Origin of the sequence: Hydrogenophaga sp. (assembly GCF_036675665.1) — a bacterium.
Taxonomy (GTDB): domain Bacteria; phylum Pseudomonadota; class Gammaproteobacteria; order Burkholderiales; family Burkholderiaceae_C; genus Hydrogenophaga.
The window spans coordinates 167955-256763 of the sequence record NZ_JAKFEO010000030.1; the positions used below are offsets into that span (position 1 = coordinate 167955).

Consider the following 88809-nt stretch of genomic DNA (forward strand, 5'->3'; position numbering starts at 1 on the left):
TGGCCAAGGTCGGCACCAGCGCGCTGGAGTCGCGCCAGCTCGGTTACGTGCTGCACTCCGACGTGGTCGTGCCGCACAAGGACGAGCTGCTGTATGTCGCCATCAACGAGGCCAGGAGCCTGTTCAACGGCGGCTACCGCGCGCCGCACAAGCGCCTGTTCCCGGTGGCTGGCCGCGACGGCAAGGCCACCATCCTGGGCAGCCTGGTCAACATGCGCGACGGCGGCTTCATCAGCCAGCACGACTTCCACATCGCGTCGCTGATCGCGAACGTGGTGACCGGTGGCGACGTGGAGCCCGGCACGCTGGTGAACGAGGACTACCTGATGACGCTGGAGCGCCAGGCCTTCTGCTCGCTGATCGTGCATCCCAAGACACAAGAACGCATCCTCGGCATGCTCAACACGGGCAAGCCCGTTCGCAACTAAGGACACGACATGAGCAAACAGATCCAAGACGCCTACATCGTCGCCGCCACCCGCACCCCCATCGGCCGTTCGCACAAGGGCTCGTTCAAGCACCTGCGGCCGGACGACATGCTGGCCCTCGCGTTGCGCTCGGCCCTGTCGCAAGTGCCCACGCTTGACCCCAAGGCCATCGAAGACATCATCTGCGGCTGCGCCATTCCCGAAGCGCAGCAGGGCCTGAACGTGGCGCGCATCGGCGCCATCCTGGCCGGCCTGCCCAACAGCGTGGGCGGCATCACCGTCAACCGCTTCTGCGCTTCGGGCCTGTCGGCCGTGCAGATGGCGGCCGACCGCATCCGCGTGGGCGAGGCCGACGTGATGATCGCTGCCGGCACCGAGAGCATGAGCATGGTGCCCATGATGGGCAACTCGCCCAGCCTCTCGCCCACCATCTTCCGCAACACCGACGACGTGGAGAGCTACGGCATCGCCTACGGCATGGGCCTCACGGCCGAGAAGGTGGCGCAGCAGTGGAAGGTCTCGCGCGATGCGCAGGATGCCTTCGCGCTGCAGTCGCACCAGCGTGCCGTGCTGGCCATGAAGAACGGCGAGTTCAGCGACGAGATCACCCCGGTGGAAGTGACCGAACGCAGCGTGAACCTGGAAACCGCCGAGGTCAGCACCACCACCCGCACCGTGAGCCTGGACGAAGGCGCACGCCCCGACACCTCGATCGAAGGCCTGGCGAAGCTGCGCACCGTGTTCGCCGCGCGCGGCTCGGTCACCGCCGGCAACAGCTCGCAGACCAGCGACGGCGCCGGTGCGCTCATCCTGGCCAGCGAATCGGCCGTGAAGCGTTTCGGCCTCACGCCGCTGGCGCGCTTCGTGAGCTACGCCTCGCGCGGCGTGCCGCCGCACCTCATGGGCATCGGCCCGATCGAGGCGATCCCCGCGGCACTGAAATACGCCGGCCTCACGCAGGACGCGATCGACTGGATCGAGCTCAACGAGGCCTTTGCCGCGCAGTCGCTCGCGGTCATCAACACCCTGGGCCTGGACCCGAGCAAGGTCAACCCCATGGGCGGCGCGATCGCGCTGGGCCACCCGCTGGGCGCCACCGGCGCCATCCGCGCGGCCACTGTGGTGCACGCGCTCAAGCGCCACAACAAGAAGTACGGCATGGTCACCATGTGCGTCGGCATGGGCCAGGGCGCCGCGGGCATCTTCGAGCGGGTGTGAGCGCCGTGTCGCGAGCAGGACGGCACGTCCACGCGCCATCTTGCAAACTCATCGCATGACCATGCATTCTTTCGATCACGCCGTCGCGCTGCAGCCCACCGGCGCCCACCAGTACAGCGGCGCCACCTCGCCCGCCTACGGCAACATGGTGGGGCCGTTCGGCGGCATCACCGCGGCCACGGTGACGCAGTCGGTGATGCAGCACCCCGAGCGGCTCGGCGAGCCGATTGCGCTCACGGTGAACTACGCGGCCGCGCTGGCCGATGGTGCCTTCACCGTGACGGCGCGCCCTGTGCGCACCAACCGCTCGACACAGCACTGGGTGATGGAGATCACCCAGCCCGATGCCAACGGCGCGCCGGCCACCGTGCTCACCGCCACGGCCGTCACCGCCGTGCGGCGCGAGACCTGGAGCGTGGACGACGAGCCCATGCCCGCCGTGCCCGCGCCCGCCGCCGTGCCACGCATGACGTTGCCGCGCTCGGTGGCGTGGGTGCAGCGCTATGCCATGCACCCCATCACCGGTGCGCTGCCCACAGTCTGGGAAGGCCAGGGCGACAGCAGCCTGATCCAGATGTGGGTGCGCGACGAGCCCCAGCGCCTGCTCGACTTCACAAGCCTCTCCGCATTGGCCGACGTGTTCTACCCCCGCATCTGGCTGCGCCGTGCCAAGCCGGTGCCCACGGGCACGGTGTCGATGACGGTGTACTTCCACGCCGGCTCGGCCGAGCACACCGCCACCGGTTCGGGCTGGCTGCTCGCGCAGGCGCGCGGCCAGGCGTTCCGCAACGGCTTCTTCGACCAGACCGCGCAGCTCTGGAACGAGGCCGGCGTGTTGCTGGCCACCACGCACCAGATCGTCTACTACAAGGAATGACGCCTGTTCAGGGGCGACCCAGGAACAGGTAGAGCCCGGTGTAGCCCTTGGGCGCGCTCACGATGCTGAGATACAGCGGACCAATGCCGGTGTCCGCCCCCACGAACAGGCTGCCGGCGCCGCGCAACTGCCGCAGCGTGACGTCGCTGCGTTCGGTCCAGGCGTTGCCGGCTTCGAGCGATCCACCCACGAACAAGGCACGCGCCACACCCACCGAGTAGGGCAGGCGCTGGTAGTAGGTCAGGCGACCGAACAGCAGGTAGTTGCCCGCCACCTGTGCCGTGCGGTAGCCCGAGAGGTTCTGGAAACCGCCGAGCGAATACTCGTCGATGGCGGCCAGCGGGATGTGGTTGGTGTAAGCGAGTCGACCGCCGACGTTCAAGCTGTGCACGCCCCAGCTCTTCACCGCAGTGAACGAACTCTCCAGCCGGGTGAAGTCGCTGGTCTCGCCGCCGTCCACCTGGCGCCGCCCCCACGAGAGCTGGGCCTGTCCGCGGTAGCCGCGTGAGGGGAAGTTGGCGAAGTCGAGCTGGTCGGCCATGATGGCGGCACGCAGGCCACGCTCGGTCCAGCGCACCGTGCCCACACCGGCGGGTATCGCTGCCGACAGCAGTTCGGGCTGGGCCCGCCGCGCACTGGCCACCACACCCAGCCGTGCTTCGCCCACGGTGCCACGCAGGCCGATGGGCCAGCCCAGGTCGGCTCCGACCGTCACGCCCTGTCGTTGCACCAGCGCGAGCGCATCACCCTCGTCGCTGAACAGCTCGACCTTGTTGATGCTGGTGTCCACGTAGGCCGCCGCGAAGCGTTCGCTGTTCACGCCCAGCGGCTGGTAGATCTCGGAGTACAGGCCCACCGTTTCGCCGAGCTGCACCCGGTTGCGCCACTCGGCCCCGCTTTCGTTGAGCCAGTGCCGGTTGTGGCTGATGCGCAGGTTGAACGCACCCTCTCCCTGGAAGTCGGTGCGCAGGTCCAGGCCCACCCGCAGGTAGTTCGGGCCCCACGCGTTTTCGCGCAGCTTGATCGTCAGGTCCTCGGTGCCGTTGTCCTCGCGCCGGCTCAGCGTGTAGTCGATGCGTTCGTAGTCGCCGCTGACCGAGAGCTTCTGCAGATCGGCTTCGAGTCTGGGCACATCCAGCCGCTGGCCAGGCTCGGTGTCCAGCGTCCTGGCCAGGCGCGCCGCGCGCTCTTCGCTCACGCCTTCAAAACGGATGGCACCGATCCGCCCCACCCGATCGGCGTTGGCCAGCGCCTGTGCGCTGCGCGACTTCACCCAGCCCGCGTAGCGGCGTTCGTCCACCGCGAAGCGCGCGAGCGCTTCGCTCACGGTTCGTGCGTACTCGTTGCCGATCTTCACCAGTTCGACCGCCTTGTCGAAGTCGCTGGACGTGAGCTTGCCCAGTGGAGGCGCGAGCAGCAGGTCTTTCGGCGTGAGCGTGGCGATGCTGGCCTGCACGTTCTGTTCGGTCAGGATGTTGACCATCTGCGTCGTCACACCCAGCACCGTGCCCAGCGTTTCGCGCCCGGCCAATGGGGTGCCGATGTTCACCGCGATGATCACCTCGGCGCCCATGGCGCGCGCCACGTCCACCGGCAGGTTGTTCACCAGCCCGCCGTCGCCCAGGATGCGGTCGTCGATCGACAGGGGTGAGAACACGCCGGGCACCGACATGCTGGCGCGCAGCGCCGCGGCCAGGTCGCCCCGGTCCATCACCACCGCCAGGCCGGTCTCCATGTCGGTGGCCACGGCGCGAAACGGTGTGGGCAACTGGTCGAACGATTCCAGGTGCCGGGTCGAGAGTGTGTAGCGGCGCAGCAGCATTTCCAGTGAGCGGCTGGACACGGCGCCCGTGGGCAGCTGGAACTCGCCGTCGCGAAAGCCCAGTTGCAGCACCGGCGAGAGCTCGAAGTCCTCTTCCTTGCGGCGTTGCGAGAGCAACTGGCGCGGCTCGCGGCTGTTGAAGAGGCCGCCCCAATCCACCTCGACGATCTCGCGCTCCAGATCGTCCGCCTTCATGCCACTGGCGTAGAGCCCGCCGATGATCGCGCCCATCGAGGTGCCCACGATCATGTCCACCGGCACCCGCGCGGCTTCCAGCGCCTTGAGCACGCCCACGTGCGCAAACCCGCGCGCACCGCCGCCCGAGAGCACCAGGGCCACGCGAGGGCGTTCACCGTCGTTGCTGCCCTGGGCGGCCGAGGGCAGTGGCACGAACAGGGACGCCACCGTGGCGAGGATCAGAAGAATGGAACGGGAGCGCATGAAACACCTGTGTGCAGAAGCGGCGTCCAGGCGCCGGGATGTGCGGCCAAGTGTAGGCGGGGCATCGGCCACAAAGAGGTACCGATACACGCTGTCACGCACCGGTCAGACATCGGGAGCGCGACCCAGAAAAGCACGCCCGTTCGTGGTAATTTGCGACTTCCCTTTCGCACCACGAGACATCCACCATGAGCGACATCCTCGTCCACACCGAAGCCGGCGTCTGCACCCTCACGTTCAACCGCCCGGACAAGAAGAACTCCATCACCGCCGCCATGTACGGCGCCCTCGCCGACGCGCTGCAGGCCGCGCAGGACGACGCGCAGGTGCGCTGCGTGGTGCTCCAGGGCAACGAGACCATCTTCTCGTCCGGCAACGACATCGGCGACTTCCTCAACAACCCGCCGGCCACCACCGATTCACCGGTGTTCCGCTTCCTGCGCGGCATTGCGCAGTTTCCCAAGCCGTTGATCGCCGCCGTGTGCGGCCCGGCCGTGGGTGTGGGCACCACGATGCTGTTCCACTGCGACCTGGTGTACGCGGGCGACAACGCCGCCTTCTCCATGCCCTTCGTGAACCTGGGCCTGTGCCCTGAGGCGGCCAGCAGCCTGCTGGTGCCGCAGATGCTGGGCTATCACCGCGCCGCCGAGGCGTTGCTGCTGGGCGAACCCTTCATGGCCGAGGCCGCCCTCGAAGTGGGCCTGGTCAACCGCGTGCTGCCGCCGCTGGAAGTGGCCGGCTATGCGCAGACCGTGGCGGGCAAGATGGCCGCCAAGCCCATCACCGCCTTGATCGAGACCAAGCGCCTGATGAAGAAGGGCCAGCTCAAGCAGGTGTTGGAGGTGATGGCCGAAGAAGGCGCGAGCTTCGGTCGCATGCTGGGCGAGCCCGCGGCCAAGGAAGCGTTCGGCGCGTTCATGGAACGCAGGAAGCCGGACTTTTCGAAGGTGTGATCGGCCCAGAGGACGTCGCACGTATAGCGATGGCGCGCCGTGGTCAGTCCAGCGCTTCCATGCGAGCGAACCGCACCACCGTCACGCCCGGGCGCGCCTGCCGCGTCGACGGCATCACGAGCACGCAGTCGTCGTGTGGCGTCGTCACCGGCTCGCCGTCGTTGTTCGCGATCACCGTGCCGGCCTGGGGTATCAGCTCCAGACCCTGGAAACCCTGGGTGAAGAAGAAGCGCTCGCTTCGGGCCACCACGGCACCGGTCACATGCAAGGCCCACTGCGGACGGGTGTCGGGCATCTTCCAGCCCGGCATCGACCGCAGCGCAGATGAGTCCGAGACCGTGCCGGCCTGAATCAGAAATCGGACGCACTGGTCGCGGGCCACGTCAAGGCTGGCCCGGTCGCCGTGGTACCCGCACTCGATGAGCAGCGAGCGTGTGTCGGGTTGATCGCTGTCCGGCAGGCCAAAGCGGCCGTAGTCGCGCATGCGCACGCCGTCCGTGTGGCCCGCGTCCACGACCACGTGCGCGGGGGCGCGCATCTGGCGCGCCAGTTCCAGGTTGCGGGCATGCGTCCCCACCAGCGACAGCGGCTGGCCGGGCTCGTGCATGGAGTGCAGGTCCAGCAGCCAGTCCGCGCGCTTCACGAAGGGCTCCAGCGCGGCCGCGCGCTGGCGTTCGCGTGTGTGGGCCTGTGCCAGCCGCTCCGGCACCCATTGCCGGTTCATGTCTTCGTCGACGAAACGGGAGGCGTCGCTGTCGCCCGCATCAAAGCAGTCAAAGGCTTCCAGGTTGCAGAACGCCAGGGTGAGCGAACCCGCATCGGGCCGGATGCCTGCGTCGAGCAGGTCCTTCAAGGCCCACGCACCACACAGTTCGTTGCCGTGCACCAAGGCCGTGAGCATGACGTGGCGCCCCGGCGCTTCGGCGTCGAAGTGCCACACGCCCTCGACACCGGTGTTGCCGGCGCGCCAGGGGCCGAGATCGGGAGGGGTCAGCGAAAACACGATGCCGTTCACTCCTTGATGTTCGCGAACGTCACGATCTTCTGGTACTTCACCGTCTCGTCCGCCAGGAACTTGCCCATCTCGACGTTGGGCGGCGCGACGGTGGAGCCGCTGTCCTCCAGTTTCTTGCGGAACTCGGGTGCCTGCAGGGATTCGGCCAGCGCCTTGCGCAGGCGGGCCGTGATGGCCTCGGGCAGGTTGGGCGGCGCCATGAGGGCGAACCAGACCCCGATGTCCATGTTGCTGAGCGCCGGGTGATCGGCCAGGGGTGCGATATCCGGTGCCACGGCGGAGCGCTTCTTCTCGGTGATGCCCAGTGCCACCATCTTGCCGCCGCGGATGTGCGACAGCCCGCTGGACAGCACGTACACGCCGAAATCCACCGTGCCACCGTACAGGTCTGTCGTCAGCGGTCCGACGCCCCGGTAGGGAATGTGCGACATGAAGAGACCTGCCTGCTGTTTGGCCATTTCGGCCGAGAGATGCAGCGCCGTTCCCACACCCGAACTGCCGTAGATGTACTTGCCGGGTTTGGCCTTGACCGTGCTGATGAACTGGTCGACCGTCCTGATGCCGCTGTGGATGGAGGCCACCAGCACCATGGGCTGGGAGGCGACCAGTCCAATCGGCGTGAAGTCCTTGTAGCTGTACTTCACCGCAGGCGAGATGAGCCTGTTGATCGCGATCTCGTTGTTGGCGCCCAGAAGAACCGTGTACCCGTCAGGCGTCGCGCGAGAAACCTTCTGCGCGCCAATGGCCCCGCCGGCGCCACCCACGTTCTCCACCACGACCGGGACACCGAGCTTCTTCGACAACTGATCGGCCACGGCCCGACCGGTGAGGTCGGTGCTGCCGCCTGGTGGGTAGGCCACCACGACGGTGATCGGACGGTCCGGATACGTGTCGGTCTGGCCATGTGCCATCGGCGCCAGGCCCGCGGCCAGGACCACCGACAGGGCCGTCGAAAGGAGTGGGGGGATGAATCGCATGTCTGTCTCCTGTTGTGAATAGCAGCGATTCTTGGATCCATGTCTTCTCGTGAGTGTGCCGAAACGGCACAAACCGGTGCTTTTGTTCATGAGGTCAGCCCGGGGCGGAAATTTCCCAAAGCGTCTCTGCCAGGGGTGAGAGGCGCCGCTTGGTGCGGACCATGCGCACCTCAAAAGCGATTTCCAGCGCCTTGCTTGCAAGAGGGGCGAGCTTTCCTTCCTTGTGCGCGCCCACCGCCAGTGACCAAGGAAGCCATGCGACGCCCAGGCCCTTGAGCACATATTCCAGCAGCGCATCGGCCGAGTCGCATTGCAGGATGGGCTCCAGGCGGGGCGCCTGTGCATGGTTCGAGAGGTGGTCGGACACCAGTTGCCCCAGCGCCAGGGTGTTGGCGTAGGCCAGGTAAGGCACTGGCTTGCTGGACGAGAAGCGGTGCAGCGTCTTGCCGCCCGCGCTGGCGCGTGAGACCGGCACCAACCGGTCGTGCGCCATGGTGTGCTGGAGATACTGAGAGGGTTGCAGGCGCATGGCGATCGCCGGGTGGTAATACGTCAGCATGAAGTCGGCATCGCCTCGTTCGAAGCGCTGCAGTGTCTCGGCCATCGAGCCGGTGCGCACCACCACCCGCGCACCGGCGGTGTGCGCCCTGATGCGCCACAACCAGTCTGCGGCCAGGGTTCGGGCCAGGGTGCGTCCGGTGGCCAGCGTGAGCACGCTTTGACTCGGCAGCGCCTGGTCCAGGATTTCGGTGCGTGCGGCCGCGAGTGCCTCGACGGCCTGGCGCGCATGCTGCAACAAGGTCTCACCGGCAGGCGTGAGTGTCACCGGGCCGCCCTCCCGCAGCACCAGATCGACGCCAGCCCATTCTTCAAGGCTCTTGATCCGCCGCCCGAAGGCCGGATGGGTCACATGCCGCTGTGTCGCGGCACGCACGAAGCTCCTTGTCTCGGCCAGGGCGATCAGATCTTCGAGCCACTTGATCTGCATGGTCGGTTGTCCTTCATCAAAACGGATGGCACATGATGCGTCGAAATGATGATGTGTGTTTTGAGTAGATGCCTGTGCCTTTGTTCGCCGCAGCGGTGGCCGAACAGGTGAGGGCGGTGGTGTAAGGTGTCGCGCCATGAGCATCTCCGACCCCATCGAACAGGCCAAAGCCCACTTTTTTGAAGGCAACGCCTTGTTCGAGGCGGGCCGGCTGGAAGACGCCGCGGTGCAGTACCAAGCCGCGCTGGCCCTGGTGCCGGGGCGCCCCTCGGTGCTGGCCAACCTGGGCGTGACGCAGTGCCGCCTGGGCCAGTGGCCCGAGGCCGTGGCCACGCTCACGCAGGCCACCAGGGCCGACGCCACGCACCGCGACGCCTGGGTGGCGCTCGGGCTCTCCCACGAAGCGCTGTCGCAATGGAGCGCAGCTGCGCTTGCCCTGCAAGAAGGTATTCGCCTGGGCGCGAGCACCGGGCAACTGTGGCTGTCGCTGGCCATGTGCCGCTTGCGCCTGCAGCAGCCGGTGGAGGCAGTGCAGGCGCTCGACCAGGCCGTCGCCATCGAGCCCACCCTGGCCGAAGCCTGGAGCCAGCGCGGCAGCCTGATGCGCGACACCGGGCGTCATGCCGAGGCCGCGCGTTGCTATGAGCAGGCGCTGGCCGAAGGGGGTGATGAATCGCTCAACCGTTTCTATTTGTCCTCGGTGCAGGGTGGCCCTGTGCCGGCCCATCCGCCCGCCCTGTATGTGGAAGCCTTGTTCGACGAATACGCCGACGATTTCCAGACGCACCTGGTCGAGCAACTGCACTACCAGGCGCACGAAACCCTGTTGGCGCCACTGCGCGCCAGTGGTCAGCGGTTCGAGCGTGTGCTCGACCTGGGTTGCGGCACTGGCCTGTGCGGCCGCCTCATCCAGGCGCAGGCCGGTGCGGTCGATGGCGTGGACCTGTCGTCCGCCATGGTGGCCCAGGCCCGGGCCAGCGGCGCCTACCGGCGCGTCGTGCACGGCGATCTGCTGGCGTTCCTGCGCGAGAGCACCGAGCCGGTCGATCTCGTGATGGCCGCCGATGTGTTCATCTACGTGGGTGCGCTCGACGCGGTGTTCGAGGCCGTGCGTGAGCGCCTGCAGCCCGGCGGGTGTTTTGCGTTTTCGGTCGAACTCTCCACCGATGGCAGTGAACTCAAGTTGCTGCCCAGCCTGCGCTACGCCCACTCACCTGCCTACATCGATCGTCTGGCCGAACTGGGTGGTTTTCGCGTTCGCCAGAGCTGGCAGGCCCCGCTGCGCGAAGACCAGCAAAAGCCGGTGATGGGTCTGTATGTGCTGCTGGAGCCGGTGGCCAGCGCCTGATGCCGCTCAGACCACCTTCGCCGGGCTGTACCTGAACGTTGCCCGGATCACGCCGTGGTCGCCGGTGCCCAGGGCCTTGTGGTCCTCGAAGTTCAGGTGGTCGTTGTTGATCACCAGGCCGTCAAACAGCCACTGGCGCTTCTTGCTGTTGTCGTAGAACTCCTGGCTCACGAGGATGTGGTCGAGCGATTCGCGGATGTCCTGGTGCACGTGGGTGTAGTACACGTCGCGCGTGTCGCGGTACTCCTGCAGGGTCTGCGCGGTGTAGAGCGATGTGTCACCGCCGCCCTTGCTTTCACCCACCAGGTAGCGCGGCTGCTCGGTGAGGATGTTGGCGGTGTTGCTGTGCTGGCCGTCGTTGATGTCGCCCAGCACGATCACCGGCGTGTCGTTGCCCTTCATGTGTTCGGACAACAGGAAACGCAGCGCCGTGGCCTCGGCCGTGCGCCGGATGGTGGAGATCGCCGCGCCCAGGCCGGTGGCGTGTTTGCCGTAGAGCGCCTTGTTGGCCCCGTACCATTTCTCGTGGTGCACCTTGGTGGGCCCTTTCGACTTGAAGTGGCACACGTACACGTGCACCTCGGGGCCGGGGCTGCGTGGCTGGATGGTGAAGTGCAGCACCGGCCTTGAGAAGCCCTGGATGTTCACGCTGATGGCGGGTGTCTGGGGGTCGTCGCCGGTGGAGCGCAGCACGAAGCCCTCCGGAAACTTCGTGATCCATTCGGGCTGACCCGTGAGCAAGCCTTTGCGCACCAGGGCGCCACAGTCGATGCGTTTGCCGTTGGCGTTGGGCGGTGCCAGCAGGTCGTAGCTGTCTGCCACGCCGGCCGACGCCAGCGCGCGCAGTACCGACACGGGGTTCCACATTTCCTGGAGACCGAACACGTCGGCGTCCAGCGACTGGAGCTGGTGCGCGGTCCAGCCGATCTTGCGGTCGTACTCGGCCTGGGTCCAGCCCGTCTTGTCGGTGTACATCGGAAGGCCGGGCTCGTTCAGGTTGTAGAGGTTGAACGACGCGATGCTGAGCTGGCGCAGATTCATGGTGTCTCTCCTGCAATGGCCAAGGCCTCCACTGTGCGCCCGCCACATGACAAAACCACCCTCAAATGAGGGAAGGCGCCCGGCGGTTCAGGCGTTGTGCCGCGCCACCCAGGGCGGGCGCAGGTCAAGCGCTCGGGTCACGGTGCGGCTAGGATGTTCAGCTTGCTTCAACACCCCCGTCCTGGAGACCACCATGTCCTACATGTTGCTGATCATCGAACCCACCACGCAGCGCGCCACCCGCACCGAAGCCGAAGGCCGCGAGGTCTACGGCCGCATGCAGCGCTTTGGCGAAGTCCTGCAGGCGCAAGGCAAGCTCAAGGCGGTGGAATCGTTGGTCTCGCAGGCGAGCGCGGTGCGCGTGTCCACCGCCGGAGGGCAGGCGAAAGTGATGGACGGCCCGTTTGCCGAGGCCAAGGAGATGGTGGGCGGTTTTTTCCTGCTCGACTGCGCCAGCCTGGATGAAGCGGTGGCCATCGCCCGCGAATGCCCGGCGGCCGAATGGGCCACGGTGGAAGTGCGGGCTGTGGGCCCTTGTTACGAGTGACCTTGTCGAAAACGCCGCGGCTGGTTCGTCGTAGCGGTTGGAGTCCATGACACCCACCCAACCCACCAGGAGAAGCCCATGCGATTCATGATCATCGTCAAGTCTTGCGACGAGTTCGAAGCCGAAACCAGCCCTGCCCCCGACGAAGCGCTCATGGCCGAGATGGTGCGCTACCACGAGGATCTGGCCCAGGCCGGCGTGCTGCTCGACGGCTCGGGCCTGCATCCCAGCCGCAAGGGCTGGCGCGTGCACTACAGCGCCGACGGCAGCAAGCGCGTCGTCGACGGCCCGTTTGCCGAGGCCAAGGAACTCATCGCCGGCTACACCCTCATCCAGGTTCGATCACGCGAGGAAGCCCTGGAATGGAGCCGCCGTTTCCCCAACCCGGCCGGCCGGGGCAAGGAGGCCGTGATCGAGCTGCGCCAGCTCTACGAGATGGACGACTTCCCGCCCAGCCAGCCGCTGGAGGATTTCAAGAAACTCGACGCCATGCAAGGCAACAAACGCTGAGGAGACCCACCATGAAGACGCAACATTTCGAGATCCTCATCCAGGCCCCGCGCGAGCGCGTCTGGACCACCATGCTTCAGTCACCCACCTATGAGCAATGGACCAGCGCGTTCTGCGAAGGCTCGCGGTTCGAAGGTTCATGGAAAAAGGGCGACGCGATCCGTTTCCTGGACCCGGCCGGCAATGGCATGGTGTCCGAGATCGCCGAACACCGCCCCGCCGAATTCGTGTCCATCCGCCACCTGGGATTCATCGAAAACGGCAAGGAAGACACCACCAGCGACGCGGTGCGCGCCTGGGCGCCCTGTTTCGAGAACTACACCTTCACCGACGAGGGTGGCGGCACCCGCGTCAAGGTCGACACCGATGTGTTCGGCGATTACGAGGACATGATGGCCAGGGTCTGGCCGCAAGCCCTGGAAAGCCTCAAGAAGTTGTGCGAAGGCACGAACTGAACCAACGACGGGAGAACCACCATGCTGCGCCAGATCTTCGTCAACCTGCCCATCAAGGACATGGCCCGCTCGCAGGCCTTCTTCCGGGCCCTGGGCCTGGACTTCAACCCCCAGTTCACCAACGAGCAGGGTGCCTGCCTCGTCATCGCCGAGAACATCTACGCCATGCTGCTGGTCGAGCCCTTCTTCCAGGGCTTCACCAAGCTGCCGATCTGCGACGCGAAGAAGGCCACCGAGGTGCTGATCGCGCTCTCGTGCGACAGCCGCGAGGAAGTGGACGACATCGTCGCCAAGGCGGTGAGGGCCGGTGCCACCACGCCCAACGCCCCGCAGGACCACGGCTTCATGTACCAGCACGGTTTCACCGACCTGGACGGTCACCAGTGGGAGGTGTGCTGGATGGACATGAGCGCTGCGCCGGAACAGATGTAGATTCCGACGCATGCATTCCGGTGTTCACCAGGCCATCGCCACCGTCTGGCGCCTTGAGTCCGCACGCATCACGGCGCACGTGGCGCGCGTGGTGCGCGACGTGGGCGTGGCCGAAGAGCTGGCGCAGGACGCGCTGCTGGCCGCGCTCGAACACTGGCCCACGCAGGGCGTGCCCGACAACCCGGCCGCCTGGCTCATGACCACCGCCAAGCGCCGCGCGCTCGACCATCTGCGCCACCGCCAGATGGCCGAGGCCCGGCACGAGGACATCGCCGCCGACATGCACGCGCTGGGCGAGACGCACGTGCCCGATTTCGTGGACGCGCTGGACGAAGCCCGGCAGGACGAGATCGGCGACGACTTGCTGCGCCTGGTGTTCACCGCCTGCCACCCCGTGCTCTCGACCGACGCGCGCGTGGCGCTCACGCTCAAGCTGCTGGGCGGCCTCACCACGCACGAGATCGCGCGCGCCTTCCTCGTGCCCGAGGCCACCGTCGCGCAGCGCATCGTGCGCGCCAAGAAGACGCTGAGCGAGGCCGGCGTGCCCTACGAAGTGCCGCGCGGCGAGGCGCTGGGTGAACGCCTGGCCTCGGTGCTGGAGGTGGTGTACCTCGTGTTCAACGAAGGCTACACCGCCACCAGCGGCAGCGACTGGATGCGCCCGGCCCTGTGCGACGAGGCGCTGCGCCTGGGCCGCATGCTGGCCGGCATTGCGCCGCAGCAGGCCGAGGTGCAAGGGCTGCTCGCGCTGATGGAAATACAGGCTTCGCGCGCCAGCGCGCGCACCGACGCGCAAGGCCGTCCGGTGCTGCTGGCCGAGCAGGACCGCAGCCGCTGGGATGCCTTGCTCATCCACCGCGGTCTGGCCGCCTTGGTGCGTGCCGAAGCGCTGGCGCCAGCGGCGGGGCCGTACCAGTTGCAGGCCGCCATTGCCGCCTGCCATGCCCGCGCGGTCCACGCGCGGGACACCGACTGGGCGCGCATCGCCTCGCTCTACGGTGAGCTGGCGAGGTTGGCGCCTTCCCCCGTGGTGGAGCTCAACCGTGCGGTGGCCGTGTCCATGCACGCCGGCCCTGCGGCGGGGCTCGCCCTGGTGGACGCCCTGCTGGACGACAAGGCCTTGCGCAACTACCACTGGCTGCCCGCCGTGCGTGGGGACCTGCTGGCCCAACTGGAGCGGCGGGCCGAGGCCTGCGCCGAGTTCGAACGCGCGGCCGCCCTGGCCGGCAACGAGCGGGAGCGAACTTTCCTGCTGGAACGGGCGGACAGCTTGCGCTGATCTGAGGTCCTTTGGCTCGGGTGTAAGCCCTCATGGCGTGTCGCGCACGCGCCAGCCACACTGGACACAAAACCCCGTGTCCATGGACCCCAAATCCACCACCCGCACCGACACCGACACGCTCGTCATCGGTGCCGGGCCCGCCGGGCTGGCCACGGCGGCCTGCCTGGCACAGCGCGGCACCCGGGCACTGGTGATCGATCAGGCCCACGAGGTGGCGTCCAGCTGGCGCCACCACTACGAGCGCCTGCACCTGCACACCGTCAAAACCCATTCGGCGCTGCCGGGCTTGCCGTTTCCCGACAGCGCGCCGCGCTATGTGTCGCGCCAGGGCGTGGTGGACTACCTCACCCGATACGCCGATCACCATGGCATTGACCCCGAGCTGGGGGAGACCGCGGTCAGCATCGAACCCGGACCCCGGAACACGGGCTGGCTCACACGCACGGCGAGTGGGCGGCTGATCGCCGCGCGCCAGGTGGTGGTGGCCACCGGCGCCAACCGCCGCCCGCGCGCGCCCACGCTGCCGCACCAGGAGCTTTTTGGTGGGCGCGTGCTGCACAGCCGCGAGTACCGCAACGCCAAGCCGTTTGCCGGTCAGCGCGTGCTGGTGGTGGGCATGGGCAACACCGGGGCCGAGATCGCGCTGGACCTGGTGGAACACGGCGTGCGCGCCGCACTCTCCGTGCGCTCGCCGCTCAACATCGTCTACCGCGACGTGCTGGGTCGGCCCACCCAGCTCTCCAGCATCCTGCTCAGCCGGCTGCCGCCTGCGTTGGGCGATGCGGCGGCCACGCTGCTGCGCAACCTCAGCGTGGGCGACCTCGGCCGCTACGGTCTGCACACCGCCGCGGTGTCACCGCTGCGCCAGTTGCGCGAAGACGGAAAGACGCCGGTGATCGACGTGGGCACGGTCGCGCGCATCAAGAACGGCGACATCCAGGTCTACCCCGGTGTCCAGACGCTTCTGCACGGCGGCGTGCGCTTCACCGACGGCACCGAGCACCCGTTCGATTCGGTGCTGCTGGCCACCGGTTACGACGCAGCCCTGGGCGAACTGTTTCCCGCCACGCCCCTGCCGCTGGACGCACGCGGCATGCCCCCCGAAGTGGTGGGGCAGGGCGCGCTCGCCCGCGTGTACTTCGTGGGGTTCGACGTGCGCCAGCCCGGCGGGCTGTTACGCTCGATCGCCGCGCAGGCGCAGACGGTGGCGGAGCACATCTGTCCTGCCGGTGGCGTGAGCAGCCACACGCCCGCGCCGGTTCATCCCATCTGAAAGCGACCCCGCATGCCCAGTTCCGACACCCTCGAACGTTTCATTGCCCTGGTGGAGAGCAACGCGCACGACCAGGCGATCGCCGACTTTTACGCGCCGCACGCCTCCATGCAGGAAAACCAGGCCCCGCCACGCGTGGGCCGCGACCAGTTGCTGGCGGGCGAGCGCAAGGTGATGGCGCGCGCGACCACCATCGAATCGCGCTGCGTGCGACCGGTCCTGGTGAACGGTGACCACGTGGTGATTCGCTGGGTGTTCCGCTTCGTCTGGCAGGACGACTCGGTCACCGAGATGGAAGAGCTGGCCTGGCAGCGCTGGGAAGGCGAGCACATCGTGCAGGAGCAGTTCTTCTACGACCCGGCGCAGCGCACGCCCCAGCCACCCCCCGGGGCCGCCACATGAGCTCGGAGAATCCTCCCCTGGAGTTCCTCGTCATCTCGCGCGGGCAGTGGGACGCCGACAAATCGCCCGAAGAGATCCAGGCCACGATCGACCGCTTCTACGAATGGCACGGCGAGTTGGTTGCCAAAGGCGTGATGCGCTCGGGGCAGCGCCTGGCGCGTGAAGGCAAGCTGGTCTCGCGCGAGCGCATCATCGACGGCCCGTTCGCCGAGGCCAAGGAAGTGGTCGGCGGTTTCTGGTTCATCCGCGCGAACAGCCTGGAAGAGGCCGCGCGCATCTCGGCCGACAACCCCTGCCTGGCCTGCGGCCTCGAATACGAAGTGCGGCCTTTCGAGCATGTGCGCGCCAGCGCGTTTGCGCTGACGAGCGAGACGCCTGGGCGCGCCGCGTAACGCGATGGCCTGAAACCACCGCGCGGCCCAGCTTCGATGCCGACGGCAAGGTCGGTCAGCGCAACGACGAGGCCGAGCGCGCGGCCCTTTCGTAGAGGCCACCCAGCCCGCCCAGAAAGCGCACCATCTCGGGCAACTGCGCGTTCAAGGCCTCGTCCACGTTGCTCATGAGGCACTGCTCGCGCACTTCGCGATAAGCCTCGATCGCGGCCTCGCCCGCGTCGGTGGTTCGGTACAGCACCTCCTTGCCCACCTTCTCGCCCACCGCCAGGCCACTGGCCACCAGTTTCTTGAGCGAGTAGGTCACCACGTGCACGTCGTCGAAATTCAGCACGAAGCAGATGTCCGCGACCTTCTTGTTTCGTGCGCGATGTTTCAGCTGGTGCAGCACCACCACGTCGATGAAGGTCATGTCGCCCACGCCGGTGGCCGAGGCGCCCTTGACCAGCCAGCGCGTAAAGGCGTTCCAGCACACCACCATGGCGAACTCGAACTCACTGAGCTCTGCGCCCTTGGGCGAAACGAGATGAGGTGAGAGGACCAGCGGCTTCTTTGGCTTGTTCATACGCGTAAACCCTTATATCGGTGTGATTTCGATCGTATAACATTAGGAAATTCCCAACGTTATCCTGTTATCAAACATGTATTACACATATATTTTCGCACACGTTTTACCGTTATTGGTGCACTTCCGCACCTCGGGAGTGCGTGATTGAGCGCCATGTCCCACTCCAGGGTGCGCCTCTCGGCCGACATCGGAGGCACCTTCACCGACCTCGTGATCGAGCTGGCCGACGGCACGCTTGCCACGACCAAGGTGCTCACCACCCCCTCTGCCCCTGAACGGGCCGTGCTCGACGGTGCCAGTGGTTTGCTCGCGCGCCACGGGCTGGGTTTGAAGGACGTGGATGTGTTCGTGCACGGCACCACGCTGGCGACCAATGCCGTGCTCGAACGGCGCGGCGCAGTGACCGCCCTGATCACCACCGAGGGCTTCAGGGACGTGCTGGAGATCGGGACCGAAGGCCGCTTCGACCAATACGATCTTCAGATGGAGCGACGCGCTCCCCTGGTGCCTCGCAGCCTGCGCCTGCCGGTCCAGGAGCGCATGGACGTGCACGGGCGCGCCGCGCTGCCGCTCGATGAAGCGGGCTTGCTGGCGCACATCGACACGCTCAAGGCCGCCGGTGTCACCAGCTTGGCCATCTGCTTTCTGCACGCCTACGTGAACCCCGAGCATGAGCAGGCCGCCAGGCGCACCTTGCTGGCCGCCCTGCCAACGCTGCATGTCTCGATCTCCAGCGAGGTCTGTCCCGAAATCCGGGAGTACGAACGCGTGTCGACCACCGTGGCGAACGCCTATGTGCAGCCCCAGATGTCGGAGTACCTCACCCGCATGCTCGAACACCTGGATGCGGCCGGGTTTCAGGGCGCTCTCTACCTGGTCACCTCCAACGGCGGCCTGACCTCGCTGAGCACGGCGAGCCGGTTCCCGGTGAGGCTGATCGAATCGGGTCCGGCGGGCGGCGCGATCTTTGCCGCCGATGTGGCGCGCCGCGCAGGCGAAGCCACCGTCGCCGCGTTCGACATGGGCGGCACCACCGCCAAGATCTGCCTCATGGACGACTTCACGCCCGACACCGACCGGGTGTACGAAGTCGACCGCTCGGCCCGCTTCCAGAAAGGCAGCGGGCTGCCACTGCGCATTCCGGTCATCGACCTGTTCGAGATCGGCGCAGGCGGGGGCTCCATTGCCCAGGTCAATGCGCTCAAGAACATCCAGGTGGGGCCTCAAAGTGCCGGCTCGGAACCCGGCCCTGCTTGTTACGGGCGGGGTGGGATCGAAGCCACCGTCACCGACGCCGACGCCGTGCTGGGCTTGATCGATCCCGACGGCTTCGCGGGCGGCACCGTTCCGCTGGACCTGTCGGCCGCGCGCCGGGCCCTCTCCCGCATCGGCGCTCCGCTTGATCTGTCGAGCGACATGGCCGCCTTCGGCGTGCACGAAATGGTGTGCGAAAGCATGGCCAACGCCGCGCGCGTGCACGCCATCGAGAAAGGCAAAACGATTGGCAACCACACCCTCATTGCGTTCGGCGGTGCGGCGCCACTGCATGTGGCCCGGGTGGCCGAAAAGACCGGCGTCCAGCGCATCCTGGTGCCACCCCATGCCGGTGTGGGCTCGGCCATCGGATTCCTGCGTGCGCCCATTTCCTACGAGGTGGTGCGCAGCCGCCACTCGCTGCTGGGTGTCCTGGACGTGGAACAGGCTGAGGGGATGCTGGGCCAGATGGCCGCCGAGGCGGTGCAACTGGTGCGGCAAGGCGCACCCGACCAACCCTTGATCACGCAGCGCATCGCCTACATGAGGTACGTGGGCCAGGGCCACGAAATCGCCATCCCGGCGCCGGTGCACCGATTGACCGACACAGACGTGGCGTTGCTGGGTCGCTCCTTCGAGTCCGCGTACATCAAACTCTTCGGCCGCGCGATTCCGGGTGCGTCAGTGGAAATACTCACCTGGGCCGTTCTGGTGACGACCCATCCCGAAGCCAGCGCACCGTCAGCGGACGTCGCTGTCAGCCACGCGCCTCCCATTCCCGCCGGGCACCGCGACTACTTCGACGGCAGCACGGCACAGCGCATCGCCATTCCGGTGTTCGAGCGCGCGCAACTGCACATGGGGCAGCTCATCCAGGGACCGGCTTTGATCACGGAACCCCAGACCACCACCTTCGTGTCTGCCTCGTTCGGCGCGCAGGTGGACCGCCACGGCAATCTCGTCCTTGACCGCCAACTGAAAACTCAGGTGAACGCATGAACAGCAACCGAACCGCCATCGAACATCAACTGATGTGGCAACGCCTCATTGCCACCGTGGAGGAGCAGGCCCAGGTTCTGCTGCGCACCGCCTTCAGCGCCATCGTCCGTGAGTGCAGCGACCTCTCTGCCGGCGTGTTCGACACCCGGGGTCGCATGCTGGCGCAAGCCATCACCGGCGCACCGGGACACGTCAACACCATGGCCGAATCCGTCAAGCACTTTCTCGGCAGGTACCCGTTGCGCGACATGCGCGAAGGCGATGTCTTCATCACCAACGACCCCTGGAAGGGCACCGGGCACCTGAACGACTTCGTCGTGGTGACGCCCTGCTTCCTTGCCGGCAAGCCGGTCGCGCTGTTCTGCGCCACCAGTCACGTGATGGACATCGGCGGCCTGGGCTTCGGCCCCGACGGCACCGACGTGCACATGGAGGGTCTGTTCATTCCCATGCTCAAGCTGTTCTCGCAGGGCCAGTCCAATGAAACCCTGATGGCGATGCTCGCCGCGAACACGCGCCAGCCCATGGAAACCGAGGGCGACACCTACGCGCTCGCCTCGTGCAACGACGTGGCGTGCAAACGGCTCGTTGAAATGATGACGGAGTTCGCGCTCGACACGCTCGATTCGCTGGCGGACTTCATCATGGAGCGTTCGCGCGCCGCCGTGCTCGACGCCGTGCGCCAACTGCCCCAGGGCACCTGGACCAACCGCATGACCGTCGACGGCTACGACGAACCCATCGATCTCGTGGCCAGCCTCACGGTGTCAGGCGATGGCATCCACGTGGACTACACCGGCACCTCGCCCATGTCGACGCGCGGCATCAACGTGCCCATCAACTACGCCGCCGCGTACACCATGTTCGGCCTGGCCTGTGCGGTGGCTGGCGACATCCCGAACAACTCGGGCTCGCTGTCGGTGTTTTCCGTTTCCGCGCCCGAGGGCTGCGTGCTCAATGCGCCCGCGCCAGCGCCGGTGTCCACGCGCCACGTCATCGGCCAGATGCTGCCCGACGTGGTCTTCGGCTGTCTGCGCCAGATCGTGCCGGAGCGCGTGCCGGCCGAAGGGGCGTCGTGCGTGTGGCTGCTCACGCTGCGTGGGCCCACCGCCGATGCCGCCCAGGGGCGCTACGGCTTCACCATGGGCTTCACCAGCAATGGGGGCACCGGCGCACGCGAGCGCAAGGACGGCCTCTCCGCCACGGCGTTTCCCACCAACCTGAACGGCACGCCGGTGGAGATCGCCGAGACGCAGACGCCGCTGATCTTCTGGCGCAAGGAGCTGCGGGAGGGCTCCGGCGGCGACGGCGAACAGCGCGGCGGACTCGGCCAGGTGATCGAGGTGGAATCCACCTGCGGCAAGCCATTCGAGATCCTCGCCTCCTTCGACCGCATCGCCCATCCGCCGCGCGGCCGCGATGGTGGGGGCAACGGCGCGGCCGGTTTCATTGGTCTTTCAACCGGCCAGACGCTGCGCGGCAAGGGCGTGCAGGAGATTGCGCCGGGTCAACGCCTTGTCATTCAGACGCCCGGTGGTGGCGGCAGCGGGGACCCCCGCAAGCGCCCGTCATCACAGGTCGAAGCGGATCTTGCCGACGGGCTGCTTCGTGCATCTTCGCCCGTCACCGTGTCACTCCCCTGCTGATTCTTCCCCTCAACCAAAGGCCCATCATGCTCACACGACGTCAGTTTTCCGCGCTCACGCTGTCCACCGCCACGTTGCTGGGTGCCAGCCGCCCCGCCCATGCGGCGACCTCCATCGATCTGTCCACCGTGCTTCCCGATGGCAGCTTCCACACCGAGAACGCCAAGCGCTACGCGGCCGAGGTGCTCGCCGCCACGTCGGGTGAGGTGAAGATCACCGTGCACTCCGGCGGCGCGCTGGGCTTCAAGGGTCCGGATCATCTGCGCGCCGTTCGCGACGGGCTGGTGGGCATGGCCGACATCCACGCCTCGCAGCAAGCGGGCGACGAGCCGATCTTTGCGGCGGAAACGTCGCCGTTTCTCGTCAGCAACCTCGACGAACTGCGCGCGCTGCACCGCCACCTGCGGCCCCTGTTCGACGCCGCCGCGGCCAAGAACAACCAGAAGATCCTCTACATGGTGCCCTGGCCGTCGCAGTACCTGTTCTCCAAGGTCAAGGCCGACAACCTCGAAGGCCTGCGCAACAGCAAGGTCCGCGTGTCCGACCGCAACGTGCAGGACCTCTGCAGCGCGGTGGGCATCACGCCGGTCCTCATCCCCTGGGTGGAAACCATTCCCGCGCTCGCGTCCGGCACCATCTCCGGTGTCATGACATCGGCGGTGTCCGGCGTGGACGGTCGCCTGTGGGAGTTCGTGAAGTACGCCTACCCGACCAACCACACCTGGATCTCCCAGATGGTCAACATCAACCTGGATGTGTGGAAGAAGCTCACGCCCGCGCAGCAGACGGCCATGACGCAGATTGCCAACCGCCTCGAACCGCTGTTCTGGGCGCAGACCAGCAAGGTCGACAGCGACAGCCTGGCCAAGCTCAAGAGCATGGGCATGGAAGTGATGCCGGTCTCGGCCGCCATGAACGCCGAGATGCGCCGACGCACCTCGGGCCTGCTGCAGGCGTTCGAGAAATCGGTGCCCGCGTCGAAGCAGCCTCTGACGGCCTACCTCGCCGAGCTCAAGCGATGATCGGGACCGCACCGCTCGCTTGCAGACGACCCGCCCCGGTCGCGGTGTCGAAGCTGCTGCAAGGCATCGAGAGCCTGTCGCAATGGGACGGCTGGATCGGCGTGGCCTGCCTGACCACGCTGATTGCGCTGATGGTGGCCGAGCTGGCGGTGCGGGCACTCTCCAACGTGTTCCCTTCGCTGCCCGGCGGTCTTCCGCACACCTGGGAATACTGCTCCTACCTGATGGCGGCCAGCTTCACCTTCGGCGCCGCCATGACGCTGCGCACGGGCGGTCACATCCGGGTTCAGCTCTTGCTGTGCCGCCTGGGCCCTGGCGCAAGGCGCGCTCTGGAGACCCTCACCTCCCTCATCGGCCTGCTGTCGGTGTCGTTCCTGAGCTACTCCATGGCCCGCTTCACCTGGACCTCGTTCGTCTCGGGCCAGGTCTCGGCCGAAAGCGGCACGCTGCTCTGGATGCCACAGCTCGCGGTGACCTTCGGCATTCTTCTGCTCGCGCTGCAGTTGCTGGCCCGCGTGATCCAGGCACTGGCCGGCCTGCCGCTGGAAGACGGCCGCATGAAACCCACCGCACCACTGGAATAGGAACCCCATGCTTGCAGTCGTACTCACACTCGGCGCCTTGCTGATCGCGTTTCTGGGCAGTGGTGTCTGGATCGGGATCGGTCTGGGCGCCACCGGCACCGCCATGCTGGCGCTGTTTCGCGACATCCCGCTCGACAAGCTGCTCGCGCAGTACACCTGGAACATCCTGACCACCCAGGAACTGCTGTCGCTGCCCATGTTCATCGTCATGGGCGAGATCCTGTTCCGCACGCGCCTGTCGCAATCGCTGTTCAATGGCCTTGCGCCCTGGGCCTCGTTGCTGCCGGGTCGCCTGCTGCATGTGAACGTGTTCGGCTCCACGATCTTCGCGGCGATCTCGGGCTCGTCTGCCGCCACCACGCAGGTGGTGGGCCGGATTTCGCTGACGGAACTGGAGCGGCGCGGCTACGGCAAATCGATTGCGGTCGGCAGCCTCGCGGGTGCGGGCACGCTGGGCTTCCTGATCCCGCCGTCCAACATCATGATCATCTACGGCGTGCTGGGCGACGTGTCGGTGCTCAAGATGTTCATGGCCGGCGTGGTGCCCGGCATCCTGCTGGCGGCGTGTTTCATGGCCTGGATCATGGTCCAGGCCACGCTGAACCCCGCGCTGGTGCCCCGTGACGAAACATCCCGCCGTGCCACCTGGGGCGAACGGTTCCACGCATTGCGGGATCTGGCGCCGGTGCTGCTGCTCATCGTGGCCATCCTCGGCTCCATGTACACCGGCATCGCCACGCCGTCCGAAAGCGCGGCGGTGGGTGTGCTCGGCGCCGCCTTGATCGCGCGCTTCCAAGGGGGCCTCACGCGGCAATCGCTGCGCGACATCGCGATGGGTGCGGTGCAGACCTGCGCCATGATCGCGTTGATCCTGCTGGGCGCCTCGATCCTGGCCAGCGCCGCGGCCTTCCTGGGCATTCCGCGCGCCATCAGCACGTGGGTGACGGCTTTCGAGCTGGCGCCCCTGGCGCTCATCGCAGTGCTGATCGTGCTCTATCTGATGATCGGATGTTTCCTCGACGGCTTCTCGATGATGGTGCTCACGCTGCCCATCGTGCTGCCCATCGTCAAGGCCGCCGGCTTCGATCCGATCTGGTTCGGCATCTTCCTCGTGATCGTGATCGAGATGGCCCAGATCACCCCACCCGTGGGGTTCAACCTGTTCATGCTGCAGGGGCTCACGGGCTTGGAGCTCGGCCGCATCGCCCGCTATGCGCTGCCCTGTCTCACCATCATGATCCTGTTCGTGTTCCTGCTGCTCGCGGTGCCCGATCTGGTGCTGTGGCTGCCCAACCGTCTGACGTCGGGAGCGGGCTAGCTGCGCGCCCCTGCTGCAGCACCTCGCGCAGGCCTGCGAAGCGCTTGCGGTACTGCGCTGGCGTGAGGTTGACCTCGCGCTTGAACAGGCGCGCGAAGTAGCCCGCATCTTCATAGCCCACCTGCTCGGCCACGGCCTCGATGGAGTCGACGCTGGCTTCCAGCAATTGCTTGGCCTCTTCGAGCCGGATGTGGTGCACGTATTGCAGCGGTGACAGGCCCGTGGCCTGCTGGAAGCGGCGCACAAAGGAGCGCTCGGCGAGGCCGGAAAGACGCGTCATCGCCGCGACCGGGCTGGGCTCGCGGTAGTGCTCGGCCGCCCAGAGCTGGCTGCGTGTAATGACCGCGTCGTCCGATTGCCGACTGGCCGATAACCGGGCAAAGGGTTGCTGGCCGCGCTCGTGCCAGTCGATCAGGTACAGGCGCGCCATCTGCATGGCCGCTTCCATGCCCGCCAGCCGCGCGATCAGGTAGAGCGCCAGGTCTTGCCACGATGTGCCGCCACCGGCCATCACGAGCCGCTGGCCTTCACCCGCGGTGACCAGCGCGCGCTGGCGGTGCAGGCGAATGCCGGGGTGCCGCTGCGCCAGCGCATCGCAGTAGGCCCAGTGGGTGGTGGCGTCTTCGCCTTCGAGCAGGCCGGCCTCGGCCAGGAGCAGCGCGCCCGAACAGGCTGCGGCCACCACGGCGCCCCGGGCATGCGCCTCGCGCAGCCAGGCCACTTCAATCTGGAAGCGGCCGCGCAGGTCGGCGTCCGGCAGCAGAAACACCTCCGGAATGCAGATCACCTGCGGCGGCGCCGAATCGGCGAGCGAAGCGTCTGGCACCACGTGCACGCCGTTGGCGATGGTGAGCGGTCGGCCGTCGGCCGAGACGATTTGCACCCGCAGCAGCGGGGCGCCGGGGCGGCCCTCGATCACCCAGGGCCAATCGCGTCCCACGCCCACGAACATGTCGCTCAACCCGAACAGCACCGAGGCCGTGACGTCGGGCATTGCCAGGATGGCAACGGTGGTGAGCGGGGGAGCGCCGTCGGGGTTTGACATGGCGGTTTTGTCGGGTGGGTGTCGGTTTTGGCTGCAGGTGAAAACGGCCGGTCTTCCTACAGTCGCTGATCGATTCTAGAACCCACCTTCCTGTTTCACACCTCTGGAGAATGCCATGTCGTGGCCCGAAATCTTCACCCTGGCGGTCCTGCCCATCTTTCTGTTGCTCGACTTCGCCACCCCCGCTGGCACCAGCCGCACGCGCTGGTGGCGCTCGCGGGCGTTGCTCGTCTCCGTCGCCAACTTCGGGTTCACGCTGTGGATCGGCCTGCTCTGGGGCAGCTACTTCGGTGGCCTTCATGTGTTCGACGGTGCCGCGCTCGGCACGGCGGGTGGCGCGGCGGTGGGCGTGCTGGTTTACGAGTTTTTCCACTACGCGTATCACCGCAGCGCTCACCACTTCAACGCGTTGTGGCGCCTGGGGCATCAGATGCACCACAGCGCAGAGACGCTTGACGCCTGGGGCGCCTTCTACCTGCACCCACTGGACGCAGCGCTCTTCACCACGCTGTCCAGCATCGTGCTGTTTCCGCTGCTCGGCCTGAGCCCCGAGGCGGGTGCGTGGGCGGTGGCGGTGCTCGCCTTTCTCTCGGTGTTCCAACACGCCCGGGTGCGCACGCCGCGCTGGCTGGGCTACCTGATCCAGCGGCCCGAGAGCCATGCCATTCACCACCAGCGCGGCGTGCACGCGCACAACTACGCCGACCTGCCGCTGTGGGACATCGTGTTCGGCACCTTCCGCAACGGGCCTGCGAACGCGCCCTGGCCCGAACAGGGCTTTTACGACGGCGCTTCCGCGCGCCTCACCGAAATGCTGGCCTTTCGCGACGTGTCCGCCGCTCGCGGGCGAGTGCGCCAACCGATCGAACACCCCACCCCTGGAGGCTTGACGACATGACCACCGAATGCATCTCACTGCCGAAGTCGGCCCTGCACGCGATCAACAAACCCTTGGGCTGGCGCATCGAATGCATCGAGGGAACGGCATGGGTGACGCACGATCACCACCCGCACGACATCTTGCTGACCGCGGGCCAGCGCCACGCCTGTATCCAGCCGGGCCGTGTGCTGGTGCAGGCACTCGACAGCACCGTGATCCGCCTGCATGCGCCGGTGCGGAGCGCACGCACCGGAGCGCCTCAGCGCTGGCCGATCTTCACGTCGCCGAACAGCTGGTTCATGCCGCGCGGCTGGCTGCGCCAGTACTGAGGCGGCGCCTCCACCTGTGCGCCGAGCTTCGCGGCGGCGTGCCAGGGCCAGCGCGGGTCGAACAGCATGGCGCGCGCCATCGCCACCAGATCGGCGCGGCCGCTCGCGATGATGGCTTCGGCCTGCTCGGGCTCGGTCACCAGGCCCACAGCGATCGTGGGCAGGCCCACCTCGCGCTTGACCTGCTCGGCCAGCGGCACCTGGTAGTTGGGGCCGAGTGGAATCTGCTGCAGCGGCGAGATGCCGGCGCTGGAGACGTGCATGAAGTGGCATCCGCGCGCCTTGAGTGCATGGCCAAACGCCACGCTTTGCGCCGCGTCCCAGCCGCCGTCCACCCAGTCGGTGCCCGAGAGGCGCATGCCCAGCGCCATGCTGGTCGGCAGCGCGGCGCGCACCGCGTCGAACACCGCCAGCGGGAAGCGCATGCGGTTCTCCAGCGAGCCGCCGTATTCGTCGGTGCGCTGGTTGGAGATCGGCGAGAGGAACTGGTGCAGCAGGTAGCCGTGGGCCGCGTGCAGTTCGATGGCGTCGATGCCGATGCGCCGGGCGCGCAGCGCCGCATCCACAAACGCCTGCTGGATGCGCTCCAGGCCCGACACATCGAGCGCGTGCGGCGGTGCCTCGTGCGTGAGGTGGGGAATGGCCGAGGGCGCCAGCGTTTCCCAGCCACCGTCGTCGGGCGCGATGAGCTGGCCGCCTTCCCACGGCGTCCGGCTCGATGCCTTGCGCCCGGCGTGCGAGAGCTGGATCGCGATCGGCATGGCCGAGTGCTGGCGCACCTTGCGCAGCACCTCGCCCAGTGCGTGTTCGTTTGCCTCGTTCCACAGACCCAGGTCGGTCGGAGAGATGCGGCCTTCGGGCGTGACCGCCGTGGCCTCCAGGATCAACAGGCCCGCGCCCGAGAGCGCGAGGTGGCCCAGGTGGATCAGGTGCCAGTCGGTGGCGTTGCCGTGCTCGGCCGAGTACTGGCACATGGGCGCGATCACGATGCGGTTCTTCAGGTGCAGCGGACCGAGGTCGAAAGGAGAAAACAGCTGGCTCACGGTGGTTCCTTGAAACGAAGGGTCTTCGGGATGGGGCGTGTTCAGGCGCTGCCCACGGTGTCGAACGTCAGGTGCTCGCGCACCCAGTCGGCCGCGTTGGCATAGACCTCGCCTTGCGCGCCCACGGCCACATAGTCGGGGTGGCGCACCTCGAGCTTGCCTTCGAGCGTGGCCAGCAAGGCCACGGTGCCGGGTGGCACCTGCACCAGGCGGCTGCGCTCCACCTTGCGGTAGCGCCCCGGCCCGGCGGCCTCGTAGGTGCGTGCAAACAAATCCTTCTTGATCGGGTAGGCCGTGCCGTCATCCAGCATCACCACCCAGTCCACGCCGGGGTCGGCCGTGAGCTCGCCCCAGGCCACGGAGAAGGTCTCGGTGCCCCGGGGTTCGCGGATCGCCACCGTGAAGCGGCGCGCGGCGGTGCGCGGAGCGCCCCAGGCGGGGGGGATGTCGTTGGCGTGACCGATGGGGACGCGTTGTTCGGGCATGGTTCAGCGGGGTGAAGGGGCATCGACGATCTGGAACGACAGGCCTGCGCGCTCCTGCAGGCGGCGCACCAGCGTGAGACCCATGGCCGCACCGGGCGTCCACACGCCGCCGGGCGTCATGTCCGGGTCGATCTCGCGCGCCAGGCACAGCGCGGTTTCACTGATGAGTTTGCAGGTGGAGCCATAGCCCGGGTCGCGATCGCCTTTCACGCTGGCGCACAGTGTGCGGCCATCGGCGGTCTGGCCGATGAAGAGCACCTCGTAGCGACCCTTCTCGCGTTGTTCTTTCGTCGGGCCTTGGCCGGGCTTGGGCAGCACGAAGCGGCGGATGAGCGCGCGCGTGGGGCCAAAGGCCAGCAGCGCGTTCTGCACCCGCGTGTTGCGCGCGAGGGTCCTGGCGCGTTTTTCGCCACCCTCGCCGCCACCCGTGAGCATGCGTTCGCTGTAGACGAAGCCGGTGCCCCAGGGGTGGCCGCGCAGCGCGTGGGTGCGGTGCACGTTCTTGGTGTTGATCGGCGCCATCACGAAGGGCCCGGTCCACGACTGCGCGAGCTCGTCCCAGTCGGCGGTGTGGTCGTCGGGTTGTGTCGGGCCGCGAAAGCCGGGTGTGAGCGCAAACGGGTCGGCCAGCGTGCGCGCCAGCGTCGGGTCGCGCCCGGCGGTCTCCAGCGTGGCCAGCAGGCTGGCCGCGGTGCCGCCGGAGAAACCGCCCTTCATCACCTTCACCCGGCCGTGCACCCGCACCAGCGGAGCACCCAGGCGCTGCATCGCCTCGTGCTGGAGGAAGACCACGCCGAGGTCGAACGGGATGGAATCGAACCCGCACGAGAACACGATGCGCGCGCCGCTGGCCGCCGCCGGGCCTTGCAGGCGGGGAATCATCTGCGCCATCCAGCCGGGCTCGCCGCACAGGTCCACGTAGTCGGTGCCGGCCTGCGCACACGCGTCCACCAGCACCTGGCCGTGCTTCTGGTACGGCCCCACGGTGGTGATCACCACTCGGGCCTGCGCCACCAGTTGGGCGAGCGCCTTCACATCGGTCGCATCGGCCACCAGCAGGGGCAGGGCGGGGCTGATACCGAGCGCATCGCGCACCTGGGTCAACCTGGCCAGGCTGCGCCCGGCCATGGCCCAGGCCACGCCGCGTCCCACACCGCAGGTGTCGTGCAGGTACTCGGCCACCAGCCGGCCGGTGAACCCGGTGGCGCCAAAAACGATGATGTCGAAGGCTTTGTCCATGCGGCATGGTCGCAGAAACGGCGTTCGGGATTTGGGGGCTGATGAAAAGCCTGTCGACGGCGAGACAGTTGTTCACATTTTCACAAAGCAAGTGCTTGCTGAAATTCGGTGGCGCTGCTAAGGTCGGTGCCCATGAACCTGGACAGCCCCGACACCCCGCGCGCGATCGCCGCTGCCGAGACCCCGCGCCGCGCGCGCGGCCGCCCGCGCAAGACCGCTGACGAGCGCGACGACGGCAACCGCCGCCAGGAGCTGATCAACGGCGCCGCCCGCCTGTTTCGCCAGCAGGGCTTTGCCGCCACCAGCACGCGCGACATCGCCGCGGCGGTGGGCATGCGCTCGGGCTCGCCCTTCTACCACTTTGAAAGCAAGGAAGCGCTGCTCGGCGCCGTGATGCTCGAGGGCATGCAGGGCGCGTTGCTGCGGCAGCACGCGGCGCTGGCGCTGCTGCCGCCCGACGCGTCGGCGCGCGAGCGGCTGCGCGTGCTGGTGCGCAACCACTTCGACGCGCTGCTTGGCCCCGACAGCGATTTCATCCCCGTGATGCTCTACGAATGGCGCTCGCTCGAGGCCACGCAGCGCAGCGAGGTCAATCGGCTGAAAGACCGGTACGAAGCCGACTGGGTGCCGGTGCTCGCGGCGCTGCACGCGCAAGGCCAGCTCGGCAGCGACCCCGTGCTCGCGCGGCTCATGATTTTTGGCGCGCTCAACTGGTCGGCCCAGTGGTACGCACCGCCCTCGGGCCGCAGCGCCAAGAGCCGCGCGCGCGCCTCGCTCGACGACCTCACCACCTCGGCCTTGCAACTCTTTCTGAAGGAACCGGCATGACCACCCCATCCACCACCGGACACCGCCACTACCGCTCCGCCTTCGCCCCCGGCCTGCTGCACGGCCGGGTGATCCTGGTCACCGGCGGCGGCTCGGGCATTGGCCGCTGCACCGCGCACGAACTCGCCAGCCTGGGCGCCCATGTGGTGCTGATCGGGCGCAACCTGGAGAAGCTGCAGGACACGGCCGGCGAAATCGTGGCCGACGGTGGGCGTGCCAGCTTCCATGCCTGCGACATCCGGCAAGAGGACGTGGTGCGCACCGTGGTCACCGCCATCGTGGGCGCACACGGCCGCATCGACGGGCTGGTGAACAACGCGGGCGGCCAGTACATCACGCCGCTGGAGAACATCAGCGCCAAGGGCTGGCAGGCGGTGATCGACACCAACCTCACCGGCGGCTTCCTCATGGCGCGTGAGTGTTATGTGCAGAGCATGCAGGCGCAGGGCGGCTCCATCGTCAACATCGTTGCCGACATGTGGGGATCGATGCCGGGCATGGGCCACAGCGGTGCGGCGCGTGCGGGCATGGTGAATTTCACCGAGACCGCCGCGCTGGAGTGGGCGCGCAGCGGCGTGCGCGTGAACGCCGTGGCGCCGGGCTACATCGCCTCCAGCGGCATGGACCACTACCCACCCGAGGCCGGCCCCATGCTGCGCGAGATGCGCGCCACGGTACCGGCCGGGCGCTTCGGCAACGAGGCCGAAACCTCGGCCGCCATCGTCTTCCTGTTGAGCCCGGCGGCCAGTTTCATCAGCGGCAGCGTGTTGCGTGTGGACGGTGCGCGCCCGCAGGTGCGCATGGGCTGGGGCCAGGTGGCCGCACCCGTGGCCGTGCAGGACCGCGACGCGGTGAAGCCTTTTGATGGGTTTCACCGGTATGTGGCGCCGAGGGTGTTCCAGGATGTTTGAGTCCAGCTTCAACCCCCAGAGCCTTCAAGCGCAGCAACGGCGCGAGGCCATGCTGGCGCGCATCGCGCAACTGCGCGCGCTCGAAGACCGCGCCGCGCAAACCTCGGCCAGATCCAGACCGGTGTTCGACAAGCGCGGCCAGCTGCTGCCGCGCGAGCGCGTGGCCCTCTTGCTCGACCCCGGAGCGCCGTATTTGCCGCTGTGTTCGCTGGCCGGGTTCCTGCAAGACACCCAGGACCCCGAGAAGTCGGTGCCCGGTGGCGGCATGGTGGCGGGCATCGGCTTCATTGCCGGCGTGCGCTGCATGGTGGTGGCGAGCGACTCGGGCATCGAGGCCGGCGCCATCCAGCCGCGCGGGCTCGAGAAGATCCTGCGCGTGCAGGACATCGCGCTGCAGAACAAGCTGCCCTTCGTGCACCTGGTGGAGAGCGCGGGGGCCAACCTCATGAAATACAAGGTCGAGGGCTTCGTGCACGGCGGCGCGCTGTTTCGCAACCTGGCGCGCCACTCGGCCGCCGGCCTGCCGGTGATCACGGTGCAGCACGGCTCGGGCACGGCGGGTGGGGCCTACATGCCGGGCCTCTCCGACATCGTGATCATGGTGCGCGGGCGTTCACGCGCTTTCCTGGCCGGGCCGCCGCTGCTCATGGCCGCGACCGGCGAGGTGGCGACCGAAGAGGAGCTGGGCGGGGCGGAAATGCACACCGGTGTGTCGGGCCTGGGGGAGTACCTGGCGGAGGATGACCGGGAGGCGTTGGGGATGGCGCGCGACGTGGTGCAACGCATCGGCTGGCAAGGCGCGTCGGCGCAGCACGTACACGGCCCCGACCCCACCTTCCTACCCGACCAACTCCTCGCCCTCATGCCTCCGCACCACCGCGAGCCGGTGGACATGCGCGAAGTCATCGCCCGCATCGTCGATGGCTCCGAGCTGCTCGAATTCAAGGCGCTCCACGGTGCCGCCACCCTCTGCGTGCAGGCGCGCATTGAAGGCCACGCGGTCGGCATCATCAGCAACAACGGCCCGATCGACGTGGCCGGCGCGAACAAGGCCACGCACTTCATCCAGTGGATGTGCCAGCTCGGCCACCCCATCGTCTACCTGCAGAACACCACCGGCTACATGGTGGGCAAGGACAGCGAGCAGGGCGGCATGATCAAGCACGGCAGCAAGATGATCCAGGCCGTGACGAACGCCACCGTGCCGCAGATCACCATCCAGTGCGGCGCGTCGTTTGGCGCCGGCAACTACGGCATGTGCGGGCGCGGCTACGAGCCGCGTTTTCTCTTCAGCTGGCCGCAGGCCAAGACCGCCGTGATGGGCGGCGAGCAGGCCGCGCGCACCATGCAGATCGTGGCCGAGGCCGGCATGGCGCGCAAAGGCATCACGCCCGACGCGCTTCAGATGCAGGCCCAGTTCGACCAGATCGTGGGCGTGTTCGAAAGCCAGGCCGACGCGTTCTACACCAGTGGCCTGGTGCTCGACGACGGCGTGATCGACCCGCGCGACACCCGCGCCACGCTCGCCTTCTGCCTGGCCACCTGCGCCGAGGCCGCCGCGCGCGAACCGCGGCGCATGCAGTTCGGTGTCGCGCGCATGTGACCCCATCTCGTTCCAACCAGACCGGAGACAAAAATGCAGTTCACCCATGAGCACCGCGAGATCCAGAAGACGCTCAAGCGCTACATCGACGAGCACATCAACCCGCACGTGGACGAGTGGGAGGCGGCCGAGATCTTCCCGGCGCACGAGGTGTTCAAGGGCCTGGGCAACCTGGGCCTGCTGGGCCTCACCAAACCCGAGGCGAACGGCGGCGCGGGGCTCGACTACTCCTACAGCATGGCCATGGCCGAGACGCTGGGCCACATCCACTGCGGCGGTGTGCCCATGGCCATCGGCGTGCAGACCGACATGGCCACGCCCGCGCTCGCGCGCTTCGGCAGCGACGAGCTCAAGCGCGACTTCCTCGCACCCGCCATTGCCGGCGACATGGTGGGCTGCATCGGCGTGAGCGAACCCGGCGCGGGCAGTGACGTGGCGGCCATCAGGAGCATGGCCCGCAAGGACGGCGACGACTACGTCATCAGCGGCCAGAAGATGTGGATCACCAACAGCCTGCAGGCCGACTGGATGTGCATGCTGGTCAACACCAGCGACGACCCCGCGCACAAGAACAAGAGCCTGGTGATGGTGCCCATGCGCGAGAACGGCAAGCTGGTGAAAGGCATCGAGGTGGCGCAGAAGATCCGCAAGATCGGCATGAACAGCAGCGACACCGGGCTCATCTACTTTGACGAGGTGCGCGTGCCGCAGCGTTACCGCATCGGCCAGGAAGGCGCGGGCTTCATCTACCAGATGCAGCAGTTCCAGGAGGAGCGTCTGTGGTGCGCGGCCAGCACGCTGCAAAGCCTCACCAACTGCATCGAATGGACGGTGGAGTGGGCGCAGGAGCGCAAGCTGTTCGGCGCCTCGCTGGCCGACCAGCAGTGGGTGCAGTTCAAGCTGGCCGAGCTCAAGACCGAGGTGGAGAGTCTGCGCGCGCTGACCTACCAGGCGTGTGAACACTACGTGGCCGGTGAAGACGTGACCGAGTGGGCCACCATGGCCAAGCTCAAGGCCGGGCGGCTCAACCGCACCGTGCCCGACACCTGCCTGCAGTTCTGGGGCGGCATGGGCTTCACCTGGGAGAACAAGGTCTCGCGCATGTACCGCGACGGGCGTCTGGCGTCGATTGGCGGGGGGGCGGACGAGGTGATGCTGGGCATCCTCGCCAAGACCATGGGCATCGCAAAGAGGCCGGCAAAGTGAGCCAGGCCTTTCTGGTTGAGCGCCAAGGCGACACCGAGCGCTGGACCCTCAACGACCCCGCCACGCGCAACGCGCTGAGCGACGCCATGGTGCTCGGCCTGTACGAGGCCACCCTGCGCGCAAAACAAGACGACACCCTGCGCATCGTGGTGCTCACCGGCGCGCCGGGCGCCTTCAGCGCCGGTGGCAGCCTGGGCCATTTCTCCAGCGCCATCGGCCAGCCGCTGCAGCCGGGCGAAGACGACCCGCTGATCGCCATGAACCGTGGCTTTGGCGATGTGTTGCACGCGCTGTGCGCACTGCCGCAACTGCTGGTGTGCGCGGTGGACGGCGCGGCCATGGGCGGTGGCTTCGGCCTCGTGTGTTGCGCCGACCACGTGATCGCCACGCGGCGTTCCAGCTTCGCCACGCCGGAGGTCACGCTCGGTTTGCCGCCGGCGCAGATCGCGCCCTTCGTGTGGCAGCGCCTGGGCGACGCCGCCGCGCGCCAGTGTTTGCTGCAAGGCCGCGTCTACCGCGCGGAAGACGCGCAGGCGCTCGGCCTGGTGGACGAAGTGGCCCACGACGGTGAGCTGGAGAAAGGCCTGCAGGAACGGCTGGAGCAGTTCAGGCGCGCCGCGCCCGGTGCGGTGGCCAGCACCAAGCGGCTGTTGCAGCGCCTGCGCGGTGATGTGCCCGACTTGCGCGATGAAGCTGCCATCGCCTTTGCGGCTGCACTGCGCAGTCCCGAAGCTGCCAATGGCCTGGCTGCATTTGCCAGGAAGCAGCCCGCGCCGTGGGCAGGGACCGAGAAAAAATGAAACGCCTGCTCATTGCCAATCGCGGCGTTCGCGCCTTGGCGCGGGGGAGCGCTCATATGGCCTGTCAGGCCATGTGCAGCGCTCACCAAATTGCACGGCACGCGAAGCGTGCAGGGCGATGAGCCGCGAGGAACCTATGAAAAGACTTCTCATTGCCAATCGCGGCGAAATCGCCCGCCGCATCATCCGCACCGCGCATGCCATGGGCATCGAGACCGTGGCGGTGTTTTCCGAGCCCGATGCCAAGGCCCTGCATGTGCGGGAAGCCACCAGCGCGTTTGCGCTGGGCGGCACCACCTCGGCCGACTCGTACCTGCGCGTGGACCGCCTGCTGGACGCCGCAGTGGCCACCGGGGCCGACGCGGTGCACCCCGGCTACGGCTTCCTGAGCGAGAACGCCGACTTCGCGCAAGCCGTGATCGACGCCGGCCTCACCTGGGTCGGCCCACCGCCGTCGGCCATCCGCGCGCTGGGCAGCAAGTCGGCCGCCAAGGCGCTGGCCGTGGCGCACGGCGTGCCCTGCCTGCCCGGGTACTTTGGCGAGGACCAGCGCGAAGCAAGCTTTGTGGCCGAGGCGCAGCGCATCGGCTTCCCGCTCATGGTGAAGGCCGTGGCCGGTGGCGGCGGGCGCGGCATGCGCCTGGTGCACAGCGCAGACCAATTGCTGCCAGCGCTCAAAGGCGCGCGCTCCGAAGCGCTGGCGGGTTTTGCCAACGGCGACCTGTTGATCGAACGCGCCCTGCTGCGCCCGCGGCATGTGGAGGTGCAGGTGTTTGCCGATGCGCTGGGCCACTGCGTGCACCTGGGCGAGCGCGATTGTTCGGTGCAGCGCCGGCACCAGAAGATCATTGAAGAAGCGCCGAGCCCGGCCGTGTCGCCCGAACTGCGTGAAGAGCTCGGCCGCTGTGCTGTGGCGCTGGCGCAGGCCGCGGGCTATGTGGGCGCGGGCACGGTGGAATTTCTGGTGGATGGCGACGGGTTCTTCCTGATGGAGATGAACACGCGCCTGCAGGTCGAGCACCCGGTGACGGAAGCGCTCACAGGCCTGGACCTCGTCGAATGGCAACTCCGCGTCGCACGCGGCGAACCGCTGCCGCTCAAGCAGGAGCAGATCACCTTCACAGGCCACGCCATCGAGGTGCGCCTGTGCGCCGAAGACGAGCACTACACGCCGCACACCGGCCGCGTGCTGCTGTTTGCCGAGCCGCCCCCGGTGCCCGGCCTGCGGTTTGACCACGCGCTGGAAACCGGCAGCGAAGTCACGCCGCACTACGACGCCATGCTCGGCAAGCTGATCGTCCACGCACCCACCCGCACGGAAGCGATCGATCGCCTGGCCCACGCGCTGGACCAGACCCGCCTGCTCGGCCTGCCGACCAACCGCGCTTTCCTCGCGGCCTGCCTGCGCCACCCGGTGTTCCACGAAGGCGGCGCGCTCATTCCCTTTCTGGCCGAAGAGGGCGAGACCGTGCGCGCCATGCTGCTGCCCCCGCCCGACGCGGTGCTGGCCGGCGTGCTCGCCGCCGCGTTCGGCGCGCAGCCACCCGCCACCGGGCTGGCATGCCCCTTTCCCCGCCCACTGCGCTGGCTGCATGGCGAGCAGGTGCTGGACGTGGCGGTGCGGGAACAAGGACAGGGCGCGCTCCGCGCGACCTGGGGCGAGCGCACGGTGCAGGCCTGCGTGAGCCCGGGCCGCGTGGTCATTGATGGCGTCACGTGGCCCGTGGCCACCGCGGCGCTCGGCGCGGGCCGCTGGCAGGTGCAGGCCGGTGCCCACACCATCGCGCTGGCCGACCTCAGCCTCGCGCCGCGCGAGAGCACCGGTGGCGCGTCTGCCGCGCGCGAGCTGCGCGCACCGTTCAACGGCAAGCTCATCGCCGTGCACGCACAAGCCGGCGCCATCCTCGCCAAGGGAGAGCCCTTGTTGGTCATCGAATCCATGAAGCTCGAACACACCCTGGCTGCACCGCGCGACATCACGGTGGGCGCCATCTCCGTTGAGACCGGTCAACAAGTGGCGCCGGGACAGTTGCTCATCACTTTCAGCGCATGAACACCACGCACGACTTCACCCCCGAAGACCGCACGGCCCTGCTCGACACGGTGCGGCGCTTCGCCGCCCAGGCCATCGCCCCGCACGTGAGCGCGTGGGACGAAGCCGGCGAGTTTCCGCGCGGCCTCCACCACCAGGCGGCCGAGCTTGGCCTGCTTGGCCTGGGCTACCCCGAGCACCTGGGCGGCACACCCGCGCCCTGGAGCGTGCGCAACGCCATGTCGCAAACGCTGGCCCGGGTGGGCGGCAGCGGCGGCGTGATGGCCAGCCTCTTCACCCACAACATCGGCCTGCCACCCGTGCTGGCGCACGGCACGCCCGAGCTGCAGGCCGAGGTGATCCCGCCCGTGCTGCGCGGCGAGCAGATCGCAGCCCTGGGCATCACCGAGCCCGGCGGCGGATCGGACGTGGCCGCGCTGCGCACCACCGCGCGGCTGGAGGGCGACGAGTACGTGATCGACGGCGAGAAGGTGTTCATCACCTCGGGCATGCGCTGCGACTGGATCACTCTGGCTGCAAGAACAGACCCGCACAGCAAAGGCGCCAGCGGCATCAGCATGATCGTGGTGCCGTGCGACGCACCCGGCATCTCGCGCAGCAAGCTGCACAAGATGGGCTGGCACTGCAGCGACACGGCGCACCTGCGCTTTGACGGCGTGCGCGTGCCCGCGCGCTACCGGCTGGGGGCCGAGGGCGCTGGGTTTCGCATGATCATGGGCAACTTCAATGGCGAGCGCCTCGCCATGTCGGCCATGGCGCTCGGCTTTGCCGAAGCCTGTTTTGATGAGGCCCTGGCCTGGGCCCGCCAGCGCAGCACCTTCGGCTCGCCCCTCATCGAGCGCCAGGTGATCCGCCACAAGCTCATGGACATGCAGATGCGCATCCACTCCACCCAGGCCTGGGTGGACGCGCTGGGTGCGCGCGTGGACGCCGGTGACGACGGAGCGGACTGGGTGGCCAACGTCTGCCTGCTCAAGAACCACGCGACACAGACCATGCAGCACTGCGCCGACGCCGCCGTGCAGATGCTCGGCGCCATGGGCTACATGCGCGGCACCGTGAGCGAGCGTGTGTACCGCGAGGTGAAGGTCATGATGATCGGTGGCGGCGCCGAGGAGATCATGAAGGAACTGGCCGCACGACAATGGGACCTATGACAAAAACAACAACGACCACCGCCGCACCCGTCGAATTCGAGCCCGGGTTTGTCGACGCACTCAAGGAGCTGTTTGAAGAGAAGATCGTTTTCAACAGCGTGCTGGGCCTGAAGATCACCGCCATCACGCCCGAGAGAGTGACCGGCCGCATCGACATGAAGCCCCAGCTGGTCGGCCACTACAGCCACAACCGCATCCACGGCGGCGTCATCAGCGCCTGCCTGGACGCCATGGGCGGCCTGGCCTGCATGGCCGCCATCGGTGCACGCCACATGGATGAAGATCCCCTGCAACGCCTGCACCGCTTCGGCAAACTCGGCACCATCGACCTGCGCATCGACTACCTGCGTCCCGGCATCGGCGACCACTTTGAACTGCGCGCCGAAGTCATGCGCCTGGGCTCGCGCGTGGCGAGCACACGCATGGAATTTCTGGGGGCGGACGGGAAGTTGTTGTCGACGGGGGCGGGGGCCTACATCGTTTCTTGAGATCAGAGGTTCGACGGCAGGACCACGCACCCGGCAGCGTCCCACTCCACCCGGGTGATGCCAGGCTCCAGCGCCTCGAGTCTGTGCATCTCCAGCGCGTGCGCACCGGCCGGGCTCTGGCTGGCCGCCCATTGCAGGGCCTGGTCCTTTTGCGCCCTTTGTTCGATGCTGAACTTGAGGGCGGACGAAATGTGCCGCACCAACTCGTCGATGTCCCAGGGTTTGGTGAGGTAGCGGTAGAGGCCGAACTTGTTCACGGCTTCCTGGGCGGTGGCGAAGTCCGCGGTGCCTGTCAGGATCATTCGAACGCAATGGGGCTGGATGTCCGCCGCCAGCACCAGCAGCTCCATGCCGCCCATGTCGGGCATGCGCAGGTCGCTGACGATCACGTCAAACCGGCGCGCCAGCAACTCGCCGACCGCATCCGCGCCACTGTTGCAGGTCACGATGTTCACCTGATGACCCAGGGGGGCGCGCAGTGCACGGTGCAGAGCGCGCGTGATCGGCACTTCGTCATCGACGAGAAGAATGTGGCCTTGAAGTGCTTGTTCCATGGACGTTCCTGTGGGGTGCTTCATGCGCCGGACATGATGTGAAGTTCGTCGGTGATGCGCGCCATCAGGGCGCGCATGTCCTGCTCGCCGCGCCCCAGCACGGACCACATCGGGTCCTTCAACAGGGCTTCCATGTCGGCGCCCGGTTCCTCCAGGCCATGTGCCATCTGGTTGGCCAGATGAATCAGGAGGGGAAAGGACAGCCGCTTGCCCGCGGGAGCGTCGACCGGCCGGTGGTGATCGGCAATCGCTTCGGCGAAGCTGGCGGGAAAGTTCCACTGCCTGGCCACGACCGCACCCACTTCCGCGTGCGTCACGCCGAACAGCTGCTGTTCCGCGTCGTGCATGGCCATGCCTTCCGACCGCGCGAGTTGCAGCGCCTGCGACTCCAGCTCGGGGCTCGTCATGGCCAGGATCACCTTGCCCACGTCGTGCAGCAGTCCCAGCAGGAAGGCTTCACCGGCATCCAGCGATGCCACCTGGGCGAGTTCCCGGGCTGCGATGGCGGAGCACAAGGTGTGGCGCCAGTAGCTGGTAAAGCAGAACTCCTTGCAGCGCAAGGATCCCAGGGCCGTGCGCAAGGAGACGGCCGCCAGTGCGCTGGCCACGGTGCGCAGGCCCAGCATCTGGACCGCATCGCCGATGCGGGAGACCTGGCCCTGGGCGCCATAGAACGGTGAATTGGCCAGGCGAAGAACCCGCACGGTCAGCGCCTGGTCGCGCTCGATCGCCGCGATGCAGGATGCCGCGGATGCGTCGTCGTTGCTCAGCAGTTCGACGGCCGCGATGAAGGCGCTGGGAAGCGATGGGAGCGACACGATGCACCGCGCCCAGGCGGCGGGTTCGAGGAGCCTGTCGGGAGGGATGGCTTCCACAACGCTCACGCCAGGCTCCCCGGCGCCACTGTGGCGGTTTCGTTCAGCAGCTGCACCAGCATCAGGTGCCCCAAGGGTTGCTGCTGGCCCGTGAGTGGACAGATCCATGCCCTCGCGCTTCGACCGTCGATGGTCGTGCGCAGCCCCTGCGTGTAGGGCCGTGGTACCGGTTGCATCAGCGTGGCCATCACCTGCTGCATCGACGGCTCCGGTTCACCGCCCAGGGCGCACGACCACCGGGGCCACTGGATCACGGCCTGGCGGTTGACATACGCCAGCATGCCGTCCGCACCGATGCCGAACACGGCCATGGGCAAGCCGTCGAGTGCGTCCCTGGACGCACCGGCCGCGTTCTGCATGGCCTGTCGACGTTCGCCCTCTTCGTGCACCATGCGTTCGAGCCGTTGGTTGGCGATGGCCAGTTCGTGGTTCACCTGTTGGACTGCACTCCACAGCCGGCTGTTTTCCGTGGCCAGTTCGCTCTGTTCAAAGGCATGGGCCACATGGCTGCGTAAGAGTTCGTCATCCCAGGGCTTGGTGAGGAACTTGTACACCGCGCCCTCATTGACCGCCTCGATGATCGACTGCAGATCGGTGTAGCCGGACAGGGTCATGCGCAAGGTGTGGGGGTACAGGCGCTTGGCCTCGCGCAGGAATTCGATGCCCGTCATGCCGGGCATGCGCTGGTCCGAAAGAATCACGTCGACCGGTTGCTGGGTGAGTATCTCCAGCCCCTGAGCGCCGCTGGTGGCGGTGACCACCTGGTAGCCGTCACGGCGAAACACCCGCTTGAGCGCCGAGAGAATCGATTCCTCGTCATCCACCAACAGCAGCGTGCGATGCCGGGCGGGTGTGTCCAACGCGGACTCAGGCGATGTATGCATGATCGCGCTCCCACTGTGGTGGCACAGCATCCTTGGCCAGGGACTGAGGCCCCTCGATCGGCAGCCACACGCGAATGGCCGTGCCTTCCCCCACGGCAGAGCGCACCTGGATGGAGCCGCGGTGTTTCTGAACGATGGAGAAGGACAGCGACATGCCCAGGCCGGTGCCTTTGCCCACGTCCTTGGTGGTGAAGAAGGGCTCGAAGATCCGACGCTGCACCTCGGCGTTCATGCCGCAGCCCGTGTCCTCCACCTGCACCCAGACCCAGCCCTGATCCACGCCGCTCGACAAAGTGATCGTTCCCTTGTCGGCAATCGAATGCGCCGCGTTGACGATCAGGTTCATGAACACCTGGTTGAGCTGCCCGTCCAGGCACATGATCGCCGGGAGCGGCGTGAGCTTCTTGATCACGTCGGCCTTGTATTTCACTTCGTGGCGAACGACGTTGAGGGTGGACTCCAGACCCACGTTCAGGTCGGCCTCCTGCCAGTCCGAATGATCGACGCGAGAGAAGTCCTTGAGGTCCTGCACGATCTTCTTGACGCGTCCCAGGCCTTCGGCGCATTCGTCCAGCAGCAGCGGCAGGTCCTCGCGCAGGAAATCGATTTCGACTTCCACCCGCTTCTGGGTCAGTGCCGCAGCCAAGGTCGCGTCGTTCGGTGCGGCCAGTGCCGCGTCGCAGGCCGAGCTCAGGCCCAGCAGGCCTTCCACATACTGGCGCAGCGTGTTGAGGTTGGAGCTGACGAAGCCGATCGGGTTGTTGATCTCGTGCGCCACACCCGCGGCCAGTTGCCCGATCGACGCCATCTTGTCCTGCTGAAGCAACTGCTTCTGTGCCTCGTCGAGCTGATGGTTCATGGCCGCGAGTTCGTCGATCCGCACCTGCAGTTGTTCCTGGGCGAACCGGATGTCGGAGCGGTCCTGCATCATCCACCAGGTGCCGTGGCTGGTGTCGCTCGTGTCGACCACGTAGGCATCGATCTGCGCCCAGATGGGATGGCCATCGGCGTGGCGCATCCACATCTCGATGTGGATGGGCTCACCTTTGGAGAGCCGGGGGCCGGCGTAGGCACCAAAGCGGGCGTAGTCCTCGTCCGACAGGTAGGCCGCCCGCCCCGGCAGACCGATCATGTCGGGCCCGGCATAGCCGAACATGGCGGCCATGGCGGGGTTGACGCGCTGAATGATGGCGTCCCGGGAATAGGCCACCCCGATCGGCGAATTGGCAATGAACAGCTCCAGGTCGCGGGCCGTGGCGGCCAGCTCGGCCGAGCGTTGCTTGACGGTTTCTTCCAGCTCGGCGCGGTGCAGCAGCAGGGCGTCTTCCGATCGCCGGCGGGTCGTGACGTCCTGCAGGGTTTCGATGGCGCCGATCACATTTCTGTCTGCGTCGTACAGCGGCGCTGCCGTGAAGAACAACCATTTTCCCGAGTCGCCCAGCTGCGGAAAGAAAGCCTCGACCTCGATGCCGCCGGTGATGCTCGATGAATGCACCATCTTTCCACCGTAGAGCGCCTGCATCGTCGCCTCATCCACGCCGTCGACGATCATGTCGGCGAGCAAGGGCCGCTGCTCGCTGTAAAACGCCTTCCAGCCATCCTGCGATCCGAGCACCTCGTGGCGCTTGATGCCGGTCAGGTGCTCGCAGGCCGTGTTCCAGTGCGTCACCCGGTGGTGCTGGTTGATCACCAGGGAAGCCACCGAGGCCCCGTCGATGATCTGCGACAGCATTTTGGTCATGTCCATCAGGCTGTTCTGCACATGCATCACGTCGCTGAGGTCGATGCAGGTCACCACCACCAGGGGCACACCGTCCAGACTGATGCGCCGGGAATGCATCTCCACGGGACGCTCTCCGCTGTCGGGCGTGAGCATGGAGCCCGACACCGCGGGGGGCAATCCGCCCTGCTGCGTGCAAGCGTGAATCGCCAGACGCAACGGCTCGCGCGTGGCGTCGTCCACCAGATTCAGCAGGGGCATGCCCAGCAGCACCGACTGGCTGCGCGAACTCAGGCGGCACAGTGCGTCGTTGGCGCTCAATATCTGCCCGTCCTTGAGCAGGGCTGTTGGCACGGCCACCGCATTGACGATGTCGCTGGCAAAGCTGGTGAGGATTCGCCTCTCGGGTGTGCTCATCATGACCGGGCTCCTTGTACGTCAGCGACGCTGGCTTCGCTGGGCGCCGGTTTCCTTTGCACCCACAAACTCAGGCGCACGCCCTCTCGCGAAGAGAAGCCCTGCACCTGTCGAACCATGCGTTCGTCGAAGACGTGCCCCGCCGCCAACAGGGTGGTGCCCTTGGACGACACCATCGCCCGCGCCAACACCATGCCCGGGAGCAGATCGCGCACGTCCAGGTGCAGGTCGGCCTTGGCTGCGTTCGCCAGGTCGTCGACGACCTTGAGCATGGTCTCGATCACCGTGCGGTCGTAGCGCGTGTCGATGCCTCCCACGAGCATCTTCTTCGCGTTCTCCATGGTGTAGCGCTGCAGCCCCATGCTGCCGTGGAGCATGTCGTCCAGATCGGTGGCGGCCGCCACGATGCGCGCGCCCACCACGATGTCGGGTGCGGTCAATCCGTCAGGGAAGCCCTTGCCGTCCGATCGTTCGTGATGCTGGCGCACGATGCGTGCCACGCCTTGCAGTTGAGACATCGCCATCAAGGCGGTCTCGCCGTCGATGGTGTGGCGCCGGTAGCGCTGGTGTTCGTCTGCGTTGAAGGCAGAGAGTGCCTTGCCCAACATGGCATCGGGAAATCCGATGGTGCCGATGTCGTGCACCAGGGCAGCCAGGTAGACATCGCGCACGTCGCGGTCCGACAGTTCCAGCCGCCTGGCGGTCTCCTGGCTGATCTCGGCCACCCGGCGCGAGTGGCCGGACTGGCCGCCGCGCATTTCCAGCAAACTGGAAAACACGTTCACCGCGTGCACGAAGGTGTTGTTCAGATCTTCGTAAGAAGCATCGAGCATGTCGTTGATCTGCTGGAGCTCGGACGTTCGCGCCTCCACGCGGGATTCCAGCATCTGGTTGGCGTCGCGCAACTGGTCGTTCTGCCGCTTCGTCAGCTCGGTCAGGTCGGCGTTCTTCTTTTCAAGGCCGCGACGAACCAGGGCTTCCCGCACCGCGAGCACCAGGTCGTTGTCGTCCCAGGGCTTGGCGATGTAGCGGTGGATGGCGCCCTTGTTGATGGCGGCCACCGTGGAGGAAATGTCGGCGTAGCCGGTGAGCAGGATGCGCACGATGCTTTCATCGTGGGCCTTCACCCGTTCCAGGAAGCGCGCGCCGTCCATTTCGGGCATCCGCATGTCCGAAATCACCATGTCCACCTGATTCGACTCCAGCAGGATCAGCCCTTCGGCGGCGCTGGTGGCCTGCAGCGTCTTGATGCCTTGCGCCCGAAACACACGGCGCAAGGCGCTGAGCACCGAGGGTTCGTCATCAACCGTCAGCACCGTCGGAGCCACAACCGCGCTTTCGATCGCGTCGGCTGCAGGGGGCTCTTGAAGCACTGAGGTGGTCATGGCGGCATGGATGGGGAGTGTTCCGCTTGTTTCGACACCCAAGCCGCGCTCTTGAGGCCTGCTTACCCTTGAACCACCCCAGATGCCTGTGCGGACGGCAACGGACCCCGAACGGCGTGAGCGATTGCACGGGCTCACGGGTGCCCGGTGCCTGGCGCATGAAATGGGTGTAATGGGGTGGGAGATTGGGGCTTTGGTCGAGATATTGGGTGTAAATGGGTGTATTATTGGTGCCCATGATCGCCAGTCACGCCGCCAGGATCACACCTGAATTGCTCATTCTCATCGCCGGCATTGATGAGTTCAAAGGTGCGTGGCGCGCGCTCGGCACCCTCGCACCAGACCGCCTCTCGGCCTTGCGCCGGGTGGCCACCATCGAGAGCATCGGCTCCTCCACCCGCATCGAAGGCAGCAAGCTGTCGGACCGGGAAGTCGAGCGCCTGCTGTCCAACCTTCAGATCAAGTCCTTCACGACGCGCGATGAGCAAGAGGTGGCTGGGTATGCAGAGGTCATGGAACTGGTGTTCTCGTCCTGGCAGGCCATTGCGCTGACCGAGAACCACATCAAGCAGTTGCACCGCGATCTGCTGACCTACAGCGAGAAGGACGCCTGGCACCGCGGAAACTACAAGACGTCCACCAACAGCGTGGTCGCCTTCGATGAGGAGGGCCAGCAACTGGGCGTGGTGTTCGAAACGGCCACACCCTTCGACACGCCGCGCCTGATGACCGAGCTGGTCACCTGGTTCAACGAGGAACGCGAGGCCGCGCGATGGCATCCCCTGCTGCTCATCGGCATCTGGGTGGTGGTGTTTCTGGAAATCCACCCCTTCCAGGACGGCAACGGCCGCTTGAGCCGGGTCCTGACCACCTTGCTGCTGCTGCGGGCGGGCTACGCGTACGTACCCTACAGCTCACTCGAAAGCGTGATCGAGCAGAGCAAGGAAGCCTACTACCTCGCGCTGCGGCAAACGCAAGGGACCATTCGCACGGACTCGCCCAACTGGCAACCCTGGCTGGTTTTCTTTTTGCGGGCGCTGGCCGAACAGGTGGGCCGCCTCAACCGCAAGGTGGAGCGCGAAAAGCTCGTGCTGGCCGCACTGCCCGAACTCTCACTGCAGATCGTCGAGTTCGCGCGCGAGCATGGGCGCGTCACCATGGGCGATGCGATCCGGCTGACCGGGAGCAACCGCAACACGCTCAAGCAGCATTTCCGTTCACTCGTTACACAAGGGCAACTTCGATCACAAGGCAGTGGTCGGGGGGCCTGGTATGAACTGGGGTGATGCCATGACTTGCGCGCCAACTAACTGCGCGACTGCATGGGCGAGCACTTCGATTGCACGCCGAAGTCCTGGGCCTGGACTCGCGCGTGGCGAGCACGCGCATGGAGTTTCTGGGGGCGGACGGGAAGCTGCTGTGCGCGGGGCATACACCCTGAGTGTGGGGCGTTCACGGCGCTGCCGGTGAGCGCCATGCCCTCATCTCCAGCCCGTGGATTGGGATCACCCGAGCACGTTTCAACTGAGTGTCGTAGTAGGCGAGATGGGTTGAAGAGCTATCCAATAGGTAGCCTGTGCCAATCGGTTCCCCATTCTTGAAGATCTGGATGCATGAACCTTTCGAGGCTTCACATCCCTTGACTGCGTCCTTGAAGTGACTTGCGAAGGTCTCTATGCCGATGGTTTTCCCCACTCGGGCAGGCAATCCAATCAGAAGAAAGAGAACCAGGGTGAGCGGAATCAACAAGGCTGCTACCAGGGTGCCTGCCGATATCCAAAGCCCAATCTGTTTGAGCCAAGCAGGACAGTACTGCAGCCAGGACAGTTTTTCATTGGCGTAGTTGAAAGCATTCCACGAGCTGAACAGAAGCCGAAGATAAAGCAGCAGAAGCGTTGCTCCGATGGCTATCCAGTGGAAGTTCTTCAACAGGGCGGAGAGAAGCATGGCGAAGCCACTCCACACCCCGTAGTAGCCGTTCAGAAGTAGCCAGTCTGTGGATTTTGGGAATGGGGTCGAGCTGATGTTCCATGCGCCGAGGTAGGTTTGATGAACCACCAAGCCCAACAAATGAAATATCACCGTTGCGGCGCCCACCAATAAGGTGAGGGTCCCGAGAAGACCGGGCCAAGTAGTGGGTCGGGGTTTGAATGAAGTTTCGACAGTCCCTGTCGCGGGCTCTTTAGGTGTGGTCATTCCATCATCGTATTTTGTGCAGGTGGCGAAGATCGATCTGATTACCCTACCGGGGTATCATTCTGCGACCTGTGTCGCGGTCTCGCACACATGCTGACGCTTCGGTAGTTCTCCCATCCAGCGTAGCGAGTCAAGCGGTGTGTTCAACAACATTCCGGAGGTTTCATGCGACCTCTTTAACGTAGCGATCGTGTGTACCCCGCTTTTGGAAAGGTTGAATCAAGTCCGCCGATATGAGCCTACATACAGCACTTAGCCTATTCCTCGACGAGTACCCCAAGGCTATCGAGCGTCGGTTCGCTGGAGATTCGGTTGCAGACTTCATTCGGAATGAGGTGCCTTTCGCTCTCGGCGAGGCCATAGGTCCGAGTCCGCGCTATGTGACCCACGGCAGTCCCGGCCAGGGGAATTGGGCTCGCGCGCCATGGGCGGCTGTCTACGACCGGTTCATAACTGAGAGCGCCCAAGACGGCTATTACATCGTCTACCTCGTGAGAGAAGACTTCGGCGGTGTTTATTTGTCTCTCAATCAGGGAGTGACTAGCGCGCGAAAGCAGTATGGGGCCGAAGCCAAGAGGGCTCTGCGGGTCCGGTCCGCGGACTTCCTTGCACGGCTTGGGCCCCTTGCCGATGGACTCAGTACAGGTGATATCGACTTGGCCGCAAGTGGAGCGGCGAATCTCAGCTCGTATTACGAAGCGGGGAACGTCTGCTCCATATATTACCCACGGGACGAACTGCCAGCCGATGCGACTCTCGGTGAAGACCTGCGACGTTTCGTTGAACTCTACTTCGTCTTGGTCTCGCGCGAACCGGAGCTTTTCGAGCGCGTGGAGGCGGAAGAAGATGAGACCAGCCTTGGGGAGGAGGATCTTCGACGATTGCGCGAGCACAAGCGGGTAGAGCGAAACCGCAAGTTAGCCCATCGAGCGAAGCTCGCCCATGGGTACATATGTAGAGCTTGCGGTTTCGACTTTGAAGCAAGGTATGGAGACATTGGGCGAGATTTCATAGAAGCGCACCACCTTGTGCCTCTTGCCGACTTCAAGGGTCAAAAGTTGACTCTGGACGCAAAGAAAGACTTCACCGTTTTGTGTTCGAACTGCCATCGCATGATTCACCGTACTGCGTGGGTGCATAGCGTCGAGGAGTTTCGCGCTGCATACCTGGTTCAAGAGAACGACGGCCAACCATTCCATCGAGAGGATGTCCAGCCGGCTGCGCAGTCTGACCTCCCATAGTCAAACGTTGAACTATTGCTTCTCCGACTAGGTGTGAACCGTCAAGAGGTTGTTTGCAGATTTGAGCCTGGGCATGGGCGCGGTATTACCGGTGTCGCTGCACGGTCGCCACAGTGCTTCTTCGCGATCAAGCTCTATTGCACACCTGAGCGCCCGGGCCTCACCCCCCACCAAGCCACCCCCACCCCCACCGCAAACCCCGTATACGCCGCCACAAACACCCACCAAGGCGCCTCCCAGTACAGCAACCGCGACAGCCAGTGCTCGATGAAGCTTTCGCGGTAGCCGCTTTGTCCGGCGAGGCGGCGCAGGTCTTGTTCCCACACGGTCAATGGGCAGAGCTGGCCGAGCCAGGCCTGGGCGGCGATGAAGACCATCAGGGCCAGGTGGGTGAGGCGCAGGCCGAAGTGGCGCACCCAGCGCCAGCCCAGGGCGCCGCCGATCATGATCAGCGGTAGCAGACCGACCACAAACAACACGATGCCCATGTGCAGCGCGAGGATCGCGTCGGCGAGCCACAGGGCCAGGGTGGGGCTCGGTGAGTTCATGCGGTCATGGTAGGGGCACAACCGAAAAAAAACCGCCAGCACACGAAGCGTTGGCGGTGTCACGCATGGCCTGCCGAAGCAGGCAACGTGTTACCTGGAGATCACTTGGCCGCGTCGATCTTCATGTATTCAGACACCACTTTCCAGCGGTTGTCCTGCAGTTGCGACAGGCGCGTCGAATTGCTGCCCAGGCGCTTGGTGGGGCTGAAGGTCATCTCGGCGCTGCCGAAGATGTCCGGTGGAATGACCATGGTGTCCATCGCCTTGATGAAGCTCTCGGTGGTCAGGTTGTTGCCGGCCTTGCTGGCTGCGCGCAGGAAGGTGTCGACCAGCGAATAGCCGTAGACCGAGAACACGGTCGGGTCTTCGTTGAACTTGGTCTTGTACTTGTTGGCCCAGAAGCGGATCGGTTGCGAGGCTTCGTCGGTGTAGGGGTTCTGCACCGTCATGGTGGCGTAGAGGCCGTTCATGGCCGGGCCGCCGAGCTTGTGGATCAGGTCGGTGTAGGCGGCGCTGGAGCCGATGAAGGTGGGGTTGAAGCCCAGGCGTTTGGCCGTGGCAATGCCGCCGATGGTCTCGCGGATGATGGTGCCGAGCACCACCATGTCGCAGCCGCTGGCCTGCAGCTTCTGCATCTGCGAGGCGAAGTCGGTGGCGCCGCGCTTGTAGCTGGTTTCTTCGGCCAGTGTCATGCCGATGCTCTTCAAGCCTTCTTCGGCGCCGCGCTTCACTTCCAGGCCGAACTCGTCGTCCTGGTACATGGTGCAGACCTTCTTGGCGCCTTTTTCCTTCACCAGCTTGGGCACGGCGATCTTCATCTGGTCGAAGTAGGTGGCGGCGAAGCTGTACTTGAGCTTGTGGAAGGGCTCGTACATTTCGCGCGCGGCCGTCACGGGGAAGAAGTTGATGACGTTCTTCTGGAACTGCACGGGCATGGCGGCCATGTTCTGTGCGGTGCCGATGTGGCCGACCATGGCAAAGATCTTGTCCTGGTTCACCAGCTTCTGCGCGGCCAGCACGGCGCGGCGCGGGTCGTAGGCCGAGTCTTCCACCAGCAGCTTGATCTTGCGGCCGTTGATGCCGCCCTGTTCGTTGACCTCGTCCACCCGCAGCATCATGCCCAGGCGCACCTGCTTGCCGAAGCCGGCAATGGGGCCCGAGAGATCCTGAATGGAGCCCAGGACGATCTCGTCCTTGCTCACGCCTTGCGATTGCGCCAGCGCGGCACCGCTGCCCAGGGCGAGCAGTGCGGCAACCAATGTCAGTCGGGTTTTCATGTTGTGTGTCTCCTGGGGTGGTGGTCGGGTGAGGGCTGTCGAGAACGGGGTCAGCTGTACATGGCGTTGATCTGGGGCTCGTATTTGGTCTGCACCAGCTTGCGTTTGAGCTTCATGGTGGGGGTGAGTTCTTCGTCTTCGGCGCTGAGCTGGGTGTCGAGCAGGAAGAACTTCTTGATCTGTTCCACCCGGGCAAATTTCTTGTTCACGCGATCGATCTCTGCCTGGATCAGCGCCTGCACCTCGGGCGCTTTGGTGAGGCTGGCGTAGTTGGAAAACGGCACGTCGTTGTCCTGCGCATATTTCTCCACGTTCTCCTGGTCGATCATGATGATGACGGTGAGGTAGGGCTTCTTGTCACCGATCACCACGGCGTCGGTCACGTAGGGCGAGAACTTGAGTTCGTTCTCCAGTTCGCTCGGCGTGATGTTCTTGCCGCCTGCGGTGATGATGATGTCTTTCATGCGGTCGGTGATGCGGAAAAACCCTTCCTCATCCACCACGCCCACATCACCCGTGTGCAGCCAGCCCTCGCTGTCGATGGTCTCGGCGGTCTTCTCGGGCAGGTTGAGGTAGCCCATGAACACGTTGGGGCCGCGCACCAATATCTCGCTGGTCACCGGGTCGAGCTTCACCTCGTTGTAGCTGGCGGCCGGGCCGATGCTGCCGGGCTTCATGCGCTCGGCCGGGATGCCGGTGGAGGCGCCGCAGGTCTCGGTCATGCCCCACACCTCGAGCATGGGCACACCCAGCGCCAGGTACCAGCGCACCAGCTCGGGCGAAATGGGCGCCGCACCGGTGACGAGAAAGCGCGCCTTGTGGATGCCGATGAGTTTGCGCACGTTGTTGAGCACCAGGGTGCGCGCCACATGAAACTGCAGGCGCAGCCCGCCGGGCACGGGCTTGCCGGCCATCACCAGATCGGCCACCCGCTGGCCCACGCCAATGGCCCAGCCGTAGGCGGCCTGCTGCAGCTTGCCGGCTTCCTTCAGGGTGATCATCACGCCCGAATAGAACTTCTCCCACACGCGCGGCACGGCGGTGAACACCGTGGGCGCGATCTCGCGCACGTTCTCCGGCACGGTCTCGGGGTTCTCCACGAAGTTGAGCTTGGCCCCGGTGTAGAGCGAAAAATACTCGCCGCCCATGCGCTCGGCGATGTGGCACAGCGGCAGGAAACACATGCACTCGTCGTTCTCGTCTCGGGCAATCAGCGTGTTGTAGCCGCGCACGGTGTAGACGAGGCCTTTGTGCGAATGCATGGCGCCCTTGGGCCGGCCGGTGGTGCCCGAGGTGTAGACCAATATGGCCAGTTCGTCGGGCCGGCAGGCGGCCACGCGCGCCTCCAGCATGCCGGGGTGCTGCTGCAGGTGGGCACGGCCCAGCTCGCGCAACTGGTCCAGGCTGATCACCTGGGGGTCGTTGAGTTCGCGCAGACCTTCCATGTCTTCCACGATGATCTTGCGCAGCTGCGGCAGGTGGTCGCGCACCTCCAGCGCCTTGTCCAGCTGTTCGTCGTTTTCCACGAAGAGCACGGTGGTGCCCGAGTCGGCGCAGAGGTACTGCACCTGCTCGGCAGCGTCGGTGGGGTAGATGCCGTTGGAGACACCGCCCGCGCTGAGCACGGCCAGGTCGCACAGCACCCATTCGATGGTGGTGTTGGAGAGGATGGACGCGGTCTCGCGCGCCTCGAACCCGATGGCCATGAGGCCATGGGCGATCTCGCGCACGGCGTCACCGGTCTGGTTCCAGCTCCAGCTGCGCCAGATGCCGAACTCCTTTTGCCGCATCCACACGTTCGGTCCGCGCGCCTTCACGCCGTTCCAGAACAGGGCCGGAATCGTGTCGCCTTCCAGCACGACCTTGGTTTGCGGCTGGATGCCGCTGAGGTCCCAGAGGTTGCTCATAGCAGTGATCCATGATGGCGGAGGTGCGCACAACCAGAGCACCCGTGGAACTGGCTTTGCCAGGCCACAGGGTGCGTCCCCCTCCGGCCGAAGGCCAGAGAGGGGGAAGACGCGAAGCGGCGCAGGGGGTGCTTCATCTCTATCTCCAATTTTTCTTTTTCTTCCAGCGCCGGTCGGCGCGCACGCCTTCCTCCTTCATGCCGAGGTAGAACTCCTTGATGTCGTCCTTCTCGCGCAGGTGGGCGCAGGTGTCTTCCATCACGATGCGGCCGTTCTCCAGCACGTAGCCGTAGTCGGAGGCATTGAGGGCCATGTTGGCGTTCTGCTCCACCAGCAAGATGGTGGTGCCGCGCTCGCGGTTGATGCGCACCACGATCTCGAAGATCTCCTTGGTGAGCTTCGGGCTCAGGCCCAGGCTGGGCTCGTCGAGCAGGATCAGGTCGGGGTTGGCCATGATCGCTCGGCTGATGGCCAGCATCTGCTGCTGCCCGCCCGAGAGCAGGCCGGCGTCTTGCGTGGCGCGTTCGCGCAGGATGGGGAAGTAGGTGAACACGGCCTCCATGTCGCGCGCCACGCCGTCGCGGTCCTTGCGGGTGTAGGCGCCCATCAGCAGGTTGTCGCGCACCGAGAGCAGGGCAAACACCTCGCGCCCCTCGGGCACATGGCTCAGACCCTGCTGCACGATGTGGGCCGGGTCCTGCGCGGTGATGTTCTCGCCCTTGAACTCGATCGAGCCCTTGCGCGGATCGATGATGCCGCTGATGGTCTTCAAGATGGTGGTCTTGCCCGCGCCGTTGGAGCCGAGCACGGTGGCGATCTCGCTGCGGCGCACCTGCAGGCTCACGCCGCGGATCGCCTTGATCGGGCCGTAGGCACTCTCCACATTCAGCAGCTTGAGCACCGGCGCGTCTGTCGTTGCAACGCTCATGGAATGACCCCCACGCTTGTCACTTCGTGTACTGCGCTGCCCCCCGAGGGGGCTTTCGCCACTTGGGGCGGCCCGGCGTGTCTCATGCTTGTACCCCCACGGCGGCTGGCTTGTGGTTTTCGCGGCGCAGGCTGGACACGTCGTCCATCGAGCCGAGGTAGGCCTCGATCACGCCCGGGTCGCTCTGCACCTGGGCCGGTGTGCCCGAGGCCAGCTCGGTGCCCATGCTCATGGCCAGCACGCGGTCGGAGACCTTGGAGACCAGGCTCATGTCGTGCTCCACCATCAGCACCGTGATGCCGAGCTCGTTCTTGATGTCGGTGATCCAGAACGCCATGTCTTCGGTTTCCTCCACGTTCAGCCCTGAGGATGGTTCGTCGAGCAGCAGCAGCTGGGGCTCGGTGCACAGCGCACGCGCGAGCTCCACCACCTTGCGCACGCCGTAGGGCAGGCCGGCCACCATGGATTCGCGGTGGTGCTGCAGATCCAGCAGGTCGATGACGTGCTCCACCTTCTCGCGCGCCTCGATCTCGGCCGCGCGGGTCTTGCCGGTGAAGAAGAGCTCGCTCCACAGCCCGGTCTTGCGGTGCGTGTGGCGCCCGATCAGCAGGTTCTGCAGCACGGTGGCGTGTTCGAACAGTTCGATGTTCTGGAAGGTGCGCGCAATGCCGAGGTTGGCGATCTGGTGCGGCGCCTGGTCGGTCAGGCGCAGCATGCCGTCGGGGCCGGCGTAGTCGATGGTGCCGGTGGTGGGCGTGTAGATGCGGCTGATCAGGTTGAACACCGTGGTCTTGCCCGCGCCGTTGGGGCCGATCAGGGTGAACACCTCGCCGCGCTTCACGTCGAAGCTGACGTTGTTGACCGCCAGCACGCCGCCGAAGCGCACGCTGAGGTTCTTGGCTGAGAGAAGGATGTCGTTCATAGGACGTGCCCGGAGAGAAAGACGGACGGCCGCCGGGCCGCCCCAAGGCCGGCCAGCCCCCTCGGGGGGCAGCGCAGTACACGAAGTGACAAGCGTGGGGGCATCATTTGAGACGGTCCGATTTCTGGAACGATTTCTGCCGCTTGAACATGCCCTTGCGATAGAACGGGAACAGCTGGAAGTACGCGCGGATCTTGAGCCAGCGGCCATACAGACCCATGGGCTCGAACAGCACGAAGGCGATCAGCACCAGGCCATACACCGTGCCTTGCAGGCCGGCCGCCTGGCCGATGGCTGCGGGCAAGAAGTCTTTGCCCAGGGCAATGAGCTGCGGCATCACGATGAGGAAGATGGCACCGAGGAAGGCCCCATGAATCGAACCCAGCCCGCCGATGACGACCATGAGCAGCAGGTCGATCGACTGGATGATGCTGAACTGCTCGGGCGAGAGGAACTGGATCTTGTGCGCATACAGCGCGCCGCCAATGCCCGCCAGCGCGGCCGAGAGCGCGAAGCTCATGGTCTTGTAGCGCGCCAGGTGGATGCCCATGCTCTGCGCCGAAATCTCCGAATCGCGGATGGCGACAAACGCGCGCCCGGTGGACGAGCGCATGAGGTTGGCAATGGCCAGCGTGGCCAGCACCGTGACCACCAGACACAGGAAATAGAACTCGTTGGTGGAATCCAGCTCCCAGCCGAAGAGGGCGGGGTAACCCACCGTCAGGCCCGAGTTGCCACCGGTCACGTGCTCCCAGCGCGCCATGATTTCTTCAACGATGAAGCCGAAGGCCAGCGTGGCCATGCCGAGGTAGATGCCCTTGACCCGCAGCGCCGGCAGGCCCACCACCATGCCCACCGCGGCCGAGAGCAGGCCGGCGCAGGCCAGCGCCAGCGGGAACGGGATGCCCGCGTTCACCATGATGGCCTGCGTGTACGCCCCCACACCGAGGAACGCCGCGTGACCGAGCGAGAAGAGGCCGGTGAAGCCGGCCAGCAGCATGAGCCCCAGGCCCACCACCGAATAGATCAGCACGAAGGTGAGTTGCGCGAGCCAGTATTCCTGGATCACCCAGGGCGCCACCACGAGAAAGAGGCCCAGCAGGCTGTACCAGAAGGTCTGCCCGCCGTGTTTGGCGAGTTTGATGTCCTGGTTGTAGTCGGTCTTGAAAAGGAATCTCATGTCAGACCTTCTTGCGCAGTTTTTCGCCAAAGAGGCCGTTGGGCTTGAGCACCAGCATGATCAGCACCACGATGTAGGGGGCCACGTCCTTGAAACCCTCGGGCAGATAGAAGCCCGAGAACGACTCGACGATGCCGATGATCAAACCGCCCACGATGGCGCCGGGCAGGCTGGTGAAGCCACCGACCACCGCGGCCGGGAAGGCCTTGAGGCCGATGAAGCCCATGTTGGCGTGCACGAAGGTGATGGGCGCGAGCAGCAGACCGGCGATGGCCGCCACGCTCGCCGCCAGGCCCCACACCAGACCATTGAGCCGCTTGACCGGAATGCCCATGTAGTAGGCGGCGAGCTGGTTCTGCGACGACGCCTGCATGGCGATGCCCAGCTTGCTGTAACGGAACATGGCAAACAGGCACAGGCACAGCAAGCCGGTGACGCCGATCACGACGATCTGCTCGGCCGAGACCACCAGCGTGCCCATGCGAAGCACCTCGCCGGCGTAGGGCACGGGCAGGGTGTGGGTGTCGGTGCCGATGTTGGGGATCATGGTGATGAGCCCGCGCAGCACGTAGCCCACGCCGATGGTCAACATGACGATGGAAAACGCGGGCTGCCCCAGGATGGGGCGCACCACCGCGCGTTCGAGCACCACGCCGAAGAGGCCCATGGCGATGATGGCGGCCGGCACCGCGAGCCAGAAGGGCAGGCCCAGCACGGTCATGGCTGCCAGCGCTGCGAAGGCGCCCACCATCATCAGGTCACCCTGAGCAAAGCTCACGGTCTCGGTGGCCTTGTAGATCAGCACGAAACCCAGGGCAATGAGTCCGTAGATACAGCCCTGGGCCGCACCGCTGATGAGCAGTTGCAGCAGTTGCACGCATGTCTCCTGTTGTGTTCTGGCGCCGCCGGTCGGAGAGGTCGTTGCTGCAAACTTTGTGGCAGGTCCCCCAGACGGTGTGGGCAATTTATAGCTGTCTTGCCCGGGACTGACGCTAGGGGTTCTCCCCCATCCAGAGTCCCACACGTGCCAGCAAGATCAAAGCCATGAAGTCCATACGCATCGGCGCCGGCCTCGGCTTTTACGGCGACAACTGGGAACCTGTGGCCGCGAGCATCGAGCGCGGCGGCGTGCAGTTCATCGCCAGCGACCACCTGGCCGAGCTCACGCTCGCCATCCTGCAGAAAGACCGGCAGCGCGACCCGGTGCTGGGCTACGCGCGCGACGTGGTGCCCATGCTCATGCAGCTGTGGCCACTGATGCGCCAGCACGGTGTGCGCTTCGTGTGCAACGCGGGCGGCCTGAACCCGCGCGGTGCGGCACAGGCGGTGCTCGCCGCGTTCAAGGCCAAAGGCTGGCAGGCACGTGTGGCGGTGGTGACGGGTGACAACGTGTTGCCGCGCCTGCAGGAAGCCGAAACCGGATTCGACCACCTGTTCACCCGCGAGCCCCTGGCCGGCGTGCGCGAGCGGCTGGTGTTTGCCAACGCCTACGTGGGTGCCCGACCCATCGTGGACGCGCTGGACGCGGGCGCCGACATCGTGATCACCGGGCGCGTGGCCGACGCCGCGCTCTTCCTCGGGCCGCTGGTGCACGGCCTGGGCTGGACGCTGGCGGGTGCCACCAGCGAACAGGACCTCAACCGCCTGGCGCAAGGCCTCACCGTGGGCCACCTGCTGGAGTGCTCGGGGCAGGGCAGCGGCGGCAACTTCGGCAGCCAGGGCGCGTGGCAGGCCATTCCCGATCTCGCGCACATCGGCTACCCCATTGCCGAGGTCTATGAGGACGGCACCGCGCTCATCACCAAGGCACCCGAGACCGGCGGGCGCATCAACTTCGACACCGTGCGCCAGCAGTTGCTGTACGAGGTGCACAACCCGCACGCCTACTTTTCGCCCGACGTGGTGCTCGACATGGGCCACATCACCCTGCACGACGAAGGGCACGACCGTGTGCGCCTGACCGGCGCGCGCGGCAGCGCGCCCACCGGCACGCTCAAGGTGGTGGCCGGCTTTCGCGATGGTTACAAGGCCGAGGTGACCTGGGGTTTCTCGTGGCCCGACGCCTGGGACAAGGCGCAGGCCGCGCAGGCCACCATCCGCACACTGCTCAAGGACAAGCGCATGGCGCATGACGAGCTGTATGTGGAGTACCCCGGCCTGAACTCCGCGCACGGGGCGCTTGCGCCATGGCCGAAGGCGGATGCGCTCAACCAGAGCAACGAGATCTGGACGCGCCTGGTGCTGCGCACGCAGGACAAGGCCGCGGCCGACGGCTTTGGCCGGCTGTTCCCCTGGATCGGCCTGAGCGGCCCGGCCTACACCTGCGGTTTCACGGGGCTGCACAACACCAGCGAACTGCTGGGCATCTGGCCCACGCTGATCCCGCGCGCGGCGGTGGAGGCCGGTGTGCAAATGGAAGTGTTGGGGGAAATGAGCCCCCACGCTCCACCGCCGCGCGGGTCGCTGCCCCCCGACGGGGCTGTTCCGGCTTGGGGCGGCCCTGCGCCGGATCGCGCAGTGAGCGTCGCGCCGGGCCGTTCCCAAGCAAGCTCGCACCGCAGCCCGCAGGGCGAAGGTACTGCGGGGAGCACCATCCGCATCCCCCTGGTGCGCATCGCCCACGCACGCAGCGGCGACAAGGCCGACTGGGTGGACTTCGGCCTGTTCGCGTGGAACGCGGCGGGCTACCGGCTGCTGGAACGTGAGGTGACGGCCGAACGCGTGCAGGCCCACTTCGCGCCCTGGCTGCCGGGTGAGGTGGACGCCTGGCCGCTGCCCAACATCCTGGCGCTCAAGTTCGTGCTGCGCGGTGCCCTGCAGGGTGGTGGTGCGCGCAACCTGCGGCTGGACAACCTGGGCAAGTCCATGGCCGGTGCGCTCTTGCGCATGGAGATCGAGGTGGCGCAGGCGGAGCTGGAGGAAGCCTTGAATGCACCGCGCGTGGGGTGGTGGCCATGAGCGCCGTCACCACCGATCAACAAGGCGACATCTGGATCGTCACCCTCGACCGCCCCGAGGTGCGCAACGCCGTCGACAGCCCGACCGCGCACGCCCTGCACGCCGCCTTCCTCGCGTTTGAAGACGACGCCAGCGCCAAGGTGGCGGTGTTCCACGGCGCGCACGGCCACTTCTGCGCTGGTTGGGATCTGCAGTACGGCGCGCGCCTCGCTGCCCAAGGCGACGGTGGCGGTCTCGACCTCGACTTCGAAGCCCACGACCCGCGCGCCCTCGGCCCCATGGGCCCGTCGCGCCTGCAGCTCACCAAGCCGGTGATCGCCGCCGTGAGCGGCGCGGCCGTGGCCGGCGGCATGGAGCTCGCGCTCTGGTGCGACCTGCGCGTGATGGAAGAGGACGCCTACTTCGGCGTGTACTGCCGCCGCTTCGGCGTGCCGCTGATCGATGGCGGCACCGTGCGCCTGCCGCGCCTGATCGGCATGGGCCACGCCATGGACCTGATCCTCACCGGCCGCCAGGTGGAGGCCGCCGAAGCGCTGCAGATGGGCCTGGCCAACCGCGTGGTGCCCACCGGCCAGGCGCGCGAGGCCGCCATCGCGCTGGCGCGCCAGCTCGCGGCGTTTCCGCAGGCCACGATGCGCGCCGACCGCGAGAGCGCCCAACGTCAGTGGGACCTGCCGCTGGGCGAGGCGCTGGTGCAGGAGTGGCAGCGCGGCAAGGCGCGCATTCCCGATGCGCTGGAAGGGGCCACGCGTTTTGCGGCCGGCCAGGGCCGGCATGGGCAGTTCTGAGCTGTTCGCCGAGCCCTGACGCGCTTCCCGCCGCTGCTGGATCGGTTTAGCATGCCAGCCGGTCTCTGACCCCGGGGAGGTGCACCATGAGCGATGTCTTTCTGAGCTACGCGAGCGAAGACCGCGAGCGGGCCGGGCGAGTGGCCAAGGCGCTGGGTCGCATGGGGTGGTCGGTGTGGTGGGACCGCGAGATCATCGCGGGTCAGGCCTTTGATCAGGTCATCGAGCGCGCGCTGGACAACGCCCGCTGCGTGGTGGTGCTGTGGTCGGTGAATTCCGTTGCCTCCGAGTGGGTGAAGAACGAGGCGGCCGCGGCCTCCGAACGCGGCGTGCTCGTGCCCGCGCTGATGGACAACGTGAAACTGCCGCTGGAATTCCGCCGCAAGCAGGCCGCCGATCTGCTGGGCTGGCAAGGCAACGAACTCCACCCCGGCTTTCAGGCGCTGTGCCAGGGTGTGGCCCACGCCCTGCGCAGCGCGGCGCCGTCGCCCCGCTCGCGCCGCGTGGTGCAACCCGCAGCCAGCCGTCCGCGCTGGGTGGTGCCGGGGGTGGCCATGCTGGCCCTGGTGTTGGGCCTGGGGCTGTACGCCGTGGGCTCATGGCGCGTCCCGCCCGCCATCACGCCAGCCCCGGTGACCGCCGCGCCCGCGCCCGCCCGCGAAGCGGTCGCCGTCCCACCGCCCACCGTCCAATCGCCGGTCGCGAACCCGCCCGCCACCGCGTCCGCACCCGCCGCAGCCGACGCGCCGGGCCTGGCCGATCTGGTGGTGGGCACGTACAGCGGAGATGTGATCGCGGATTCCCAAGGCCCGTCGCGCAGCGACGTCGAGGTGACCATCACCCGCATCGACCGCGCCACCGTGCGCGTGAGTTCGGACTACCGCCGCATCGAAGCGGTCGAGGTCAACCTGACCCGCAACGGCAACCAGATCTTTGCCGCCGATGGCAGCACACCCTTCATCGTGGACCTGGACCGCTCGCCGCCAACCCTGGTGTTCGACCCCCGCAGCGAACTGGCCTACCGCGGGACCCGGCGGCCATGAGACGCGCCCTCGTCCTCGGTGTGCTCTGTGGACTGGTGGCCTGCCTGACACCGGTGCAAGCCAGCGAGCGCTGCGGCGACGTGGTGACGATCGAGACCCCGGCGCGCAGCACCCTGCGTTACGCGTTCTTGCTCCCATCGGGTGCGCAGGCCGGTGGTGGGGTGACGCTGGTGTTGCTGGCGGGCGGCGCCGGGCATGTGGACCTGGACGCGCAGGGCTGCGCTCAAAAACTCAAGGGCAACTCGCTCGTGCGCTCGGTGCCGCTTTTCAACGCGGCGGGTTTCGCCACCGCGGTGGTGGATGCGCCCACCGACTTCCAGGGGGAAGACGGCCTGGGTGGCTTTCGCACCGATCCCCGGCATGCGAAGGAGCTCGGCCAGGTGATCGCCGATCTGCGCGCACGCACACGGGGCGCCGTGTGGGTGGTGGGCACGAGCCGTGGCGCGATCTCCGCGGCCAATGCGGCGTCGCGCCTGGCGGGCCCGGCCGCGCCCGACGGGCTGGTGTTGACCTCGGCCCTCATGGCCGGCCAGAGCGGCGCCAGGAAACCCTGGGTCGCGCAGTCGGTGTTCGATCTGCCGCTGGAAGACATCCGTGTGCCTCTGCTGGTGGTGGGGCACGCCGCCGACACCTGCGTGCGATCGCCGCCCAGCCTGATGGAACGTGTCGTGGCGCGTGCGCGCAGCGCGCGCCAGCAGGTGGTGACTGTGAGCGGAGGTCCGGCCAAGCCGCCCCCTGCGGGGCTGGACGCGTGCGAGGGTCGCACGCCGCATGGCTTTGTGGACCAGGAAGCCGAGGTCGCGGCAGGCATCGCGCGCTTTGTGCGCGGCAGCACGTACTAGCGCCCGACCCCTTCCTATGATGGTGGCATGACCGCTTCCGATTTCACCGCCCCAGCCGACGTGCTGGTGCTGCAACACCTGTTCGAGGACGGCCCGGGTTTCCTGGGCGAGTGGCTCGATGCGCAGGGGGTCGGCTGGCACTTGCGCTGTGCCGAGGCCGGCGAGGACTACCCCGCCTCGGTGCGCGGCTACCGGGGTCTGGCCGTGCTGGGCGGCGCCTGGAGCGCCAACGACGACCGCCCCACGCTGCGCCAGGCCGAGGCCCTGATCCGCGAGGCCGACGCGCTCGGCGTTCCCGTCATCGGCCATTGCCTGGGGGGCCAGCTCATGGCGCGCGCCTTCGGCGGCAAGGTGGACCGCCTGCCTCAGCCCGAAGTGGGATGGCTGCCCATCACCCGGCTGGACAGCCCTGCGTCGCGCGAGTGGCTCGGCGACGCGGAGCAGCCCACGGTCTACCAGTGGCACCAGGACGGATTTACAGAGCTGCCGCCCGGCGCCGAACTGCTGGCTTCATCCACCACCTGCGCGCACCAGGCGTTTGCCTTGCGGCAGCACCTGGCGATGCAGTTCCACATCGAGATCACGCCGGCCAAGATCAAGGACTGGCTGGAGACGCCGGGCCACGCCTACCCGGTCCATGTGCTGCTGCACCGCAACAGCGTGCAGGACCCGGCTTCGATGAACGCCGCCACGCTGCGGCACCAATCGGGCAGCGAGACCATGGCCGACGGCATCTACCGGGCCTGGAGAGCGCGCTGGAAAACCTGAGATCGATTTGTAGATAGACAAACTGTTTGCACAAATGTGGGCAGAATGTGTGGCCATCGCCGGATCCACCGGCGTCATGAAGAGGGTCACATGGTGAATGCCGAGGCTATCGACCGGTTGCAGGCCCAGGGCTGGAAGTCGCGTCAGCTGAACGGCTTCATGGGGCATTCCGGACCCTTGTGGACACGCCGCGAAGGCGATGGATGGGTCTATGGATTGCTCGCCGAGGACAAACATCTGAACCCCGCTGGCGTGGTGCATGGCGGTGCCCTTGCCACACTGATCGATCATGTGGTCAGCACGGTGGCCTGGGAGGCCTGCGCCCGGACGCCCTGCGTGACGGTGCAGCTGGACACACACTTCCTGGCCGAGGTGCGCGCGGGCGATTTTGCTTTGGCCCGGGCAGGCATCACGGCCCGCACCGGCAGCCTGGTCTTCGTGGATGGCCTGGTGCAGGTGGAAGGCCGGACCGTGCTCACCGCGCGCGGTGTCATGAAGATGCTGCGGCCCGATCGCACGCCCTGAGCGTCGCATCCATCGCCGCCATCGCGCGGTGAAAGCCGCCAGTCCCACCTCTTTTGTTGTTCCTCTGCCGCTGTCCTGAGACGACAGGGCCGACGTGTTTCTTCGCCGTTTTTATGTTTGTCTATGTACAAAACATAATGCTATTTGACAAAACAGTAAAACGCAGAAAGAATTCATCCCAACGAGACGAACAGCGAAGACCATGAAAAAACTGACCGAATACACGAGCTACGCAGATGCCCAGGCGCATTTCTCCAACGACAAGTTGTGGGAGCTGTTCGATGGCAACCGCGAGGTCCTGAACATCGGTCACGAGTGTGTGGACCGTCATGCCACTTCCGGGCGCGACGCGGTGATCGTGGTGCGTGCCGAGGGCGCCGACGAGACGATCACCTACGCGGAGCTGGCCGCCGATTCATCGCGCTTCGCCAACCACCTGGTGTCGCTCGGCATCCAGCCGGGCCAGCGGGTGGCGATCATGTTGGAACCCTCACGGGCGTTCTATGTCGCCATGTTCGGCGTCATCAAGAGCGGCGCGATTGCGGTGCCGTTGTTCACGCTGTTCGGCCCCGACGGCATCCGGCTTCGCGTCAAGGACTGCCAGTCCGCCTTGCTGGTCACGAACGACGAGAAGCAGGAAGTGGCGCGGTCCATCGTCGGTGACGGTGTGCTGGTCTTCGACCACGACTTTCTGGCCTCCATCCAGCACCTGCCGTCGACGTTCGAGGTGAAGACGCGGGCCGATGACCTGGCGGTGTTTCAGTACACCTCGGGCACCACGCGCGAACTGCCCGACGCGGTCAAGCACTCGCACCGCGCCCTGGTCACCTTGATGGTCGCCGCGTTGTACGGCACGGGTCTGCGCCCGGGAGACCGCTTCTTCTGCCCCTCTTCGCCGGCCTGGGGGCATGGGCTCTGGCACGGAACGCTCGCGCCGCTCGCCCTGGGGCTGACCATCGGCGCCTACGCCGGCCGTTTCAACCCGGAGCGCTTGTTGCATGCGCTGTCCGAACACTGCTTCACCAACATGTCGGCCGCGGCCACGCACTACCGCATGATGCGCAACAGCGGCGCCGCGGACCGCTACACCTACACGCTGAAGAAGCTGTCGTTCACCGGCGAGCCGATCGACGACGAGACCGCGAACTTCGTGCACCAGACCTTCGGGCTCGAGGTGTGCAGCATGTACGGCACGACCGAGATCGGTGTGGTGCTGGCCAGTTACCCCGGCGCGCCCGATTTCCCGGTGCGCCGCGGCTCACTCGGCAAGGCAGTTCCAGGCACCCAGGTGGTGGTGCAGGACGCTGAAGGCCAACTGTGCCCGGTGGGCACCACGGGGCAACTCATGGTGCTGCGCCGGGGTCAGTGGATCCCGACCAAGGACCTGGGCCGCATCGACAGCGAGGGCTACTTCCACCACGGTGGGCGGGCCGACGACGTGATCATCTCGGCCGGCTGGACCATGAGTGCGGTCGAGATCGAGAACGTGATCCTCATGCACCCCGATGTGCTGGAAGCCGCCGCCATTGGCGTGCCCGATGCATTGCGCGGCCAGGTCGTCAAGGCCTTCGTGGTCAGCCAGCGGGCGGGCTCCGAGGCCTTCACCGAAGAAATCCAGAACCTCGTGCGCAACAAGCTGAGTCAGCACGAGTACCCGCGCCATGTGGCGGTGGTCGCCGAACTGCCCAAGACCCCCGCCGGAAAAGTGCACCGCAAAAAGCTGCGCGAGCAGGAGGTCGCAGCCGCGGCCGTCGCTTCGACCTGATCGAACGTCCCACCAACCCCGATTCACCCAACCCACTCAGGAGACACGTTTGTCCACCACCGAAACCCGCAACTTTCCCAAGATCACCGAAACGGGTCTTGACGAGCTTCGCCAGCGCATCGGCGTGAAGATCGGCCACACCGTCGAGCCGTGGTGCCACGAAGCCACGCGCGACAACATCCGCCACTACGCCCATGGCATCGGTGACGACAACCCGCTGTGGTGCGACCCCGACTACGCGGCCAAGACCCAGCACGGCGGCATCATTGCCTTGCCCAGCTTCCTGTTCTCGACCAGCCGCATCGTCTCCGGCTACGTCGGCGGCCTGCCGGGCGTGCACGCCATGTGGTCGGGCGCGGACTGGACCTGGCACAAGCCCGTGCGTCGCAACGACGAGATCCACACCGAAGCCAGCCTGAAGGAACTGGTCGAGCACCAGACCCGCTTTGCCGGGCGCGCCGTGCAGCAGACCTACCACGTGGACTTCTTCAACCAGAGTGGCGACAAGGTGGCCGAGGCCGACAGCTGGTGCTTCCGCACCGAGCGCGACCACGCCCGGGAGCAGGGCACCAAGTACAGCGAAGTGCGCGCGAGCGCGCCGCGCCGCTACACCGACGAAGAACTGGCCGAAGCCTACAAGCTCTACCGCGACGAAGAAATCCGTGGTGCCACCCCCCGCTACTGGGAGGACGTGAAGGAGGGCGAAGAACTGCCCGTGATGTTCAAGGGCCCGATGACCGTGACCGGCTTCATCGCGTACGCGCAGGGTTGGGGCGGTCTGTACATCCGCGCCAACAAACTGGCCTGGAAGCTGATCGACCAGCACCCCGGCGTGGGCATCAAGAACCGCTTCGGCATTCCGGATTGCCCCGAGCGTGTTCACTGGGAAGAAGACTTCGCGCTGGAAGTGGGCGCCCCGGGTGCCTACGACTATGGCCCGGAGCGCACCTCCTGGCTCACCCACCAGCTCACCAACTGGATGGGCGATGCCGGCTTTCTTCACAAGGCCAGCTGCAAGATCCGCCGCCACAACCCCGAGGGCGACATGCTGTTCATCAAGGCCAAGGTCAAGCGCAAGTTCGTCGAGAACGGCAAGCACATGGTCGAAATCGACCAGGAAGCCCGCAACCAGAGCGACGAGCTGTCGGTGGTGGGCAGCGGCATCGTCGTCCTGCCTTCCCGGGGTTGAATGCCATGTCCACGACCGCCGGTGGCGCACTGAAAGGCGTGAAGGTCGTTGACCTCACCCGGGTGCTGGCGGGGCCGCTGTGCACCCAGATGCTGGCGGATCACGGTGCCCAGGTGATCAAGGTCGAGCCGCCTTCGGGCGACGAGACGCGCAGCCTGGGACCGCCCTTCGATGGTGATGGCGACGCGGCGTATTTTCTGGCGCTCAACCGGGGCAAGCAGGCCATCAGCCTGGACTTGTCCAGGCCCGAGGCGCAGGAGGTGCTTCACCGCTTGCTGACCGACGCGGACGTGCTGGTGGAGAACTTTCTCCCCGGCACCCTGGAACGCTGGGGTCTGGGCTACGAGCAGACCCTGGCCGAGCGCTACCCGCGCCTGATCCACTGCAGCATCACCGGATTCGGCAACGATGGACCGCTGGGCGGCTTGCCGGGCTACGACGCCGTGCTGCAGGCGCTGTGCGGACTGATGAGCATCAACGGCGACGAGTGCAGCGGCACGACACGGGTGGGCATGCCGATCGTGGACCACCTCACCGGTTATGTGGCCATGAGCAGCATCCTCATGGCGCTGCTGGCGCGCCAGGCCAACGGGCGGGGGCAACGCGTGGAAGCCACCCTCTACGACACGGCGCTGAGCCTGCTGTTGCCGCATGCGTCGAACTGGTTCGCGTCGAAGGATTCACCACGCCTGCTCGGCAGCGCACACCCGAACATTGCGCCGTACGACAAGTTCAAGGCTCAGGACGGCGAGCTGTTCATCGGCATCCTGAACGATGCGCAGTTTCGTCGACTGGGCGCTTGCCTGGGGCTGGAGAACCTGCTGGATGACGGGCGTTTTTCAAGCAACAGCCTGCGGGTGGTCAACCGCGCTGCGCTCAAGACGGTGATCGAGGCGGCCATCGCGGACCGGGACTGCGAGCCTTTGTGCGAAGCGCTGATGCGATCGGGTGTCCCGGCCGGTGCGGTGAATTCCGTGCCCCAGGCGTTGGCGCACGCCCACTGCGAACACCGCGACATCGTCGTGCGTCGTTCGAACTACACCGGCCTGCGCTCGCCCATGCGGCTGCTGGGCACGCCGGGCTCACCGGGTGTCAGACCCCCGGGCTTTGCCCAAGACACCGAAGCCATTCTGGTGGACCTGGGCTATTCGGAAGAAGACCGTCAACGATTGCGAGAAACGGGTGCCGCCCCCGGACCCAGAGCCTAGTTGCGATCCCGCCACCACAATAGAAGGAGACAAACATGCGATTTCTGAACCTGCTCATCACCGCCGCCCTCACGCTGACGACCTCGATGGCCGTCAACGCGCAAACCTACCCGCAACGGCCCATCAAGATCATCGTGGCCTACGCCGCGGGGCAGGGCACCGACATTGCCACCCGCTACCTGGCCGCGCAGATGTCGACCGATCTGGGCCAGCCCATCGTCATCGAGAACAAGGCAGGCGCCGGTGGCAACCTGGGCACCGATCTGGCCAGACAGGCCGCACCGGACGGCTACACCCTGACCATGGGCACCAACGCGACGCATGTGCTCAACCAGTTCCTGTACGCCAGGCTGCCGTTCGATCCGTCGCAGGACTTCGAGCCGATCGCTCTCGTGGGCACCTTTCCCATGGTGATCGCGGTCAGCGCCACGTCACCGCTGACATCGGCGGCCGAACTGGTGAACCTGGCGCAGCGCAGCCCCCGCAGCGCGGACATTGCCATGCCGAGCACCACCGCCAGGCTGGTGGTCGAATTGCTGAAGGACCGCACGTCGGTGCCGCTCTTCGGCATTCCGTACAAGGGTTCGGCCAATGCCATGTCGGACCTGTTGGGCGGCCAGGTGCCGGCGATCGTGGACACGCCGACCGCGCTGCGGCCGATGCTGGCCTCGGGCAAGTTGCGCGCGCTGGCGGTCACGTCCGCCCAACCCAGTGGCCTGATGCCTGGCGTCAAGACCGTGGCGGAGCAGGGTTTCAAAGACTTCGAGGTGGTGGCCTGGAACGCGCTGTACGCCCCCAAGGGCACACCGCAGGACATCGTCACCAAGCTGAACGCATCGCTCAACAAGGTGCTGGCGCAGCCTGAAACCCGTCAGCGCCTGCTGGACCTGGGCTTTGACCCGGCCGGCGGCTCGCCGGCCCGACTGGCCGCCTTTGCGGTCAACGAGCGCAGGAAGTGGGAGCCGGTGATCAAACGCGCCGGCATCCAGGTCGATTGAACGGGCTGCGGCGGCTGCCCGGTTCAGTGGCGATCGAGCAGCAAATCCGAAATGGATTCGGCTTCCCGTCGCATGGCCGCAGCCAGCTGCGCCATGGCGGTGGCATGGAGCTGGCTGGACAGACCGACGGCCACCAGCGTGTGCATGAGCCGGCCCGACGGCTCGAAGATCGGCACGGCGACCACGGTGATGCCGCTCATGAAATTGTCGCGATCCGAACTCCAGCCGCGGGCCCGGGTCTCCTCAACTTCCTTCTTCCACTGCGCAAAGCTCGGCGCCTTGTCCCATTCGATGGCGGCAAACTTCTTGCGCAGCACCGTCCAGTTGTCGCCGCTGTAGGCCGCGATCAGGCGGCCGGTGGCACTCACCAATGAAGAAAACTGGCTGCCCACATCGGTGTGCATGCGAAACGGCTGGTCCGAACGCGACAGGGCCAGCACCACCACGGTCTGCTTGGGGGTGACCTCCACGCCCATCGCCGTCACGCCGAAGGAAGACGCCAGGCGGTCCAAGCCCGGCTGGGCGAGCTGGGCAAAGCTGCCACCCTTGAGCACGCTGCGCGCCAGGCTGATCATGCCGCTGCCCAGCGCGTAGTGCTTGGTGCCGGGCTCCACCTTCACGAGTTCTTCGCTCACCAGCACGCGCAGGATGTGCAGGCAGGTGCTGGGCACCAACCCGAGTTCATCGGCGATGGCCTTGACCCCCAATGACTGCTTGGTCCGGCCCAGCAAGCGCAGGATGGCGATCGAGCGGGTCACGGCGGGCACATCGCGCACGCGCACGCCCTTCTTTGCCGGTGGGGCGGGCTGTCTGGATGTTCTGGATTCGGCGGGCATGGGACGCAAGGCTCCTCGGACGTTTTGTCCAGGGACAATGGTAGCGCGCCGCACGACGCCCGGTCGGGATCAGGCGGGCGACTGCGCGCCGTCGCGCGCGATCGGCTGGGGTCGGCCTTCGAGGTCGATGGCCACGTAGGTCAGACTCGCTTCGGTCACCTTCACATACTCGCCCTGGGCCAGGATGCGCTCGGCGAACACCTCGACCTGCACCGTGACCGACGTGTTGCCCACGCGCGTGATGTGCGAGAAGAAGCTCAGGATGTCGCCCACGCGCACCGGCTGCTTGAAGACGAACTGGTTGACCGCCACGGTGACCATGCGCCCGCGCACGTAGCGCGCCGGCAGCACGGCACCGGCCAGATCGACCTGCGCCATGACCCAGCCGCCGAAGATGTCGCCGTTGGCGTTGCAGTCGGCCGGCATGGGAATGACCTTCATGACCAGTTCCCTGTCCTGGGGCAGGGTGGTTTCGGGGTTCGGGCTTGTTTTGTTTGACATGGTCACAATCTCGGGACAGTAGCCGTCCATTCTCCCGCATGCGCCCCGACAACCGATCCCAAGCCTCCATCGCCCTGCCCGCCACCCCCGGCGCGCCGGTCGGCAAGCCCGCCCAGCGCTCCGACTGGGCCACGCTCAAACGCCTGTTGCCCTACCTGTGGCAATACAAGGTGCGCGTGGTGCTGGCGCTGGCCTTCATGGTGGGCGCCAAGATGGCCAACGTGAGCGTGCCGCTGCTGCTCAAGGAGCTGGTCGACGCCATGAGCATCAAGCCCGGCAGTGTCGAAGCCATGCTGGTGGTGCCGCTGGGGCTGCTGCTGGCCTACGGCGGCCTGCGCCTGTCCACCAGCATCTTCACCGAGCTGCGCGAGCTGGTGTTTGCCAAGGCCACCGAGGGCGCCACCCGCAGCATCGCGCTGCAGGTGTTCGGCCACCTGCACGCGCTGAGCCTGCGTTTTCACCTGGAGCGCCAGACCGGTGGCATGACGCGCGACATCGAGCGCGGCACGCGTGGCGTGCAGTCGCTCATCTCCTACTCGCTCTACAGCATCTTCCCCACGCTGATCGAGGTGGCCATGGTGCTCACGCTGCTGGGCACCAAGTTCGACATGGGTTATGTGTGGATCACGCTGGTGGCGCTGGTGCTCTACGTCAGCTTCACCGTGGTGGTGACGGAGTGGCGCACCAAGTTCCGCCGCGAGATGAACGAGCTGGAGTCCAGCAGCCAGACACGCGCCATCGACTCGCTGCTGAACTACGAGACGGTGAAGTACTTCAACAACGAAGCGTTCGAAGGCCGCCGCTACGACGAGGCGCTGGAGAAACTGCGCCGTGCCCGCATCAAGAGCCAGACCACGCTGTCCCTGCTCAACGCCGGACAACAGGTGGTGATTGCGGTGGCGCTGGTGCTCATGCTCTACCGCGCCACGCAGGGCGTGGTGAGCGGCGAGATGACGCTGGGCGATCTGGTCATGGTCAACGCTTTCATGATCCAGCTCTACATTCCGCTGGGTTTCCTGGGCGTGCTGTACCGCGAGATCAAGCAGAGCCTGACCGATCTGGACAAGATGTTCGTGCTGCTGGAGAAGGAACGCGAGATCGCCGATGAACCCGGCGCCCACCCGCTGACGCTGGACGGCCCGCCAGCGGTGAAGTTCGAGAACGTGCGGTTTTCGTACGAACCGGCGCGCGAGATCCTGCACGGCGTGAGCTTTGAAATTCCGCCCGGCAAGACGGTGGCGGTGGTGGGGCCTTCGGGTTCGGGCAAGAGCACGTTGGCGCGCTTGCTTTTTCGTTTCTATGACGTCACGAATGCAGCTTCGAGTGCTGAGCCCGGGCCCCATGGCGTCGGCCGCATCACCATCAACGATCAGGACATCAAAGGCGTTACCCAGTCCAGCGTGCGCCAGGCCATCGGCATCGTGCCGCAGGACACCGTGCTGTTCAACGACACCATCGAATACAACATCCTTTACGGCCGTCCTGAAGCCGGGCACGACGCGGCAGTGCAGGCCGCGCAAGCCGCGCACATCCACAGCTTCATCGAACGGCTGCCGCTGGGTTACCGCACCATGGTGGGGGAGCGTGGCCTCAAGCTCTCGGGGGGTGAGAAGCAGCGCGTGGCGATTGCCCGCACCTTGCTGAAGAACCCGCCCATCGTGATCTTCGACGAGGCCACCTCAGCGCTGGATTCGGCCAATGAGCGGGCCATTCAAGCGGAGCTGAGGACGGCGGCGCGCAACAAGACCACGCTGGTGATCGCGCACCGGTTGTCCACGGTGGTGGATGCTCACGAGATCCTTGTTCTGGTGAATGGGGAGATTGTGGAGCGCGGGACGCACTCCGAGCTTGTATCGAGGGGTGGGGTTTATTCGGGGATGTGGGCTTTGCAGCAGAGTGGGTCTGACTGAGTTCTTTGTCGGTGTGTTTTTTCTTTCGTGGCTAGCCGGGTCTCGGCCCGGCGGCCGACTTACTTTCTTTTGCTTCGCCAAAAGAAAGTAAGCAAAGAAAAGGCGAGCCGAAGTCCGGGGCCCTGCGGGCTTCCTTGCGCTGCTCAGCCCGGCCACACGGCAACAAGCGGGATCGGGCTTCCCTTCCGGCGGGCGTGTCTTGCTCCCTCTCCCCGCCGTCATTCGCTGGCGAGTAGCGCAGGAGCGCCCGGACAAGGGGCGCACATGTCCTAAGGCTGCGAAGCAGACAAGTTTGTGCGCACCCCGGGCGATCCGAGCAACGCAGCGTGCCCGAAGGGACAGCGAATCCGGCTCGCCATTCTTTTGCTTACTTTTCTTTGGCGAAGCAAAGAAAAGTGAGTCGGCCGCCGGGCCGAGACCCGGCCTGCCACGACAACAAGCCCATCACTTCATAGCAACAAAATCAGAAGTGAATCCCCCGCATCATCTGCTGCATCGCCACAGCCTCAGCCGACAACTGCGACTTCGCCCCCTTGTCCCCCTTCGCTGCCGATGAATCCGGGAACATCCGGAAGCTCGTGTTCATCACGATCTGCGCCACCCGCGGCACCATCGCATGCATCATCTGGCCCGTCACGCCCAGGCGCGTGGCGATGCGCACCGGCTTGAAGATGCAGGCCTGCGCAATCATGTCGGCGGCTTCTTCGGGCGCCAGCGTCGGCACGTTCTTGTAGATCTGGGTCGGCGCGATCATGGGCGTGCGCACCAGCGGCATGTTGATGGTGGTGAAGCTGATGCCCTGGTCGGCGAACTCGCTGGAGGCGCAGCGTGTCCACGCGTCCAGCGCGGCCTTGCTCGCCACGTAGGCGCTGAAGCGCGGTGCGTTGGTGAGCACGCCGATGGAACTGATGTTGACCACATGCCCCTTGCGCTTGGCCACCATGCCGGGCAGCAGGCCCATGGTCACGCGCAGGCAGCCGAAGTAGTTGAGCTGCATGGTGCGCTCGAAATCGTGGAAGCGGTCGTAGCTGCCTTCAATCGCGCGGCGAATCGAGCGGCCCGCGTTGTTGATCAGGAAATCGACGCCACCGTGGTTGGCGAGCAGCAGTTGCACGAAGCGGTCGGCGTCGGCCATGTCGGCGATGTCGGCCGGGTAGGCGATGAACTCATAGCCCTTGTCTTTCGCCTCCTTGCAGGCTTCATCGAGCTTGTCCTGGTCCCGTCCGCAGATCAGCGTGATGGCACCGGCCTCGGCGAACTTGTGCGCCGCAGCCAGGCCGATGCCCGAGCTGCCGCCGGTGACCAGCACCACCTTGCCCGCGACCGTGCCTTTCAGACTGCGGTCGATGTGCAGGTCCGGGTCGAGGTGGCGCTCCCAGTAGTCCCACAGGCGCCAGGCGTAGTCCTTGAAGTTGGGGCAGGCAATGCCACTGCCCTTGAGCGCAGCCAGCGTCTCGCGGCAGTCGAAGCGCGTGGGGTAGTTGACGAAGGTCATCATGTCCTCGGGCAGGCCGAGGTCCTGCATGATGGCCTTGTAGACGCGGCGCACCGGCGCCAGCGCCATCAGGCCCTTCTTCACGCTCTTGGGAATGAAGCCCATCAGCGCGGCGTTGATGAACAGGTTCATCTTCGGTGCGTGCGCGGCCTTGCTGAGGATGTCGAGCACGTCTCCGACGCGGTAGCCCATCGGGTCCACGAGGTGGAAGCAGGCCCCGCTGCTGCGCTTCTGGTGGCTGATGTGGTCGAGCGCGTCGACGACGAAATCGACCGGAACGATGTTGATGCGCCCGCCTTCCAGACCCACGCTGGGCATCCACGGCGGCAGGATCTGGCGCAGGCGCTGGATCAGCTTGAAGAAGTAGTAGGGCCCGTCGATCTTGTCCATCTCGCCGGTCTGGCTGTCGCCCACCACGGCCGCGGGGCGGTACACGCTCCACGGCACCTTGCACTCTTCGCGCACGATCTTCTCGCTCTCGTGCTTGGTCATGAAGTAGGGGTGGTCCAGGCCTTCGGCCTCGTCGAACATGTCTTCGCGAAACACGCCTTCGTACAGACCCGCTGCCGCGATGGACGACACGTGGTGGAAGTGGCCGGCGCCGATGGCCTTGGCAAACTCCACCGTGTTGCGCGTGCCGTCCACGTTGACGGCGATCTGGCTTTCGGCATCGGCTTCGAGGTCGTACACCGCGGCAAGGTGGTAGAAGTGATCGATCTGGCCCTTGAGCGATTTGGTCTCGTCTGCCGAGACCCCCAGCTTCTTGCTGGTGAGGTCTCCAAACACCGGCACGGCGCGCGCCGCACCCACACCCCAGGTCTCCCGCAGTCCCGCCACCTTGCCCTCGCTTTCCTTGCGGATGAGGAAGTGCACCACCGCGCCCTTGCGCTGGAGCAGCTTGCCCACCAGGCGCTTGCCGATGAAGCCGGTGGCACCGGTGACGAAGTAGTGCATGAAGGTCTCCTGATACAGATGGTGTTGTGAGCGGGGTGAAACGCCTTCCATTCTTGTCCACGAAGCGGCACAGCCCATTCCGCAAAAACCCGTGTACGCCGCGCCGGCATTAGTCTTGCGCCCCTACACAGGGCATGCGGCCTGCCCGTACAGTGGTCGTACCCGGGCCACCAGCCTGCCCACCCATTTCAACCAACAGGAGCACCCCATGGTCAAGAAGATCCAGAAAAACGGCAGCGACAAGAAGGCCACCGCGCAGGCCTTCAACTCCCCGCTGTCCGGCGCCATCAAGGACTCGGCCCAGCAGATCTGGCTGGCAGGCCTCGGTGCCTTTTCCAAGGCACAGGAAGAAGGCGGCAAGGCCTTCGAGTCCCTGGTGAAAGAAGGCCTGTCGATCCAGCGCAAGACCCAGGCTGTGGCCGAAGAGCGCATCTCGGAAGCGACCAACAAGGTCAGCAACATGGCCACCGACATCTCCTCCAAGGCCTCCGGCCAGTGGGACAAGCTCGAGTCCATCTTCGAAGAGCGCGTGGCCAAGGCCCTGAACAAACTGGGTGTGCCTTCAGCGCGCGATGTCGATGCGCTGATCAAGCGCATCGATGCACTCAACCAGCATGTGCAGCAACTCGCCGGCAAGGCCCCCGCCAAGACCGAAGCCCGCAAGGCCGCGCCTGCAAAGAAGCCCGCTGCCAAGCCCGCGGCCAAGAAAGTTGCAGCCAGGCCCGCTGCCCGCAAGACCGCTCGCAAGGCGGCCACCGCCTGAGCACCGTGAGGCCTGAGGGCATCACTCGAAACAGGGGCGATCGCGCCCCTTTTTTGCGCCTGTTCCCCATGCTGCAACGCAGCAAGTTCGGCCACACCCGCGGTCTACACTCGAACGCATGACGACTCCGCGCGCAGCCCGATCCGTGCTCTCCCCAGGGCCAGCGAAAAACCGCTCGCTCAGGTCGCAACGCCCTCGCATGGCCCTGGCCCTGGCCGGTGGTGGGCCGCTCGGCGCGATCTACGAAATCGGTGCGCTGTGCGCGCTGGCCGACAGCCTCGATGGCCTGGACCTCAACCACTGTGATCACTACGTGGGAGTCTCGGCCGGCGGCTTCATCGCCGCGGGCCTGGCCAATGGCATCAGCCCGCGCGAGCTGTGCGAAGCTTTCATCGAAGACGGCAAGGGCAATGGCAGCGACAACTTTGATCCCGCCTGGCTGCTCAAGCCCGCCTGGGCCGAATTCGGTAGCCGGCTGCAACGCCTGCCCGGTCTGTTGGGCAGTGCCCTGTGGGCGTGGGGCGTGCAGGGCCGGGCGTTCACCAACGCGTTCGAGCGGCTCGGTGCGGCGCTGCCCACCGGCATGCTGGACAACGCAGGCATCCACCACCAGATCGAACGGCTGTTCAGCCAGCCCGGGCGCACCAACGACTTCCGCCAGCTGCGCGCCCGCCTCACGCTGGTGGCCACGCAGCTCGACACCGGCGAAGCGGCACCCTTTGGCCAACCGGGCTGGGACCACGTGCCCATCTCGCGCGCCATCCAGGCCAGCGCCGCCTTGCCCGGGCTGTTTCCGCCGGTGGAGATCGACGGAGAGCACTATGTGGACGGTGCGCTGAAGAAGACCCTGCACGCAACCGTGGCGCTCGACGACGGCGCGGAGCTGCTGCTGTGCCTGAATCCCCTGGTGCCGTTCAGGGCCCACGCCGTGGGCGAGCACACCGATCACATTCCTTCGCTGGTCGAAGGCGGCTTCCCCGCGGTGATGAGTCAGACCTTTCGCTCCATGATCCATTCGCGGCTCGAACTGGGCATGAAGAACTATGAGCGCCTCTACCCGGGCAGCGACATCGTGCTCATCGAGCCCGACCAGCGTGACGCCAAGCTCTTCACGGCCAACACCTTCAGCTACCGCCAGCGCCGCGAACTGGCCGAGCACGCCTACCAGCAAACGCGCAAGATGCTGCGCGAGCGACAGGCCGAACTGGCGCCCAAGCTGGCACGCCACGGCGTGACGCTGAACATGGCTTCGCTTCGCAACCCCGACCTCCGCCTGGTGAACGAACCCTCGGTGTCGGCGCAAACCACCCTGGGCCGGCAACTGCACGCCACGCTGGACGATCTGCAGCGCCAGCTCGGCACGACGGCTCCGGGCCGCTGAGCGCCATGGCCAAGAAAGCCCCGCGCCGCACCGCCGAGCGCATCCTCGAGGTCACGCTCGAACTCTTCAACCGGTTCGGCGAACCCAACGTCTCCACCACGCTGATCTCGGCCGAGCTGGGCATCAGCCCGGGCAACCTGTATTACCACTACCCGGCCAAGGACGAGCTGATCAACTCGCTGTTCGAGCGCTATGAAAAAGCCCTGGGTGAATTGCTGGGCGCCAGCGAAGGCGTGCGCAATGTGGAAGACGCCTGGTTCTTTCTGCACTCGCTGTTCGAGACCATCTGGGCGTACCGTTTTCTCTACCGCGACCTCAACGACCTGCTGTCGAAGAACCGCATGCTGGAGACACATTTCCAGACCGTGTTGAAAGACAAGACGCGCGCCATCCGCAACCTGCTCGCGGCCCTCAGCCGCCACAGCGCGGTGACGATGGACGCGCGCGAAATGGAGCCCACCGCCGACAGCATGGTGGTGGTGCTCACTTACTGGCTGAGCTTCGAGTACGTGCGCGACCCGCGTCACGCGCTGGAGCCGGACAACGCGCAGCAAGCCTTGATGCGCGGCGCCTACCATGTGCTCAACCTGCTGGCGCCCTACCTTGAGAGCTCGCAGCGGCAGCACCTGATCCATCTCACCGCGGCTTACAGCCCCGGCGCCTGACGCACGAGGAGACAACGATGGACACATGGACCTCTTTCCCCTGGACCGTGACACCGCGCTTCGACAGCACCCACCTGCAGCACCAGTGGAGCCGTCTGCACACGGGTGATGCAGAAGCCTGGCCCGAGCGCACCGATGTGCTGGAGGCCTGGGTTCAGTTTCACAACGGTGAGTTCCAGCGTGCTGCCTTAAGCGGCATCGCACTGGGCGATGCTGGCCTGAATGTGGCCAACAAGGCCACCTGCATCTACGCCAACTACCTCGAACCGCGCGAACAAGCTCGTCAGCAGCTGTTGCTGGAGGTTGCGGCGCGCGCCGAAGCCCTGCAAAAGCGAGAGCCGAACAACGCCGGTGCCTGGTACTGGCAGGCCTATGCGCTGGCCCGCTACAGCCAGTGCATCAGCGTGGCCAAGGCGCTCACACAAGGCCTGGGCCGGAAGATCCGCCATGCGCTGGAGACCACGATCGCGTTGGCGCCACGCCATGCCGATGCCCATCTCGCCCTGGCGGGTTACCACGCGGAAGTGATCGACAAGGTGGGCGCGTTGGTGGGCGGCATGACGCACGGCGCCAGCAAGGAGGCAGGCCTGGCGCTTTACCAGAAGGCGCTCGCCCTCAACCCCGACTCGGCCATCACCTTGTCGGAGTACGCCAACGGCTTGCTCATGCTGGAGAATCACAAGCGGCGGGAAGAGGCCCGCCATTTGCAGGATCGCGCTGCGGCGGTGCAACCGCTCGACGCCATGGAGCGGTTGTATGTTGCCTCCGTGCGGTTGGTGCTTGAAGGTTAGGAACACGCGGGACAATCCCCCGGCCACGCCATAATCGCGCCCCATGGAAACCAAGTGGCTCGAAGATTTTGTCAGTTTGGCTGAGACCCGCAGCTTCAGCCGCTCGGCCCAGTTGCGCCACGTGACGCAGCCCGCGTTCTCGCGTCGCATCCAGTCGTTGGAAGCCTGGGCGGGCACGGATCTGGTCGATCGGTCTTCGTACCCCACACGCCTCACGCCGGCCGGACAAACCTTGTACGACCAGGCGCTGGAAATGCTGCAGGCGATGCAAAGCACGCGCGCCATGCTCAGGGCTCATACGGCGGCGGCGCAGGACGTGATCGAGTTCGCCGTGCCGCACACGCTGGCGTTCACGTTTTTCCCCTCGTGGCTCTCCAGCCTGCGCGAGACCTGCGGCCCGATCAAGAGCCGACTCATCGCCCTCAACGTGCACGACGCGGTGCTGCGACTGGTCGAGGGCAGCTGCGACCTGCTGATTGCGTACCACCACGAGGCGCAGCCGATCCAGCTCGATGCCAACCGCTACGAGATGCTGCCCCTGGGTCGCGAGCTGCTGGCGCCCTATGTGAAACCCACCGCCACCGGTGCGCCCACCTATTCGCTGCCCGGTCTGGTTGGCCAGCCGCAGCCCTACCTGGCCTATGCCCCTGGCGCCTACCTGGGCCGGGCAGTGGACCAGATGCTCAAACAAAGCAGCGTGCCCGTGCATCTGGACCGCATCTACGAGACCGACATGGCCGAAGGTCTCAAAGCCATGGCCCTGGAAGGCCACGGCATCGCTTTCCTGCCTGCCAGCGCTGTCCGAAACGAAGTGGCCGCCCGCAAGCTGGTATCGGCCGGCGGTGGATTGGAGACGGCCCTGGACATCCGGATCTACCGCGAGCGGCCATTGGCACGCAAGGCCAAAGGCCCGGTCGAAAAATTCTGGAACGACCTGCGCCAACGCTTGGACATCGCCTGAGACTTTCGTTTGTTGATGATCGCTAGCGCGGATCGTCGGCCGAAACCATTGGGGTAAATTCGGACATGAACGGATTGCATGATCGGCGCTGGAATCAGCATTGGCGTTTGGCCGGAGCGCTCGTTACATTCACGGGCTTCGCTCCACACCGGGTGGGCATTCCTGGGTGGAACGGAGTTTGCGTGCGTAGCATCATGGAGACCATGCGCGCACGCGAAAGTCGGCGCGCAGCACGGTGAAGATCGTTGGGTTTATCGTTTTATTCACAAGCAAGGAGATAGTTATGAAGAAGCACCTGCTCGCATGGGCCGTGACTGCATTGGCCGCCAGCAGCGCCTTGGCCCAGACCGGCGATACGCTGGCCAAGATCAAGGCGTCCGGCAGCGTGTCCCTGGGCGTGCGCGAGTCGTCAGGCCTGGGTTACACCCTCGGGAACGGCAAATACGTCGGCTTCCACACCGAAATGGGCGAAATCGTCCTCGCCGACATCCAGAAGCAACTCGGTTTGCCCAAGCTGAACATCACGTACCAGCCCGTGACCTCGCAGAACCGCATCCCCCTGGTGCAGAACGGCACGGTTGATCTGGAGTGCGGCTCCACCACCAACAACGCCACGCGCCAGAAGGATGTGTCTTTCGCCGTGACCACCTACGTGGAAGAAGTCCGCATGGCCGTCAAGGCGAGTTCCGGCATCAACGCGATCAAGGACCTCAACGGCAAGTCCGTGGCCACCACCACCGGCACCACCTCGGTGCAGACCCTGCGCAAGAACGAGCGCGCCGGCGGCATCGACTTCAAGGAGGTCTATGGCAAGGACCACGCCGACAGCTTCCTGCTGCTCGAGTCCGGCCGTGCCGACGCCTTCGTGATGGACGGCTCCATCCTGGCCGCCAACATCTCCAAGTCCAAGAACCCTGCCGATTTCAAGATCGTGGGTGAGGTACTGTCGGTCGAGCCGATCGCCTGCATGCTGCGCAAGGACGACCCGGCTTTCAAGAAGGCCGTGGACGACAGCATCAAACGCCAGATCGCCGACGGCTCGCTTGCCAAGCTGTATGACAAGTGGTTCATGCAGCCGATCCCGCCAGCGAACGTGAAGATCGGCCTGCCGATCTCCGATGCAACCAAGGCCGCCTGGGCTGCTCCGAACGACAAGCCGATGGAAGACTACGTCAAGAAGTAAGCGCGCAAGCTTCTGGCACGCCCCTTCAAGTGGACCATTTGAAGGGGCGTTTTCGTGGTCGCCTGCGGTCGTCGTGGCGCCACGTGGACGAGACAAAGAAAGGGCTCCTATGAGCTGGGATTGGCAGGTGTTCTGCGAGGACACCATTGAACGGCAGCCGGTGCAAGGCTGTTTTGGCAAGGGGGGCGACATCACCTACCTCGACTGGATGCTGTCGGCCTGGGGCTGGACCGTGTCCGTGGCGCTGCTGGCGCTGCTGCTGGCGCTGGTGATCGGGGTGGTGATCGGCACGCTGCGCACGCTGCCCGACCGACCCATCGTGGTGCGTCTGGGCAACGCCTGGGTGGAGCTCTTCCGCAACATTCCCCTGCTGGTGCAGATTTTCCTCTGGTACCACGTGCTGCCCTCGATGTTCCCGGTCTTGCAGGGCTTTCCTGGCTTCCTGCTCGTGGTGTTCGCCCTGGGCTTCTTCACCTCGGCGCGCATCGCCGAGCAGGTGCGCTCGGGCATCCAGGCCCTGCCGCGCGGCCAGCGCTACGCGGGCATGGCGATGGGTTTCACCACCTTCCAGTACTACCGCTATGTGCTGCTGCCCATGGCGTTTCGCATCATCATCCCGCCGCTGACCAGCGAGACCATGAACATCTTCAAGAACTCCTCGGTGGCGTTCGCGGTGTCGGTGTCCGAACTCACCATGTTCGCCATGCAGGCGCAGGAAGAGACCTCGCGCGGCGTCGAGGTGTACCTGGCGGTGACCGGCCTGTACATCATCTCGGCCTTCGCGATCAACCGCGTCATGGCCGTCATCGAAAAGCGCGCGCGCATTCCGGGCTTCGTGGTGGCCGGTGGAACAGGCGGGCATTGACATGAACCTCAACCTCGACTTTTCCTTCTACAACTGGGACCTGATCAGCAACTTCGTGCTGAAGGGCCTGTACTTCAGTCTGATGCTGACCATCGTGTCCACCATCGGCGGCATCATCTTCGGCACCGTGCTCGCGCTCATGCGCCTGTCGGGCAAGAAGTGGCTTGACACGCCGGCCACGATCTACGTCAACGGCATGCGCAGCATTCCGCTGGTGATGGTGATCCTGTGGTTCTTCCTGCTGGTACCGCTGTTGATCGGCCGGCCCATCGGCGCCGAAGTGTCGGCGGTGATCACCTTCATTGCCTTCGAGGCCGCGTATTTCAGCGAGATCATGCGCGCGGGCATCCAGTCCATCCCGCGTGGCCAGGTGCACGCGGGGCAGGCGCTGGGCATGAGCTACGGGCAGAACATGAAGCTGGTGGTGCTGCCACAGGCCTTTCGCAACATGCTGCCGGTGCTGCTCACGCAGACCATCATCCTGTTCCAGGACACCTCGCTCGTGTACGCCATCGGTGCCTACGACATGCTCAAGGGCTTCGAGGTCGCGGGCAAGAACTTCGGTCGCCCGATCGAGGCCTACCTGGCCGCCGCCGTGGTCTATTTCGTCATGTGTTACGCGCTGTCGTGGGCCGTCAAACAGCTGCACAAGAAGATCGCCATCATCCGTTGATGCGCCCGTTAACCAGGAATTGCAATGATTGAACTCAAGAACGTCTCCAAGTGGTACGGCAGCGTCCAGGTGCTGACCGATTGCTCCACCAACATCCAGAAAGGCGAAGTCGTCGTGGTCTGCGGCCCGTCGGGCTCGGGCAAGTCGACCCTCATCAAGACCATCAATGCGCTCGAGCCTTTCCAGAAGGGCGAGATCACGGTCGATGGCGTGCCGGTGCACGACCCCAGGACCGACCTGCCCAAGCTGCGCAGCCGCGTGGGCATGGTGTTCCAGCACTTCGAGCTGTTTCCCCACCTGTCGGTGACCGAGAACCTCACGATTGCCCAGATCAAGGTGCTGGGTCGCAACCCGGACGAGGCCAGGAAGCGTGGCCTCAAGATGCTCGACCGCGTGGGCCTGTCGCTGCACAAGGACAAGTTCCCGGGCCAGCTCTCGGGCGGCCAGCAGCAGCGCGTGGCGATCGCGCGCGCGCTGTCGATGGACCCGATCGTGATGCTGTTCGACGAACCCACCTCGGCGCTCGACCCCGAGATGGTCGGTGAGGTGCTCGACGTGATGGTCGGTCTGGCCAACGAAGGCATGACCATGATGTGCGTGACACACGAAATGGGTTTTGCGCGCAAGGTCAGCAACCGCGTGATCTTCATGGACGTGGGCGGCAAGATCCTGGAAGACTGTTCCAAGGACGATTTCTTCGGCAAGCCGGAAGATCGCCAACCACGCACCAAGGACTTCCTCAACAAGATCCTGGCGCACTGAATCGCCTGCGATCCTCTCAAAATACAGCGAGGGGGTTAGATACGCTGTGGCAGGACGCGCCTAAGCTCGATGCAGTCGCGGAAACAAGGAGACCACCACATCTTCTCGTCCCGACAAGGCGTTGATCGACTTGGGGGCATCTCATGGCACATGTGTATTCATTGGCGCGGTATGTTCTTGCCTCGGTCATCGGCCTGACGGGTCCGGCCCAGGCGCAGTCAGGTCCGGTGCTGGACCAGCTCCGCGCTCAGGGAAAAATGGTGTTGGCCCATCGGGAGTCGGCGGTGCCGTTCTCCTACGTGGACGACCAGATGAGGCCTGTGGGCTATGCACTGGACATCTGCCGCCGGCTGGCCGTCGCGGTTCAGCAGAAGCTCGGCCTGAGCGCGTTGGCGGTGGAGTATGTGCAGGTCACGCCGGCCAATCGCATCGACATGGTGGCGCAGGGCAAGGTCCACATGGAATGCGGCTCCACCACCAACAACGCCGCCCGCCGCGACAAGGTGGCGTTCACCATTCCGCACTTCATCACCGGCGCGCGCTTGCTGGTCAAATCGGGCAGCCCGGTGGACCGGGTGGACCATCCCGCCCTCAAGACCGTGGTGTCCACCCGCAACACCACGCCGCTGGCCGCCTTGCGCCGAATGGATCTGGAGCGTTTCCTCAAGTTGCGGATCCTGGAAGCCGAGGACCACCAACAGGCAGTGACCATGGTCGAGAGCGGTGAAGCCGACGCCTTTGCCATGGACGACGTGCTGCTCTTCGGCCTGGCCGCGGGCCGCCCCGATCCCAAGGCGCTCAAGGTGGTGGGCCGCTTCTTCACCACCGAGGCCCTGGCCATCATGTTGTCCAAGGACGACCCCGCTTTCAAGAAGATCATTGACGATGAAATGCGCCGCCTCATTTACAGCGGCGAGATCCAGGCCATCTACGCCACCTGGTTCGAAAAACCGATTCCGCCCCAGGGCGTGCCGCTGAACCTGCCCATCAGCTACCTGTTGCGCGATTTCTGGAAGTACCCCACCGACAAGGTGCCCTGAGGGGCACGGGTGGGGTTTGCGACAATCGGGGCATGAACGCCGCGACCCCAACGACCACCGACACCCTCACGATCACCCGGCCGGACGACTGGCACCTGCACGTGCGCGATGGTGATGCGTTGCGTACCGTGGTGCCGCACACGGCAGCCCAGTTCGCTCGCGCCATCATCATGCCCAACCTCAAGCCGCCGGTGACCACCGCGGCGCAGGCCGTGGCCTACCGCGATCGCATCCGCGCCGCCGTGCCCGAGGGCGTCAGTTTCGAGCCCCTGATGACGCTCTACCTCACCGACAACCTGCCCGCCGACGAGATTGCGCGCGCGAAAGATGCCGGTGTGGTGGCCCTCAAGCTCTACCCGGCCGGTGCCACCACCAACAGCGACGCCGGCGTGACCGACATCCGCAAGACCCACCAGACGCTGGAGGCCATGCAGCGCGCCGGGCTGCTGCTGCTGGTGCACGGCGAGGTCACCTCGCCCGACATTGACCTGTTCGACCGCGAAGCCGTGTTCATCGACCAGCAGATGATCCCGCTGCGGCGCGACTTCCCCGAGCTGAAAGTGGTGTTCGAGCACATCACCACCAAGGAAGCAGCTCAGTACGTGACCGAGGCCAGCCCGTTCACCGCCGCCACGCTCACGGCGCACCACCTGCTCTACAACCGCAACGCCATCTTCACCGGCGGCGTGCGCCCGCACTACTATTGCCTGCCGGTGCTCAAGCGCGAAACGCACCGCCAGGCCCTGCTGGCCGCAGCCACCAGCGGCAGCGACCGCTTCTTCCTCGGCACCGACAGCGCGCCACACCCGGCGCACCTGAAGGAGCACGCCATGGGCTGCGCCGGCTGCTACACCGCGCACGCCGCGATCGAGATGTACGCCGAGGCCTTCGACTCGGTCGGGGCGCTTGACAAGCTCGAAGCTTTCGCCAGCTTCAACGGCCCGGCTTTCTACGGCCTGCCACGCAACAGGGGCACTGTGACGCTGGTGCGAGAGAGCTGGACCACGCCCGAGAGCTTCCGCTTCGGCGAGGCCGATCTCAAGCCGCTGCGCGGCGGCGAGGCACTGCCCTGGCGCCTGCAGGCCTGAACGCCTTGGGCTTGTCTCCCGACTGGAACGCGCCCTGGTTTGCGCCCGTGGCGGCCCAGGGGCGGGTGGTGTCCCAGGCCCTCACGCATGGCGAGGCTTTGCCGCCAGCGCTGCACGTTGGGGGCCACTGTCCGGTCCGTTTCGTGCCGCAAGCGGATTTGTCTGCCGGCATGGCCTACGAGCAGTTCATCTTCGACACCGGCTGCGTGCCCACACGCGAGAACCTGCACGATTTTTTCAACGGCCTGTGCTGGTTGCGCTTTCCACTGACCAAGCAGCGCCTCAACCAGCTGCAGGCGGCTGAAATCGCGCGGGCTGGCGTGCGCGAGGTGCGCGGACCGGTTCGCGATGCGCTCACGTTGTTCGACGAAAATGCGGCGCTGCTGCAAGCCCCCGAGCCACTGTGGGACGCCTTGACGGCACGCGATTGGCACCGCCTGTTTGTCACGCTGCGCCCGCTCTGGGCGCAGGCGCGGCTGGTGCTGTTCGGCCATGCGCTGCTCGAAAAACTGGTCGCACCCTACAAATCCATCACCGCCCATGTGTTGCGGGTGCCTGTGCCCGTGGCCTTGGGTGAGGACCTCGCAGCCTGGGACGCCTGGCTGGCCCGGGGCCTGAGCGGGCCGGTGCTGGCGGCCAAGCCATTCACGCCTTTGCCCGTGCTGGGCGTGCCGGGTTGGTGGCCTGCCAACGAGGATCCCACTTACTATGCCGACGCCGACGTGTTCCGCCCCCGGCGTCCCGACGCTCCATTGGACCACCCATGACCTTGCCGACATCACCCTCCTGGTCCCACCTGGACCTGGCACAGGACGCCGACCGCGCCGAGCTCGCGGCGCATTTCCGCGCCAGCGGCGTGCGCGACGTCGAGTGCCTGTTTGCCGACGTCACCGGTTACCCGCGCGGCAAGCTCATGCCTGCGGGCAGCTTTGCGGCGGGCGGCGAGCTGCGCATCTGCCAGGCCATCCCCATGCAGTGCGTGACGGGGGAGTACTCCTACGACCCGATCTTTCCCGACAGCGACCCCGACGTGCGACTGGTGCCCGACCTGGCCACGCTCAAGCTCGCACCCTGGGCCAGCGTGCCGCGCTACCTGGCGGTGCACGACTGCGTGGAACTCGACGGCAGCCTGTGTGAATTCGCCCCGCGCTCGGTGCTCAAGAACGTGGTCGCGCGTTACCAGGCCATGGGCCTGACGCCCGTGGTGGCACCCGAGATCGAGTTCTACCTGACCGCCGCCATGACCGACCCGGCTCAGCCACTCACCGCGCCGCTGGGGCGCGGTGGCCGGCCCGAGGTGGGGCAGTCGGCCTTCAGCCTGAACGCGCTCAACGAGCTGGCACCGTTCTGGGATGCGTTCCACGCCGCCATCGACGCCCTGGGCATCCGGGCCGACACCTGGCTGCACGAGGTCGGCCCCTGCCAGTACGAGATCAACCTGCTGCACGGCGACCCGGTGGCGGTGGCCGACCAGGCTTTCCTGTTCAAGACGGCGGCACGCGAAATCGCCCTGCAGCATGGGTTGAACGCGGTCTTCATGGCCAAGCCCATCGCCGGCGAGGCCGGCAGTTCCATGCACCTCCACCAGAGCGTGGTGGATGCCGAGGGCCGCAATATCTTCAGCCAGGCCGATGGCTCCGCGAGCGACGCATTCCTGCACTACATCGGCGGCTTGCAGGCCTACACGCCGGACCTCACGCTCATCTATGCGCCCACGGTCAATTCGTACCGCCGTTATGTCAGTGGCAGTCAGGCGCCCACGAACGTGGCGTGGGGCTACGACAACCGCACCGCCGGCCTGCGCGTTCCCGTGAGCCCGGCTGCGGCTCGCCGGGTCGAGAACCGGCTGGCCGGCGCCGACGCCAACCCTTATCTGGCCATGGCCGCCACGCTGGCCGCCGGCCTGGCCGGGCTGCAGACGCGTTGTCTGCCGGGCGATCCGGTGCAAGGCAATGGCTACGACCTGCCGCGTGGTCTGCCGCGAACTTTTTCAACCGCCCACGAACAAATGGCCCAGAGTGAACACGCGCCGCGCCTGCTCGGTGAGCGATTCGTGCGGGCTTATCTCGCGGTCAAGGCGATGGAGCACGATAGCTTCCTGAACGAGATCAGCGCCTGGGAACGGCGGTTTCTGCTGCCCCAGGTCTGACCCTCGGGGACCACCTGAAGCGGGCGTGGCTTGAAGAACCGCGCAACCAGCCCCACTTATCATCCCGTTGTCTTTGACACTACCCGGAGTCCCCATGAAACGCATCCTGCTGTTCGTCCTGACCAACTTCGCCGTGATGGCGGTGCTGTTGATCACCACCCGCATCCTGGGCGTGGACCGCTTCCTCACCGCCAACGGCCTGAACATGACGGCGCTGGCCGGGTTCTCGCTCGTCATCGGCTTTGGTGGCGCCATCATCTCGTTGCTGATCAGCAAGCCCATGGCCAAGTTCAGCACCGGCGTGCGCGTGATCAACCAGCCGCAGACGGCCGACGAAGCCTGGATCGTGGAGACCGTGCGCCGCTTCGCCGACAAGGCCGGCATCGGCATGCCCGAGGTGGGCATCTTCGAGGGCGCGCCCAACGCCTTCGCCACCGGTGCGTTCAAGAACTCCGCGCTCGTGGCGGTGTCCACCGGCCTGCTGCAGAACATGACGAAGGAAGAAGTCGAGGCCGTGATCGGCCACGAGGTGGCCCACGTGGCCAACGGCGACATGGTCACCATGACGTTGATCCAGGGCGTGATGAACACCTTCGTGGTGTTCCTCAGCCGCGTGATCGGCTATGCCGTGGACAGCTTCCTTCGCAGGGGCGACAGCAACAGCAGCGGCCCCGGCATCGGCTACATGATCACCACCATCGTGATGGACATCGTGCTGGGTTTCCTGGCCGCCATCATCGTGGCCTGGTTCAGCCGTCAGCGCGAGTTCCGTGCCGACGCCGGTGCCGCTGGCCTCATGGGCCGCAAGCAACCCATGATCAACGCGTTGGCTCGCCTGGGTGGCCTCACACCCGGCGAGCTGCCCAAGACCATGCAGGCACTCGGCATCGCTGGCGGCCTGGGCAAACTGTTCTCGACACACCCGCCGATCGAAGAGCGCATCGCCGCGCTGCAGAACCAAAGCTGACCCCCCCGCAGCTTTGGTTGCCCCCCGCGTCGCCTGCGGCGCCACCCCCCTGGGAGGGGGGCGACACCTGAGGCCCGGCAAAGCCGGTTCCTCGGTGTCTCTGGCAAGGGGCACGCTCTCCGGAAACGCAAAAGCGACCCTCGGGTCGCTTTTTTTTGTGTGCCTGGATCAGCGGTTGCGGTCCCAGCGGTCATGGTCACGACGCCCATCTCGGTAGCGTCGGTCGTCGTGGCGGTGGCCCGATCGGTAGCCGTTGATGTAGATCACGCCCGGTGATACCTGGTAGCGCGGGTAGTACTGTGTACCGATGGTGATGCGGGTGTTGTTCGGGTAGTACTCTGTTCGGGGCTGGTACACCGGTGCGCTGTTGTAGATGGGCGGTGGCAGGACGTCCACCGGTGACACGTTCAGGCGGATGTAGCGGCCCGGGTCCTGCGGGGTCTGCACGTTGTACTGGCGCCCGGCGTATTCATAGACCACGTTGTAGGCCACGGTGCGGTTTTCGTAAAACGTCTGCGTGCCGCACTGGCGGTAGGTCTCGGTGTAGGGCTGGCCCGGGCCTTCGATGCGGTCGCCCAGGATCGCGCCGCCGACCAGGCCGATCACGGTGGCCGCAGCACGGCCTCCGCCATTGCCGATCGCATTGCCCGCTGCCCCGCCGGCGATGCCGCCGAGCAGGGCGCCAGCGCCCGATTTCTGACCTTGGTAGGTCACGCGCTCGTCGCTGCACACCTCGCGCGGCACGGCGACCTGCTGCACCACCGGCGTGCTGCTGATCACGCGGCCTTGTTCTTCCTGTGCGTGCGCCACACCGCTGCCGGCCAGGGCGAGCAGGCCGGCAGCGAAGGGAATGAGGGCTGGGGTTTTCATGGGGAACTCCTGATGGGGGTAGCTTGAAGTCTGCTCTTTTGCTGTCAAGCCCTGGTGCACCGTGTGTAAAGAATCGTCACAACGCCGGAATTTTTGCAGCGCCTGGCGATGGGGTGCGGTCCTGGAGCAGATCCCGCACCAATGCTTCGGCCACCTTCAGGCCGTCGACCCCCGCCGAGAGGATGCCGCCCGCATAGCCGGCGCCTTCACCGGCCGGGTACAGCCCGCGTGTGTTCAGGCTCTGCAAGTCGTCACCACGCGTGATGCGCAGCGGTGCAGACGTGCGGGTCTCCACGCCGGTCAGCACGGCGTCGGCCATGTCGTAGCCGGCGATCTTGCGACCGAACACCGGCAGCGCCTCCTTCATGGCCTCGATGGCGTAGGCGGGCAGGGCCGGCGCCAGATCGCCCAGTTTCACGCCGGGCTGGTACGAGGGCACCACCTCGCCCAGTTCGCTGGACGGACGCTGCGCCAGAAAATCGCCCACCAGTTGCCCAGGGGCTTCGTAGGTGCCGCCACCGAGCTGGTAAGCGCGCGCTTCGAGTTCGCGCTGCAGCACGATGCCGGCCAACGGATGGTTCTGGCCCGTGGTGGCGAGTTGCGCGGCCTGTGCGGCGTAGCGCTGGCCGTCCGATGCGCCGAAGGCGGCAGTCCACAGCGGCGCATCGCGCGGGAAGGTCTGTGGAAAATCGGCCGGCTCGATGCCCACCACCAGTCCAGCATTGGCGTTGCGCTCATTGCGCGAGTACTGGCTCATGCCGTTGGTGACCACGCGCCCCGGCTCCGACGTGGCCGCCACCACCATGCCGCCCGGGCACATGCAGAAACTGTAGACCGCGCGGCCGTTCCTGGCGTGGTGCACCAGCTTGTAGTCGGCCGCGCCCAGCAGTGGGTGGCCCGTGTGACGGCCCCAGCGCGCGCGGTCGATCACGCTCTGCGGGTGCTCGATGCGAAAACCCACCGAAAACGGCTTGACCTCCATGAAGACGCCCGCGTCCCACAGTTGCGCGAAGGTGTCACGCGAACTGTGGCCCAGCGCGAACACCACGCGCTGCACCGACATGTCGATGGTGTCTCCGATGTCCAGTCGCCTCACTTTCAACGATGCGATGCGTTGCTCGCCCCCCTCGCGAGAGAGGCTGACGCCACACACCTGGCGCTGAAAGCGGATCTCGCCGCCGAGCGCGATGATCTTCTCGCGCATGGCTTCCACCACCCGCACCAGCTTGAAGGTGCCGATGTGCGGGTGCGCGGTGTAGAGGATTTCGGCCGGTGCGCCTGCATCGACAAACTCCCGCATGACCTTGCGGCCGAGAAAGCGCGGGTCCTTGATCTGGCTGTAGAGCTTGCCGTCGGAGAACAGGCCCGCGCCCCCTTCGCCGTACTGCACGTTGCTCTCGGGGTTGAGCACATGTTTGCGCCACAACCCCCAGGTGTCCTTGGTGCGTTCGCGCACCGGCTTGCCGCGCTCCAGCACGATGGGCTTGAACCCCATTTGCGCCAGGGCCAGCGCGGTGAACAGGCCGCAGGGGCCCAGGCCGACCACCACCGGGCGCTCGCTCTCGTCGGCGGGCCAGCCGGCCGGGGCATGGCCGGGCGGGTGCCAGGCCATGTCGGGCGTGGGCTGCACATGGGACTTGCCCGCGTGCGCGGCGAGCAGAGCGGCTTCCTGCGCCGGATCGACCAGCGTCACATCCACGATGTAGACCGCGAGCAAGTCGACCTTGCGCGCGTCGAAGCTGCGTTTGAAGACGTGGAGGTGCGCAATGTCCGAGGCGGGCACGGCAAGCGCGGCCGCGGCCAGCCGGGTCAGTGCCTCCACCGGGTGTGGAGGCGGTTCGCGGTCGAGGTCGGTTTCGGTGGGCGCGTCGGCAGCGCGGCGGTGCTCGGTCGGTACCGCGGCCAGAGGCAGCTTGAGTTCGGAGAGTCGGATCATGGCGGAGGGTGGCTTGTGGCGATCAAGCAATCCAGGGCAAAGCCGCCATTGTCCGACACCTTCAGGGCACGACCAAGGTCAGCTTGGGGAAGTAGCGCCGGTAGCGCACGGCATCGCGGGTGAGCAATTGCAGTTGGTTCACCCAGGCGTGCGCGCCGATGTAGAAGTCGGGCAAGGGCGAGGTCCTGGCGCCGCTGTGCTGCCGGTAGAGCTTGAAGGCCTGGCCGGCAAGAAAGGCCGCGTCCCATGGGAGTGCCTGGCGTTGCAGGGGCAGCTCGGCCAGCGTGGCCTCCAGATCGGCCGCAGTTTCAAAACGTGGACTCAGCTCGGCCAGGATCAGTGGATTGATGATCAGCGGTCCCTGCTGCGCACAGCGCTCCAGCTGTGTGATCGACCACTCGGCCCACTGGGGGTCGTCGGCCAGCACGTCGATCAACACACAGCTGTCGACCAGGGTGCTGACCATCGGCGCCGGTTGCAGGTAGCGCGCATCGGGCTCCCGTGCGCTGGTGCCTGTGGGCTGTCGGCGCGTGCTCATCAGCCGCGCAGGTATTTCATGAACTCGTCTGTGCCCATGCCCTTGAAGGCACCGGCATTGGCGCTGCCGCGCGCGCGCTCAAAGGCGCGGCGGGTGGGCGACACTGCGCCGGCCGCAGCGCGCAACAGCACGTCGCCATTGGGCAGCACCTCGAAGCTGACCTCGCTGTGCGGGTACAGCCGCGCCTGCTCGCGCACCGCCTGGGGAATGGTGACCTGGCCTTTGCTGGTGATTCTCACGATTCTTACTCCTTTGATGTAAGAGTCTTACTTTGAGCGAAAGTCTTGTCAAGAGGTGGTCGATTGGTTCAGGCGGGATAATGCGTGGGTGAAGCGCGCCAGGCCGTCGCTGGCACTGCCTCGCAAGAGGACCCGAAAGGGGGTGCTGGAGGAACGTCCGGACTGCACAGGACAGCGTAGGAGGTAACACCTCTCCACCGACAAGCCGCAAGGCCCTAAGGTGAGGATCAGAGCAACAGAGACGAGCCGCTTCAGTGCGGGTGAA

At 66.1% G+C, this 88809-nt stretch carries 85 protein-coding genes and 1 pseudogene (1 of these 86 cut by a window edge); 56 read left to right on the forward strand and 30 right to left on the reverse strand.

Annotation, left to right across the window (positions count from 1 at the left end):
- The 3 genes in view from V6M63_RS11165 to V6M63_RS11175 are tightly spaced (at most 55 nt apart) and all read left to right on the forward strand, a layout consistent with a single transcriptional unit that may run on beyond the window.
- Nucleotides 1–428: the 3' portion of a 3-hydroxyacyl-CoA dehydrogenase/enoyl-CoA hydratase family protein gene (locus V6M63_RS11165; protein ID WP_332741770.1), read on the forward strand. It extends 1972 nt beyond the left edge of the window; the window shows 428 of its 2400 coding nt (coding positions 1973–2400); the start codon falls outside the window, past its left edge; the stop codon is at nt 426–428.
- Between the two features lie 9 nt (nt 429–437).
- The gene (locus V6M63_RS11170; protein ID WP_332741771.1) at nt 438–1646 is read left to right on the forward strand and encodes an acetyl-CoA C-acyltransferase; all 1209 of its coding nucleotides are present in this window, start codon (nt 438–440) and stop codon (nt 1644–1646) included.
- 55 nt (nt 1647–1701) lie between these two features.
- Complete coding sequence (locus V6M63_RS11175; RefSeq protein ID WP_332741773.1) at nt 1702–2523, forward strand: acyl-CoA thioesterase; 822 nt, start codon at nt 1702–1704, stop codon at nt 2521–2523.
- Between the two features lie 7 nt (nt 2524–2530).
- Here V6M63_RS11175 and V6M63_RS11180 read toward each other — a convergent pair whose 3' ends face one another.
- Nucleotides 2531–4786 (reverse strand): patatin-like phospholipase family protein, encoded by a 2256-nt coding sequence (locus tag V6M63_RS11180; protein WP_332741775.1) that lies wholly within the window; start codon nt 4784–4786, stop codon nt 2531–2533.
- A gap of 188 nt (nt 4787–4974) precedes the next feature.
- Here V6M63_RS11180 and V6M63_RS11185 point away from each other — a divergent pair, with 188 nt between their 5' ends.
- Nucleotides 4975–5739, forward strand: a complete 765-nt coding sequence (locus V6M63_RS11185; protein WP_332741776.1) for an enoyl-CoA hydratase — start codon at nt 4975–4977, stop codon at nt 5737–5739.
- Nucleotides 5740–5782: 43 nt separating this feature from the next.
- Here V6M63_RS11185 and V6M63_RS11190 read toward each other — a convergent pair whose 3' ends face one another.
- The 3 genes from V6M63_RS11190 to V6M63_RS11200 form a co-directional block, all read right to left on the reverse strand.
- The gene (locus tag V6M63_RS11190) at nt 5783–6745 is read right to left on the reverse strand and encodes a succinylglutamate desuccinylase/aspartoacylase domain-containing protein (RefSeq protein ID WP_332741919.1); all 963 of its coding nucleotides are present in this window, start codon (nt 6743–6745) and stop codon (nt 5783–5785) included.
- A 5-nt stretch (nt 6746–6750) separates the two neighbouring features.
- The gene (locus V6M63_RS11195; RefSeq protein ID WP_442909576.1) at nt 6751–7731 is read right to left on the reverse strand and encodes a Bug family tripartite tricarboxylate transporter substrate binding protein; all 981 of its coding nucleotides are present in this window, start codon (nt 7729–7731) and stop codon (nt 6751–6753) included.
- A gap of 94 nt (nt 7732–7825) precedes the next feature.
- Nucleotides 7826–8719 carry a LysR family transcriptional regulator gene (locus tag V6M63_RS11200; protein ID WP_332741777.1) on the reverse strand — a complete coding sequence of 298 codons (894 nt, stop codon included), beginning with the start codon at nt 8717–8719 and terminating at the stop codon, nt 7826–7828.
- Nucleotides 8720–8855: 136 nt separating this feature from the next.
- On the opposite strand from V6M63_RS11200, the gene V6M63_RS11205 reads away from it, so the two are divergent.
- Nucleotides 8856–10067: a tetratricopeptide repeat protein gene (locus V6M63_RS11205; protein ID WP_332741779.1), complete on the forward strand. Its 1212-nt coding sequence runs from the start codon at nt 8856–8858 to the stop codon at nt 10065–10067.
- Between the two features lie 6 nt (nt 10068–10073).
- Here V6M63_RS11205 and V6M63_RS11210 read toward each other — a convergent pair whose 3' ends face one another.
- Nucleotides 10074–11108: an endonuclease/exonuclease/phosphatase family protein gene (locus V6M63_RS11210; RefSeq protein ID WP_332741780.1), complete on the reverse strand. Its 1035-nt coding sequence runs from the start codon at nt 11106–11108 to the stop codon at nt 10074–10076.
- 193 nt (nt 11109–11301) lie between these two features.
- Here V6M63_RS11210 and V6M63_RS11215 point away from each other — a divergent pair, with 193 nt between their 5' ends.
- The 8 genes from V6M63_RS11215 to V6M63_RS11250 all read left to right on the forward strand — a co-directional run bounded on the left by V6M63_RS11215 (nt 11302) and on the right by V6M63_RS11250 (nt 16401).
- Nucleotides 11302–11655 carry a YciI family protein gene (locus V6M63_RS11215; protein ID WP_332741782.1) on the forward strand — a complete coding sequence of 118 codons (354 nt, stop codon included), beginning with the start codon at nt 11302–11304 and terminating at the stop codon, nt 11653–11655.
- A gap of 78 nt (nt 11656–11733) precedes the next feature.
- Nucleotides 11734–12165, forward strand: a complete 432-nt coding sequence (locus tag V6M63_RS11220; RefSeq protein ID WP_332741784.1) for a YciI family protein — start codon at nt 11734–11736, stop codon at nt 12163–12165.
- A gap of 11 nt (nt 12166–12176) precedes the next feature.
- Nucleotides 12177–12620 carry an SRPBCC family protein gene (locus V6M63_RS11225; protein WP_332741785.1) on the forward strand — a complete coding sequence of 148 codons (444 nt, stop codon included), beginning with the start codon at nt 12177–12179 and terminating at the stop codon, nt 12618–12620.
- 21 nt (nt 12621–12641) lie between these two features.
- Nucleotides 12642–13052, forward strand: a complete 411-nt coding sequence (locus V6M63_RS11230) for a VOC family protein (protein ID WP_332741787.1) — start codon at nt 12642–12644, stop codon at nt 13050–13052.
- 10 nt (nt 13053–13062) lie between these two features.
- Nucleotides 13063–14331 (forward strand): RNA polymerase sigma factor, encoded by a 1269-nt coding sequence (locus V6M63_RS11235; RefSeq protein WP_332741788.1) that lies wholly within the window; start codon nt 13063–13065, stop codon nt 14329–14331.
- Between the two features lie 82 nt (nt 14332–14413).
- Nucleotides 14414–15607, forward strand: coding sequence for a flavin-containing monooxygenase (locus tag V6M63_RS11240; RefSeq protein ID WP_332741789.1), 1194 nt, complete (start codon nt 14414–14416; stop codon nt 15605–15607).
- A gap of 12 nt (nt 15608–15619) precedes the next feature.
- A complete protein-coding gene (locus tag V6M63_RS11245; RefSeq protein WP_332741790.1) occupies nt 15620–16009 on the forward strand; it encodes a nuclear transport factor 2 family protein in 390 nt (129 codons plus the stop codon).
- Nucleotides 16006–16401: a YciI family protein gene (locus V6M63_RS11250; RefSeq protein WP_332741793.1), complete on the forward strand. Its 396-nt coding sequence runs from the start codon at nt 16006–16008 to the stop codon at nt 16399–16401. The genes V6M63_RS11245 and V6M63_RS11250 overlap by 4 nt, the downstream gene beginning before the upstream one ends.
- A gap of 55 nt (nt 16402–16456) precedes the next feature.
- Here the strand turns inward: V6M63_RS11250 and V6M63_RS11255 are convergent, their stop codons facing one another.
- Nucleotides 16457–16966 (reverse strand): winged helix DNA-binding protein, encoded by a 510-nt coding sequence (locus V6M63_RS11255; RefSeq protein ID WP_056270323.1) that lies wholly within the window; start codon nt 16964–16966, stop codon nt 16457–16459.
- A gap of 156 nt (nt 16967–17122) precedes the next feature.
- On the opposite strand from V6M63_RS11255, the gene V6M63_RS11260 reads away from it, so the two are divergent.
- From V6M63_RS11260 to V6M63_RS11280, 5 genes are read left to right on the forward strand one after another with little or no spacing between them, the layout of a single operon-like run.
- The gene (locus tag V6M63_RS11260; RefSeq protein WP_332741797.1) at nt 17123–19222 is read left to right on the forward strand and encodes a hydantoinase/oxoprolinase family protein; all 2100 of its coding nucleotides are present in this window, start codon (nt 17123–17125) and stop codon (nt 19220–19222) included.
- Nucleotides 19219–20868 carry a hydantoinase B/oxoprolinase family protein gene (locus V6M63_RS11265; RefSeq protein WP_332741799.1) on the forward strand — a complete coding sequence of 550 codons (1650 nt, stop codon included), beginning with the start codon at nt 19219–19221 and terminating at the stop codon, nt 20866–20868. Before V6M63_RS11260 ends, V6M63_RS11265 begins: the two co-directional genes overlap by 4 nt.
- A 26-nt stretch (nt 20869–20894) precedes the next feature.
- Nucleotides 20895–21890, forward strand: coding sequence for a TRAP transporter substrate-binding protein (locus tag V6M63_RS11270; protein ID WP_332741801.1), 996 nt, complete (start codon nt 20895–20897; stop codon nt 21888–21890).
- Nucleotides 21891–21934: 44 nt separating this feature from the next.
- The gene (locus V6M63_RS11275; protein WP_332741803.1) at nt 21935–22474 is read left to right on the forward strand and encodes a TRAP transporter small permease subunit; all 540 of its coding nucleotides are present in this window, start codon (nt 21935–21937) and stop codon (nt 22472–22474) included.
- Between the two features lie 7 nt (nt 22475–22481).
- Entirely contained in the window at nt 22482–23792 is a 1311-nt protein-coding gene (locus V6M63_RS11280; protein WP_332741805.1) for a TRAP transporter large permease, read from the forward strand.
- On the opposite strand, the gene V6M63_RS11285 is transcribed toward V6M63_RS11280, so the two are convergent.
- Nucleotides 23707–24837, reverse strand: a complete 1131-nt coding sequence (locus tag V6M63_RS11285) for a GlxA family transcriptional regulator (RefSeq protein ID WP_332741807.1) — start codon at nt 24835–24837, stop codon at nt 23707–23709. The two genes, V6M63_RS11280 and V6M63_RS11285, sit on opposite strands and share 86 nt — an antisense overlap.
- Before the next feature lie 115 nt (nt 24838–24952).
- Between V6M63_RS11285 and V6M63_RS11290 the strand changes: the two genes are divergently transcribed.
- Nucleotides 24953–25735, forward strand: coding sequence for a sterol desaturase family protein (locus V6M63_RS11290; protein WP_332741808.1), 783 nt, complete (start codon nt 24953–24955; stop codon nt 25733–25735).
- A complete protein-coding gene (locus tag V6M63_RS11295) occupies nt 25732–26046 on the forward strand; it encodes a DUF2917 domain-containing protein (RefSeq protein ID WP_332741810.1) in 315 nt (104 codons plus the stop codon). Before V6M63_RS11290 ends, V6M63_RS11295 begins: the two co-directional genes overlap by 4 nt.
- Here V6M63_RS11295 and V6M63_RS11300 read toward each other — a convergent pair.
- From V6M63_RS11300 to V6M63_RS11310, 3 genes are read right to left on the reverse strand one after another with little or no spacing between them, the layout of a single operon-like run.
- Nucleotides 25977–27089, reverse strand: a complete 1113-nt coding sequence (locus tag V6M63_RS11300; RefSeq protein WP_332741812.1) for an NADH:flavin oxidoreductase/NADH oxidase — start codon at nt 27087–27089, stop codon at nt 25977–25979. The genes V6M63_RS11295 and V6M63_RS11300 overlap by 70 nt on opposite strands.
- 41 nt (nt 27090–27130) lie before the next feature.
- Entirely contained in the window at nt 27131–27574 is a 444-nt protein-coding gene (locus V6M63_RS11305) for a hypothetical protein (RefSeq protein ID WP_332741814.1), read from the reverse strand.
- Between the two features lie 3 nt (nt 27575–27577).
- Complete coding sequence (locus V6M63_RS11310) at nt 27578–28813, reverse strand: saccharopine dehydrogenase family protein (RefSeq protein WP_332741815.1); 1236 nt, start codon at nt 28811–28813, stop codon at nt 27578–27580.
- Between the two features lie 132 nt (nt 28814–28945).
- Between V6M63_RS11310 and V6M63_RS11315 the strand changes: the two genes are divergently transcribed.
- From V6M63_RS11315 to V6M63_RS11350, 8 genes are all read left to right on the forward strand, one after another.
- Entirely contained in the window at nt 28946–29641 is a 696-nt protein-coding gene (locus V6M63_RS11315) for a TetR/AcrR family transcriptional regulator (protein ID WP_332741817.1), read from the forward strand.
- Nucleotides 29638–30552, forward strand: coding sequence for an SDR family oxidoreductase (locus V6M63_RS11320; RefSeq protein WP_332741819.1), 915 nt, complete (start codon nt 29638–29640; stop codon nt 30550–30552). The genes V6M63_RS11315 and V6M63_RS11320 overlap by 4 nt, the downstream gene beginning before the upstream one ends.
- Nucleotides 30545–32155: an acyl-CoA carboxylase subunit beta gene (locus V6M63_RS11325; RefSeq protein WP_332741820.1), complete on the forward strand. Its 1611-nt coding sequence runs from the start codon at nt 30545–30547 to the stop codon at nt 32153–32155. The genes V6M63_RS11320 and V6M63_RS11325 overlap by 8 nt, the downstream gene beginning before the upstream one ends.
- 33 nt (nt 32156–32188) lie before the next feature.
- A complete protein-coding gene (locus V6M63_RS11330; RefSeq protein ID WP_332741821.1) occupies nt 32189–33361 on the forward strand; it encodes an acyl-CoA dehydrogenase family protein in 1173 nt (390 codons plus the stop codon).
- Nucleotides 33358–34161 (forward strand): enoyl-CoA hydratase/isomerase family protein, encoded by an 804-nt coding sequence (locus V6M63_RS11335; RefSeq protein WP_332741823.1) that lies wholly within the window; start codon nt 33358–33360, stop codon nt 34159–34161. The genes V6M63_RS11330 and V6M63_RS11335 overlap by 4 nt, the downstream gene beginning before the upstream one ends.
- A gap of 136 nt (nt 34162–34297) precedes the next feature.
- Nucleotides 34298–36214 (forward strand): acetyl/propionyl/methylcrotonyl-CoA carboxylase subunit alpha, encoded by a 1917-nt coding sequence (locus V6M63_RS11340; RefSeq protein WP_332741825.1) that lies wholly within the window; start codon nt 34298–34300, stop codon nt 36212–36214.
- Nucleotides 36211–37371, forward strand: a complete 1161-nt coding sequence (locus V6M63_RS11345) for an acyl-CoA dehydrogenase family protein (protein WP_332741828.1) — start codon at nt 36211–36213, stop codon at nt 37369–37371. Before V6M63_RS11340 ends, V6M63_RS11345 begins: the two co-directional genes overlap by 4 nt.
- A complete protein-coding gene (locus V6M63_RS11350) occupies nt 37368–37859 on the forward strand; it encodes a thioesterase family protein (protein ID WP_442909577.1) in 492 nt (163 codons plus the stop codon). Before V6M63_RS11345 ends, V6M63_RS11350 begins: the two co-directional genes overlap by 4 nt.
- A 2-nt stretch (nt 37860–37861) precedes the next feature.
- On the opposite strand, the gene V6M63_RS11355 is transcribed toward V6M63_RS11350, so the two are convergent.
- The 5 genes from V6M63_RS11355 to V6M63_RS11375 are packed head-to-tail and all read right to left on the reverse strand — an operon-like array spanning nt 37862 to nt 43694.
- Entirely contained in the window at nt 37862–38413 is a 552-nt protein-coding gene (locus tag V6M63_RS11355; protein WP_332741830.1) for a response regulator, read from the reverse strand.
- Between the two features lie 20 nt (nt 38414–38433).
- The gene (locus tag V6M63_RS11360) at nt 38434–39297 is read right to left on the reverse strand and encodes an HDOD domain-containing protein (RefSeq protein WP_332741831.1); all 864 of its coding nucleotides are present in this window, start codon (nt 39295–39297) and stop codon (nt 38434–38436) included.
- Nucleotides 39294–40172: a response regulator gene (locus V6M63_RS11365; protein ID WP_332741832.1), complete on the reverse strand. Its 879-nt coding sequence runs from the start codon at nt 40170–40172 to the stop codon at nt 39294–39296. Before V6M63_RS11365 ends, V6M63_RS11360 begins: the two co-directional genes overlap by 4 nt.
- The gene (locus V6M63_RS11370; protein WP_332741833.1) at nt 40156–42312 is read right to left on the reverse strand and encodes a PAS domain S-box protein; all 2157 of its coding nucleotides are present in this window, start codon (nt 42310–42312) and stop codon (nt 40156–40158) included. Before V6M63_RS11370 ends, V6M63_RS11365 begins: the two co-directional genes overlap by 17 nt.
- A complete protein-coding gene (locus V6M63_RS11375; RefSeq protein WP_332741834.1) occupies nt 42309–43694 on the reverse strand; it encodes an HD domain-containing phosphohydrolase in 1386 nt (461 codons plus the stop codon). Before V6M63_RS11375 ends, V6M63_RS11370 begins: the two co-directional genes overlap by 4 nt.
- Before the next feature lie 236 nt (nt 43695–43930).
- On the opposite strand from V6M63_RS11375, the gene V6M63_RS11380 reads away from it, so the two are divergent.
- Nucleotides 43931–44980: a Fic family protein gene (locus V6M63_RS11380; RefSeq protein WP_332741836.1), complete on the forward strand. Its 1050-nt coding sequence runs from the start codon at nt 43931–43933 to the stop codon at nt 44978–44980.
- Between the two features lie 53 nt (nt 44981–45033).
- Nucleotides 45034–45135, forward strand: a pseudogene (locus V6M63_RS11385) (thioesterase family protein); the annotation flags it as partial.
- 11 nt (nt 45136–45146) lie between these two features.
- Here the strand turns inward: V6M63_RS11385 and V6M63_RS11390 are convergent.
- On the reverse strand, nt 45147–45890 hold the full coding sequence (locus tag V6M63_RS11390) for a hypothetical protein (RefSeq protein ID WP_332741838.1): 744 nt from the start codon (nt 45888–45890) through the stop codon (nt 45147–45149).
- A gap of 233 nt (nt 45891–46123) precedes the next feature.
- Here V6M63_RS11390 and V6M63_RS11395 point away from each other — a divergent pair, with 233 nt between their 5' ends.
- Nucleotides 46124–47131, forward strand: coding sequence for an MrcB family domain-containing protein (locus V6M63_RS11395; protein ID WP_332741840.1), 1008 nt, complete (start codon nt 46124–46126; stop codon nt 47129–47131).
- A gap of 134 nt (nt 47132–47265) precedes the next feature.
- On the opposite strand, the gene V6M63_RS11400 is transcribed toward V6M63_RS11395, so the two are convergent.
- The 7 genes from V6M63_RS11400 to V6M63_RS11430 all read right to left on the reverse strand — a co-directional run bounded on the left by V6M63_RS11400 (nt 47266) and on the right by V6M63_RS11430 (nt 54770).
- Complete coding sequence (locus tag V6M63_RS11400) at nt 47266–47679, reverse strand: DUF2784 domain-containing protein (protein WP_332741842.1); 414 nt, start codon at nt 47677–47679, stop codon at nt 47266–47268.
- Between the two features lie 101 nt (nt 47680–47780).
- Entirely contained in the window at nt 47781–48956 is a 1176-nt protein-coding gene (locus V6M63_RS11405) for an ABC transporter substrate-binding protein (protein WP_332741844.1), read from the reverse strand.
- Nucleotides 48957–49006: 50 nt separating this feature from the next.
- Entirely contained in the window at nt 49007–50863 is a 1857-nt protein-coding gene (locus V6M63_RS11410) for an AMP-dependent synthetase/ligase (protein ID WP_332741846.1), read from the reverse strand.
- A gap of 139 nt (nt 50864–51002) precedes the next feature.
- Nucleotides 51003–51791, reverse strand: coding sequence for an ABC transporter ATP-binding protein (locus tag V6M63_RS11415; RefSeq protein WP_332741848.1), 789 nt, complete (start codon nt 51789–51791; stop codon nt 51003–51005).
- An 82-nt stretch (nt 51792–51873) separates the two neighbouring features.
- Nucleotides 51874–52713 (reverse strand): ABC transporter ATP-binding protein, encoded by an 840-nt coding sequence (locus V6M63_RS11420; RefSeq protein WP_332741850.1) that lies wholly within the window; start codon nt 52711–52713, stop codon nt 51874–51876.
- A 103-nt stretch (nt 52714–52816) separates the two neighbouring features.
- On the reverse strand, nt 52817–53893 hold the full coding sequence (locus V6M63_RS11425) for a branched-chain amino acid ABC transporter permease (RefSeq protein ID WP_332741852.1): 1077 nt from the start codon (nt 53891–53893) through the stop codon (nt 52817–52819).
- A gap of 1 nt (nt 53894) precedes the next feature.
- The gene (locus tag V6M63_RS11430; RefSeq protein ID WP_332741854.1) at nt 53895–54770 is read right to left on the reverse strand and encodes a branched-chain amino acid ABC transporter permease; all 876 of its coding nucleotides are present in this window, start codon (nt 54768–54770) and stop codon (nt 53895–53897) included.
- A 167-nt stretch (nt 54771–54937) separates the two neighbouring features.
- Between V6M63_RS11430 and V6M63_RS11435 the strand changes: the two genes are divergently transcribed.
- The 10 genes from V6M63_RS11435 (at nt 54938) to V6M63_RS11480 (ending at nt 65977) form a co-directional block, all read left to right on the forward strand.
- On the forward strand, nt 54938–56851 hold the full coding sequence (locus V6M63_RS11435) for an acyclic terpene utilization AtuA family protein (RefSeq protein ID WP_332741856.1): 1914 nt from the start codon (nt 54938–54940) through the stop codon (nt 56849–56851).
- Nucleotides 56848–57639: a crotonase/enoyl-CoA hydratase family protein gene (locus tag V6M63_RS11440; RefSeq protein ID WP_332741857.1), complete on the forward strand. Its 792-nt coding sequence runs from the start codon at nt 56848–56850 to the stop codon at nt 57637–57639. Before V6M63_RS11435 ends, V6M63_RS11440 begins: the two co-directional genes overlap by 4 nt.
- 86 nt (nt 57640–57725) lie before the next feature.
- A complete protein-coding gene (locus V6M63_RS11445) occupies nt 57726–58682 on the forward strand; it encodes a toll/interleukin-1 receptor domain-containing protein (RefSeq protein ID WP_332741858.1) in 957 nt (318 codons plus the stop codon).
- Nucleotides 58679–59524: an alpha/beta hydrolase gene (locus tag V6M63_RS11450; protein ID WP_332741860.1), complete on the forward strand. Its 846-nt coding sequence runs from the start codon at nt 58679–58681 to the stop codon at nt 59522–59524. Before V6M63_RS11445 ends, V6M63_RS11450 begins: the two co-directional genes overlap by 4 nt.
- A 27-nt stretch (nt 59525–59551) precedes the next feature.
- Entirely contained in the window at nt 59552–60292 is a 741-nt protein-coding gene (locus V6M63_RS11455; protein WP_332741862.1) for a type 1 glutamine amidotransferase, read from the forward strand.
- A 90-nt stretch (nt 60293–60382) separates the two neighbouring features.
- Nucleotides 60383–60817 carry a PaaI family thioesterase gene (locus V6M63_RS11460; RefSeq protein WP_332741864.1) on the forward strand — a complete coding sequence of 145 codons (435 nt, stop codon included), beginning with the start codon at nt 60383–60385 and terminating at the stop codon, nt 60815–60817.
- Between the two features lie 202 nt (nt 60818–61019).
- A complete protein-coding gene (locus V6M63_RS11465) occupies nt 61020–62582 on the forward strand; it encodes an acyl-CoA synthetase (RefSeq protein WP_332741866.1) in 1563 nt (520 codons plus the stop codon).
- A 49-nt stretch (nt 62583–62631) separates the two neighbouring features.
- Nucleotides 62632–63771: an FAS1-like dehydratase domain-containing protein gene (locus tag V6M63_RS11470; RefSeq protein WP_332741868.1), complete on the forward strand. Its 1140-nt coding sequence runs from the start codon at nt 62632–62634 to the stop codon at nt 63769–63771.
- A 5-nt stretch (nt 63772–63776) separates the two neighbouring features.
- Nucleotides 63777–64979 (forward strand): CaiB/BaiF CoA transferase family protein, encoded by a 1203-nt coding sequence (locus V6M63_RS11475; protein WP_332741869.1) that lies wholly within the window; start codon nt 63777–63779, stop codon nt 64977–64979.
- 35 nt (nt 64980–65014) lie between these two features.
- Complete coding sequence (locus V6M63_RS11480; RefSeq protein ID WP_332741870.1) at nt 65015–65977, forward strand: Bug family tripartite tricarboxylate transporter substrate binding protein; 963 nt, start codon at nt 65015–65017, stop codon at nt 65975–65977.
- A 23-nt stretch (nt 65978–66000) separates the two neighbouring features.
- Here V6M63_RS11480 and V6M63_RS11485 read toward each other — a convergent pair whose 3' ends face one another.
- Together V6M63_RS11485 and V6M63_RS11490 are read right to left on the reverse strand one after the other, a co-directional pair.
- Nucleotides 66001–66813: an IclR family transcriptional regulator gene (locus V6M63_RS11485; protein WP_332741872.1), complete on the reverse strand. Its 813-nt coding sequence runs from the start codon at nt 66811–66813 to the stop codon at nt 66001–66003.
- Nucleotides 66814–66882: 69 nt separating this feature from the next.
- Nucleotides 66883–67314, reverse strand: coding sequence for an acyl-CoA thioesterase (locus V6M63_RS11490; RefSeq protein WP_332741874.1), 432 nt, complete (start codon nt 67312–67314; stop codon nt 66883–66885).
- Between the two features lie 38 nt (nt 67315–67352).
- Between V6M63_RS11490 and V6M63_RS11495 the strand changes: the two genes are divergently transcribed.
- Nucleotides 67353–69224 (forward strand): ABCB family ABC transporter ATP-binding protein/permease, encoded by a 1872-nt coding sequence (locus V6M63_RS11495; RefSeq protein WP_332741875.1) that lies wholly within the window; start codon nt 67353–67355, stop codon nt 69222–69224.
- A 463-nt stretch (nt 69225–69687) separates the two neighbouring features.
- On the opposite strand, the gene V6M63_RS11500 is transcribed toward V6M63_RS11495, so the two are convergent.
- Entirely contained in the window at nt 69688–71673 is a 1986-nt protein-coding gene (locus tag V6M63_RS11500; RefSeq protein ID WP_332741877.1) for an SDR family oxidoreductase, read from the reverse strand.
- Nucleotides 71674–71881: 208 nt separating this feature from the next.
- Between V6M63_RS11500 and V6M63_RS11505 the strand changes: the two genes are divergently transcribed.
- The 14 genes from V6M63_RS11505 (at nt 71882) to htpX (ending at nt 84961) form a co-directional block, all read left to right on the forward strand.
- Nucleotides 71882–72436: a phasin family protein gene (locus V6M63_RS11505; protein ID WP_332741879.1), complete on the forward strand. Its 555-nt coding sequence runs from the start codon at nt 71882–71884 to the stop codon at nt 72434–72436.
- A 199-nt stretch (nt 72437–72635) separates the two neighbouring features.
- The gene (locus V6M63_RS11510; RefSeq protein WP_332741880.1) at nt 72636–73817 is read left to right on the forward strand and encodes a patatin-like phospholipase family protein; all 1182 of its coding nucleotides are present in this window, start codon (nt 72636–72638) and stop codon (nt 73815–73817) included.
- A 5-nt stretch (nt 73818–73822) separates the two neighbouring features.
- Nucleotides 73823–74482, forward strand: coding sequence for a TetR/AcrR family transcriptional regulator (locus V6M63_RS11515; RefSeq protein WP_332741882.1), 660 nt, complete (start codon nt 73823–73825; stop codon nt 74480–74482).
- 17 nt (nt 74483–74499) lie between these two features.
- A complete protein-coding gene (locus tag V6M63_RS11520; RefSeq protein WP_332741884.1) occupies nt 74500–75273 on the forward strand; it encodes a hypothetical protein in 774 nt (257 codons plus the stop codon).
- 43 nt (nt 75274–75316) lie between these two features.
- Nucleotides 75317–76234, forward strand: coding sequence for a LysR substrate-binding domain-containing protein (locus V6M63_RS11525; RefSeq protein WP_332741886.1), 918 nt, complete (start codon nt 75317–75319; stop codon nt 76232–76234).
- 283 nt (nt 76235–76517) lie between these two features.
- Entirely contained in the window at nt 76518–77417 is a 900-nt protein-coding gene (locus V6M63_RS11530; protein WP_332741888.1) for an amino acid ABC transporter substrate-binding protein, read from the forward strand.
- Nucleotides 77418–77526: 109 nt separating this feature from the next.
- Nucleotides 77527–78282, forward strand: coding sequence for an amino acid ABC transporter permease (locus tag V6M63_RS11535; protein WP_332741889.1), 756 nt, complete (start codon nt 77527–77529; stop codon nt 78280–78282).
- 1 nt (nt 78283) lies between these two features.
- Nucleotides 78284–78955 (forward strand): amino acid ABC transporter permease, encoded by a 672-nt coding sequence (locus V6M63_RS11540; protein ID WP_332741890.1) that lies wholly within the window; start codon nt 78284–78286, stop codon nt 78953–78955.
- A gap of 24 nt (nt 78956–78979) precedes the next feature.
- A complete protein-coding gene (locus V6M63_RS11545) occupies nt 78980–79717 on the forward strand; it encodes an amino acid ABC transporter ATP-binding protein (RefSeq protein WP_332741892.1) in 738 nt (245 codons plus the stop codon).
- A gap of 143 nt (nt 79718–79860) precedes the next feature.
- Nucleotides 79861–80757: an amino acid ABC transporter substrate-binding protein gene (locus tag V6M63_RS11550; protein ID WP_442909578.1), complete on the forward strand. Its 897-nt coding sequence runs from the start codon at nt 79861–79863 to the stop codon at nt 80755–80757.
- A 32-nt stretch (nt 80758–80789) separates the two neighbouring features.
- Nucleotides 80790–81845, forward strand: a complete 1056-nt coding sequence (pyrC, locus tag V6M63_RS11555; protein ID WP_332741894.1) for a dihydroorotase — start codon at nt 80790–80792, stop codon at nt 81843–81845.
- Nucleotides 81846–81856: 11 nt separating this feature from the next.
- Complete coding sequence (locus V6M63_RS11560; RefSeq protein WP_442909579.1) at nt 81857–82612, forward strand: DUF3025 domain-containing protein; 756 nt, start codon at nt 81857–81859, stop codon at nt 82610–82612.
- On the forward strand, nt 82609–83994 hold the full coding sequence (locus V6M63_RS11565) for a glutamine synthetase family protein (protein ID WP_332741897.1): 1386 nt from the start codon (nt 82609–82611) through the stop codon (nt 83992–83994). The genes V6M63_RS11560 and V6M63_RS11565 overlap by 4 nt, the downstream gene beginning before the upstream one ends.
- A gap of 94 nt (nt 83995–84088) precedes the next feature.
- Nucleotides 84089–84961 (forward strand): protease HtpX, encoded by an 873-nt coding sequence (gene htpX / locus V6M63_RS11570; protein WP_332741899.1) that lies wholly within the window; start codon nt 84089–84091, stop codon nt 84959–84961.
- 168 nt (nt 84962–85129) lie between these two features.
- On the opposite strand, the gene V6M63_RS11575 is transcribed toward htpX, so the two are convergent.
- The 4 genes from V6M63_RS11575 to V6M63_RS11590 all read right to left on the reverse strand — a co-directional run bounded on the left by V6M63_RS11575 (nt 85130) and on the right by V6M63_RS11590 (nt 88544).
- Entirely contained in the window at nt 85130–85831 is a 702-nt protein-coding gene (locus V6M63_RS11575) for a glycine zipper 2TM domain-containing protein (protein WP_332741901.1), read from the reverse strand.
- A 76-nt stretch (nt 85832–85907) separates the two neighbouring features.
- Nucleotides 85908–87767, reverse strand: coding sequence for an NAD(P)/FAD-dependent oxidoreductase (locus V6M63_RS11580; RefSeq protein ID WP_332741903.1), 1860 nt, complete (start codon nt 87765–87767; stop codon nt 85908–85910).
- Nucleotides 87768–87828: 61 nt separating this feature from the next.
- Nucleotides 87829–88305 (reverse strand): type II toxin-antitoxin system VapC family toxin, encoded by a 477-nt coding sequence (locus V6M63_RS11585; RefSeq protein WP_332741904.1) that lies wholly within the window; start codon nt 88303–88305, stop codon nt 87829–87831.
- On the reverse strand, nt 88305–88544 hold the full coding sequence (locus V6M63_RS11590) for an AbrB/MazE/SpoVT family DNA-binding domain-containing protein (RefSeq protein ID WP_332741905.1): 240 nt from the start codon (nt 88542–88544) through the stop codon (nt 88305–88307). The genes V6M63_RS11585 and V6M63_RS11590 overlap by 1 nt, the downstream gene beginning before the upstream one ends.
- Nucleotides 88545–88809 lie beyond the last annotated feature (265 nt).

Excerpts from the sequence above, each read along its gene's own strand:
- V6M63_RS11510 (WP_332741880.1), top strand. The coding sequence starts at position 72,636 with ATGGCCCTGGCCCTGGCCGGTGGTGGGCCGCTCGGCGCGATCTACGAA.
- V6M63_RS11240 (WP_332741789.1), top strand. The coding sequence starts at position 14,414 with ATGGACCCCAAATCCACCACCCGCACCGACACCGACACGCTCGTCATC.
- V6M63_RS11530 (WP_332741888.1), top strand. The coding sequence starts at position 76,518 with ATGAAGAAGCACCTGCTCGCATGGGCCGTGACTGCATTGGCCGCCAGC.
- V6M63_RS11380 (WP_332741836.1), top strand. The coding sequence starts at position 43,931 with ATGATCGCCAGTCACGCCGCCAGGATCACACCTGAATTGCTCATTCTC.
- V6M63_RS11455 (WP_332741862.1), top strand. The coding sequence starts at position 59,552 with ATGACCGCTTCCGATTTCACCGCCCCAGCCGACGTGCTGGTGCTGCAA.
- V6M63_RS11270 (WP_332741801.1), top strand. The coding sequence starts at position 20,895 with ATGCTCACACGACGTCAGTTTTCCGCGCTCACGCTGTCCACCGCCACG.
- V6M63_RS11405 (WP_332741844.1), bottom strand. The coding sequence starts at position 48,956 with ATGAAAACCCGACTGACATTGGTTGCCGCACTGCTCGCCCTGGGCAGC.
- V6M63_RS11245 (WP_332741790.1), top strand. The coding sequence starts at position 15,620 with ATGCCCAGTTCCGACACCCTCGAACGTTTCATTGCCCTGGTGGAGAGC.
- V6M63_RS11175 (WP_332741773.1), top strand. The coding sequence starts at position 1,702 with ATGACCATGCATTCTTTCGATCACGCCGTCGCGCTGCAGCCCACCGGC.
- V6M63_RS11400 (WP_332741842.1), bottom strand. The coding sequence starts at position 47,679 with ATGAACTCACCGAGCCCCACCCTGGCCCTGTGGCTCGCCGACGCGATC.
- V6M63_RS11495 (WP_332741875.1), top strand. The coding sequence starts at position 67,353 with ATGCGCCCCGACAACCGATCCCAAGCCTCCATCGCCCTGCCCGCCACC.
- V6M63_RS11330 (WP_332741821.1), top strand. The coding sequence starts at position 32,189 with ATGCAGTTCACCCATGAGCACCGCGAGATCCAGAAGACGCTCAAGCGC.
- V6M63_RS11225 (WP_332741785.1), top strand. The coding sequence starts at position 12,177 with ATGAAGACGCAACATTTCGAGATCCTCATCCAGGCCCCGCGCGAGCGC.
- V6M63_RS11415 (WP_332741848.1), bottom strand. The coding sequence starts at position 51,791 with ATGAGCGTTGCAACGACAGACGCGCCGGTGCTCAAGCTGCTGAATGTG.
- V6M63_RS11505 (WP_332741879.1), top strand. The coding sequence starts at position 71,882 with ATGGTCAAGAAGATCCAGAAAAACGGCAGCGACAAGAAGGCCACCGCG.
- V6M63_RS11390 (WP_332741838.1), bottom strand. The coding sequence starts at position 45,890 with ATGACCACACCTAAAGAGCCCGCGACAGGGACTGTCGAAACTTCATTC.
- V6M63_RS11200 (WP_332741777.1), bottom strand. The coding sequence starts at position 8,719 with ATGCAGATCAAGTGGCTCGAAGATCTGATCGCCCTGGCCGAGACAAGG.
- pyrC (WP_332741894.1), top strand. The coding sequence starts at position 80,790 with ATGAACGCCGCGACCCCAACGACCACCGACACCCTCACGATCACCCGG.
- V6M63_RS11485 (WP_332741872.1), bottom strand. The coding sequence starts at position 66,813 with ATGCCCGCCGAATCCAGAACATCCAGACAGCCCGCCCCACCGGCAAAG.
- V6M63_RS11515 (WP_332741882.1), top strand. The coding sequence starts at position 73,823 with ATGGCCAAGAAAGCCCCGCGCCGCACCGCCGAGCGCATCCTCGAGGTC.
- V6M63_RS11540 (WP_332741890.1), top strand. The coding sequence starts at position 78,284 with ATGAACCTCAACCTCGACTTTTCCTTCTACAACTGGGACCTGATCAGC.
- V6M63_RS11580 (WP_332741903.1), bottom strand. The coding sequence starts at position 87,767 with ATGATCCGACTCTCCGAACTCAAGCTGCCTCTGGCCGCGGTACCGACC.
- V6M63_RS11520 (WP_332741884.1), top strand. The coding sequence starts at position 74,500 with ATGGACACATGGACCTCTTTCCCCTGGACCGTGACACCGCGCTTCGAC.
- V6M63_RS11340 (WP_332741825.1), top strand. The coding sequence starts at position 34,298 with ATGAAAAGACTTCTCATTGCCAATCGCGGCGAAATCGCCCGCCGCATC.
- V6M63_RS11375 (WP_332741834.1), bottom strand. The coding sequence starts at position 43,694 with ATGACCACCTCAGTGCTTCAAGAGCCCCCTGCAGCCGACGCGATCGAA.
- V6M63_RS11345 (WP_332741828.1), top strand. The coding sequence starts at position 36,211 with ATGAACACCACGCACGACTTCACCCCCGAAGACCGCACGGCCCTGCTC.
- V6M63_RS11350 (WP_442909577.1), top strand. The coding sequence starts at position 37,368 with ATGACAAAAACAACAACGACCACCGCCGCACCCGTCGAATTCGAGCCC.
- htpX (WP_332741899.1), top strand. The coding sequence starts at position 84,089 with ATGAAACGCATCCTGCTGTTCGTCCTGACCAACTTCGCCGTGATGGCG.
- V6M63_RS11170 (WP_332741771.1), top strand. The coding sequence starts at position 438 with ATGAGCAAACAGATCCAAGACGCCTACATCGTCGCCGCCACCCGCACC.
- V6M63_RS11410 (WP_332741846.1), bottom strand. The coding sequence starts at position 50,863 with ATGAGCAACCTCTGGGACCTCAGCGGCATCCAGCCGCAAACCAAGGTC.
- V6M63_RS11585 (WP_332741904.1), bottom strand. The coding sequence starts at position 88,305 with ATGAGCACGCGCCGACAGCCCACAGGCACCAGCGCACGGGAGCCCGAT.
- V6M63_RS11285 (WP_332741807.1), bottom strand. The coding sequence starts at position 24,837 with ATGTCAAACCCCGACGGCGCTCCCCCGCTCACCACCGTTGCCATCCTG.
- V6M63_RS11255 (WP_056270323.1), bottom strand. The coding sequence starts at position 16,966 with ATGAACAAGCCAAAGAAGCCGCTGGTCCTCTCACCTCATCTCGTTTCG.
- V6M63_RS11465 (WP_332741866.1), top strand. The coding sequence starts at position 61,020 with ATGAAAAAACTGACCGAATACACGAGCTACGCAGATGCCCAGGCGCAT.
- V6M63_RS11480 (WP_332741870.1), top strand. The coding sequence starts at position 65,015 with ATGCGATTTCTGAACCTGCTCATCACCGCCGCCCTCACGCTGACGACC.
- V6M63_RS11440 (WP_332741857.1), top strand. The coding sequence starts at position 56,848 with ATGAGCGCCGTCACCACCGATCAACAAGGCGACATCTGGATCGTCACC.
- V6M63_RS11450 (WP_332741860.1), top strand. The coding sequence starts at position 58,679 with ATGAGACGCGCCCTCGTCCTCGGTGTGCTCTGTGGACTGGTGGCCTGC.
- V6M63_RS11315 (WP_332741817.1), top strand. The coding sequence starts at position 28,946 with ATGAACCTGGACAGCCCCGACACCCCGCGCGCGATCGCCGCTGCCGAG.
- V6M63_RS11420 (WP_332741850.1), bottom strand. The coding sequence starts at position 52,713 with ATGAACGACATCCTTCTCTCAGCCAAGAACCTCAGCGTGCGCTTCGGC.
- V6M63_RS11220 (WP_332741784.1), top strand. The coding sequence starts at position 11,734 with ATGCGATTCATGATCATCGTCAAGTCTTGCGACGAGTTCGAAGCCGAA.
- V6M63_RS11545 (WP_332741892.1), top strand. The coding sequence starts at position 78,980 with ATGATTGAACTCAAGAACGTCTCCAAGTGGTACGGCAGCGTCCAGGTG.
- V6M63_RS11395 (WP_332741840.1), top strand. The coding sequence starts at position 46,124 with ATGAGCCTACATACAGCACTTAGCCTATTCCTCGACGAGTACCCCAAG.
- V6M63_RS11305 (WP_332741814.1), bottom strand. The coding sequence starts at position 27,574 with ATGCCCGAACAACGCGTCCCCATCGGTCACGCCAACGACATCCCCCCC.
- V6M63_RS11250 (WP_332741793.1), top strand. The coding sequence starts at position 16,006 with ATGAGCTCGGAGAATCCTCCCCTGGAGTTCCTCGTCATCTCGCGCGGG.
- V6M63_RS11280 (WP_332741805.1), top strand. The coding sequence starts at position 22,482 with ATGCTTGCAGTCGTACTCACACTCGGCGCCTTGCTGATCGCGTTTCTG.
- V6M63_RS11500 (WP_332741877.1), bottom strand. The coding sequence starts at position 71,673 with ATGCACTACTTCGTCACCGGTGCCACCGGCTTCATCGGCAAGCGCCTG.
- V6M63_RS11435 (WP_332741856.1), top strand. The coding sequence starts at position 54,938 with ATGAAGTCCATACGCATCGGCGCCGGCCTCGGCTTTTACGGCGACAAC.
- V6M63_RS11565 (WP_332741897.1), top strand. The coding sequence starts at position 82,609 with ATGACCTTGCCGACATCACCCTCCTGGTCCCACCTGGACCTGGCACAG.
- V6M63_RS11320 (WP_332741819.1), top strand. The coding sequence starts at position 29,638 with ATGACCACCCCATCCACCACCGGACACCGCCACTACCGCTCCGCCTTC.
- V6M63_RS11365 (WP_332741832.1), bottom strand. The coding sequence starts at position 40,172 with ATGCATACATCGCCTGAGTCCGCGTTGGACACACCCGCCCGGCATCGC.
- V6M63_RS11290 (WP_332741808.1), top strand. The coding sequence starts at position 24,953 with ATGTCGTGGCCCGAAATCTTCACCCTGGCGGTCCTGCCCATCTTTCTG.
- V6M63_RS11310 (WP_332741815.1), bottom strand. The coding sequence starts at position 28,813 with ATGGACAAAGCCTTCGACATCATCGTTTTTGGCGCCACCGGGTTCACC.
- V6M63_RS11525 (WP_332741886.1), top strand. The coding sequence starts at position 75,317 with ATGGAAACCAAGTGGCTCGAAGATTTTGTCAGTTTGGCTGAGACCCGC.
- V6M63_RS11265 (WP_332741799.1), top strand. The coding sequence starts at position 19,219 with ATGAACAGCAACCGAACCGCCATCGAACATCAACTGATGTGGCAACGC.
- V6M63_RS11325 (WP_332741820.1), top strand. The coding sequence starts at position 30,545 with ATGTTTGAGTCCAGCTTCAACCCCCAGAGCCTTCAAGCGCAGCAACGG.
- V6M63_RS11370 (WP_332741833.1), bottom strand. The coding sequence starts at position 42,312 with ATGATGAGCACACCCGAGAGGCGAATCCTCACCAGCTTTGCCAGCGAC.
- V6M63_RS11550 (WP_442909578.1), top strand. The coding sequence starts at position 79,861 with ATGGCACATGTGTATTCATTGGCGCGGTATGTTCTTGCCTCGGTCATC.
- V6M63_RS11535 (WP_332741889.1), top strand. The coding sequence starts at position 77,527 with ATGAGCTGGGATTGGCAGGTGTTCTGCGAGGACACCATTGAACGGCAG.
- V6M63_RS11445 (WP_332741858.1), top strand. The coding sequence starts at position 57,726 with ATGAGCGATGTCTTTCTGAGCTACGCGAGCGAAGACCGCGAGCGGGCC.
- V6M63_RS11205 (WP_332741779.1), top strand. The coding sequence starts at position 8,856 with ATGAGCATCTCCGACCCCATCGAACAGGCCAAAGCCCACTTTTTTGAA.
- V6M63_RS11180 (WP_332741775.1), bottom strand. The coding sequence starts at position 4,786 with ATGCGCTCCCGTTCCATTCTTCTGATCCTCGCCACGGTGGCGTCCCTG.
- V6M63_RS11260 (WP_332741797.1), top strand. The coding sequence starts at position 17,123 with ATGTCCCACTCCAGGGTGCGCCTCTCGGCCGACATCGGAGGCACCTTC.
- V6M63_RS11230 (WP_332741787.1), top strand. The coding sequence starts at position 12,642 with ATGCTGCGCCAGATCTTCGTCAACCTGCCCATCAAGGACATGGCCCGC.
- V6M63_RS11355 (WP_332741830.1), bottom strand. The coding sequence starts at position 38,413 with ATGGAACAAGCACTTCAAGGCCACATTCTTCTCGTCGATGACGAAGTG.
- V6M63_RS11425 (WP_332741852.1), bottom strand. The coding sequence starts at position 53,893 with ATGAGATTCCTTTTCAAGACCGACTACAACCAGGACATCAAACTCGCC.
- V6M63_RS11210 (WP_332741780.1), bottom strand. The coding sequence starts at position 11,108 with ATGAATCTGCGCCAGCTCAGCATCGCGTCGTTCAACCTCTACAACCTG.
- V6M63_RS11475 (WP_332741869.1), top strand. The coding sequence starts at position 63,777 with ATGTCCACGACCGCCGGTGGCGCACTGAAAGGCGTGAAGGTCGTTGAC.
- V6M63_RS11490 (WP_332741874.1), bottom strand. The coding sequence starts at position 67,314 with ATGTCAAACAAAACAAGCCCGAACCCCGAAACCACCCTGCCCCAGGAC.
- V6M63_RS11295 (WP_332741810.1), top strand. The coding sequence starts at position 25,732 with ATGACCACCGAATGCATCTCACTGCCGAAGTCGGCCCTGCACGCGATC.
- V6M63_RS11185 (WP_332741776.1), top strand. The coding sequence starts at position 4,975 with ATGAGCGACATCCTCGTCCACACCGAAGCCGGCGTCTGCACCCTCACG.
- V6M63_RS11195 (WP_442909576.1), bottom strand. The coding sequence starts at position 7,731 with ATGCGATTCATCCCCCCACTCCTTTCGACGGCCCTGTCGGTGGTCCTG.
- V6M63_RS11575 (WP_332741901.1), bottom strand. The coding sequence starts at position 85,831 with ATGAAAACCCCAGCCCTCATTCCCTTCGCTGCCGGCCTGCTCGCCCTG.
- V6M63_RS11235 (WP_332741788.1), top strand. The coding sequence starts at position 13,063 with ATGCATTCCGGTGTTCACCAGGCCATCGCCACCGTCTGGCGCCTTGAG.
- V6M63_RS11215 (WP_332741782.1), top strand. The coding sequence starts at position 11,302 with ATGTCCTACATGTTGCTGATCATCGAACCCACCACGCAGCGCGCCACC.
- V6M63_RS11460 (WP_332741864.1), top strand. The coding sequence starts at position 60,383 with ATGGTGAATGCCGAGGCTATCGACCGGTTGCAGGCCCAGGGCTGGAAG.